The sequence below is a fragment of the Hymenobacter sp. BRD128 genome (assembly GCF_013256625.1).
In the GTDB taxonomy this organism is placed as follows: Bacteria; Bacteroidota; Bacteroidia; order Cytophagales; family Hymenobacteraceae; genus Hymenobacter.
Genome location: NZ_CP053908.1, coordinates 2,222,909 through 2,334,194, shown reverse-complemented (window position 1 = coordinate 2,334,194; position 111,286 = coordinate 2,222,909). Strand labels below are relative to the sequence as shown.

106 protein-coding genes, 3 tRNA genes and 1 pseudogene (2 of these 110 cut by a window edge) are annotated in these 111,286 nt (G+C 62.1%); 55 read left to right on the top strand and 55 right to left on the bottom strand.

From position 1 onward, the window contains the following. The 3 genes from GKZ68_RS10375 to GKZ68_RS10365 all read left to right on the top strand — a co-directional run. Positions 1-29: the final stretch of a hypothetical protein gene (locus GKZ68_RS10375; protein ID WP_173114195.1), read on the top strand. It extends 1,489 nt beyond the left edge of the window; the window shows 29 of its 1,518 coding nt (coding positions 1,490-1,518); its start codon lies beyond the left edge, outside the window; it ends in the stop codon at positions 27-29. Between the two features lie 63 nt (positions 30-92). Continuing rightward, positions 93-584, top strand: coding sequence for a phage protein Gp36 family protein (locus GKZ68_RS10370; RefSeq protein WP_173114192.1), 492 nt, complete (start codon positions 93-95; stop codon positions 582-584). Then, positions 584-2,680, top strand: coding sequence for a DUF935 family protein (locus GKZ68_RS10365; protein ID WP_173114189.1), 2,097 nt, complete (start codon positions 584-586; stop codon positions 2,678-2,680). The genes GKZ68_RS10370 and GKZ68_RS10365 overlap by 1 nt, the downstream gene beginning before the upstream one ends. A 12-nt stretch (positions 2,681-2,692) precedes the next feature. Here GKZ68_RS10365 and GKZ68_RS10360 read toward each other — a convergent pair whose 3' ends face one another. Next, a complete protein-coding gene (locus GKZ68_RS10360) occupies positions 2,693-3,055 on the bottom strand; it encodes a hypothetical protein (protein ID WP_173114186.1) in 363 nt (120 codons plus the stop codon). Between the two features lie 20 nt (positions 3,056-3,075). Here GKZ68_RS10360 and GKZ68_RS10355 point away from each other — a divergent pair, with 20 nt between their 5' ends. Further along, positions 3,076-3,537 carry a phage virion morphogenesis protein gene (locus tag GKZ68_RS10355; protein WP_173114183.1) on the top strand — a complete coding sequence of 154 codons (462 nt, stop codon included), beginning with the start codon at positions 3,076-3,078 and terminating at the stop codon, positions 3,535-3,537. Here GKZ68_RS10355 and GKZ68_RS10350 read toward each other — a convergent pair. Next, on the bottom strand, positions 3,518-3,823 hold the full coding sequence (locus tag GKZ68_RS10350) for a hypothetical protein (protein WP_173114180.1): 306 nt from the start codon (positions 3,821-3,823) through the stop codon (positions 3,518-3,520). The genes GKZ68_RS10355 and GKZ68_RS10350 overlap by 20 nt on opposite strands. A gap of 19 nt (positions 3,824-3,842) precedes the next feature. On the opposite strand from GKZ68_RS10350, the gene GKZ68_RS10345 reads away from it, so the two are divergent. Beyond that, positions 3,843-4,361 carry a hypothetical protein gene (locus GKZ68_RS10345; RefSeq protein ID WP_173114177.1) on the top strand — a complete coding sequence of 173 codons (519 nt, stop codon included), beginning with the start codon at positions 3,843-3,845 and terminating at the stop codon, positions 4,359-4,361. Between the two features lie 27 nt (positions 4,362-4,388). Further along, on the top strand, positions 4,389-4,970 hold the full coding sequence (locus GKZ68_RS10340; RefSeq protein ID WP_173114174.1) for a hypothetical protein: 582 nt from the start codon (positions 4,389-4,391) through the stop codon (positions 4,968-4,970). 61 nt (positions 4,971-5,031) lie between these two features. Here the strand turns inward: GKZ68_RS10340 and GKZ68_RS10335 are convergent. The 11 genes from GKZ68_RS10335 to GKZ68_RS10285 form a co-directional block, all read right to left on the bottom strand. Beyond that, positions 5,032-5,105, bottom strand: a tRNA-Ala gene (locus GKZ68_RS10335). Positions 5,106-5,125: 20 nt separating this feature from the next. After that, on the bottom strand, positions 5,126-5,332 hold the full coding sequence (locus GKZ68_RS10330) for a hypothetical protein (RefSeq protein WP_173114170.1): 207 nt from the start codon (positions 5,330-5,332) through the stop codon (positions 5,126-5,128). Then, complete coding sequence (locus GKZ68_RS10325; RefSeq protein WP_173114167.1) at positions 5,329-5,865, bottom strand: hypothetical protein; 537 nt, start codon at positions 5,863-5,865, stop codon at positions 5,329-5,331. The genes GKZ68_RS10330 and GKZ68_RS10325 overlap by 4 nt, the downstream gene beginning before the upstream one ends. Next, a complete protein-coding gene (locus tag GKZ68_RS10320; protein WP_173114164.1) occupies positions 5,865-6,047 on the bottom strand; it encodes a hypothetical protein in 183 nt (60 codons plus the stop codon). Before GKZ68_RS10320 ends, GKZ68_RS10325 begins: the two co-directional genes overlap by 1 nt. 46 nt (positions 6,048-6,093) lie before the next feature. After that, positions 6,094-6,258: a hypothetical protein gene (locus tag GKZ68_RS10315; protein ID WP_173114161.1), complete on the bottom strand. Its 165-nt coding sequence runs from the start codon at positions 6,256-6,258 to the stop codon at positions 6,094-6,096. Between the two features lie 246 nt (positions 6,259-6,504). Then, positions 6,505-7,485 (bottom strand): phosphoadenosine phosphosulfate reductase family protein, encoded by a 981-nt coding sequence (locus GKZ68_RS10310; protein ID WP_173114158.1) that lies wholly within the window; start codon positions 7,483-7,485, stop codon positions 6,505-6,507. A 128-nt stretch (positions 7,486-7,613) separates the two neighbouring features. Beyond that, on the bottom strand, positions 7,614-8,426 hold the full coding sequence (locus tag GKZ68_RS10305; protein ID WP_173114155.1) for a hypothetical protein: 813 nt from the start codon (positions 8,424-8,426) through the stop codon (positions 7,614-7,616). Between the two features lie 132 nt (positions 8,427-8,558). After that, entirely contained in the window at positions 8,559-8,894 is a 336-nt protein-coding gene (locus tag GKZ68_RS10300; protein ID WP_173114152.1) for a hypothetical protein, read from the bottom strand. 39 nt (positions 8,895-8,933) lie between these two features. Beyond that, positions 8,934-9,713 carry a phage antirepressor KilAC domain-containing protein gene (locus GKZ68_RS10295; protein WP_173114149.1) on the bottom strand — a complete coding sequence of 260 codons (780 nt, stop codon included), beginning with the start codon at positions 9,711-9,713 and terminating at the stop codon, positions 8,934-8,936. A 66-nt stretch (positions 9,714-9,779) separates the two neighbouring features. Further along, positions 9,780-10,076, bottom strand: coding sequence for a hypothetical protein (locus tag GKZ68_RS10290; protein WP_173114146.1), 297 nt, complete (start codon positions 10,074-10,076; stop codon positions 9,780-9,782). 102 nt (positions 10,077-10,178) lie between these two features. After that, positions 10,179-10,523 (bottom strand): hypothetical protein, encoded by a 345-nt coding sequence (locus tag GKZ68_RS10285; protein WP_173114143.1) that lies wholly within the window; start codon positions 10,521-10,523, stop codon positions 10,179-10,181. Between the two features lie 332 nt (positions 10,524-10,855). Between GKZ68_RS10285 and GKZ68_RS10280 the strand changes: the two genes are divergently transcribed. After that, positions 10,856-11,803, top strand: a complete 948-nt coding sequence (locus GKZ68_RS10280; RefSeq protein WP_173114140.1) for a helix-turn-helix domain-containing protein — start codon at positions 10,856-10,858, stop codon at positions 11,801-11,803. Between the two features lie 147 nt (positions 11,804-11,950). Continuing rightward, positions 11,951-12,250: a helix-turn-helix domain-containing protein gene (locus GKZ68_RS10275; RefSeq protein ID WP_173114137.1), complete on the top strand. Its 300-nt coding sequence runs from the start codon at positions 11,951-11,953 to the stop codon at positions 12,248-12,250. A gap of 223 nt (positions 12,251-12,473) precedes the next feature. Here GKZ68_RS10275 and GKZ68_RS10270 read toward each other — a convergent pair whose 3' ends face one another. Continuing rightward, positions 12,474-13,037 carry a DUF2939 domain-containing protein gene (locus GKZ68_RS10270; RefSeq protein WP_173114134.1) on the bottom strand — a complete coding sequence of 188 codons (564 nt, stop codon included), beginning with the start codon at positions 13,035-13,037 and terminating at the stop codon, positions 12,474-12,476. A gap of 108 nt (positions 13,038-13,145) precedes the next feature. Between GKZ68_RS10270 and GKZ68_RS10265 the strand changes: the two genes are divergently transcribed. Both GKZ68_RS10265 and GKZ68_RS10260 read left to right on the top strand, forming a co-directional pair. Further along, positions 13,146-13,610, top strand: coding sequence for a hypothetical protein (locus GKZ68_RS10265; protein WP_173114131.1), 465 nt, complete (start codon positions 13,146-13,148; stop codon positions 13,608-13,610). Positions 13,611-14,104: 494 nt separating this feature from the next. Continuing rightward, entirely contained in the window at positions 14,105-15,364 is a 1,260-nt protein-coding gene (locus GKZ68_RS10260; protein WP_173114128.1) for a phage integrase SAM-like domain-containing protein, read from the top strand. A gap of 325 nt (positions 15,365-15,689) precedes the next feature. Here GKZ68_RS10260 and GKZ68_RS10255 read toward each other — a convergent pair whose 3' ends face one another. Next, on the bottom strand, positions 15,690-16,019 hold the full coding sequence (locus GKZ68_RS10255; RefSeq protein WP_173114125.1) for a hypothetical protein: 330 nt from the start codon (positions 16,017-16,019) through the stop codon (positions 15,690-15,692). Positions 16,020-16,437: 418 nt separating this feature from the next. On the opposite strand from GKZ68_RS10255, the gene GKZ68_RS10250 reads away from it, so the two are divergent. From GKZ68_RS10250 to GKZ68_RS10230, 5 genes are all read left to right on the top strand, one after another. Continuing rightward, positions 16,438-16,511: transfer RNA gene (locus GKZ68_RS10250), tRNA-Pro, on the top strand. Between the two features lie 19 nt (positions 16,512-16,530). Continuing rightward, a tRNA-Arg gene (locus GKZ68_RS10245) sits at positions 16,531-16,604 on the top strand. A gap of 192 nt (positions 16,605-16,796) precedes the next feature. After that, complete coding sequence (gene gyrB, locus GKZ68_RS10240) at positions 16,797-18,818, top strand: DNA topoisomerase (ATP-hydrolyzing) subunit B (RefSeq protein WP_173114122.1); 2,022 nt, start codon at positions 16,797-16,799, stop codon at positions 18,816-18,818. 110 nt (positions 18,819-18,928) lie between these two features. Beyond that, positions 18,929-19,465 (top strand): GNAT family N-acetyltransferase, encoded by a 537-nt coding sequence (locus GKZ68_RS10235; protein ID WP_173114119.1) that lies wholly within the window; start codon positions 18,929-18,931, stop codon positions 19,463-19,465. 46 nt (positions 19,466-19,511) lie between these two features. Then, positions 19,512-19,889 carry a RidA family protein gene (locus GKZ68_RS10230; RefSeq protein WP_173114116.1) on the top strand — a complete coding sequence of 126 codons (378 nt, stop codon included), beginning with the start codon at positions 19,512-19,514 and terminating at the stop codon, positions 19,887-19,889. Positions 19,890-19,895: 6 nt separating this feature from the next. Here GKZ68_RS10230 and GKZ68_RS10225 read toward each other — a convergent pair whose 3' ends face one another. After that, complete coding sequence (locus GKZ68_RS10225; RefSeq protein ID WP_173118349.1) at positions 19,896-20,348, bottom strand: nucleoside deaminase; 453 nt, start codon at positions 20,346-20,348, stop codon at positions 19,896-19,898. A 436-nt stretch (positions 20,349-20,784) separates the two neighbouring features. Between GKZ68_RS10225 and GKZ68_RS10220 the strand changes: the two genes are divergently transcribed. The 6 genes and pseudogenes from GKZ68_RS10220 (at position 20,785) to GKZ68_RS10200 (ending at position 27,714) form a co-directional block, all read left to right on the top strand. Beyond that, positions 20,785-21,360: a gluconate 2-dehydrogenase subunit 3 family protein gene (locus tag GKZ68_RS10220; RefSeq protein ID WP_173114113.1), complete on the top strand. Its 576-nt coding sequence runs from the start codon at positions 20,785-20,787 to the stop codon at positions 21,358-21,360. Then, positions 21,347-23,073, top strand: a pseudogene (locus tag GKZ68_RS10215) (GMC oxidoreductase). Before GKZ68_RS10220 ends, GKZ68_RS10215 begins: the two are co-directional and overlap by 14 nt. Before the next feature lie 9 nt (positions 23,074-23,082). Then, positions 23,083-23,967 (top strand): sugar phosphate isomerase/epimerase, encoded by an 885-nt coding sequence (locus GKZ68_RS10210; RefSeq protein WP_173114110.1) that lies wholly within the window; start codon positions 23,083-23,085, stop codon positions 23,965-23,967. Positions 23,968-24,087: 120 nt separating this feature from the next. Further along, positions 24,088-25,530 carry a penicillin acylase family protein gene (locus tag GKZ68_RS10205; protein WP_367949155.1) on the top strand — a complete coding sequence of 481 codons (1,443 nt, stop codon included), beginning with the start codon at positions 24,088-24,090 and terminating at the stop codon, positions 25,528-25,530. Further along, a complete protein-coding gene (locus tag GKZ68_RS22675) occupies positions 25,518-26,297 on the top strand; it encodes a penicillin acylase family protein (protein WP_367949154.1) in 780 nt (259 codons plus the stop codon). The genes GKZ68_RS10205 and GKZ68_RS22675 overlap by 13 nt, the downstream gene beginning before the upstream one ends. 142 nt (positions 26,298-26,439) lie before the next feature. After that, positions 26,440-27,714: an amidohydrolase family protein gene (locus GKZ68_RS10200; RefSeq protein WP_173114107.1), complete on the top strand. Its 1,275-nt coding sequence runs from the start codon at positions 26,440-26,442 to the stop codon at positions 27,712-27,714. Here the strand turns inward: GKZ68_RS10200 and GKZ68_RS10195 are convergent. Genes GKZ68_RS10195 through GKZ68_RS10185 form a run of 3 tightly spaced genes read right to left on the bottom strand, consistent with a single transcriptional unit; the run spans position 27,711 to position 29,404 of the window. Then, on the bottom strand, positions 27,711-27,983 hold the full coding sequence (locus GKZ68_RS10195; RefSeq protein WP_173114103.1) for a hypothetical protein: 273 nt from the start codon (positions 27,981-27,983) through the stop codon (positions 27,711-27,713). The two genes, GKZ68_RS10200 and GKZ68_RS10195, sit on opposite strands and share 4 nt — an antisense overlap. Further along, entirely contained in the window at positions 27,983-28,588 is a 606-nt protein-coding gene (locus GKZ68_RS10190) for a sigma-70 family RNA polymerase sigma factor (protein WP_173114100.1), read from the bottom strand. Before GKZ68_RS10190 ends, GKZ68_RS10195 begins: the two co-directional genes overlap by 1 nt. Before the next feature lie 48 nt (positions 28,589-28,636). Continuing rightward, complete coding sequence (locus GKZ68_RS10185; protein WP_173114097.1) at positions 28,637-29,404, bottom strand: thioredoxin family protein; 768 nt, start codon at positions 29,402-29,404, stop codon at positions 28,637-28,639. Positions 29,405-29,614: 210 nt separating this feature from the next. Between GKZ68_RS10185 and GKZ68_RS10180 the strand changes: the two genes are divergently transcribed. Both GKZ68_RS10180 and GKZ68_RS10175 read left to right on the top strand, forming a co-directional pair. Next, a complete protein-coding gene (locus GKZ68_RS10180) occupies positions 29,615-30,322 on the top strand; it encodes a cytochrome b/b6 domain-containing protein (protein WP_173114094.1) in 708 nt (235 codons plus the stop codon). A 27-nt stretch (positions 30,323-30,349) separates the two neighbouring features. Then, on the top strand, positions 30,350-31,213 hold the full coding sequence (locus tag GKZ68_RS10175; RefSeq protein ID WP_173114091.1) for a molybdopterin-dependent oxidoreductase: 864 nt from the start codon (positions 30,350-30,352) through the stop codon (positions 31,211-31,213). A gap of 31 nt (positions 31,214-31,244) precedes the next feature. Here GKZ68_RS10175 and GKZ68_RS10170 read toward each other — a convergent pair whose 3' ends face one another. Both GKZ68_RS10170 and GKZ68_RS10165 read right to left on the bottom strand, forming a co-directional pair. Next, on the bottom strand, positions 31,245-31,640 hold the full coding sequence (locus GKZ68_RS10170; RefSeq protein WP_173114088.1) for a hypothetical protein: 396 nt from the start codon (positions 31,638-31,640) through the stop codon (positions 31,245-31,247). 25 nt (positions 31,641-31,665) lie between these two features. After that, positions 31,666-31,827, bottom strand: coding sequence for a DUF2256 domain-containing protein (locus GKZ68_RS10165; protein ID WP_173114085.1), 162 nt, complete (start codon positions 31,825-31,827; stop codon positions 31,666-31,668). Positions 31,828-31,929: 102 nt separating this feature from the next. On the opposite strand from GKZ68_RS10165, the gene GKZ68_RS10160 reads away from it, so the two are divergent. Both GKZ68_RS10160 and GKZ68_RS10155 read left to right on the top strand, forming a co-directional pair. Next, on the top strand, positions 31,930-32,682 hold the full coding sequence (locus GKZ68_RS10160; protein WP_173114082.1) for a bifunctional 2-polyprenyl-6-hydroxyphenol methylase/3-demethylubiquinol 3-O-methyltransferase UbiG: 753 nt from the start codon (positions 31,930-31,932) through the stop codon (positions 32,680-32,682). A gap of 14 nt (positions 32,683-32,696) precedes the next feature. After that, entirely contained in the window at positions 32,697-33,098 is a 402-nt protein-coding gene (locus tag GKZ68_RS10155) for a thioesterase family protein (protein ID WP_173114079.1), read from the top strand. Between the two features lie 38 nt (positions 33,099-33,136). On the opposite strand, the gene GKZ68_RS10150 is transcribed toward GKZ68_RS10155, so the two are convergent. Further along, the gene (locus tag GKZ68_RS10150) at positions 33,137-33,679 is read right to left on the bottom strand and encodes a DinB family protein (RefSeq protein ID WP_173114076.1); all 543 of its coding nucleotides are present in this window, start codon (positions 33,677-33,679) and stop codon (positions 33,137-33,139) included. A 174-nt stretch (positions 33,680-33,853) separates the two neighbouring features. On the opposite strand from GKZ68_RS10150, the gene GKZ68_RS10145 reads away from it, so the two are divergent. Beyond that, the gene (locus GKZ68_RS10145; protein WP_173114073.1) at positions 33,854-35,539 is read left to right on the top strand and encodes an AarF/ABC1/UbiB kinase family protein; all 1,686 of its coding nucleotides are present in this window, start codon (positions 33,854-33,856) and stop codon (positions 35,537-35,539) included. Between the two features lie 242 nt (positions 35,540-35,781). Further along, the gene (gene ppk1, locus GKZ68_RS10140) at positions 35,782-38,121 is read left to right on the top strand and encodes a polyphosphate kinase 1 (RefSeq protein WP_173114070.1); all 2,340 of its coding nucleotides are present in this window, start codon (positions 35,782-35,784) and stop codon (positions 38,119-38,121) included. Between the two features lie 85 nt (positions 38,122-38,206). Here ppk1 and GKZ68_RS10135 read toward each other — a convergent pair whose 3' ends face one another. From GKZ68_RS10135 to GKZ68_RS10115, 5 genes are all read right to left on the bottom strand, one after another. Further along, positions 38,207-39,184, bottom strand: a complete 978-nt coding sequence (locus GKZ68_RS10135; protein WP_173114067.1) for a Ppx/GppA phosphatase family protein — start codon at positions 39,182-39,184, stop codon at positions 38,207-38,209. A 49-nt stretch (positions 39,185-39,233) separates the two neighbouring features. Continuing rightward, positions 39,234-39,884 (bottom strand): virulence RhuM family protein, encoded by a 651-nt coding sequence (rhuM, locus tag GKZ68_RS10130; protein WP_173114064.1) that lies wholly within the window; start codon positions 39,882-39,884, stop codon positions 39,234-39,236. Positions 39,885-39,950: 66 nt separating this feature from the next. Continuing rightward, positions 39,951-41,204: a BamA/TamA family outer membrane protein gene (locus GKZ68_RS10125; protein WP_254244244.1), complete on the bottom strand. Its 1,254-nt coding sequence runs from the start codon at positions 41,202-41,204 to the stop codon at positions 39,951-39,953. 458 nt (positions 41,205-41,662) lie between these two features. Continuing rightward, positions 41,663-42,130 (bottom strand): hypothetical protein, encoded by a 468-nt coding sequence (locus tag GKZ68_RS10120; protein ID WP_173114061.1) that lies wholly within the window; start codon positions 42,128-42,130, stop codon positions 41,663-41,665. An 87-nt stretch (positions 42,131-42,217) separates the two neighbouring features. Beyond that, a complete protein-coding gene (locus GKZ68_RS10115; RefSeq protein ID WP_173114058.1) occupies positions 42,218-42,997 on the bottom strand; it encodes a glycosyltransferase family 2 protein in 780 nt (259 codons plus the stop codon). A gap of 133 nt (positions 42,998-43,130) precedes the next feature. Between GKZ68_RS10115 and GKZ68_RS10110 the strand changes: the two genes are divergently transcribed. After that, entirely contained in the window at positions 43,131-44,036 is a 906-nt protein-coding gene (locus GKZ68_RS10110; RefSeq protein WP_173114055.1) for a prohibitin family protein, read from the top strand. 27 nt (positions 44,037-44,063) lie between these two features. Here the strand turns inward: GKZ68_RS10110 and GKZ68_RS10105 are convergent, their stop codons facing one another. The 8 genes from GKZ68_RS10105 to GKZ68_RS10070 all read right to left on the bottom strand — a co-directional run bounded on the left by GKZ68_RS10105 (position 44,064) and on the right by GKZ68_RS10070 (position 56,143). Continuing rightward, positions 44,064-45,845, bottom strand: a complete 1,782-nt coding sequence (locus tag GKZ68_RS10105) for an ABC transporter ATP-binding protein (protein ID WP_173118345.1) — start codon at positions 45,843-45,845, stop codon at positions 44,064-44,066. A 135-nt stretch (positions 45,846-45,980) separates the two neighbouring features. Further along, positions 45,981-46,349 (bottom strand): DoxX family protein, encoded by a 369-nt coding sequence (locus tag GKZ68_RS10100; protein ID WP_173114053.1) that lies wholly within the window; start codon positions 46,347-46,349, stop codon positions 45,981-45,983. Positions 46,350-46,429: 80 nt separating this feature from the next. Continuing rightward, the gene (locus GKZ68_RS10095; RefSeq protein WP_173114050.1) at positions 46,430-47,971 is read right to left on the bottom strand and encodes a TolC family protein; all 1,542 of its coding nucleotides are present in this window, start codon (positions 47,969-47,971) and stop codon (positions 46,430-46,432) included. A 135-nt stretch (positions 47,972-48,106) separates the two neighbouring features. Continuing rightward, entirely contained in the window at positions 48,107-49,300 is a 1,194-nt protein-coding gene (locus GKZ68_RS10090) for an efflux RND transporter periplasmic adaptor subunit (RefSeq protein ID WP_173114047.1), read from the bottom strand. A 161-nt stretch (positions 49,301-49,461) separates the two neighbouring features. After that, positions 49,462-52,821, bottom strand: a complete 3,360-nt coding sequence (locus tag GKZ68_RS10085) for an efflux RND transporter permease subunit (protein WP_173114044.1) — start codon at positions 52,819-52,821, stop codon at positions 49,462-49,464. A gap of 368 nt (positions 52,822-53,189) precedes the next feature. Continuing rightward, positions 53,190-54,128 carry a hypothetical protein gene (locus GKZ68_RS22670; protein WP_367949223.1) on the bottom strand — a complete coding sequence of 313 codons (939 nt, stop codon included), beginning with the start codon at positions 54,126-54,128 and terminating at the stop codon, positions 53,190-53,192. 198 nt (positions 54,129-54,326) lie between these two features. Continuing rightward, the gene (locus GKZ68_RS10075; RefSeq protein WP_173114041.1) at positions 54,327-54,707 is read right to left on the bottom strand and encodes a hypothetical protein; all 381 of its coding nucleotides are present in this window, start codon (positions 54,705-54,707) and stop codon (positions 54,327-54,329) included. A gap of 224 nt (positions 54,708-54,931) precedes the next feature. After that, the gene (locus GKZ68_RS10070) at positions 54,932-56,143 is read right to left on the bottom strand and encodes a proline dehydrogenase family protein (RefSeq protein ID WP_173114038.1); all 1,212 of its coding nucleotides are present in this window, start codon (positions 56,141-56,143) and stop codon (positions 54,932-54,934) included. 166 nt (positions 56,144-56,309) lie between these two features. Between GKZ68_RS10070 and GKZ68_RS10065 the strand changes: the two genes are divergently transcribed. Continuing rightward, positions 56,310-57,497, top strand: coding sequence for a chorismate mutase (locus tag GKZ68_RS10065; protein ID WP_367949222.1), 1,188 nt, complete (start codon positions 56,310-56,312; stop codon positions 57,495-57,497). Between the two features lie 71 nt (positions 57,498-57,568). Here the strand turns inward: GKZ68_RS10065 and GKZ68_RS10060 are convergent, their stop codons facing one another. After that, positions 57,569-57,985 (bottom strand): hypothetical protein, encoded by a 417-nt coding sequence (locus GKZ68_RS10060; RefSeq protein WP_173114035.1) that lies wholly within the window; start codon positions 57,983-57,985, stop codon positions 57,569-57,571. A 19-nt stretch (positions 57,986-58,004) separates the two neighbouring features. Then, the gene (locus GKZ68_RS10055; RefSeq protein ID WP_173114032.1) at positions 58,005-58,475 is read right to left on the bottom strand and encodes a hypothetical protein; all 471 of its coding nucleotides are present in this window, start codon (positions 58,473-58,475) and stop codon (positions 58,005-58,007) included. A 132-nt stretch (positions 58,476-58,607) separates the two neighbouring features. On the opposite strand from GKZ68_RS10055, the gene aroB reads away from it, so the two are divergent. From aroB to GKZ68_RS10025, 6 genes are all read left to right on the top strand, one after another. Beyond that, positions 58,608-59,648, top strand: a complete 1,041-nt coding sequence (gene aroB / locus GKZ68_RS10050; protein ID WP_254244243.1) for a 3-dehydroquinate synthase — start codon at positions 58,608-58,610, stop codon at positions 59,646-59,648. A gap of 84 nt (positions 59,649-59,732) precedes the next feature. Next, a complete protein-coding gene (locus GKZ68_RS10045) occupies positions 59,733-60,989 on the top strand; it encodes a 3-phosphoshikimate 1-carboxyvinyltransferase (RefSeq protein WP_173114028.1) in 1,257 nt (418 codons plus the stop codon). 86 nt (positions 60,990-61,075) lie between these two features. Then, a complete protein-coding gene (locus GKZ68_RS10040; RefSeq protein WP_173114025.1) occupies positions 61,076-63,805 on the top strand; it encodes a glycogen debranching protein in 2,730 nt (909 codons plus the stop codon). Between the two features lie 108 nt (positions 63,806-63,913). After that, positions 63,914-64,171, top strand: a complete 258-nt coding sequence (locus GKZ68_RS10035; protein WP_173114022.1) for a hypothetical protein — start codon at positions 63,914-63,916, stop codon at positions 64,169-64,171. A 2-nt stretch (positions 64,172-64,173) separates the two neighbouring features. After that, complete coding sequence (locus tag GKZ68_RS10030; RefSeq protein ID WP_254244242.1) at positions 64,174-65,349, top strand: ABC transporter permease; 1,176 nt, start codon at positions 64,174-64,176, stop codon at positions 65,347-65,349. A gap of 102 nt (positions 65,350-65,451) precedes the next feature. Next, positions 65,452-66,702, top strand: coding sequence for a PP2C family protein-serine/threonine phosphatase (locus GKZ68_RS10025; RefSeq protein WP_173114019.1), 1,251 nt, complete (start codon positions 65,452-65,454; stop codon positions 66,700-66,702). A gap of 96 nt (positions 66,703-66,798) precedes the next feature. Here GKZ68_RS10025 and GKZ68_RS10020 read toward each other — a convergent pair whose 3' ends face one another. The 3 genes from GKZ68_RS10020 to GKZ68_RS10010 form a co-directional block, all read right to left on the bottom strand. Beyond that, the gene (locus tag GKZ68_RS10020; protein ID WP_173114016.1) at positions 66,799-67,527 is read right to left on the bottom strand and encodes an O-antigen ligase; all 729 of its coding nucleotides are present in this window, start codon (positions 67,525-67,527) and stop codon (positions 66,799-66,801) included. Between the two features lie 2 nt (positions 67,528-67,529). Continuing rightward, positions 67,530-68,297: a hypothetical protein gene (locus GKZ68_RS10015; protein WP_173114013.1), complete on the bottom strand. Its 768-nt coding sequence runs from the start codon at positions 68,295-68,297 to the stop codon at positions 67,530-67,532. A gap of 114 nt (positions 68,298-68,411) precedes the next feature. Beyond that, complete coding sequence (locus GKZ68_RS10010) at positions 68,412-69,485, bottom strand: hypothetical protein (RefSeq protein WP_173114010.1); 1,074 nt, start codon at positions 69,483-69,485, stop codon at positions 68,412-68,414. 124 nt (positions 69,486-69,609) lie between these two features. On the opposite strand from GKZ68_RS10010, the gene GKZ68_RS22055 reads away from it, so the two are divergent. The 5 genes from GKZ68_RS22055 (at position 69,610) to GKZ68_RS09990 (ending at position 73,081) form a co-directional block, all read left to right on the top strand. Continuing rightward, entirely contained in the window at positions 69,610-70,077 is a 468-nt protein-coding gene (locus tag GKZ68_RS22055) for a hypothetical protein (RefSeq protein ID WP_254244241.1), read from the top strand. Beyond that, positions 69,960-71,054, top strand: coding sequence for a lipopolysaccharide biosynthesis protein (locus GKZ68_RS10005; protein WP_367949228.1), 1,095 nt, complete (start codon positions 69,960-69,962; stop codon positions 71,052-71,054). Before GKZ68_RS22055 ends, GKZ68_RS10005 begins: the two co-directional genes overlap by 118 nt. A gap of 137 nt (positions 71,055-71,191) precedes the next feature. After that, on the top strand, positions 71,192-71,998 hold the full coding sequence (locus GKZ68_RS10000) for a glycosyltransferase (RefSeq protein WP_173114004.1): 807 nt from the start codon (positions 71,192-71,194) through the stop codon (positions 71,996-71,998). Beyond that, positions 71,887-72,369, top strand: a complete 483-nt coding sequence (locus tag GKZ68_RS09995) for a glycosyltransferase (RefSeq protein ID WP_217275355.1) — start codon at positions 71,887-71,889, stop codon at positions 72,367-72,369. Before GKZ68_RS10000 ends, GKZ68_RS09995 begins: the two co-directional genes overlap by 112 nt. A gap of 118 nt (positions 72,370-72,487) precedes the next feature. Continuing rightward, positions 72,488-73,081: a hypothetical protein gene (locus GKZ68_RS09990; RefSeq protein WP_173113997.1), complete on the top strand. Its 594-nt coding sequence runs from the start codon at positions 72,488-72,490 to the stop codon at positions 73,079-73,081. Position 73,082: 1 nt separating this feature from the next. Here the strand turns inward: GKZ68_RS09990 and GKZ68_RS09985 are convergent, their stop codons facing one another. After that, a complete protein-coding gene (locus GKZ68_RS09985; protein WP_173113994.1) occupies positions 73,083-73,541 on the bottom strand; it encodes a hypothetical protein in 459 nt (152 codons plus the stop codon). Positions 73,542-73,708: 167 nt separating this feature from the next. On the opposite strand from GKZ68_RS09985, the gene GKZ68_RS09980 reads away from it, so the two are divergent. Together GKZ68_RS09980 and GKZ68_RS09975 are read left to right on the top strand one after the other, a co-directional pair. Beyond that, positions 73,709-74,044 (top strand): HNH endonuclease, encoded by a 336-nt coding sequence (locus GKZ68_RS09980; RefSeq protein WP_254244240.1) that lies wholly within the window; start codon positions 73,709-73,711, stop codon positions 74,042-74,044. Positions 74,045-74,061: 17 nt separating this feature from the next. Continuing rightward, complete coding sequence (locus tag GKZ68_RS09975; RefSeq protein WP_173113991.1) at positions 74,062-75,180, top strand: DUF6687 family protein; 1,119 nt, start codon at positions 74,062-74,064, stop codon at positions 75,178-75,180. Positions 75,181-75,387: 207 nt separating this feature from the next. Here GKZ68_RS09975 and GKZ68_RS09970 read toward each other — a convergent pair whose 3' ends face one another. The 3 genes from GKZ68_RS09970 to GKZ68_RS09960 form a co-directional block, all read right to left on the bottom strand. Beyond that, a complete protein-coding gene (locus GKZ68_RS09970) occupies positions 75,388-79,113 on the bottom strand; it encodes an AAA family ATPase (protein WP_173113988.1) in 3,726 nt (1,241 codons plus the stop codon). 69 nt (positions 79,114-79,182) lie between these two features. Next, the gene (locus GKZ68_RS09965) at positions 79,183-79,704 is read right to left on the bottom strand and encodes a hypothetical protein (RefSeq protein WP_173113985.1); all 522 of its coding nucleotides are present in this window, start codon (positions 79,702-79,704) and stop codon (positions 79,183-79,185) included. 99 nt (positions 79,705-79,803) lie between these two features. Continuing rightward, complete coding sequence (locus GKZ68_RS09960) at positions 79,804-81,072, bottom strand: exonuclease SbcCD subunit D C-terminal domain-containing protein (protein ID WP_173113982.1); 1,269 nt, start codon at positions 81,070-81,072, stop codon at positions 79,804-79,806. A 426-nt stretch (positions 81,073-81,498) separates the two neighbouring features. On the opposite strand from GKZ68_RS09960, the gene GKZ68_RS09955 reads away from it, so the two are divergent. Beyond that, complete coding sequence (locus tag GKZ68_RS09955) at positions 81,499-81,882, top strand: hypothetical protein (RefSeq protein ID WP_173113979.1); 384 nt, start codon at positions 81,499-81,501, stop codon at positions 81,880-81,882. An 82-nt stretch (positions 81,883-81,964) separates the two neighbouring features. On the opposite strand, the gene hscA is transcribed toward GKZ68_RS09955, so the two are convergent. Then, positions 81,965-83,839, bottom strand: coding sequence for a Fe-S protein assembly chaperone HscA (hscA, locus tag GKZ68_RS09950; protein WP_173113976.1), 1,875 nt, complete (start codon positions 83,837-83,839; stop codon positions 81,965-81,967). A gap of 313 nt (positions 83,840-84,152) precedes the next feature. Here hscA and GKZ68_RS09945 point away from each other — a divergent pair, with 313 nt between their 5' ends. From GKZ68_RS09945 to GKZ68_RS09910, 8 genes are all read left to right on the top strand, one after another. Beyond that, the gene (locus tag GKZ68_RS09945) at positions 84,153-86,411 is read left to right on the top strand and encodes a DUF4331 family protein (RefSeq protein ID WP_173113973.1); all 2,259 of its coding nucleotides are present in this window, start codon (positions 84,153-84,155) and stop codon (positions 86,409-86,411) included. 160 nt (positions 86,412-86,571) lie between these two features. After that, positions 86,572-87,903: a lipopolysaccharide assembly protein LapB gene (locus tag GKZ68_RS09940; RefSeq protein WP_173113970.1), complete on the top strand. Its 1,332-nt coding sequence runs from the start codon at positions 86,572-86,574 to the stop codon at positions 87,901-87,903. A 93-nt stretch (positions 87,904-87,996) separates the two neighbouring features. Further along, positions 87,997-88,629 (top strand): HupE/UreJ family protein, encoded by a 633-nt coding sequence (locus tag GKZ68_RS09935; protein ID WP_254244239.1) that lies wholly within the window; start codon positions 87,997-87,999, stop codon positions 88,627-88,629. 73 nt (positions 88,630-88,702) lie between these two features. Beyond that, positions 88,703-89,098, top strand: coding sequence for a hypothetical protein (locus GKZ68_RS09930; RefSeq protein ID WP_173113964.1), 396 nt, complete (start codon positions 88,703-88,705; stop codon positions 89,096-89,098). A gap of 142 nt (positions 89,099-89,240) precedes the next feature. Beyond that, entirely contained in the window at positions 89,241-89,507 is a 267-nt protein-coding gene (locus GKZ68_RS09925) for a hypothetical protein (protein WP_173113961.1), read from the top strand. Continuing rightward, positions 89,471-91,573 carry a TonB-dependent receptor gene (locus GKZ68_RS09920; RefSeq protein ID WP_367949221.1) on the top strand — a complete coding sequence of 701 codons (2,103 nt, stop codon included), beginning with the start codon at positions 89,471-89,473 and terminating at the stop codon, positions 91,571-91,573. Before GKZ68_RS09925 ends, GKZ68_RS09920 begins: the two co-directional genes overlap by 37 nt. Before the next feature lie 219 nt (positions 91,574-91,792). Next, the gene (locus GKZ68_RS09915; RefSeq protein ID WP_173113955.1) at positions 91,793-92,467 is read left to right on the top strand and encodes a murein L,D-transpeptidase catalytic domain family protein; all 675 of its coding nucleotides are present in this window, start codon (positions 91,793-91,795) and stop codon (positions 92,465-92,467) included. Between the two features lie 130 nt (positions 92,468-92,597). Then, positions 92,598-93,452 carry a murein L,D-transpeptidase catalytic domain family protein gene (locus GKZ68_RS09910; RefSeq protein ID WP_173113952.1) on the top strand — a complete coding sequence of 285 codons (855 nt, stop codon included), beginning with the start codon at positions 92,598-92,600 and terminating at the stop codon, positions 93,450-93,452. A 68-nt stretch (positions 93,453-93,520) separates the two neighbouring features. On the opposite strand, the gene GKZ68_RS09905 is transcribed toward GKZ68_RS09910, so the two are convergent. Next, positions 93,521-96,520 (bottom strand): TIM-barrel domain-containing protein, encoded by a 3,000-nt coding sequence (locus GKZ68_RS09905; RefSeq protein ID WP_173113949.1) that lies wholly within the window; start codon positions 96,518-96,520, stop codon positions 93,521-93,523. A gap of 200 nt (positions 96,521-96,720) precedes the next feature. On the opposite strand from GKZ68_RS09905, the gene GKZ68_RS09900 reads away from it, so the two are divergent. Continuing rightward, the gene (locus tag GKZ68_RS09900; protein WP_173113946.1) at positions 96,721-97,824 is read left to right on the top strand and encodes an NYN domain-containing protein; all 1,104 of its coding nucleotides are present in this window, start codon (positions 96,721-96,723) and stop codon (positions 97,822-97,824) included. A gap of 63 nt (positions 97,825-97,887) precedes the next feature. On the opposite strand, the gene GKZ68_RS09895 is transcribed toward GKZ68_RS09900, so the two are convergent. From GKZ68_RS09895 to GKZ68_RS09885, 3 genes are all read right to left on the bottom strand, one after another. After that, a complete protein-coding gene (locus GKZ68_RS09895) occupies positions 97,888-98,055 on the bottom strand; it encodes a hypothetical protein (protein ID WP_173113943.1) in 168 nt (55 codons plus the stop codon). Between the two features lie 117 nt (positions 98,056-98,172). Then, positions 98,173-98,778 (bottom strand): hypothetical protein, encoded by a 606-nt coding sequence (locus GKZ68_RS09890; protein ID WP_173113940.1) that lies wholly within the window; start codon positions 98,776-98,778, stop codon positions 98,173-98,175. Beyond that, the gene (locus tag GKZ68_RS09885) at positions 98,756-98,947 is read right to left on the bottom strand and encodes a hypothetical protein (protein WP_173113937.1); all 192 of its coding nucleotides are present in this window, start codon (positions 98,945-98,947) and stop codon (positions 98,756-98,758) included. The genes GKZ68_RS09890 and GKZ68_RS09885 overlap by 23 nt, the downstream gene beginning before the upstream one ends. Positions 98,948-98,949: 2 nt before the next feature. On the opposite strand from GKZ68_RS09885, the gene thiL reads away from it, so the two are divergent. Next, the gene (thiL, locus tag GKZ68_RS09880; RefSeq protein WP_173113934.1) at positions 98,950-99,978 is read left to right on the top strand and encodes a thiamine-phosphate kinase; all 1,029 of its coding nucleotides are present in this window, start codon (positions 98,950-98,952) and stop codon (positions 99,976-99,978) included. A 123-nt stretch (positions 99,979-100,101) separates the two neighbouring features. Here the strand turns inward: thiL and GKZ68_RS09875 are convergent, their stop codons facing one another. The 6 genes from GKZ68_RS09875 to GKZ68_RS09850 form a co-directional block, all read right to left on the bottom strand. Next, positions 100,102-100,476, bottom strand: a complete 375-nt coding sequence (locus GKZ68_RS09875) for a hypothetical protein (protein WP_173113931.1) — start codon at positions 100,474-100,476, stop codon at positions 100,102-100,104. 14 nt (positions 100,477-100,490) lie between these two features. Further along, positions 100,491-100,853, bottom strand: a complete 363-nt coding sequence (locus tag GKZ68_RS09870; RefSeq protein ID WP_173113928.1) for a hypothetical protein — start codon at positions 100,851-100,853, stop codon at positions 100,491-100,493. A gap of 16 nt (positions 100,854-100,869) precedes the next feature. Further along, complete coding sequence (rlmD, locus tag GKZ68_RS09865; protein ID WP_173113925.1) at positions 100,870-102,297, bottom strand: 23S rRNA (uracil(1939)-C(5))-methyltransferase RlmD; 1,428 nt, start codon at positions 102,295-102,297, stop codon at positions 100,870-100,872. 203 nt (positions 102,298-102,500) lie between these two features. Beyond that, positions 102,501-105,335, bottom strand: coding sequence for a gliding motility-associated C-terminal domain-containing protein (locus tag GKZ68_RS09860; RefSeq protein WP_173113922.1), 2,835 nt, complete (start codon positions 105,333-105,335; stop codon positions 102,501-102,503). After that, positions 105,332-106,690 (bottom strand): hypothetical protein, encoded by a 1,359-nt coding sequence (locus tag GKZ68_RS09855; RefSeq protein ID WP_173113919.1) that lies wholly within the window; start codon positions 106,688-106,690, stop codon positions 105,332-105,334. Before GKZ68_RS09855 ends, GKZ68_RS09860 begins: the two co-directional genes overlap by 4 nt. Positions 106,691-106,875: 185 nt before the next feature. Beyond that, on the bottom strand, positions 106,876-109,164 hold the full coding sequence (locus GKZ68_RS09850; RefSeq protein WP_173113916.1) for a GEVED domain-containing protein: 2,289 nt from the start codon (positions 109,162-109,164) through the stop codon (positions 106,876-106,878). Between the two features lie 231 nt (positions 109,165-109,395). Between GKZ68_RS09850 and GKZ68_RS09845 the strand changes: the two genes are divergently transcribed. Together GKZ68_RS09845 and GKZ68_RS09840 are read left to right on the top strand one after the other, a co-directional pair. Then, complete coding sequence (locus GKZ68_RS09845) at positions 109,396-110,196, top strand: SDR family oxidoreductase (protein WP_173113912.1); 801 nt, start codon at positions 109,396-109,398, stop codon at positions 110,194-110,196. 116 nt (positions 110,197-110,312) lie between these two features. Beyond that, positions 110,313-111,286, top strand: partial view of a hypothetical protein gene (locus tag GKZ68_RS09840; RefSeq protein WP_173113909.1) — the 5' portion only. Its footprint extends 475 nt past the window's final position; the window shows 974 of its 1,449 coding nt (coding positions 1-974); its start codon is at positions 110,313-110,315; its stop codon lies off the right edge, out of view.

Here is a 111,286-nt window from a genome sequence, read left to right as displayed (position 1 = left end):
TCCCATCCGCCAGCAAAGCCACCTACTGACATGAGCCCCTGCGCCCTCTGCGAGCTGGCTGCCGCTATTGCCCACGTTTTACGCCCTAAAAAATGAGCTTCCTGACCCCCGACGATTACGGCCTGCAAATCCGCGACGAGATTCGCGGCCTGCTCACCGACGGCAACGACGTGCTGCTGAGCAAAGCCGCGCTAGCCGCCCAGACCGAGATGGAGAGCTACCTGCGGGGCCGCTTCGACGTGGCCAAGGTATTCGGCGCCCTGGGCGCGGTGGCGGCCGTGCCCGCCAGCGGCACCACGCCCGCGGTGCCGGCCCAACCCGACCAGCGCAACCCGCAAATCGTGATGTACCTGGTGGATATGGCGCTCTACCACATGCACAGCCGCCAGAACCCCCGCAACGTGCCCACCATTCGCCAGGACCGCTACGACCACGCCATTGACTGGCTCAAGATGGTCCGGAAGGGTGCGCTTTCGTGCGGCCTGCCGCTGGAAACGCTTACCCTGCCCGATGGCACCCAGGACACGGGCAGTATCCTGCCCCGTGGCGGCTCCAACCCGAAACTGCTTAACAGCGCATACTAATGGCCAATCTTTTCAAGTCGTTGGGCCAAGCGCTCAACCCCTTCAGCAAATCGATTCAGACCGCCGGCCCGGCCGGCTTCGGGGCTAGCCCCGGCTCGGTGCTCGAAACCGTGTACCCCGTGCAGGTGCGCCGGCTCAAGCAGGACGTGCAGAAATGGCGCGACGCGCTGGACAGGGCGGAGAACGTCTACTATCCCGAGCGCGTGCAGCTGCTCTCCATCTACGCCGACGTGGTGCTCGACCCGCACCTGACGAGCGTGCTGCAAACGCGCAAAATCAACGTGCTGGGCAAGGCATTTAAGCTGGTGGACAGCGCCGGCCAGGAGAATCCGAAGCTCACCAAGCTGCTGCAGCGGCCCTGGTTCCGCCAGCTCTGCGAGCACGCGCTGGATAGTAAGTTTTACGGCCACAGCCTGGTCGAATTCGCCACGCCCGTCGATGGCGAGTTTCACCGGGTCACGCTCATCAACCGGCAGTACGTGTTTCCGGAGGCGCACCTGGTGCGCTCGATGCCGGGCATGATTGTGGGCGTGGACTACGCCAACGACCCCGAGTATGCGCCCTGGATTTTGGAAATTGGCAGCCGCCACGACTTGGGGCTACTGCTCAAGGCTGCCCCGCCGGTTATCTGGAAAAAAACCGTTTTAGCCGCGTGGAGCGACTTCACGGAGATGTTCGGCACGCCCTACCGGGCCGTGAGCGGCACGCTCGACGGGCCGCAGATGGATGCCTGCAACACGATGATGGCCACGATGGGCCAGGCGGGCTACGGCATCTTTCCGGAAGGCGCCAAGATTGACTTTATTGCCCCCGCCCCCGGCAATGACAAGATTTTCGACACCTTCATCAACCGCATCAACTCGGAGCTGTCGAAGCTGGTGCTGGGCCAGACCATGACCACCGATTCGGGCAGCAGCCGCAGCCAGGGCGAGGTGCACGAGCGCGTGGCCGATGCCTACACCAAGGACGATGCGACCTGGCTAGCCGAGTGGGTGAACGAAACGCTGCTGCCGTTCCTGCTGGTGCACGGCTATGCGGTGGCGGGCTACGAGTTTGCGTTCGACGACACGGAGACGCTGAGCAAGACCGAGCAGTTTGCTATCGTGCAGGGCATCATGCAGAACAGCGGCTACCAGGTGAGCAAGCAGTACCTAGAGGACACCTTTGGCGTGGTGCTGGAGGATAAGCCGGAGCCAGCGATTGCCCCCCCGCTGCCGCCGGGAAAGCCCCAGGGGCCGCCGACCCCGACCCAACCGGCGAAGACCCCGCAGGCACCGACGGCGAGCCTAAGCAGCCAGATTAGCGCGCTTTACGCCCACGCCTGCCCGCGCTGCTCGGACATTACTTGGACACAGCTTAGACAGGGTGTCCAAGCAGCCGCCGGCGACTCGGGCAAGCTCAACAAGCTGGCCGAGCGGCTGATAAAAGCCATTCACAGCGGCGACCTCTTTAACGGCACCATCGACCAGCCGCTGTATCACTACCTGCGGGCGCACCTCGAAGACGCCGTGCAGCTGGGCTTCGGGGTAGCGGATGAGAAGCTGCGGGGCTATTTGCTGGCCAACGTGCAGAAGTTCTCGGGCTTCAAAACGGCGGCCGTGCAGCGGGCGATGAGCGAGAAGCTGACCGACGCTAAGGGTAATATCCGGCCCTTTGCCGAGTTCCGGGCCGATGCGCTGGAGGTAAACCAGCTCTACAACGTGGACTACCTGCGCACCGAGTACAACCAGGCGATTGCCAGCAGCCAGATGGCAGCCAAGTGGAGCGAGTTTGACGCTAGTAGCCAGATTCGCTACGACACGGTAGGCGATAACCGTGTGCGCGAAGAGCACGCCGCGCTTGATGGCATTACCCGGCCGCACGATGACCCCTTTTGGGATGACCACTACCCGCCGCTGGATTGGAACTGCCGGTGCTCGGCTACCGAGCTCGACAGCGACGCTACGGCTACGCCGGCGCATGAGCTGCCGGGCCTGCCGGAAGCGGCCGAGGGTTTTCGGGAGAATGTGGGCAAGACGGGCGTCATTTTCGGGGCCGACCACCCGTATTTTCAATTGCCTGCCCACGAGGCGCGCAAAATTGAGAGCCAGCTATGAGCCAGTCACTCGCTAGTCGTTTGGGTTGGCTCGGGAAAGCACTTCTCGCAGTAAGACAGTGGCTTCTTCGCCCCAGGAGTATGCCTGATGTATCCGAAAGTTCAGCGATTCGGCCCCCGTTATTGGAGGTATTTCTGACTCTAGCGGGTGCGCCACACACACCAGCAACTCCTGTTTCGTGTCGTAGTCGAGGAAGTAAGCACAGTAACCCAGGGGGTAGGATGCGGCCGTTATGCGCGGAAAAAGGGATTTGGCGGCTTCCACAGAGGACGCTTGGTTAAGCAGCCACAAGGCCTGGCAAACCCGTTTTTCTGCGGCTTGCAGCAACTTATTGTTGGCGTCTGCTACAAATTCAGCAATCAATTTCGATTCCATGTTGCTAAAGTAACAACCGCATGAGCCATTCCAACGACTTAGAACGCTTCGGCCAGCAGCTGCGGGGCTACCTACGCACGGTGCCCCGCGAGATGGGCAAGGCCGTGGTGCTGGAGAGTGCCGACAACTTCCGGCGCCAGGGCTACGAGAACGACGCGGGCGCCGTGGTACCCTGGGCGCCGCGCCTGGTGCACGACACGCTGCCCGGCCGTAAAGGCAAGGGCGGCCAGCGCGGGCCCCGACGCATTAACCCCAGGCAGCGCGCCATTCTGGTGAAGACAGGCCGGCTCCGCCGCTCGGTGCGCATCGTGGCCACGACGGCTACCACCGTCACGGTGGGCTCGTCGGAGCCTTACGCTGAGGTACAGCAGGAAGGCGCGGGCAAGCGCCACCCCGCGCGGCCGTTCATTACGCTGGGGCGTAGTGCGAAGGATAAATTAACCAAGAAAATCAGCGCCGGCATTACTGGGCTGCTGAAGTAGCTAGCTTTTGCAGGCACGCAGCACAAATATTCTTATCAAGCGTGGTGACAGGCTTTTTATCTACTTGCATTTGTCCACCCTCAAAAAGACATTCCATCGCATTGGTTTGCTTATCCACTAGCTGCCTTCCGCATAAGGCTGTGTACCCGCTTCTTTCTCTTTCCTCACTTGTTTGAAATTGAGGCAACGTGTCCATCCATGCTTGCATGGTTTGGTATGAAACGAGGTGTGACTGATTTTCATGCTGAGTGGCGATGGGTTCAGCTATATAAAATGTGTTTTTCATTCCCCAAACATAATGCCCCATGAGCAGCTTCGCCACCGTCTACCCCATCCTGGCCGACCGCCTGCGCGCCCAACTCCCAACGCTGGGCTGGATTGACCTCGACCAGGGCCAGCTTGACAACCCCGATGCCGAGTACCCGCTACCCTATCATGCGGGCGTGGCGCTGATTGATTTTGACGAGGCCAACTGGCACGACATCGGCCAGGGCATTCAGCGGGGCAACTGCCAGGTGCGCGTGACGCTGGCCGTGCAGGTGCTGGCTGACAGTTACCAGAGCAGCACGCAGCGGGCCCAGGCCCTGGAGAAGCTGGAGCTGCTGGCTGACCTGCACAAGGCCTTGCAGCACTTCGACGGGGCCGGTGCGTTCGGGGCGCTGGTGCGCACGTATTCGCGCAAGGAGCAGGCCCAGCAGCCGGGCATTTGGGTGTACTCGATGGGCTACAACTGCCTGCTGACAGATGTCGGTGGGTATGATGGCGCTAGCCAGGTGGTGAGCGGGTTGGATAGCGTGGAGCAGCCAAGGTTTGTAATACCTTAGCGGCTCGCCTCATAACTCATGCATGAAATGAAAAAAGATACGCGGGATTTTCTAAAGCAGATGGCTGACGATACGGATGCAAAACTTGCCCTTGAGCAACAGCGACCCGCTGTTATTGAAAAGGCAATGGAAAAGGCAATGAAAGACTACAGTTTACTGGGAAATTACCTTAAGCAACTAGTTGAAGAGTTTAATGATGACCCAGATGCAAAGCGCAGCAAGATTACACTACGCTTTGAAGGCCCTTTATTTTATCAAGAAAGAAACTATTTCACTATTCGTCAACTGATTGACGAGCGTGCGGTTCCCTACCCAAAGGGGCAGTTGCTATTGCTGCTTGCTCCTGTTTACAATAATTTCGATGACCTGCGCTTACATGTCCAAACATGGCAGAACAATCTGAATCTCGAAGCGCTCCGAGGTAACCTAAGTAACTACTCGCTGGACGAAAAGCCTAAGCAATTAACAAATGAGAGTTACAAGCTTGCGGTAGTAGATTCTACATATGGGTGGATACTGGATAGCACTAAGCCTAGCCAACCGTTGAGCACAAAAGAATTATTCTTTGATTTTGTGCATAAGCTGATTATGAGCAATGCAAGAGCTTAGCTAAATATCTACACAGTAGAACCAAAAAGCCCCACTAGCACGCGCCAGCGGGGCTTTTTCGTGGAGAATGTCGGAGTCGAACCGACGACCTATTGCTTGCGGAGCAATCGCTCTAGCCAGCTGAGCTAATCCCCCGTGGGGGCAAAGGTATTATGTCAGTTCCCTTTTGGCAGCACAATCCGCTCCACCGTGGCCATGCTCAGGTGGTACTCTTCGGCTAGCTGCGCCACCACGCCCTCGCGGGTGTAGAGCTTGGCCCCGTTCACCCGCGGCTGATTGGTGTAGCGCCGGTAAAAAGCGTCCTGTATTTGCTTGTTGCGGCGCTCTAATCGGTCAGCTCGGGCGAGTTGCTTGGGGGTCATTGCAGAAAATAGGTGGCAGCGAGTAGGGCTAGGTAAAGCAGAGCGCCGGCTTCGAGTACTTGGACGGTGAGGCGCTCCAGGCCACGACTGGCATCCCCTTGCCAAATGCGTAGCATGCTGGCTGGGTCCATGGTATCTAGCGCTGGCCACTTGACTTTCGCCTTACCGGCTAGCCACCTATCGGGAAACCAGGCCGCCCGCGGGTCGAAGCTGACGTAGTACGGGTCGAGGCCGCGGGCCCGGCTCAGGCGCGGGTTGAAGTCGTAGAAGAAGTAGGCGCCGCCCAGCTGGGCTAGGGCTAGGTAGTGTGTAGCTAGTGCCCACCACTGGCCCCAGAATGGTAGCGAGGCTAGCCCCGCCACCAGCACCAGGAAGCCAAGGCGCCAGGTGAGCCGCTGGCGGTGAAACACGCCGTGCAGCGAGTCGGCCGAGCCGTTAGCCGCGAAGGCCTTCACGTCCTGGGCTACCCAAAAGCGGGGCGCGTACCAGAACAGGGCCAGGGCGGCGACGTGGGTGAGCAGCAAGGCCAGCATTAGCGCTTGGTCGAGTCGTCGAGCGGCGAGCCGTTCGTACGCCAGTTGTAGAGCGCCACGCCAGCCCCGAGGGCAGCGAAGATGCCAGTGGGCCAGCCCATGCCTGAGCCGGGACCATCGGTGAGCAGGAAGTAGCCACAGACCAAGGTGGCGACAGCGAAGAAAATGAGGAAGAATTTCATGCCCCGAAGCTCCGCTAGCCCCGTTCGCAATGCCAGAAACTTATACCTAACTTTTGCCTTGCTTGCGCAGCTCGGGGTGGCGGCTGATGAAGCGGTAGAGGCTGCCCGGCGTGCGGCCCAGGGCCTGCGCCAGGGCGGGCGCGGGGGCATGTTGGTAGTTTTCGGCCAAAAAGGCGTAATCACTGCGGCGGTAAGGTTTGCGGGTCAGCATATTAGGCGTGGTATCGATTGCAGAAAAGTCCGGAGTTTTCCGGAGTTTAGGCGGGACTGGTGATGATGCGGATAGCCTCGTCATCGGGGGGCCAGGACCAGCTAGAGCGTGGGCTTGCTGAACATGATGAGGGGTTGATGAAAATATAATACAGGTATATTTGCTGGCTGAAGGGACTACCGGCTGGGTAGTCGGACCGTACTAGGCGCTGGCTGCTGGACCGGCCAGCGTCTCTTACCCTTTAGGTTAGGCGGCAATTTTGATAGTTGATAATATTTCATCACGCACCTCAGCCGCCCGCCCACTCACGGGTAAATCAAATAGGCTTTGGTTGTGCTTGAAAGTGGAGCCACCCAGCACCTCCAATTCGAGGTAGAGGCCGTAGGTGGCGGGGTTGTGGTTGGCTCCGTTTAGTAGGTCGTTTTTGCTGCCCAGCACGCACAGCGCGCAGCTTAGGCGCTGATTGCCCAGCACGTAGGCCGGGTGGCCTACCCAGCCCGCTAGGGCAGACGTGGTGGCGCCGATGCTGTGTAGCCGCTGGCGTGCCGCTAGGCTCGTGGCGCTAGTGCCGCAGGCCTGCCATATCTGCGCGGTGGTGAAATGCAGTAGTGGGCGCCAGTTGAAGGCCACGCGCTGGCCCGGCTGGCGCTGGGCGAGCGCTTCTTCCATCGGTAGGCCGCGCAGGGCCTTGGCCGTGATGGCGGGGCGCAGCTCGGCAGCGGCTTTGAGCGCCCGCGCTGGGCTCTCATCGGCGCGCACGCCCTCAGCGCTGATAATTACCTCAAATTGGCGTAGCTGGGTATCAACGGGGCCGCGCTTCAAATCCGAGGTGCAAAAGCGCTGGCCACTGCTGGGCCAGTAGGGCGCGGGGTTGCGGAGCGCTTGGTCGATAGGGCCGCTTTTGAGGTGGCTCGTGCAGTAGCGTTGCTTAGCGCTAGGCCAGCCGGGCGCGGTGGTACCGGCCGTGGCCTGCATTCGTTCACCGATACGCGCCACTAAATCCCCTTTGGCCCGGCGCACTACTACGAGCGGCACGCCCGCGTTATCGGCGAGCAACTGCACAAAGGCGGGCGTTTGCTCCCACTCGGCCCGCCCCAGGTCGGCATGAATAGCGAAGAGTTGCCCCGCGTAACCATACTGACGAAACCAGGGCGCCAGCAGCATCAGCAGCGCCTGGCTGTCTTTGCCACCACTCAAGCTAATGGCCAGCGCCGCGCCCTGTTGCAAAGCAGTCTCAATTGCAGGTGGTACTGCAATAAATTCAGTCTGATTGAGCGAGCTGTTCACCAGTGGACAGCTCGCTACACGCCTCGCGGGGTGAGCTGGCAATGCTAGTTCAGTTTTTTGGAATGACATTAGTAAAGCAGGTTTTGCTTGTTCACAGTCAATAGGTTAGATAGCCACTTCTCTACTTTGCCAGTGCGGGTATGGCGAAAAGAATAGTCGAAGCCAAATAGCCCCTCCTGCATCAGGCTGTACTCTTGCTTGGTGGCATCGCACACGAATACTCGGCGTGGCTCATCGGTCAGTAGTTGGACCTTGGTCAGCAGCTTGGCGTAGCGCAGGCCAGTAGCCTTGCTGTGCCGACCCAGCGCGCGGGCAATACCCTTGCGCGAGAGGGTGGCGAAGGGATTGAAATCAGCCTTGCGCGAGTCGAAAGCAAGGGTAGCCACTTCTTGGGTAAAGCGCGTTTGTAGAGCGCCAACGGCCTCCGCTACCTGCACCGTCTTTTTGAGGTGGTTTAGGCGCTGAGGCTGCTGGTGGGCTGGCATAGGGATGCCTCTACTGACAAGCGTGGCGGTGATTGCTTTTTGCTCCAGCGCGTATTGCTGGCGGTCTATATTCTCAGCTAGGGCCAGCGCCCGCAGGCGCGTTTCAAGGTCAGTGAGCTGGGTGCTGGGAAGCCGGTGGAAGCCGCGCACCTGCAAGCTGTGATGGGCTGCGATACGGCGGCTGGAAGCCAGCACGAGCGTACCTCGACGGGGCTTGGTAAGCAAGCCCATCTGGCACAAAACGGCCACGTAGGAGCGCAGCTTGGAGATGCTGTACCCATACGTGGCCGCAATGTGCTGGGCCTGCTGCCCAAAATCCTGAATAACCCCGCCCACGAACAGCGCTTTGAGCTGATACAGCACCGTCATAGCCTTCAGGTCACGGTTGTTAAGCACAACCTGTGTTGCTAAGCCTTTGGGAACAGAGATGTAAGTGGTACGGGGCAGCAAGGCAGAAAAAGGCAGCAGGTGTAGGCGGAAATGAAGTAGCTGGTTTTGCGGAATTTGCTTCAAAACCAACTAGGGAGATTACTCAGCCAAGCAAGTGACTTGCGTAGTGAGCCGTAGGGCTTGATACTCCACCTCTATCAAATCAGCCTCGGTAAGAGTGGGATAATCGGTGCGCAGGGTGCTGCCTTCTTCGACTTCCACTAGCAATACATGGGGTTGTACTTCACGCAAGGCCTGGGCCAGTATATGGGGCGTGTAGGTGCGCTCGAATACCTGACCCAATTCGTGAGTCAATTCCAGGAAGGGTTCGGAGTCCGTGTCACAGCCGGCCACATACTCGGCGTAGGGCAGCGAGCGATGGATTGTAGGAGTAGTGGCCGTGAAGGTGCTAGGAGTGATGGTGGCGGTGAGCATGGGAATTAAAAAGTAAGAAGTTAAAAACTTGAGAGGACGTTATGATTTGTACTTCTTAAGCAGCCAGTCAAGGCCCTTAGGCGTCACGCGGGTAGTGCTGGCTAAGCGCTTGCCTTTTTCACCGGCTTGGTAGGCCTGTGCCTCGACTTCGAAGTAGTGTTCATCTATGTAGCGTTGGTAAGGCGAGCGGTTCTTCTGAAGAATCTTGTCTTCCTTGAGGCGCTTTATTAACTTGTTTCGGCCTTCAAGGCCGGGTAGCTTGAGCCACTTAGCTGCATCTTCGAAGGAAATCGAATTGATGCTGACAGCTACCTTGTCGAAGAACTCAATTTTGGGCTTTGCCTCGACTAGCTGCTGCTGGACCTGCTGGGCTACTGCTAGTGCTTGTTGCTTCGCTTCAAACTCATTGGCCCAGGCGCGGGCAGCATCGGCAGGGTTGGAGAAATTAGGTAGTTGTGGCCCTTCACTTATTGTTCTCAAGCGTTTCTCACAGGCGATGAAGTAGCGGCGGGCCTGTTGACCTTTCTCATTGCGCTCGACCATCGCCAATTCCTTGGCCATGTCAAGGGTGATGAAGTAATCAGCAGCTTCGTTCTCGCCCAAATTTGACCGCTCATAATCAACACCTTGCACGAAGCCATATTCTTCCACGCGGCGACCAAACCACTTATCTGGGCGACTTCCGATTTCTAAAAACTGATGCAGTAGACTAGCGAGCACCACCGGTTTACCGCCCTTGCTCTTACTAAGTGGAATGAGTTGCTCGGCTACTATTTGTGGAGCCACTGGTGCTGCTGATACAGCAATCAAAGTTTCCATCTTACTTTTGACTTGTTACGTGTTAAAGATTGAAGGCCGACCTGTTGACGCAGGCCGGCCTTTGTTTTAATCGCGCACCTCCCCACCTATTCTGTTGGCATTGAATAGGCCGGTGTGTTGTGCTGCCACTCGCAGTTCGTCGCGTACCTCGGGGTCGATTAAAAGCACTCGCGCAAACGAAATCAGCACTTTCTCTCCTTTCGGTGCCGTGAAAAAGAGGTCGATATAATCAGGGTGAGTTTTTCTCACCTCAATTTCTGAGTGCGTACCATCGAACTCAGTTTGTTTGCCGTTGGCCTCGATTGTTATAGCTATCATTTTGCTGAATTGGTTGGGATGAAGGGTAATGTGTGACGGTTCCATTGTGAAAGCAGGTTGGCATCGTGCTGATCCAGTTGGTCAATGAGGCGAGGCACACGCTGGTAGCAGCCGCAAGACATGCGACGCAAAGTGCCAGACGAGGGCTTAATGGCTCGCATTTTTATCTCCTAGAAATTCAAGACAAGCAGCTTCTGAAACCAGGTACCGGCCCACCCAGGTGTAGCGGAGGCCGCCAAGTTTTCCACCGCTTGTGCGATAGAGGTCAAGCTGGCCCATAATGGTGCTGCGACTCAAGGACAAGCGTACCGTAAGCCTGTCGTCAAAGGACTTTCCTGGAGTTGGTTCTTTTCCAAGATGATAGACCCGGCTTTGTAATTCAGCCTCAGCCAACCTATTGGCATACACTTCTGCGGCTAAGCGAATTACTTCCATCTCGCGGGGTTCCGTCAGCTTTAGCTGGGCCACGCCGTTTGTGAATTCGACATGCATGGCTAAGAAGCATTAAGAGTCGCCAATATCTTCGCGGCATTCAGTGCGCCACTCTCTTGTGCCATATGCAAGGCTTCACGTACAGCAGGATGACCAGGATTAGCTCGGCGGATAGCAGCAGCAGCTGCACTATGAGAAAGCCCTAGTTTGGTAGCAATCTCTTCTATGTCACCAGGAGCGAGGAGACTTGTAAGTGTTTTAGTACGCTTCATCTGCTTGCTTTCGCTTATGTTTGTTCGTGTGTTACAAACTTACGAAAGAAAATCACTATTAGGCAACCTTGATTGTGATAAAATCAACAATCTATCTGTAGTTTTTGTAAAGTATTGTCAATGAACAAGAAAAAAAATACTCCTGAAATTATTAAAGAGCTTCGTCAAAGTGCTGGTTTAAGCCAAGATGCACTTGCTGAAAAGCTGGGTATGACACGTTCGGCCATTTCCCTTATAGAGAGTGGCAAGAATGGGACACGCGAGATTACATTACGTGCATTTGCACAAGTCTTCGGCGTTTCAGTGCACTATCTGCTAACTGGAGAGAAAGAAAATCACACATCACATCTTGCTCTACCAGCTGCTTCTCCCGCTCTTATCCCAATGGCGGTGGATTATCAAGCCCTCTTGAGCCAGGCAGAGGAAGAGTTTGGGAGGACACCCGGTGCTTATTGTAGTCGCAAAGCGGCTATTCGGGCAATGGAGCTGCTGACTGCGCAGTATCGGCTTGTCAAAACAGAGGAAGCAGTACCCCGCGTAATTCAAGGTGATACAAGCTATGCTAAGCCAGCAGTCAGCGTGTTACCAAGCAAACAGGTAGCTTATGTAGGCGATGAGTGGGACGCCTTTCTTTCCTGGCTAGGTACATTGGGTGTATCTACCGTCTCTCGCGAACAACAGGCTGATTATATTAAACGTGCGGTTAAGCTACAGGCACAAAAAGAGCTGAGTGACACAGAAAAGCAGCAGCTAAAGCCCAGTGACTTAGAAAAGCAGCCTAGCGAGTATATCTATTTTGAGGTTGCCGATAGCCAAGTGACTTCTGCCCTGCCAGAAGAACACTGGGTAATTAGTAGATTACTGACTAAAAGAGCAGAGTACGAGCAAGACAAGCTCTACACAGTGGTAACACACACAGGTATCTTTACCAGGTATCTGAGTGTGGATGAAGATGCTGGATACATCATGGCCTATACCTATAATCCTGGCAATCCACCTAAACGTATTATGGGGAGCGAGATATTAGAAGTAAGAATAGTTATATTGAGCTCAATAGTCCAGAATTAGCGTCGCCCAGTACTAGGCCAATGATAAAGCAACTTCTTGTAAACAAACTGCTCACAAGTTTTAAGAATATAATAGTCAGTAAATTAGCTTAGGATATTAGGCTGAAGTAGCTGTAGATTCGCAGCTGTAAATCTAATTCTATTACAAATGCCTAAAATTGATTTTGAGGACCAACAACCACTCGTTTTATACGTAGTCACAAAAGCCCAGTTAGAGGATAATGCTCAAAGAGGAGCCGCTCTTGCATTAGCAGCACAAAAAGAGCACGAACGGACTCAAAAACGCCTTAACACGGCAGATGCCGCCAAATTCCTCGGCTGCTCCACTTACCACCTGCAAGGCCTGCACAAGCAGGGTCTACCCTATGAAAAGGGCCGTCCCAATTACTACCGACTTGGTGATTTGGAGGCTTTGCAGAAGAGCCGGCGGCTTAATTTGAATAGTTAACCCACCAGCCCAGCACCTGCGCGAATTCTGAGACTGATATAATGTGAAGCAACTGCACGCACTAGGGCAAGCAGCTTACCATACCGAGCAAGGTAGCGTCACCATCTCATCCGAGAGCAAGCTCATCGCCACCGGCCGCAAGGCCTGGGATTTCCCTACGGAAGGGGAGGAGCCTGAAGCAGAGTAGCCCACAAAAAAGCCCCGTATCAACGGGGCTTTTTTATTAATCTTTCATGGCTTCATCCATCGGCAGCTGCACCGAGGTAAGCCGCCACGATAAGCCATCTCGGTGCATCGTCAGGGCCACAGTTTGCTTGTGGGTCTGCTTGTCGAGCACTTTCAGCGTGTAGCGGTCAGTCGAGTTGTACGACCCTTCCAGGTCGGCCTTATTATCCAGCGGCTGGCTAGCCTCCTCTTTCGCCGGCTCCTGGTCCTTCGTAAAAGCCGCTGACTTGTTGCCTTTAATCAGCGCAGCCAAGTGGGTGGGTGTAACAGCGGCATCCACCATGCCATCCACCATTTTGCCGGCGAAGAGCATGCCCAGCTTGCCGAAGGGATTATTCTGCAAATCTTTATCGTTCTCCAGCTTTTTCATCATCACGGCCGACAATTGCTCTTTCAGGCTCTCCTTCACGGCCGGCACGTCTACGCGCTCGCGGATACCTTCCACATCACCCGCGTCGGCAGCTACTTTAATGTCGCGCAGCGCCCGTTGCGGACCAGTGTAGAGCCAGAAGCCGGAGGCTAGCAAAGCGACAGTAAACAATGCAATGTACAATTTTTTCATAGGGGTGTGATGGAGAAATAATTGGGTCGATAAACATAGGCAGAAAACTGTAAATCATTGCTATTTTTCTTCTAGCTTCGCAGTTCCATAATCCCTACTTACACCAATATGACCAAACCCCTACGCTACCTGTCTTTCCTGTTGCTGCCGGCGCTGCTGCAAGCCTGCTCACACGGCTCTACCTACAGCGGCGACACTTCCGGCGCCGGCACCTACACCGCCTCCGTCGAGCGTCCTAAAACCCCCGAAGAGCTACGCGCCGAACTGCTGACTGCCGAGCAGGCCGCCCCGGCCGATTACTTGGGCGTGGCCGGTACCTACCACCGCAACTTCATCAGCCAGCTTGTGCTAGAGGGCGACATTGCCAGCAAGGCTACGCTAGCGACCTACAAAGACCCCGTACTGACGGTGACGTGGTATTCCAAGACCCAGACCGAAATCGGCACCCAGCAGTACCCGGTGTATGAGTTGCTGCGGCCACAGGGTGCGGCTCACTTCAAGCTCAAAACCGACGCGCCGGGCGAGGTGGCGAGCGTAGCAATGAGTATTTCCGGGGCGACACCGGTCGAGTAAAATCTTGTAGCTTCGCCCCATGCCTACCTTCATTCAATTCGGCAGCCTATTTGGCGCTATCATCAATATAAAGTACTTGACAGGGCTGCTACAAGGTGAGCGAGTTGCTACAGCATATGATGCGGAAAGAGGGAAGCAAGATGGATGGCCCAAAGAAGGGCAAATTGTTTACTATATCAGTTATAGCTTAGCGGGAAGCTCATCAACGGAAATATCTTTCGTCAGTAAGCAGTACCGCGATAATTGTTATAACGAAATTGTGGCCATGATTAGGCCAACGACTATTGGGGCAGTACCTCCACCGAATTCTACAGTCCCGACGTTTAGCACTCCTCCCAAGGTTACGGTACTAGCACAGGTTGATGAGCCACCTACCCCTGAGCCCCCACGCAAACCCACCACCCGCAAGCCCCGCGAGTAGGAGAGCAGCTCCGCTCAACACGGAGCCTTTTTGTACTAACACTACTAGCAGCCGGTGCTACCTTGCCGGCCCTATGCAGTACACGTTTCGCCAGCTCACTTCCCGCCCCGACAGCCAGGGCCGCTGCCGGGTGCTGCTCGACGTGACCTGGGAGGGCTACCGCGAGAAGCTAGCCACCGGCGTGCGCTGCCAGCCCGCCCACTTCGACGCCGACGCCAAACCCGGCCGGCTCATCGCCAAGGCCGAGCCCGGTAGCTCGGGGCTGAACACCAAGCTGGCCGGGCTCGTGGCCGACCTCTCCGACCTGTTCAATAAGGCCGAGGCGCATCGCCAGCCCGTTCGCCGCGAGCAGGTGCTGGCGTTGGTGCGCCCGGCCGCGCCCGAGGCTGGCAACGGGCCCGTCGCCCCGCCCGACCCCTTGCTCACCGACTTGCTTCAGCAGTGGGAGCACGAGCACCCGCAGAGTAGCCCCGACGCCAAGCGCCGCTGGCGCCAGGTGGCCGGCCACCTCGAGGCCTACCACCAAGGTCTGCGCGTCTCGCAGCTCACCAAGCCGTTTTATGTGGGCTACCTGGCCTACCTGCATGCGCTGGAATTGTCCGACTCGACCATCGGTAAGAACATCAGCTTTCTCAGGGCTTGCCTGCGCCTGGCGGAAAAGCACATCCCGACCTGGCTCACGGTCAAGGTGCGCCAGGGCCGGCCGGTGTCGCTGCGCCGGGAAGAATTGCAACAGCTGGCCAGCTACCGTCCCACCTTGCCTTCGCTCGTGCAGGAGCAGCAGCGCGTGCTCTTCCAGGCCCAGCTGCTGCTGCGCGACTCCGACCTGCGCCGGCTCCAGCCTCACCATGTCAGCGAGCAGGACCTGGCCGGCGTGGGCCGGGTGCTGGTGCTGGAGTTTCACCAGAAGAAAACGGGTGACGAGGTGCGCCTGCCCTTGCCGCCGCTGGCCGCCGCCATCTGGCGGCAGTGGCAGGGCCGCGTGCCGGTCATCAGCCTGCAGAAGCGCAACGAGCACATCAAGGAGCTGGCCGAGGCGGCCGGCCTGAGCCGGACTTTCGTGCGGGTGCGCTTCCGGGCCGGCAAGCCCGTTGAGGAGCCGCTGCCCTTGCACCAGGTCGTCTCGACCCACACCCCGCGCCACGTCGGCGCCGATATGGTGCTCTGGGGCAGCGGCGGCGACCACAACCTGAAGGAGGCAGCCCTGGGTCATTTGGGCGGAGCCAGCGTCTACGGCTACGATACGCTCGAACGCTACGGGCCGCTTTTCCTCAATGCCTGGGGGCAAGTGGGTGCACTCGACTTTTTGCACCCAGAAAAGGACGACAACTAGCGACAAGGACAAGTAGCAGGTAGGTAAAAGATGCTGCTAAGTGCTTGTTTGCTAGTGGTAACTGCTGGTAAGTGTGTAGAAACGCGAGACCCCCCTTCTCCGCGAAAAGCCTCAAATACAGTGCATAAGCACCGTGTTTGAGGCTTTTTCGTTTGGCAAATGTGCGATGCCACCCACGCCGGTGGCGGTATAAGCAACGTTGCTTGCCGGGAATAGGGATACGCCCCCGCACTGGAAGGCCAGACCAGGTATAGCCAGCCATAGAGTGCTGCCTAGCCCGTATTTCGCTCACAATAACCGTGAGAATTAGTGCCTGCCGGCTAGCTTAGCTACTGGTGAAAAGTCTCGTCGGACGCGGATTACTTCTCCCTGCGCGGCGTAGGCTCTCAAAAAAACGAGTTCTTTTATCAATGAGCATGATATAAACAAAGGCCAGAAACGGTACCAAGGAAATGGCAACCAGCAGCCGCAATTGCCAATACTGAGCGGCGCTCAGATGCCAGTGATGGGCGAGATATTTGATGATGGTTTCCATGATGCTTCTTTTTTTATGCAATGTAATATATTTTGTGAGTAAGTACTCACTTATGAACACAGGATGACGATTGATGTTGCAATTGCCCGTTTGAGTGGAAAATTTCTGTTTGCTAAGCATGGTATAAAGTAGTTGATTAGAAGCATTTTACAGTAGAAATACATAAAACACTGTCTTCACCGCTGCCAGTTAGGGCACAATGAAAAATTTTTGTAGCTACTATAACTTCGGAAAGGATGCTGGCGATTTGTGCCATGATAATTTGGCTCTTAGTTATCGCCTTAGACGGATAAGTGGCAAGGCTTCCGAGCGAGCTGGGCCCGCTGATTACTAGTTGTTGCAGGCAAGAGTAGGCAGTACTCGCGGGGGTAGGTCATGCCGGTAGCTTGCCCGCTTAGCAGCCGTGGCGTACCTTTGCCCCACTCAAGCGGAGTATTCAGCCAAGGAAAGGCATTGCCTTTTTCTGCGCATGTTTCTTTAAAGGGGGAGTTTGGAACCAGAAATTGGGTTGAAATACTTAGTTTTTGATTCAGTTTTTCGGGGTGTAGCGTAGCCCGGTATCGCGCCTGCTTTGGGAGCAGGAGGTCGTAGGTTCGAATCCTGCCACCCCGACACTTTTTGCACTGGATTTGACCCCATAGCTCAGCTGGATAGAGCAGCTACCTTCTAAGTAGCCGGTCATTGGTTCGAATCCAATTGGGGCCACGCTTTTTTAGCTTGCCCAATGGACTTGTGAAGTCATAAAAAAGGCCTCTGCCGACCTCGGCAGGGGCTTTTTTTAGGGGTGAAAATACCCTGAAAAAGGTGGGCGAAAGCTAGGCTGAATGGAGCTAAAAGAGTACCTTTGGATGTTCTCTTCCTGACCGTATTTCCGGTCGGTTTAACCCCCTCTCTCGCATGAGTGAAGTAGTAGAAAAGAAAGCCCCCGCCGACTACTCGGCCGATAGCATTCAGGTGCTGGAAGGGCTGGAGGCGGTGCGCAAGCGCCCCAGCATGTACATCGGCGACACGGGTATCAAGGGCCTGCACCACTTGGTGTGGGAAGTAGTCGATAACTCCATTGATGAGGCCCTAGCCGGGCACTGCGACCTGATTCAGGTCACGATTAACGAAAATAACTCAGTTACCGTCCGCGATAACGGCCGGGGTATTCCCGTAGATTGGCACGCCAAGGAAGGCCGCTCGGCCCTCGAAGTAGTGCTGACCGTGCTGCACGCCGGCGGCAAGTTTGACAAAGACTCGTACAAAGTATCGGGCGGCTTGCACGGCGTGGGCGTGAGCTGCGTAAACGCGCTCAGCACCGAGCTTAAAGTGACCGTGCGCCGCAAGGGCCACGTGTATAAGCAGGAATACACCATCGGGCACCCGCTGTACCCGGTGAAGGAAATCGGCGATACCGACGAGCACGGCACGGAAGTGCAGTTCTTGCCCGACCCGAGCATCTTCTCGGAAACGGAGTACCGCTACGCCACTATCGCCAGCCGCCTGCGCGACTTGTCGTTTCTAAACAAGGGCATCCGCATTACCCTCACCGACCGCCGCGAGAAGCCCGTGGGCGATGCGGCCGTGGGGCACGTCGATGCCGAGGGCTTCCGCTACGAGGAATTTTACTCGCAGGGCGGCCTGCGCGACTTCGTGCAGTACCTTGATGGCACCGAGCGGCCTTCGCTGCTGGCCGAGCCCATTTACGTGGAGAGCGAGAAGGGCGGCACGCCGGTCGAGGTGGCCTTGCAGTACAATACCTCGTACCAGGAAAACGTCTATTCCTACGTCAATAACATCAACACCATTGAGGGAGGCACCCACGTGGGCGGCTTCCGCTCGGCCGTTACGCGGGTGCTGAAAGCGTATGGCGACAAGAAGCAGCTGTTCGAGAAGGCCAAGGTGGAAATTACCGGTGATGACTTCCGCGAGGGCCTCACCGCCGTTATTTCGGTGAAGGTGCAGGAGCCGCAGTTTGAGGGCCAGACCAAGACTAAGCTCGGCAACTCGGAGGTGAGCGGCGCGGTGAACACCGTGGTGGGCGAAATTCTGACGCAGTACCTGGAAGAAAACCCTAGCCAGGCCAACCGCATCATGGACAAGGTGATACTGGCCGCCAAGGCCCGCATCGCCGCCCGCAAGGCCAAGGACATGGTGCAGCGCAAGAACGTGCTGGGCTCCAACTCCTTGCCCGGCAAGCTCGCCGACTGCTCCGACTCGGACCCCGAGGTGTGCGAGCTGTACCTAGTGGAAGGTGACTCGGCCGGCGGCACCGCCAAGCAGGGCCGCAACCGGGCGTTTCAGGCTATTTTGCCCCTGCGCGGCAAGATTCTGAACGTGGAGAAAGCCCAGGAGCACAAGATTCTGGAAAACGAGGAAATCAAGAACATGATTACCGCGCTCGGCGTCACGTTCAACGAGCGCAAGTCGCTGGCTTTCGGCACCGACGACGAGGGCAACGAAACCGGCCCGCTGAACTTCGACAAGCTGCGCTACCACAAAATCATCATCATGACCGATGCGGATATTGACGGCTCGCACATTCGCACGCTCATTCTCACGTTCTTCTTCCGCTACATGCGCCAGCTGGTGGACCAGGGGCACATTTACATCGCCCTGCCGCCGCTCTACCTCGTGAAGCGCGGCAAGGAAGAGCGCTACTGCTGGACCGAAGACGACCGCGCCGCTGCCACCGAGGAGCTAGGCCGTGGCCGCCCCGAAACCGTGAACGTGCAGCGCTACAAAGGCCTTGGTGAAATGAACGCCGAGCAGCTCTGGACCACCACCATGCAGCCCGAAACCCGCACCCTGAAGCAGGTAACGGTCGAGTCGGCCGCCGAGTCGGACCACCTCTTCTCGATGCTGATGGGCGACGAAGTAGCCCCGCGCCGCGACTTTATCGAGCAGAATGCCAAATACGCCAAGCTGGATGTGTAGCCAGCGCCCGGCCGGCGAGTAGTAGAGTAGCTTGCACCCGTTATCCCGCCAGGGGTAGCGGGTGCTTTGTTTTTACCCATCTTTTAGTCCGATTTTTTGCCGTTACGCACATGGCTGATTCTACTTCCAGCACGCAACTACTACCCAGCACGCCGGCTGATATCGACGAGATTTTCCGGCTCTACCGGCTAGCCACTGCTTACCAGGTTGCCGTGAAGGGCACCGTGGTGTGGCCTGATTTTGACCGCGAGATGGTGGCGCAGGAGCTAGCCGAAGGCCGCCAGTGGAAACTGCTGGTGGGCGATGCCATTGCCTGCGTGTGGGCCATCACGTTTGACGACCCGCAGATTTGGGGCGCGAAAAATGCTGACCCCGCCGTGTATATCCACCGCATTGCCACCAACCCCGACTTTCGGGGTCAAAGCCTAGTCGCGGCTATTGTGGCCTGGGCCCGAGACTACGCCCGGCAGCACCACAAAAAGTTTGTGCGCCTGGATACCGTGGGGGAAAACCACGGCCTCATTGCGCACTACACCGCGTGCGGGTTCACGTACCTGGGGCTAGCCACCCTCACCGACACGGCCGGCCTGCCGGCGCATTATCACAACGCCACCGTTAGCCTGTTTGAGCTGCCGGTATCGGAGTAAGAGCCCGGCTTGGCGCTGGCTAGCTTTACTTTTAACAAACTTCTAAATGCGACAGCTTATTGCATCCGGCGCACCCTGGGAAGCCACGGTGGGCTACTCGCGCGCTGTGCGCGTGGGGCAGGTAGTGGAGGTAGCGGGAACCACCGCGCAGGATGGAGCATCCATTACTGGCCATGATGAATACACGCAGGCCAAGCGGATTTTTGAAAAAATAGCGGCCGCCCTCCAGGAGGCCGGCGCTACCCTGCGGCACGTAGTGCGCACCCGCATTTTCGTCACGGATATTACTCGGTGGGAAGCCGTAGGGCGGGCCCACGGCGAAGTATTTGGGGAAATTTGTCCCGTTACGACAATGGTTCAGGTGGCAGCGCTCATCGACCCGCGCCTACTGGTAGAAATCGAGGCAACGGCCATAATTGCCTAGAAGCGCCTAGTAAGCGGGGCGGCCTTCCTGAGCGGCCCAGGCCTGAAACGACACCAGCGCTTCGGCGCGCAAAAACTGCTGCATGGGCAATTGGCGCTCGGCCAGCGGCTTCTCGATTTCATCGTAGATAAACTGGTCGTCGAAGCCAATAGCGGCCGCATCGGCCTTGGTATTGGCGTAGAACACCCTAGCCGGCCGCGCCCAGTAGATGGCGCCCAGGCACATGGGGCAGGGCTCGCATGAGGTGTAGAGGTCGCAGCCCTCGAGCTGGAAGGTGCCCAGCGCCTGGCAAGCCTTGCGAATGGCATCGACCTCGGCGTGGCAGGTGGGGTCGTGGGTGGTCGTGACCTGGTTGAAGCCGCGCGCGATTATCTGGCCGTCTTTTACCACCACCGCGCCAAAGGGGCCGCCGAAACCAGCCTGCATTTTCTCCAGCGAAAGCCGGATGGCTTCGCGCATGAAGGCGGGGTTAGGAGCCGAAGTGGAGCTATTTATATTTTTCACGTGTTGAGAATCAGTTTTTTATTCCGACCGGATAAGAAAATTCGCGCGTCGCCGGAATCTTTTGCCGGGTTGTTTGTTGTACCTAACGTGAAAGAATAGTTTTTTAAGGTGTTTTGGTTGGAAAGCTCAGGGATAATGTCTCTGAGCTTTTTTTATGCCTCTACAGCCCGGTGCTGCTGCCAAAGGCGGCCTCTGCAACGAGGCCTGCCACCGCAAAATTAGCCCTGGGCAACGGGAGTAGCCGGAAGGCTGGCTTTGCTGGCCGCAAGCCAGCCTTAGGGGGAGCATTTTAGTGAAAAAATAGGTGGGGAGGGCTAATGACAGCGGGTAACGGAGCGTGCGGCAGCGACTATTGGGTGTATTTTGCGGCCTCCATCCTTTTCCCACCCGCATGATGAATCGGCGATTAGCGGTCCGGCACCTCACCCTAGTGGCGGGGGCGGCTGCGCTGCTGCCCGGCTGCCTCTCGCAGAGCCACGATGAGCAAACCGCTTCGTATCCGTTAAAGCACTTGGTGCTAAGCGCCCGCCAGGAAAAGCTGCTGGCCGAAGTTTGCGAAACGCTCATTCCGCGCACTGCTACGCCGGGCGCCAAAGACCTGGGCCTGCACCTCTACGTGCTGAAAATGCTGGATGACTGCACCCCACCCAAGGACCAGCAAACCTTCGTGGCCGGCCTGGGGCAGCTCGATGCAGCCGCCACCCGGCAGCTAGGGCAGTCGTTTGAGGCGAGCACGGCGGCCCAGCGCACGGCGCTGCTGCAGCGCCTCGACCAGCAGCCCGCGCAGTTCAGCGAGGCGCTAGGGGCCTTTTACCGGGCGGCGCGGCAGCTAGCTATAGATGGCTACACGGGCAGCAAGTATTTCATGACCAAGCAGGTCGTGTACGAACTGGTGCCGGGGCGCTACGACGGGTATTTTCCAGTGAGCAAAGTCAATTTAGCCGTTCCGCACCATGGCCAATCTTAATATCGACAGCATCAAGGCCCGCACGTTCGACGCCATTGTCATTGGCTCGGGCATGAGCGGCGGCTGGGCCGCTAAAGAGCTAACTGACAAAGGCCTAAAAACGCTGGTGGTGGAGCGCGGCCGCAACGTGGTGCACAACAAGGACTACCCGACTACCAACATGAGCCCCTGGGAATTTGCCCACGGCGGCAAGGTGCCCTACGACGTGCAGCAGGCCAACCCCATTGCCAGCCGCTGCTACGTATTTAAGGAAGACGCCATGCACTTCGTCGTGAAGGACGCCGAGCACCCCTACGTGCAGGAAAAGCCGTTTGACTGGATTCGGGGCTACCAGGTGGGCGGCAAGTCGCTGCTGTGGGCCCGCCAAACTCAGCGCTGGAGCAAGTACGATTTTGAGGGGCCTAGCCGCGATGGCTTTGCCGTGCCCTGGCCGATTGGCTACGACGACCTGGCGCCGTGGTACAGCCACGTGGAGAAGTTTGCGGGCATCAGCGGCAACCGCGATGGGCTAGCCACCCTGCCCGATGGCGAGTTTATGCCCGGCTTCCCGCTCAACGCGGTAGAAGACTACTTCCGGGTCAAGCTCCAGAAAAGCCATCCCGACCGCCACGTTATCAGTGCGCGCTGCGCGCATTTGTCAAAGCCGCAACCCATTCACTACGAGCAGGGGCGGGTGCAGTGCCAGAACCGCACGCTGTGCCAGCGCGGCTGCCCGTTTGGCGGCTATTTCAGCAGCAACTCCTCGACCCTGCCGTGGGCCCAGAAGTCGGGCCACCTCACGCTAGCCCCGATTTGGTGGTGCAAAGCATTTTGTACGACGAGCAGCAGGGCCGCGCCACCGGCATCCGCGTCATCGACGCGCATACCAAGGCGACCACGGAGTACTACTATGCGCCGGTGCTGTTTGTGAATGCGGGCGCGCTGAATACCAATTTGCTGCTGCTGAACTCGACTTCAAGCCGCTTCCCCAATGGGCTGGGCAACGACAGCGGCGTGCTGGGCAAGTATGTGGCCTTTCACAACTACAGCGCCAGGGTCTTTGCTGAGTACGAGGGCCTAAAAGAGTTTACCACCGACGGGCGCAACCCGGCGGGCGGCGGCTACATTCCGCGCTTCCGCAACGTGTTTCGGCAGGAAACCGATTTTTTGCGCGGCTACGCTACCAGCTTTGGCGCCTCGCGCGGCCGGGTGCAGCCTCAGCAAGGCTTCGGCGCCGACCTCAAGCACCAGCTCGAAAAGCCGGCCCTAAGCCCCTGGTACATCGGGGCGGGCATGATGGGTGAAACTATTCCGAAGGAAACCAACTACGTGCGCCTCGACCCTAGCCGCAAGGATGAGTGGGGCATGCCGCTGCTCTCGATTTCAGTGGCCTACGACGACAACGACGCCAAGATGAAGCAGGATTTCTTCGACCAGTTTACGGAGATGTTTACCCAGGCGGGCTTCAGTAACATCAAAACCAACGACTCGCACCAGGCGCCCGGCCTCGACATTCACGAGATGGGCGGTGTGCGCATGGGCACCGACCCCAAAACGTCGATGCTCAATAAGTGGAACCAGCTGCACGCCTGCCCCAACGTGTACGTGACTGACGGCGCGGCCATGACCTCAACCTCGACCCAGAACCCCTCGCTCACCTACATGGCCCTCACGGCCCGCGCCGTAGACCACGCGGTGCGTGAGCAGAAGAAGCAAAACCTGAAAACCACCTAGCCTGACCCCATGACCCACCGTCGCAATTTTTTGAAGCAAGCCGGGGCCCTAGCGGCCGTGGCCTGCGCCCGGCCCAGCCTGCTGCTGGCGGCCCCGACCCCGCCAAAAATCGGTATCCAGCTGTATTCGCTGCGCGAAACCATCGGCGCCGACGTGAAAGGCACCCTAGCCAAGGTGGCCAAAGCCGGCTACCAGGAAGTCGAAACCTACGGCTACAGCCCGGAGAAGCACTTTTGGGGCCTCACGCCGGCCGAGTTTAAGGCCGCCCTGGCGGCTCATGGCCTGAGCACATCCAGCGGGCACTACGAGGTGGGCGAGTTTATGCGCGACGGCCAGGCCGCGTCGCTGCAGCCCTGCATCGAGGCGGCCAGGGGCTGCGGGCAGCGCTACCTCATTGTGCCCCACCTCGATGAGAAGCTGCGCACGTCGGTGGCCGATTTTAAGACCCTGGCGGCCCGGCTCAACCAGGCGGGCAAGCTGTGCCAGGCGGCGGGCCTGCGGCTAGGCTACCACAACCACGACTTCGAGTTTAAGCCCCTAAGTGGCACCACGCTTTTCGACGTGCTGCTGCGGGAAACCGACCCCAAGCTGGTCGATTTTGAGCTGGACCTCTACTGGGTGGTGCGCGCCGGCCAAGACCCCGTGAAGCTCATGCAGGCGCACCCCAGGCGCTTTCCGCTGTGGCACGTTAAGGACATGGACAAGGCCAAGCCCGAGCTGAATACTGAAGTAGGCGCGGGCTCGATTGACTTCCGCAAAATCTTTGCCCTAGCCAGCACGGCCGGCCTCCAGCATATTTTTATGGAGCAGGAAAACTTCGGGATGGATGCTTACCAGAGCATCGCCCAGAGCGCTGCGTACCTGAAAAAAACGCTGCTGCCCGCCCTGCGCTAGGGCCAACGCTGGGCGCCTGGTAGCCGATGGGTAGCGACTGCCAGGCGCCGGCGCCGTGGGCAACCTAACTTGCGGCTAGGGCGTCCCTTGCGCAAACTCAGGGAAATAGCCCGATTGCTGATGCGAAAACTCTACCCGCTCCTAGTGCTGCTGGCCGCCGGCGAGGCTGGCGCCCAAACCTTTACCCCCGCCGAAACCGCCCGCTGGCAGCGGCAGGCTCAGCGCGTGCACATTGTGCGCGATACCTGGGGCGTGCCCCACATCACGGGCAAAACCGACGCCGACGCCGTATTTGGCCTGCTTTATACGCAGTGCGAAGACGATTTTGCGCGGGTCGAAGACAATTACATCACGGCGCTGGGCCGCCAGGCCGAGGTGCAGGGCGAGGCCGCCTTGTACGAAGATTTGCGCCAGCGCCTGTTTCTCGATTCGGCGCGGGCCGTGGGTATCTACCAGCGCAGTCCGCGCTGGATGAAGGACTTGCTGCACGCCTTTGCCGACGGCACCAACTACTACCTAGCCACGCACCCCACCGTGAAGCCCCGGCTGCTGCACCGCTTTCAGCCCTGGATGCCGCTGCTTTTTAGCGAAGGCAGCATTGGGGGCAACGTGAGCGTGGTGCCGCTCGACCGGCTCAAGGCGTTTTATAGTCAGCCGAAAAAGACTTCCTGGCAGGCGCCCTTTCCCAAGGCCGACCCGCTGCGGGCCGACGACGAGCCCGTGGGCTCCAACGGCTTCGCTATTGGGGCTAGCAAGAGTGCCAGCGGCCACCCGCTGCTGCTCATCAACCCCCACACCTCGTTCTACTTCCGCTCGGAGGTGCAGATGACCAGTGCCGCCGGCCTCAATGCCTACGGCGCCGTGACGTGGGGCCAGTTCTTTATCTACCAAGGCTTTAATGAGAAATGTGGCTGGATGCACACCTCCAGCCAGGCCGACTCGATGGATGAGTATCTCGAAACGGTGACCAGCCAGGATGGCAAGTACGTGTACCTGTACGACGGCAAGCAGCTGCCGCTGCCCACCGATACGCTGAGCCTGCGCTACGTGAAAGATGGCCAGCGCCTGCGGCGCACCTTCACCACCTACCGCACGCCGCACGGCCCGGTGGTGGGCCAGCAGGGTGATAAGTGGGTGACCGTGAAAATGATGGACACGCCGCTCGAAGCCCTAGAGCAGAGCTACCTGCGCACCAAGGCGCACGACTACGCCAGTTTCCGGGAGGTGATGCGCCTGAACGGCAACGCCTCGAACAACACCGTTTTTGCCGATAACACCGGCACCATTGCCTACTGGCACGGCAACTTCATGCCCCGCCGCCCCGCCGGCTACGACTGGAACCAGCCCGTGGACGGCAGCACCAAGGCCACCGAATGGCAGGGCCTGCACAAGGTGGAAGAGCTGGTGCAGGTGAAAAACCCGGCCAGCGGCTTCATCCAGAACTGCAACTCGACGCCCTACACCGTGGCGGGCCCCGGCAGCAGCCCCGAGCGCCTGAGCTACCCGCCGTACATGGCCCCGACGCCGAGAACTACCGCGGCATCAACGCCGTGCGGGTGCTGAGCCGCAAGAAAGCGTTCACGCTGGATACCCTTATTGTCGCGGCCGATGACCCGCACCTAGCGGGCTTCGAGGAGCTGCTGCCTGCGCTGTTTAATGATTATCAACTGACCATCGATGCGCCCGGCGGCACGGCACCCGAGGGCACGGCGGCGGCCATCGAGGTGCTGCGCGGCTGGAACCTGAACTACAGCGCCACCTCCACGGCCCAGACCCTAGCCATCTACTGGGCCGAGCGCTTGCAGCGGCTGGCTCGCACCCGGCTGCCCACCGGCCAAACCCTGAGCTATTTGCCCTTTACGCAGTTCGTCATTGCCCACACCTCACCCGAAGAAAAGCTGACCGCCCTGGCCGAAACCCAGGCCGAGCTGAAGCGCGACTTCGGCTCCTGGCAGGTGCCGTGGGGCGAGGTGAATCGTTACCAGCGCCTAACCGGCCAGATTAACGAAACCTTTGACGATACCCAGCACAGCCGGCCGGTGGCCTTCACCTCGTCGGCCTGGGGCAGCCTCGCGGCCTTCGGCGCCCACACCTGGCCCGGCACCAAGAAGCGCTACGGCTACGTGGGCAACAGCTTCGTGGCGGTGGTCGAGTTTGGGCCCCGCGTGGTGGCCCGCTCGGTGGTGACGGGCGGCGCCAGCAGCCAGCCCGCTAGCCCTCACTTCACCGACCAGGCGCCGCTCTACTGCGAAGGCCGGTTTAAAGACGTGTGGTTTTACCCCGAAGATGTGCAGCAGCACGTGGAGAAAAGCTACCACCCGGGCGAGTAGGAGGGGTGGCAGAGCCAAAAAACGTCTGTCATGCTGAGTTTGCGAAGCATCTTATCAGGGAAGAACAAGTCATTCAGCGGTGATAGAATGCTTCATTCGGGACGCCAGATAAGCAGGACAGCTAGGTAAAAAACGATTTCTGATGAAAAAATACTTATACCTGCTGCTGTGGCTAGCCCTGCTGCCGCTGGCTAGCCCTGCGCAGCCTGGCCAACCCACTGCTACTCTGCTGCGCCCCGCCGCCGTGTTTGACGGCCAGACGCTGCATCCCGGCTGGGCGGTGCTGGTAGAGGGCCAGAAAATATCGGCCGTCGGCCCGGCCGCTAGCCTCGCGGCGCCGGCCGGCGCGCGCACCCTGGAGCTGCCCGGCCTCACGCTGCTGCCCGGCCTCATCGAGGGGCACTCGCATCTGCTGCTGCACCCCTACAACGAAACCAGCTGGAACGACCAGGTGCTCACCGAGCCGCTGGCCCTGCGCGTGGCCCGTGCCACCGTGCACGCCCAAAAAACGCTGCTGGCCGGCTTCACGACCACCCGCGACCTCGGCACCGAGGGGGCCGGCTACGCCGATGTGGGCCTGAAGCAGGCCATCGACGAAGGGGTAATTCCGGGGCCGCGCCTGCTGGTGGCTACTAGGGCGCTGGTGGCCACCGGCAGCTACGGCCCGCACCTGGCGGCCGTGGAGGACCTGCCGCAGGGTGCCCAGGAGGCCGATGGCGTCGATAACCTGGTGCGGGCCGTGCGCGAGCAAATCGGCCACGGGGCCGACGTGGTGAAGGTGTACGCCGACTACCGCTGGGGCCCCGGCGGCTCGGCCCAGCCTACGTATTCGGTTGAAGAGCTTACCCTAATTGTGCAAACGGCCCGCGCCACCGGGCGCGGCGTGGTGGCCCACGCCAGTACTGCCGAGGGTATGCGCCGCGCCACCCTGGCCGGCGTCGAAACCATCGAGCATGGCGACGGCGGCACGCCCGCAGTATTCAAGCTGATGAAAGAGCGCGGCGTGGCGCTGTGCCCCACGGTGGCCGCCTCCGATGCCATCTCGCAGTACCGCGGCTGGAAAAAAGGCCAGGACCCCGACCCGCAGCGCATCCTCGACAAGCACCGCGCCGTGCAGGCGGCCCGCCAGGCGGGCGTCACGTTTGCGATGGGCGGCGACGTGGGCGTGTTTCCGCACGGCGACAATGCCCGCGAAATGGAATTGCTGGTGCAGGACTACGGCTTTACGCCGCTCGAAGTGCTGCGCCAGGCTACCAGCGGCAACGCCCGCATCTTCCACCTCGCCGACCGCGGCCAGGTGGCCGCCGGCCTGCTCGCCGACCTCGTGGCCGTGGCCGGCGACCCCACCCAGCAGGTGCAGGCTCTGCGCCAAGTGCAATTCGTGATGAAGGGCGGCGTGCTCTACAAGCAACCCTAGCCGCGCGCCGTGCCCTCATCGGCCGCCGCAAGCTGGGCGCGCCAGCGGGCTAGCCACGCCTCCGGCACGGGGGCGGGCGGCCCGGCCAGCCCCCGTGCCAGGCGGGCCAGCAGCTGGCTTTGCGCCTGGTAGCGGCGGCAATACACGCACAGGTGCAGGTGCGCCCACAGGCGCAAACGTTCGCCGGGGGCTAGCGCGGCATCGGCCCGGCGCTCGATGAGGCGCGTGGCGGTGCGGCAGTCGCGCACGAAAGCAGGCAGGAAGAGCATCAGGGAGCAGCGGTAGGGGGTGGGGAGGCTAGCCAATGGCGTTCGAGGCAGCGGCGCAGGCTGAGCTTGGCCCGGTGCACCAGCACCCAGAAGTTGGCCGCCGACAGGGCCAACTCCTGGCAGACTTCTTCGGCCGGGATTTCCTCCACGAAGCGCCGGGCAAATACCAGCTGCTGGCGCGGCGGCAGGCGGCGCTGGCAGGCGGCTAGTATCAGGTGCAGCTCTTGCTGCTCCAGGGCCTCGTCGGCGGTGGGCCAGGGCTGGGGCGCGTGGGCCGGTAGCCAGTGGCCATCGGGGCCAAAGAGCGGGCCGTTGTCAGCATCTTCCAGGTCGGTTTCGGGCAGCGATACCACCGGCTGGCGGGCCTGCTGCCGGTAGAAATCGACGAGCTTACGCCGCAAAATCACGAATAGCCAGCTGCGCTCCGAGGCCTCACCCCGGAAGCTGGCGCGGGCGGCCAGGGCACTCAGGAAAGTTTCCTGCACCAGCTCGGCCGCCGCGTCGGGGTCGGCCACGCGGCGGTAGGCAAAGCGGTAAAGCTCGGGGCCGTAGCGGTCGGGCCACCGGGGTGGGTCGAGCGAGGCAGCGGGGGAGAAGGCCGTCACAAGGAAAGAAAAGCGAAAGAAAATGCGCCGCGCACACCAACTACGGGGCTACTGCCGGGCCAACTCGCCGCCCAGCGGCTGCGCCGCCGCGCCCACCACCTGCCGGGTGCGCGCCGCCTGCACCACCACCACGGCCCGCAGGTGCGCCGGGTTCCAGCCGGAAGCCAGCGCCAGGGGCTCGCTAGCCTCAAAAGCGGCGCCGGGCGCCGCCGTGCCCAGCGGGCGCAGGCTGCGCACTACCGAGGCGTGGTGCAGCAGCTCGCCCTTATTTTCGCCCCCGCCCACCTGCGTGGCCAGCCCGCTTTCGGTGATGAATAAGAACACTTGCGCCGGGCCGGTGCCGGCTGGCAGGCTGGCCACCCGCACCCGCAGCGGCTGGCCGCCGAGGCCGCCCGCCAGGCTCACGGTGGCTAGCGGGGCGTGCGCTGCCTGCCCAATGGGCGCCACCAGGGCCGCGCGGCGGCTGCCCACCAGCTCGGTGCGGCCCTGCACCACGGCCTGCGGGGTATAAGAGCCGCTGCCGAAGCGCGCCGCGTACTGGCCCTGGCGGGCGGTGTAGGCCGGGTCCGAAAAGGGGTCTTTCCACCCCAGGCGGTTCCAGTAATCGACGTGCTGGCCCAGCACGATAATTTCGGCACCGGCCACGGGCTGGCTGCTTTCCAGCTCGCGCAGGGTAGCATCGGCGGCCGGGCAGCTGGAGCAGCCTTCCGACGTGAACAGCTCGACTACCACGGGCGCGCCGGTGGGCGGCGCGGTGGGTGAAGTAAGGCTGGTGAGGCCCCAAACGCCCCCAAGGGCGGCTAGCAGCAGTTTCATAAAAGCAAGAACTGAAAAGTGAGCACTCCCGGCTACCCGCCGGCCAGGGAGGCAGACGCGGCTAGCCTCCAAACCTTACGCGCCGCCGAAAACTTTCGGTAACTTAAGAAAAAATGCGCTCGGCGTGTAAGGCCCGGCGCCGGGCGGCGTCTACCGGCCTTGCGTACCGGGCGGCTTACCTTCGTGCGCGCACTTGCCTTCCACATTTTTATGAAAAAACTCGTCGAGAAGCACCCGCTAGCCATCCGCTGGTTTCACTGGGTTAATTTTCCGGTGCTGGCGCTCATGATTTGGAGCGGGCTGTGGATATACTGGGCCAATGACATCTACCGCATCGGCTGGGGCAGCACCACGCTCTACAAGTTCTTCCCGCAGTCATTCTACGCTGCCACCCACCTCGACCACAAGCTGGCCCAAGGCATGGCTTGGCACTTCCTGCTGATGTGGGTATTTTTCCTAAATGGCTTACTGTACGTGCTTTATACGCTTATATCGGGCGAGTGGCGCTACCTGCTGCCCAACCGCCACTCCTTCCGCGAGGCCATTGAAGTGACGCTCCATGACCTGGGCCTGCGCAAAACCGCGCCGCTAGTGCAGAAATACAACGGCGCCCAGCGCATTGCCTACACCGCCGTCATTGTCATGGGTTTGGGTTCGCTGCTGACGGGTTTATCCATCTACAAGCCCACGCAGTTTGGGTGGCTCACGCAGGGGCTGGGCGGCTACGAGGCGGCCCGCGTCGAGCACTTCGTGCTCACCATTGGCTACGTGCTTTTCTTTATTGTGCACGTGGCGCAGGTGGGCCGCGCCGGCTGGAATAATTTCCGCTCGATGGTGGCCGGCTTTGAGGTGGAAGACGTGCCCGCCGGTGCGGCTAGCCCCCAGCTGGCCCAGCGCGCACCCGATACGCAGGCCTGATTGTTTACCCGCTAGCTTACCCGTATTATGGCCCTGGAACCCACGCCCGCATCCGAAAAATCCATCCCGCCACACGTGTCGCCCGATGGTGAAAACCTGACGCTGCCGCCCGGCTCGGCCGTCGAGCGCGAGGCCACCCGCCGCACCCGGCGCTCGTTTATCGGCCTGGGGCTGGCCGGCCTGGGCGGCGTGCTGGGCTGGCGCTACCTGCTCAGCCGCCCCGATGCCGACGGTACGCCCGCGCCCTTCCGGCGCGTGCTCGACGCCAACGGCCGCCTCTCGGCCGCCTACTTCCGCGAAACGCGGCTGGCCCCCGAATTTGCCAAAAGCCAGGGTGTGCGCGAGGTGCGCACCAACGGCGATGCCGGCTTGAACTCCGACATCGACTTGGCCGCCTGGCGCCTGGTGGTGCAGCCCTACGGCGGCGGCAAAGCCCAGGAATTTACCCTGGCCGACATCAAAGCCCTGCCGCGCATCGAGCTGACGACCCAGCTCAAGTGCATCGAGGGCTGGAGCATTATCGTGAACTGGGCCGGCGCGCGCTTCGCCGATTTTCTGGCCAAGTACCCCTTAGCCAGCCGCAGCGGCCAGCCCGTCAAGGACAGTGCCAACCCGCCGGCCGACCTGGCGCCCTACGTCAGCCTCGTCACGCCCGACGAGGAATACTACGTGGGCCTCGACATGCACAGCGCCATTCACCCCCAAACCTTGCTCTGCTACGAGATAAACGGCCAGCCCCTGAGCCTGGAGCACGGCGCGCCGCTGCGCCTCGTCACGCCCCTCAAGTACGGCATCAAGCACCTCAAGCGCATCGGCACCATCGCCTTCGCCGACCAGCGCCCCGCCGACTACTGGGCCGAGCAGGGCTACGACTGGGACGCGGGCCATTAAAGCTGTAGCGCGGACTTTTAGTCCGCGCTACTTACATCACCACGCGCACTTCGTAGTGCTCGGTGCCCGAACCATCGGGGTTGGGCACGCGCCAGGCACCCACGCGGCTGGGGCCGTAGCCGAGGTTCACTTTTACCCATTCGTCGCGGGTAGGCAGCAGGCCGATAATAGCCTGGCTGAGCTGGTCGATAGCCTGCTGGGCATCCTGGTGCTGAAGGGCCAGCTCGTCGGCGTGCTGGTCGAACGAGCCGGTGGGCGGGCGCTGCTCAAATTCCTGGGCCGAGGTGGCCACGTTGGCATCGTGGGTAGCCTCGTTGCGCTCGGCAATGGTGAGCTTGCGCAGGTCTTCTTTGGCAGCTAGGTAGGCTTCTACTTTCTCCACCAGGGGCTGGAGGTCGGGGTTCAGGTAGTCGAGGTTGGAGGCCATCGGGGGCGGGTGTTTGGTAAGGAAATCAAGCAGAAGGCGGCGCGGCGGGCTTGTTGCGCTGGCATTTCTCGCTGCAATATTTCACTTCCGGCCAGTTGTTGCGCCACTTCTTGCGGTACTCGAAGGGCAGGCCGCAGGTCGCGCAGATTTTGGTGGGCAACTGGCCTTTTTTGAGTTGGGCAGCCATGGGCGGGAAGTGAAAAGCGAAAAGTGCCGGACCTTTGCCGGCCGGCCCCGGGCCGTTTACGTTTAAAAGCGCTGCGCTGGCTATGCCCACTGCGCCTTTCCTATGCCCCACCACGCCCCCGACCTTATCGGCCAAGCCCTGCTCGACTACCAGCAGGGCCATTCCAACGCTGCCCTCACCGTGCAGTGCAGCGCCGCCGACGACGAGCAGCTGCCCGCCGCCTACTTCTTTCGCACCCTGCTGGCCATGCCCGAGCTGGAGCGCCAGGCCCTCGACGAATGCCGGGGCCGCGTACTCGACCTGGGCGCCGGCGCCGGCTGCCACACGCTGGAGCTGCAAAGCCGGGGCTTTGCCGACGTGCGCGCCCTCGACCACTCGGCCGGCGCCGTGCAGGTGATGCAGGCGCGCGGCGTGCAGCAGGCAGCGCAGCACGACATTATGGCCCCGCGCGCCAAAAATGAGCGTCCCTACGATACCATCCTGATGCTCATGAACGGCCTGGGGCTAGCCGGCACGCTCGAAGGGCTCGATAAGTTTCTGGCCCACGCCCGCACTCTGCTCGCACCCGATGGCCAGATTCTGGGCACTTCGTCCGACATCAGCTACCTATATGAGGATGAAGACGGGGCGCTGGTATTCAACCTCAACGGCCCCTACTACGGCGAGGTCACCTACACCTTTCAGTACAAAGGCCAGACCGGCGAGCCGTTTCCCTGGCTCTTTATCGATGCGAGCCTGCTGGAAGATGCGGCCCGCCAGGCCGGCTACGAGGTCGAGTTTTTGGGCGAAGACGAGGGCGGCCAATACCTGGTGCGCCTTACCCTGGCCGGCGGCTTCGGGCCGGCTATTGATTAATGCAAAATAAGCTAATGACTCATAGCCAAACGTATACCGTGCGCTGGGCCGAGCTCGACCCCAACGGCCACATGCGCCACTCGGCCTACGCCGACTTTGCCGCCGACCAGCGCGTGCACTGGCTGGCTAGCCTGGGCTTCGACGTAAAGAAATTTGCCGAGCTGCGGCTGGGCCCCATTCTCTTCCGCGAAGAAACCAAGTACCTCAAAGAGCTGCACGGCGGCGAGCAGATAACCGTAGCTGGCCGCGTAACCGCCGGCACGCCCGACGGTGCCCGCTGGACCATCGAGCACACCATCAGCAAGGCCGATGGCCGGGTGGCCGCCGTCGTGACCGTCGATGGCGCCTGGCTCGACCTCGACCGCCGCAAGCTCACCGTACCGCCCGCCGAACTGGCGCAGGCGCTGGCCGTGTAGCTTAGAATGCAGAAGTGAGCCTGAGAAATTGTTCATGCTCACTTCAGTACCTTGCTGATGCGGTTGAGCTGCTGTTGGTGGTGCAGCGTGTGGTCGAGGATGGAGGCTAGCGTTTGGCTTACCGTGAGCCAGCCGGCGCGCGGGTGTCGGAACACCGTGTGGTTGAGCTTGGTACCCGGAAACTCGTGCAGCACCTGTTCGAGCTGCCGGCGCACGGCCGCCCACTCGGCGCGCAGCTGGGGCAGCGGCGCGAGGGTAGTAGGGTCGGGCGGCGGCGGCAGCGTGGGCGGCACCTTAAACCGCAGGCCCGGCCCGCGCAGCGCCAGCCGCAGCAGCAGGGCGCGCACCTTGTGCTTGAGCGAGGCTAGCTGCCACTTGCTGTGGTCGGTGGTGAGCGCGTGGCGCAGGGCGCCGGCAATGTTTTTTTCGGCCGTGAGCAGGTGATGGATAACCTGCGCCGCCGCCCACTGCCCCGGCACGGGGTGCACGTAGGCACGCGGTCCCAGCGCCTCGGCCGAGGCCAGGGCCTGCTCGGTGGCCCGGTCGAGCTGCTCAATAAGTAAGTGTAAGCGATTGTTCATAGAGCGAGTGGGTGGGATGGGGGCAGCGCATAGTGTAGCCTAAAAAACCAGCACGGAGCTGACAATCAGCGGCGGGCGTGTTCCTTTGCGGCGGGCGGCACGTGGGGCTAGCCCAGCAAAATTCGTGCAATGCCGCGCCAGCTGGTCGGCCATTTGATTTAAGCTCCTTAATACGTGCTATTTAAAAATACGATATCCAACCTCACCCGGATTAGGCAGGTAGCCGAGGTGCTGTTGCGCTACGGCTTCGAAGACGTAGTGACGACTACGCCCCTGCGCCGCCTCGTGAGCCAGAGCCGCCGCCTGCGCTGGCTGGAAGAAGACCAGCGCCCGGTGTTTGAAACCACGCGCTGGGAGCGCATCCGCCTGATAATCGAAGAGCTAGGCCCCACTTTCATCAAGCTGGCCCAGGCTCTGAGCAACCGCGCCGACCTGCTGCCCCAGGCGCTCATCGACGAGTTTGAGAAGCTGCAAAGCAACGTGCCGCCCTTTCCGACGGAGGAGGCGCGCCTCCTTATCGAGGCCGAGCTGGGCCGCCCGCTCGGGGAGGTCTTCAGCGAGTTTGATGATGTGCCGCTCGGCTCGGCCAGCATCGGGCAGGTACACCGGGCGCGGCTGCACGGCGGCGAAGAGGTAGTAGTAAAGATTCAGCGGCCCGGCGTGCGCGAAAAAGTGGAGGGCGACCTGCGGCTGCTGCACGAGCTGGTGCGCCTCACCAGCACGTTTTTGCGCAACCAGGGCCTGGCCAACCCGCAGGACGTGGTGGACGCCTTCGAGCGCAGCATGACCAAGGAGCTGGATTACACCTCCGAGGCCCGCGCGATGGAGCAGCTGCGCAAGCTCTACGAGAATTACACCAGCTTTTATATTCCAAAGCCCTACCGCGAGCTGAACACGGCTAAAATCCTAGTTATTGAATTTGTAAATGGCTGTAAGATAACCGACAAAGCCCAGCTGCTGGCCTGGGGCCTGAGCCCCGAAGCCGTGGCCGAAACGGGCATGGATATTTACCTGACCCAGATATTCGAGTTCGGGTTTTTCCACGCCGACCCGCACCCCGGCAACGTGCTGGTGCGCCCCGATGGCACCATTGTGCTCATCGACTTCGGCATGGTGGGCAAGCTCACCAAGCAGCAGAAATACGCTTTCGCGGGCGTGTTTATCGGCATGGCCCGGCAGGATGCGCGCAGCATGGCGCTCAACTTCCGGCGCCTGTCGCTGACTAGCGACATCCCCGATATGCGCGCCTTCGAGGCCGACCTCAACCTGCTCATCGAAGACTTTTCGGTGCTCGACGTGCAGGATATGAGCATGAGCGACCTGGCCGACTCGCTGCAAGGTATTATTTATCAATACAAGCTGCAAGTGCCGGGCGCGGTGTTTCTCATTCTGCGGGCGCTGGTTATTCTCGAAGGCATCGGCAAGGTGCTGCACCCGCGCTTTAACACCTTCGAGTTTGTGCGGCCCTACGGCGCCCGCATTCTCAGGGAGCAATACTCACCCGAGAATATCCTTACCGAGGCCGAGTATACGGGCACGCAACTGCTGGCCCTGCTCCAGACGCTGCCCATCGACCTGCGCCAGATAATGCGCAAAATCAGCAAGGGCGACCTGCGCGTGAAGGTGGAGCTGAGCGGCTACACCAGCCTGCTGCGCAAGGCCGACCAGCTCGTGGGCCGCACCATCCTGGCGCTGCTGCTGCTGGCCAGCATCCTGTTTGCGGGTCTGAGTTTGCTAGGGCACTACCCGGCCGAAATGCCGTACTACCGGGGGCTGCCCGTCATTACGTGGTACAGCCTGGGGGCGGGCCTGTTTTTATTGCTGCTGCTGACCATGCCGCAGCGCGTGCGGCGCGAGTAATCCGGCTAGCCCGGCTGCCGGGTTGGGTAGGTGCAGGCCCCCGAAGCAAGGCCATAGGCGCTTGCGCTCGTCGTTTTTGGCGGGCCGCACGTTATTCTTTTACCAAGCCTAGCAGACCTCTCCGGTGTGCGCCGTTATTTTGTTTATTCGGCAGCGGCTTCGGCGGTTTTGCAGCGGCTTCGCTAGGCGAAGCCTAGCCGCAAAATCCGCAAAATCCGTTTAAATCCGAAAATCCGAGATTCATGAAGCTCTTTAAGTCTGCCGACCTTATCCGCAAAAGCAAGTATATCAGCCGTGACCTGAGCTGGCTGCGCTTCAACTACCGGGTGCTCGACCAGGCCAAGGACCCTGGCCGCTCGCTGTTTGATAAACTACGATTCTTGAGCATTACCAGCTCGAATCTAGACGAGTTTTTCATGATTCGCGTGGGCTCGCTGTATAATTACCTCGACTATGGCAAGGAGCGCGTCGATTACTCGGGCCTGCGCGAGCTGCCCTTTCGGCGTAAGCTGCTCGACTTTGCGCACCGCTTCGTCAATGACCAGTCGCTCACGTACCTGAACGAGCTGAAGCCGCAGTTTGAAAAGAACGGCTTCAGCATCAAGCGGGTAGAGGAGCTGACCGAGATTGAGCTGAAAAAGGTAGAAGGCTACTTCAAAAACACCGTTTTTCCGCTGCTCACGCCGATGGTCTACGACTCGTACCACGGCTTTCCGCTCATCATCAACCAGGTGCTGACGTTTGGGGTGGTAACGCGCGAGGCGGGGCTAGCCAGCGCCGCGCCGCTGCCCGCTGCGCCCGACGTGGAGAAGGGCCAGGAGCGCCTCACCTTCGTGCAGATTCCGCAAAACCTGACGCGCTTCTTTGAAATCACGCGCAAAGACCGGGTGGTATTTGTGCCCATCGAGGAAATCGTGCGGGCCAACCTGCCCAAGCTCTTCCGCAACGTCGATATTCTGTCGGCCGACCTGTTTCGCATTACCCGCAACGGCGACTTCACGCTGGAAGAATCGGAGGACATCGACAGCAACTTTATCAAGGAAATCCAGACCGGCCTCAAAACCCGCAAGCGCGGCCGGGTGGTGCGCGTGGAGGTCGAGCCCGACGCCTCGCCCTACCTGATGAACATCCTGCGCGAGCGCTGGAACATCGACAACGGCAACATTTTTGTCATTCCCATTCTGCTTGATTTAAAAGGGCTTAACCAGATTTTGCGTTACCCCAGCTTCCGGGGTAAGGGTGCCAAGCTGCCCGCGCCGGTGCAGCCCCAGAGCCTGCCCGAGGGCGCCGAGGAGAATATGTTTGAGTATCTCAAGCACCACGATGTGCTGCTGCACCACCCCTACAACAGCATCGAAACCGTGGTGCGCCTGCTGGAGCGCGCCGCCGAAGACCCGCAGGTGCTGGGTATTAAGCAGACGATTTATCGGCTAGCCGAAGACTCGCGCGTGACGGCCGCCCTGCTCAAGGCCGCCGAGAACGGCAAGCACGTGTCGGTGCTGTTTGAGGTCAAGGCGCGCTTCGATGAGGAGCGCAACATTCGGGAGGGTGCGCGGCTCGAAAAGGCCGGCTGCTTCGTCATCTACGGCGTGGGTAAGTACAAGACGCACACCAAGATGCTGATGATTATCCGTAAGGAAGGCGAGAAGGTGACGCGCTACGTGCACATCGGCTCGGGTAACTACAACGAGCAAACCTCGCGCCTCTACACCGACCTGAGTATGCTGACGACCAACGACACGTATGGCCACGACGTGTCGGAGTTTTTCAACGTTATCACCGGCCACTCGCAGCCCGACGACTACGAGTACCTCATCACGGCCCCGCGCGACATGCGCCAGCAGCTCATTCACTTGGTGCGCGAGGAAGCCAAAAATGCCAAGAAAGGGCTAGCCAGCGGCATCGTGATGAAGATGAATTCGCTGGAGGACCGGGAGCTGATTGACGAGTTTTACAAGGCCAGCAAGGCCGGCGTGCCCATCCGGTTTATTGTGCGCGGCATTTGCTGCCTGCGGCCGGGCCGGCCGGGCCTGAGCGAAAACATTGAGGTGAAAAGCATCGTGGGCGAGTACCTGGAGCACGCCCGCCTGTTCTACTTCCACCACGGCGGCGAAGCGCGGCTCTACGCTGGCTCGGCCGACGCGATGGTGCGCTCCTTCGACCGCCGCATCGAGGCGCTGTTTCTGATTACCAACCCACAGCTGCGCCGTGAGGCCATTAACATCTTGCAGCTCAACCTGCTGGATACGCAGAACAGCTACCTCATGCGCGAGGATGGTGCCTACATCTGCCAGCGCCCCGCGCCCGGCGAGCCGGCCCTGAACATCCACCGCGAATTTTACCGCCGCCCCGACGAGGCGCAGCTGGCCCAGGCCACGCCCGAGGGCCTGCTAGCCCTGCTGCATGACCAAACTGCCCAGCGCCGCCAGCTAGCCGCCGCCGAAGCTGACGCGGCCGAAGCCGCCTCCATTATTCCGGAAGTGGAGGAGGGCGCCGACGATTTTGGCCAGGGTGAGGCGCTGATGGAAATTGAAGTAGAACACGAAACCGACATCGCCGCCACGGTGGTGGATGAAGGCTAGCCATTGATTGTGCCGGGAATAAAACAGCCAGACCTGCTACGCGAGGCGCAGCAGGTCTGGCTGTTTTACATGGTTTGAGTTGCTATCACATTATCGGCCCATTCTCTACATCGGCTACCGGCAAAATACTTGGGTGCACGGTGGGGCTGATTTCATCGAAATACTGCTCAAACAGCGCCTGCAACATGCCGTCTTTCAGGCCGATGTCGGGCACTATCATATTCTTGACGTTGGCCCAGTCCATAGCCGCGAGGTAGATGTGGCCGGCGGGCACAATCACGTCGGCACGGTCGGGGTTGAGCATGGCCACGTTCACGCGCTCGTTCATGCTCAGGCCACCGAGGCGGTCGAGCAGCGCCTGCACGCTGCGCCGCGTGATGGGCCGGTTAGGGGCGGCCGTCGACATGCTGTAGAGCTTGTTGATGTTGCCGCCGGTGCCGATGGCGCGCGTGACGTGGTAGCGGCGGGCGTTTTCGCGCACCCACACTTCCATACGCTGCCACAGGCCGTTCATTTCCTCTACCGTGCGGCCGCTTTCTTCCTGCTGCATGCGCCGGATGGAGCCGATTTCGAACGACTGCGCGGCCACCTTGCGGCGGTCGTGGTAGATGTTGAACTCGGTGCTGCCGCCGCCCACGTCGATATGCAGGTAGTGGCGGTTGTCTTCGAGCACGTGCTCGATTACGCGGTTGATGTACGAGGCTTCGGCCTGGCCGTCAATAACGTGGATATCAAGGCCTAGCTCGTCTTTCACGCGCTGAGCCACGGCCGCGCCGTTGGCGGCGGTGCGCATGGCCGAGGTGGCGCAGATGAGGTGGTGCGACACTTCGTGCACTTCCATCAGCAGCTTGAGCGAGTGCAGAAACTTGACGAACTTATCGGCCTTGCGGGCCGGAATCTCGCCGGTGGCAAATACGTCTTCGCCCAGCCGCAGCGGGTAGCGCACGTACTCGACGCGCTTGAGGCGGTAGCGGCCCTGAAAGAACAAAACTGCCGAAATCTGGCAGCGCACGGCATTGGAGCCAATATCGATGGCGGCGAGCTTGGTCAGCTGATACTCCATCGGGCAAAGGTAGGAATGCGGGTTTGCGCAGCGGCGCTAGTTTTCGCCGTTAATGAGATTGACTACCAGCGTCGCCTGCCTGCAGGGCGCTTTCGTAAGTTAGCTCGAAGCCGGCAGCGGCAGCCGGCGCCACGGTATCGCGGGCCACGCGCAGGCGCTGGTGGTCATACTGGTCGAGCACATCGAGGGCGCGGGCGTAGTCGCCCAGGATACGTAGCAGCGCGTCCGACTGGTCGGCGGTGAGTTCTTGGCTGCTAGCCACCTCGGCTTGCAGCTGTACGAGGCGCTTGAGGTCGGCTAGCTGGCGCTGGCTTTCACGTAAGCGCTTCTCGTTCAAAGCGTAGCCTTGCACGAGATATTGGCGCAGCACCTGCGTGGCCCACTGTCGAAAGCTGGTGCCGCGCTTCGACTTTACGCGGTAGCCGACGGAGATAATGACATCGAGGTTGTAGTAGTTAGTGCGGTAGGACTTGCCATCGGCGGCAGTTGTCAAGGATTCCTTGATAACTGCCTTTGCAGCTAGTTCGTTCTCCTTAAATAAATTACGAACGTGCAGGCTAACGTTCTGTTTGGTAGTCTCAAATAGCTTACTCATCTGCGCCTGCGTGAGCCACACGGTATCGTGGTCGAGCTGCACGTCGAGCTGCATCTGCCCGTCGGGCGACTGATAAAGGAGAACGTCGGTAGTGGCGGGCGACATGCGGCGGCTGGCTAGGGTAGTAAATCAGCAAGATATAGCCTGTCTTAATACTAATCGAGGGCTAGCCTAAAATACCTCGCCCAGATTCAGCGAGATGCCGTGCGAGCCGTCGAAGCCAAAGCCATAGTCGATGGCCAGGTTGGTGCGCGAGGCTTTGTTGAGGTTGATGCGCAGGCCGCCGCCCACGGCGGGCACTACCTTTTCGAAGGTGCCATCCTGCACCCGGCCGTGGGTCACGCTGAGCTCGGTTACGCTCTGGGCATTGGCAAATACCACGCCGCCGAGCAGGTGGTTGCGGGTGATGCCGAAGCGGTACTCGGCCTCGCCGTACATGAAATTCTTGCCCCGAAAGCGGCCCTGGATAAAGCCCCGGCCGGTGTTGCCATACATATCCCAGCCGGTGGCGGGCAGGTCGAGGAAAGGCGGGTTGCCGTTGAGGGTGAAGTTGTTGTAGGACCACAGCGCCAGGATATTGCTGGAGTAGGGCGAGGGGTGCAGGTACAGCCGGCCTTCGAGCAGCAGCGTCTGGTAGTTGGTATCGCTGCCCAGCGCTTTGAAATTGGGCCGGTACAGGGCATTGAAAAAATAGCCCCCCTGCGGGTTAATGGCGTTGCCCCGGTTGTCGTGCAGCACGCTGACAACCGGGCCCGATGAAAGGGAGCGGTTCGACACGCCGTAGCTGTAGCGCGAGATGCTGGCCACCTCGCGGCGACTATTGCGGCTCACGATATCCCAGTGGTCATCGAGCTGGTAGCCCAGGCCCACGTACCAGGCCGGGGCCACCCGCCGGAAAGCCGTTTGGTAAAGGCGCAGGTATTTATAGTCCATCGACACCACGCCGCCGGTGGTGCTGGTATACATCCCCAGGCCGTAGGTGCTCTGCGGATAGCGCATGACGCGCCAGTCGGCCACAAAATTCCAGGTGTTTTCGGGCAGCCACAGCGAGGGCGTCACCATAAAAATCAGCTGGTCTTTGAGTGTATACTGGGCCGTGCCGACCACGGTCGATACGTTAGCTCCCGGCCGCTGAAACGCTATATCGAGCGCCAGCTCGGCCACGCCGCTGGTTTGCTGCGAGTAGCCCACCACCGGTACCAGCAGCAGCATGTGGTGGCCGCGCTGCAAACCCAGCGAGTCGTGGGCCGGAATGCGGTGGTTGACGCGATGCAGCACGTCGGCCACGTCGAGCGGGAGGGAAGCGTCGGCCGGGGGCAGGCCGGGCGGGGGCACTACCTGGGCAAAGCCGAGGTGAGCCAGCAGGCACATAGCCACCAAGCTGCCCGTATAACGCAGCACCTGCTGCCAGAAAGTAAAGTACACGTGAGCCAAGTAGTTGCAAAAGCCAGCTGCCGCCCAGTCGACACTGCCAAAGTACCAGCGCCCGAGCGTTTGAACTCCAAAGACTCTGGAACCAGGCAAAGGTTCAACGGGGGCCGCGTTGGCGAGGCAAACTATCGGCCAGCCGGCCGACTACGTCGGCCAGCCGGGCTAGCGGGCGCTACTTGTCGATGCGGTAGCCTAGCCCGAATGGCACCAGGCCGTTTTTTTGGCGGTACCCGGTAGGAGCTGGAGCATAGCATTTCGACCATCGGCGCACGGAGACGCCGCCGTAGCAAAGGCTAGCCAGCGGAAAGAACCCAGCGCGTAAAAAGAAATAAGAACAAACGTGCAGAAGTAGCGTGGCGGTTATGCCCAATGGCCCCCAGGTATACCCAAGGACCTTTGGGGCTTATCAGCAACAAGCGGGGCTAGCCAGGCGGGCGGCGCGGTGGCCGGGGCTAGTCTTGCTCCAGCACGAGCTTAAGGGTCTGGAGGCCGCTGAAGGTGTGGTGCGCGCTCGTGGTGAAGGCGGGCAGCGGCAGGTGCTGGCGGCGTTGCAGCGTAAGCGTTAGCTGGCAGCCGCGGTGCGTGGCTCCCAGGTGCACCAGCGCCTGGCAGCTGCCCAGGCCCGGCAGCACCAGCTCGTAGTAAAGCTCATCGGGGGTGGGGGCAGGATAGCGGCGCAGCTTGAGCAAGTGGCGCGGCGTTTTGAGCAGCCACTGGCCAAACGGGAGCGGCTGCACCGATTGCAGCGCGGGCATAGTCCAGGGCAGCCACTGCTGGGCATCACCCATAAAATCGCGCAGCTTGCCTATCTGGCAGGCTATGTCCAGCACATGAACCACAGTAGTAGCACTGGGCTCGCCCGGCAGGGCCGTGGCGCAGCTGGCATTTGCCAGGCAACGGGGGAAGGAATTCTGGCGCATAAGTCCACAAATCTCCTTCGCCCAAATTTGCCCTGGGCGCCGCATCGTTAAACAGTGGCTGCAGCCAGTTGAACCCGGCTGACTGCGCTATAAACCAGCGCATTGTTGGCTGGCCGGTGCGGCGATGCCCAGCGCCCGCAGCCGGCCGGCATACTTGTCGTAGATGACGCGCAGGTCGGCGTTGTGCTTGGCGGCATCCACGCCCTGGCTGGTATTGGCCGCGTGGAAGCGGTGCAGGTGGCTGATGTGCGGGCACACCACGGGCAGGTGCCCGGCCAGCAAAAAGCGCACGTAGAGGTCGAGGTCCTCAGCCATCGCCAGCTCGGCGTCGTAGCCGCCCACCTCGTCGAGCAACTGCTTGGTATAGCACACGTTGCCCTGAATGAAGTGCTCGGCCCGGAAGATGGCCGTGAGCATAGCCGTGGGCGAGTCGAACTGCCAGGCGTAGTAATCCTCGTTGGGCAGGTAGCGGGCGTGCTCATCCACGCGCAGAAAGTCGGCCACGAGCCAGGGGCGGCCGGGGTGGGCCTCGATTTGGGCGGCGTAGTGGTAGAGGGTGCGTTGCAGCAGCAGGTCGTCGTCGTCGAGGGGTAGCAGCCAGGCACCGGCGGGGGCGTGCTGGCTCAGCGCATTGCGGGCAAAGCCGGGGCGCTGCCGGCTAGGGTGCTGCCAGTGGCGCAGGGGCGGGTAGGGCTGGGCGGCGGCTTCGGCAAGCAGGGCGGCGGTGCCGTCGTCGGGGCCATTCTGGTAAATGAAGTGCTCGAAGGAGAAGTCGAGCGGGTCCGCAATGCTAGCTCGCACGCTGGCAATGGTTGCGGGCAGCAGGTCGCGCCGCCGGTGGCTAGGGGTAATTACGGTAAAGTGCATCAGGCCTTCATTCGGGTGCTGGGGCCGAAAAGTTGTGTTAAAGCAGTTGCCGGCGTAATGCCGCGCTGACCCTCAGCGATTAAAAGCTGGCCGGCCTGACGTTCTTTACTGCGCATTTCTTTTTTTTCCTCCCATGCTGCTGCTTTTTCTAGGGTTTATCGTGCTCATTCTGGGCCTTAATGCTAACCGCTATTCCGAGGGCTTTGCGCGGTGGCGCGGCGGGCTGCTGGCGCTGGGCGCTGGGCTGCTGCTGCTGGGCGCTATATCCAGCATGGTGGTGCAGGTGGGGGTGGGGCAGGTGGGCGTGCAAACGCTATTTGGCAAGGTAGAGGGCCGGGTGCTGCAGCCCGGCCTGAGCGTGGTAAACCCGCTGGTGAGTGTCACGCGCTTCGACACGCGCACCCAGAACTACACCATGTCGGCGGTGCGCACCGAGGGCCAGCAGGTCGGCGACGATGCCATCCGGGTGCTCTCGGCCGATGGGCTGGAAGTGGTGATTGACCTCACCGTGCTCTACCACGTGGTGCCCAGCGAGGCGCCCAAAATTCTGTCCACCATCGGCGAGGATTATCAGGAAAAAATCGTGCGCGCCATTGCCCGCACCCGCATCCGCGACAATGCCGTGTACTACGACGCGGTGGCGCTGTACTCGACCCGGCGCGAGGAGTTTCAGACCCGCATCCTGGCCGCCATCGAGAAGGATTTTAACGCCAACGGCCTCAAGCTCGACCAGCTCCTGATTCGCAACATCCAGCTGCCGCAGTCGGTGAAGGCCAGCATCGAGAGCAAGATTTCGGCCGAGCAGGACGCCCAGAAAATGCAGTTTGTGCTGCAAAAGGAAAAGCAGGAAGCCGAGCGCAAGCGCGTCGAGGCCCAGGGCATTGCCGACTACCAGCGCATCGTGAACACCGAGTTGAGCGACAAGCTCTTGCAGTACGAAAGCATCAAAGCCCAGCAGGCCATCGCCACCTCGCCCAATGCCAAGGTCATTATTATGGGCAAGGCCAGCGGCGCGCAGCTGCTGATTGGGGATAAGTAGGCTTTTTGTTCGGGCGGGCGCCTCACCCTAGCCTGCCACGGCTGCCACCTCCTTGCGCTCGCCAATCTGCTGGCGCCACATGGCGTAGTACAGGCCTTTCTGGGCTAGCAGCTCGGCGTGGCGGCCGGCCTCGGCCACCTGCCCGCGCTCCAGCACGAAGATGCGGTCGGCGTGCAAAATCGTGCTTAGCCGGTGCGCAATGAGCACCGTGATGTGCTGGCGCGAGCCCGAGAGCTCGCGCACCGTGCGGCCGATTTCTTCCTCCGTGAGCGAGTCGAGCGCCGACGTGGCCTCATCAAACACCAGCAGGGTAGGGTGGCGCAGCAGCGCCCGCGCAATGCTGAGACGCTGCTTTTCGCCGCCGCTCACTTTCACGCCGCCCTCGCCGAGCACCGTGTCGAGGCCCTGCGGGGCGCGGGCCAGCAAGGTATCGGCCGCCGCCTGGTGCAGGGCGCGCAGACACTCTTCGTCAGTAGCCTGCGGGGCTACAAAGCGCAGATTTTCGCGGATGGTGCCGGCGAACAGCTGCGTGTCCTGGGTTACGAAGCCGATTTGCTCGCGCAGCACGTCGAGGTCCACGTCCTGGCTCGGAATGCCGTTGTAGAGAATGCCGCCCGCCAACGGCGGGTAGAGGCCCACCAGCAGCTTCACGAGCGTGGTTTTGCCCGAGCCGCTAGGCCCTACGAAGGCAATGGTTTCGCCAACCTTCACCTCGAAGGAAATATCGGACAGGGCCGGGGCCGGGGCCGTGAGGTGCTTGAACGTGACATGCTCGAAGGCTAGCGTTTGAATGCGGCCCACCTCCTGTGGGTGCGCGGGCTTCACGTCGCGCGGGGTGTCGAGAATCTGCTGGAAATTGCCCAGCGAAGCCTCCGTCTCGCGGTAAGTGCCGATGATGGCGCCCAACTCCTGCAAGGGCCCGAAGATGGAAAACGAGTAGATAAAGAACGAGAAAAATTCGCCCAGACTGATGTGGTTTTGCACCCGCAAGTACAAGAGCAGCAAGATGATAATATTGCGCAGCAGATTTACAAACGTACCCTGCACGAAGCTCAGCGAGCGCAGGTAGCGCACCTTGCGCAGCTCCAGCTTCAGGATTTTGGTGGTGATGCCGTTTAGGCGCTCGGTTTCCTGCTGGGCCAGCCCCAGGCTTTTGATGAGTTCGATATTACGCAGGCTTTCGGTGGTTGAGCCGGCTAGGGCCGTGGTTTCGGCGACGATGGTGCGCTGAATGACCTTGATTTTTTTGCTCAGCGCAAAGCTCAGAATGCCCAGCAGCGGGATGGTGAGAAAGTAGCCCAGCGCAATGGGCCAGTACACCGTAATGGCGTACCACATCACGAAAATGATGCCCACCACGGCCGTAAACAGCACGTTGACAAAGCTTTGGATAAGCTTTTCGACGTCGATACGCACCTTCTGGAGGCGGCCCAGCGTTTCGCCCGAGCGCTGGTCCTCAAATACCTGGTAGGGCAAATCGAGCGAGTGGCGCAGGCCATCGGAGTACATGCGCGCCCCCAGCCGCTGGGTGATAACGTTGACGTAGTAATCCTGGAAGTTTTTGGCGATGCGCGACACCATCGCCACGCCCAGCATGGCCCCGATGTAGGGGATGGCCTGCCAAAAAAACGGCCAGAACGGCACGTCCAGCAGCCCGCTTGCCGCACCGGTGCGCGGCACAAAGTGGTCAACTAACCGCCGAAACAGGTACGGGTCGAGCAGCGAGAAAATCTGGTTGACGGCCGCCAGCACGAGGGCTAGCACGAGCAGGCTCCAGTAGCGGCGCAGGTAAGAATACAGCAGTTGCATAATAAAAAAGCGGAACGTCATGCTGCGCCTGTCGAAGCAGCGCTACCGCAGGGTTAGGCAGTGACCCTAGCGGCGTGAGCGAGCTGCTTCGACAGGCGCAGCGTGACGTTCTTTATAGTAAAGTAGCAAAAAGGGCTAGGCCGCCAGCGGCGCTGGCCGGCGCAAGGCAATGATTATAAACAGAATGACGAGCAGCGAAATAGCCGGCACGCCCGTGGCAATGCCGCCGGGCACCTTGGTAGCATGCACCCATATCGCCCCGAGCATGATGATGATAAGCCCCGCCGCCGCCAGCCGCGTGAAGCGCGGCACCAGCAGCCCGATGCCGCCCAGCACCTCGGCCGTGGCGATAAGGTAGGCAAACCAAGCCGGGAAGCCCATGCCCGTGAAGCCGCTCACGGTCTTGGGCAGGTCCATAAATTTCATGACTCCTGAGGCGATAAAGGCCAGGCCAGCCAGCCCTTGCAGAATCCAGGCAATTGCGTTGCGGGTAGAGGCAGTCATGGGCGAAGCATGGAAAGGTGTAGGCAAACAACCCACTACTTCGCAAATGGTTGCTGCCGGCCCGGTTGAGGCTGGCTAGCCTACTGCCAGCCGCCGCCCAGCGCCCGCACCAGCGCCACGGCGGCGCGCAGCTGGGTAGTCTGGGTTTGCACCACCAGGCGAGCCGCGTCGAGGGTCTGGCGGTCGGCATCGACCACGGCGAAGTAGTCGGTGAGGCCGCGGCGGTAGCGCTCCAGGGTGAGGCGCCCGGCCAGGCGGGCGGCCGTGAGGGCGCGCTGCTGGGCGGCTAGCTGGGCCTCGCTGGCGCGCACGTTGGCCAGGGCAGTTTCTACTTCCTGGTAGGCGGTGAGGGCGGTGCTGCTGTACACGGCTTCCTGCTCGCGGCCCTGGGCGCGGGCCAGCTGCTCGGCGCCGCGCAGGCGCCCGCCGTCAAAAATCGGAATATTGAAGCCCCCGCCTACGTAGTACGTGAGCGCGTTGCCCACCTTGGGCAGCTCGCCGATGCGGCTGGCCTGCGGGCCGATAAAGCCATTGAACAGCAGCGTGGGCAGGCGGTTGAGGCGGGCCTGGTCGGCGCGCAGGTCGGCGGCCGAAAGCAGGCGCTCTTGGCGGCGCAGGTCGGGGCGGCGCGCGAGCAGGCCGGCCGGCAGCGTGGCCGGAATGCGGGGCAGCGGCACCAGCAGCGGCGATACGGCCGGGCCAGCCGGCGCGTTGGCGTTGTCATCGAGCGGCAGCGCACCCTGGTAGCTCACCGAGTCGGGGACCAAGGAGGGCAGCACGAAGCTGCTGGCCGGCTTGCCGGTGAGCGTGGCCAGCGAGGCCACCAGCCCGGCGCGCTGGCGGCGCAGCTCGATGGCGCTGGCTTCCACGTTGGCCAGCTCGGTCTGGGCGCGGCGCACGCCGATTTCATTATCCACGCCGGCCTGGAAGCGAGCGTTGGTCAGCTGCACGTTGTAGCGCCGGGCCTGGCGGGCGCTATCCAGCACCAGCAATTCGGCATCGAGGCCGCGCAGGCTGAAGTAGGCATTGCCCACGTCGCCCGACACCGAGAGGCGCACCGCCTGCTCATCGGCCTCGCTGGCCTGCTCGGTGGCGCGGGCGGCCTGCGCCCCGCGCCGCAGCCGGCCAAAAAGGTCTACTTCGTAGCTGACGTTGAGCGGCACGTAAAACTGATTTTGCTGCACGGCCACCGCCGGAATAACGGCCGACTGCACCGGCCGCAATGCCGAAAGCTGGGTGTTGTACACCGACGGGGCCAGCGCCACCACCGGCGAGCGCTGGGCCTCGGCAATGCGCAGCTGCGCCCGTGCCTGGTCGATGCGGGCCACCGCCGCCCGCGTCGTAAAGTTGAGGCTCGCCGCCTGGGTTTCGAGCCGCGTGAGGGTGGTATCGTTAAATATGCTCCACCAGGCCGGCAATACCGGAAGCTGGCGCAGCTGGCGGGCCTGCAAGGTGTCGGTGACTACGGGCGCCGGCACCTCAGCCCGGCCCCGACCCAGCGAATCGACGGGCGCGGTATTCTTGAACGCCGTGGGCACCGGCACGGCGGGCGGCTCGTATTTATAGTGGCTCACGGCACAGCCGCCCAGTGCCAGGCCAAGTAATGCAACGGGGATACGCATTCTAACTTTTTCTATTGGATAAAATCCGGCTGTCCTTGCGAGCCTGCGAAGCAAGCGCAGCAGAACCTAATCGTGCGGATGTCGTGCGGGTGCGCTTGCTTCGCAGGCTCGCAAAGACAACCGACTTCTGGCGAATTACTTCGCCACCGGCGACGACACGCGCGGGGCGTCGGGGTCGTTGGGGCGGGGCTTGGCGGGCGGCGGGCCGGGCGGCGTTTTGGGCTTGGGCGCCACTTTGGTAGCCACGGCTAGCCCTTCGGTCAGGGTTTCGGCGGGGTTGATAACCAGCGGCTCGCCGCCCTTCAGGCCATTGGTTACTTCGATGGTCGAGCCAAAGTCGCGGCCCAGGGTGAGGGGCTGGAAATGTATTTTTCCATCCTGCACCATCGCTACCTTGGGGTCGATGCCCGGCACCAGGGCATTAGCCGAAATGAGCACGCTCGGCGAAGTTTGCGGCAGGCGGAAGCGCACCTGCGCATACACGCCGGGGCGCAGCGTGCGCTGGCCTTTGTTGGGTAGCACTACCTCGGTGCGCAGCGTGCGGGTCTGGTCGTCGAGGGCCGCAGCGTCGCGGGCTACCCGGCCTTCAAAAGGCTGGTTGGGATACTCGGGCACCAGCACATCGGCCCGCAGGCCGCGCCGAATACCGGGCACGAAGTTTTGCGGCACGTCCACGAAGGCGCGAAGCGTGTCAGTCTGCTCGATTTTAAAAAGTTGCGTACCCGTGGCGTTGCCGCCCGTCACGAGGGTGCCGACTTCCACATTACGCTGCGTCACCACGCCGTTAAACGGCGCCACCACCTGCCGGAAGTTGCGCTGGGCCTGCAGCTGCCGCACCACGGCCTGCTGGGCCGCGTACTGCGCCTTGCCCGCATCCAGCTCTTGTTTAGAAACAGCGCCCGGCAAGCTCACACTAGTGAGGCGATTATACGAGCTTTGGGCCAGGCTCAGGTTGGCCTGCGCCTGGGCAATCTGCTGGTCGATTTCGGGGGTGGCAATGGTGGCCAGCACCTGGCCCCGGTGCACCCGCTGGCCAATATCGGCCGTCCAGCTTTGCACGAAGCCGTTGACGCGGGCGAAGGCGAAGGTTTCGTGGTTCGAGCGCAGGTCGGCGGGTAGCGTCACGGTGGTGGTGTCGGGGGCAGACTTGGCCGGCACCACCGTTACCACGGGCTTGGCGGTGTTTTGCTGCTGGGTTTCCTCGTCGCGGGCTTTCTGTTTGCGGAGGCGGGGCAGGAAGCCCACCAAAAATAGGCCACCAAAAACGAGCAGCAGAATAAAGATGATGAGCCAGAAACGGCCGGTATTGCTCGGTTGTGAGTCAGACATAAGGTATTTAATCGAGGGCAGGTCGTAAACCAACTCTTGTCCTTACGAGCCTGCGAAGCACTCCTTCCTTTTCACATTATGGGGCTAGTACCCCTAGCGGAAGGAGAAATTGCTTCGCAGGCTCGCAAGGACAAACATTCTTCTTTTAATAAAGTGGAAGGTTACGCCACTTGTGTCTCCTGCGGCTGCGCTTCAGCCTCGGCGGGCTCTTCTTCCTTGGTCTTCAAATAAGAAAACATAATCGGCACAAAAAACAGGGTCGTAACCGTGGCTAGCATCAGCCCGCCAATCACGGCGCGGCCGAGTGGGGCGTTCTGCTCGCCGCCCTCGCCCATGCCCAGCGACATCGGCAGCAGGCCAATTATCATGGCCAGGGCCGTCATCAGCACCGGGCGCAGGCGGGTAAAGCCGGCATCGAGGGCCGCATCGCGCGGGCTCAGGTCGGGCTCTTCTTCGCGCCGCTCATTGGCGAAGGTGACGAGCAGAATCGAGTTGGCCGTGGCCACCCCGATGCACATAATGGCGCCCATCAGGGCCGGCACGCTCAGCGTGGTCTGGGTCACAAACAGCATCCATAAAATACCCGCCAGCGCCCCCGGCAGGGCCGTAATGATGATGAGCGGGTCGAGCCAGCTCTGGAAGTTTACCGCCATCAGCAAGTACACCAGCAGGATGGCGCCGGCCACCCCTAGCCCCAGCCCGATAAACGAGGTACGCATCGACTCGGCCTGCCCGCGCAGCACGATAGTCGTGCCCTTGGGCAGGTGCTTCTCAGCATCCGCGATAATGCGCCGCACGTCTTTGCTCACGCCGCCCAGGTCGCGGCCGCTCACGCTGGCGTAGAGGTCCACGGTGCGCTGAATGTTGTAGTCGGAGGCCACGGCTGTGGTTTCGGTGCGGCGCAGCTGGGCGAAGTTGGTGAGTAGCTGCGGCACCGGCTGGCCGGGGCCCGTCACGGTGATGTTGCCCAGCTCGTTGAGGCTAGCCAGCTGGCTGGGCGGCGTTTGCACGGCCACCGTGTAGTTGACGCCGGTCTGGGTATTCAGCCACTGGTTGGGGTTGGTTTGGGTACTGCTGCTCAGGTTCACGAGCACGTTGTTGGCGATGTCGCGCTGGGCTAGCCCGGCCTGCTGCGCCCGCACCCGGTCGATGTCGAGGCGCAGCTGCGGCTGGTCAAACGCCTGGTAGATAAAGGCATCCACCACACCCTGCACTTTGTCAACTTTCCGTTTCAGCTCACCGGCAATGCGCTGGTTAGCCTTCACGTCGCGGCCCGTCACCTGAATATCGATGGGCGCGGGCAAGCCAAAGTTCAGCGTCTGATTAACAATATCGGCCGGCTGAAAGAAAATAATGAGGTCAGGAAACTGCCGGTGAATCTCGCGGCGAATGCGCTCAATGTACTCGCCCGTCGGCCCGTGCTCCTCCTTCATACTCACCAGTATCTCGCCGTCGCCGGCCCCAATGGTTGGGTTATCGCTCAGCAGCAGGTTAATCGGGATAACGGGCAGGCCGATATTATCGAGCACCAAATCCAGCTCCTGGGCCGGAATCACCTGCTTAATTACGCCCTCCACTTGCCGGAAGCGACGCTCGGTTTCTTCCACCCGCGTGCCGGTGGGCACCCGGATGTGCAGGCGCAGCTGGCCGGCATCTACGGTCGGGAAGAAGTTCTGCCCGATGAGCGGATATAGCCCCAGCGAGCCCACAAACAGCACCGCAAAGGCCGTGACTACCAGCGGCCGGTGGGCCAGCGCCCAGTCGAGCGCCGAGGTGTAGCTGCCCCGAAACCGCTCAAACTGATGCTCAAATCCTTCGTGCAGGCGCCACACCCAGCTTTTCTTGATGCCCTCGCTAGCCTGCCGCTCGGCGTCGGTGATGGGTTTTTCGGCTTCTTCCTCGGGCGTGCCGCTAGGGTGCTCTTTCTCAAACTGCTGGCGGTGCAGCCGGGCCAGGTCGCGCTCAACCTGCGTCACTTCACGGCCGTTGCGGAAGTGGGCACTCGGCACCTCGTCTTCTTCCTGCGCGTGGTAAATGGGCAATTCCTTGCGCAGCAAGTACATCACCAGCGTCGGCACCAGCGTCCGGCTGAGAATATACGAGGCCAGCATGGCAAAAATTACGGCCGTGGCCAGGGGGGCGAAAATGGCTGATGCCACCCCACCCAGGAAAAACACCGGCACAAACACGATGCAGATAGCCAGCGTGGCCACCAGTGCCGGCGTCGCAATCTGCTGCGCGCCATCCAGAATACTGCGTTTCAGGCCTTTTTTCTGGCCCATGTTGCGGTGAATATTCTCGATTTCTACTGTCGCGTCATCCACCAGAATACCCACGGCCAGCGAAAGGCCGCCGAGCGTCATAATATTCAGGGTCTGGCCCAGAATATTCATGACGATAATGCTGACCAGAATCGAAAGTGGAATGCTGACGGCAATAATGAGCGTCGAGCGCCACGACCCCAGAAACAGCAAAATCATGAGCGCCGTGAGGGCCGCCGCAATGCTGGCCTCAATAATAACGCCCTTAATGCTGGCCCGCACAAAAAACGACTGGTCAAACAACAGCTTGATATTCAGGCCGGGCGGCGCATTTGCCTGAATGTTGGGGAGCGTCGCTTTAATCTTATCGATGATGGCCAGGGTTGAGGCCGCCCCGCTTTTCAGAATCGGAATAATGGCCGTGCGGCGGCCGTTCTGGCGCACAATGTTGGTTTGCACGGCCGCACCCTCGTGCACGAAAGCCACGTCGCGGATGTAGGTCGTGACGCCGTTTTTTGTTTGAATGGGCAGGTCATTGAGCGTGGCAATGGCCTCGGGGCTGGAGTTCAGCTTGACGTCGTATTCGCGGCTGCCAATTTTGGCCGAGCCGGCGGGCACGGTCAGGTTTTGGGTGGTTAGGGCATTCACCACGTCGTCGGCGCTGAGGCCCTTGCCGGCTAGCTTCTGCGGGTCGAGGTCCACCATTACCTGCTTGGGCTTGCCGCCGTTGGGCAGCAGCACCGAGGCGCCGGGCACCACCGCCAGCCCCGGCCGGATGAAGGCATTGGCCGCGTCGAAGAGGTCCGACTCGCCGAGCGTTTCGGAGCTGAGTGAGGTCTGGGCAATCGGCACGTTGGAAGCCGAGTAGCGGATAATGAGTGGCGGTGTTATGCCAGGCGGCAGCACCCGCAGCAGCGTCTGGCTGATGGCCGTGAGCTGGGCCACGCCCGCATCGGGGCTAGCCCCCGGCTGGAAAAATACTTTAATAAGGCCAATGCCTTTCAGGCTCTGGCTTTCCTGGTGCTCCACATCGCTTACCGTGGTGGTAATGGCCCGCTCCACGGGTATTACCACGCGCTGGTTCATCTCCTCGGGCGAGATGCCCGAATACGTCCAGACGATACCCACTACTGGGATTGGAATATTGGGGAAAATATCCACCGCCATGCGCTGAATCGTCAGGATGCCCCCGATTAAAATAAGCAGCGCCATCACCACGAAGGTATAGGGCCGCGCCAGCGCCAACCGTACTATCCACATAAGCTCTTCTCAGGCAAAGCCTAAGCTACTTGTTCAACCAATAAATTTGCAGCCCGCGCCCGAATTCTGCACTAAAAACTGTGTTCTCCAGGAATAGTTGCACCGCTGGGGAGTATTAACTCCGTGCCCAATTGCTTCACTAATAATTCATTAGTAAGCAACTGCTACTAGCTAGTTCTTCTGAGGCCGGGTGGGAAAGGAAAGGTGAGGGCCCGCACAAAGGCTAGGCGCTTACCAAGCTAGAGACAAATATCCCGGCCGGATGTTGCAGTATGGCGTGCCGCAAAGTAGGCTAGTACTTAGGTAACAGGTACAAAAAAGCCTCTCCCGTTCAGGAGAGGCTTTTGGAATAGCAAAGGCAAGGCTACCTAGTAGCGGTAAACTTTGTCAGCGTTGTTATTCTTAAACTGCTCTTCGAAGTACTTGGCATCTTCGGCGTTGCGGGGTTTCACACCCATCACAATGCCGCCGTTTTTGATACCCTCTTCGTATTCAGCAGCGTGCTCCTCGGGGATGCCCGAGCCTACCAAGGCGCCAACCAGGCCCCCCGTGAGGCCACCGGCACCGGCACCGGCCAGCGCAGCGGCCAGCGGGCCGGCAATGATAAGGCCGAGGCCCGGCAGGGCTACCGAAGTACCGATAGCCGCAATGGCACCGATAATAGCACCGGCCGTGCCACCGATGGCCGAGCCTACGCCAGCACCTTCCATAGCTTTGTCACCGAGCTCAGTGTGGGCTGAATTATCACCAAAATGCGTTTTGCGGGTGTCGTCCGACATCAGCAGGTTCACGTCATCTTTGCCGTAGCCGCGCTCGTGCAACGACTGGTAGGCTTTCTCAGCGCTGTTGCGGTCCCGGAAAATACCGCTCGTGTGCGTATAGTCGCCATCATAGCTATCGTTGGTGCCAGTAGCAGCATCCTCTACGGCGTGGCCGGCCCGCGAAGCGGTGTTCTGTACCGCATCAACGGCGCGGCCCACGGCAGCACCGGCCGTGCCAGCTACGGCAGCACCTTTAGCGGTAGCGCTGTAGTCGTCGCCGGGGCGGGCGTTGGGGTCGGTCGAGTTGGTCGGGGTGGTGGGCGAAGTCGTTGACAGGGGCTTGCTGGCAGTAGAATCGAGAGTATTGGCATCCGACGAAGTGCTGCCGCCGGTGGCGCTGCTGTAGTCGGTGCCAGCATTGTAGCTCGTGCTTTCGTTGCTGGTAGTGCCGCTGTTGCCGAGGCCGGTGCCGGTATTGCTGGTGCCATAATTGGCGCCGGCGCCGGTACCAGAATTCATCGGGTTATTTGCATCGTTGGTGTTCATCGGAAAAGGGGGTGGGTTTAGTAAACAGGCGCCAGGACTATTGCCCGGCTTCGGATAGCTAAACGGGACGAGCGGAATGCGGGTTGCGAGCCGCGCATTTTCTTCAACTGGTTTGAAGCTGGCGTGGCCATAAAAAAGCCTCAACCAAGGTTGAGGCTTTTCAGGCAACTACTGAAGGAGTTAGGCCCGGAAGCGGGCCTAGGCTTCCTTTAGGGCATACTCGTTATAATTTGCCTCCTGCTGCCAGAATTCCCGGCATTCCTTGATAAGATTTTTCAGGAAGTTCTCATCCTGTTTCAGGCTGCGCCACTCGCCCATACCCAGGCGCTCGCAGAGCTTATAGAAATTATCACCTTGGCCTTTAGAGCCTTGCACCCTAACCAGACTGCTGAGGATGGGCCGGCCAGCCGCATATTCCTCAGTCGAGATTTCGGCCAGCATTTCATTAAGGCGCGACTTTTCGTGCGAGATATCCAAGTTCAGACCCAGTTCGGATTCCTGCACCAGCGTGAGGTAGCTGACCGTGCCGGCTTGTTGCCGAGCATAGCGGATGAGGTAGTGACGAAGACGGTTAATCATGGAGAAAACGAATGGCCCCAAAGCTAGCGCGAACCAGCCAGGCCGAAGCTTTACGAATGAGGTGAGAAAAAAACGCGACTGCTCCCGCTGGTAGGTTGGGCAGCATTTTTGCCGAGCCAGCAAACGGGCTTGGGAAAGATACCAAAAATCAGGCCCGCGTTGCGAAAATCGTCTGCTGACTCGTAAAAATCCAGTATTTGCCTGGCTGACTGCTACTTGCCTGGCTAGCGGCGGCCCTGGCGGCGGCGCAGCTCTTTCTGAATCAGCCGAAACTCGCGGCTGCTTTGGCCCGCGATGGCGGTGTTCTCGTTGGCCCGGCGCAGCAGGTAGGGCATTACGGCCTCCACGGGGCCGTAGGGCACGTACTTGGCCGTGTGGTAGCCGGCGTGGGCCAGGTTATAGCTCAGGTTGTCGCTCATGCCGTAAAGTTGGGCAAACCATACGCGCTCATCGCCGGGGGCTAGCCCGGCCTGCTGCATCAGCTGCGTGAGTAGCAGCGAGCTGGCCTCGTTGTGAGTGCCCGCGCACAGGCTAATGCGGGCCACATGCTGCACGCAGTAGCGCAGGCTCTCGTTATAAAGGTCGTCGGTTGCCTGCTTATTGGCGTTGATGGGATTCTGGTAGCCGCGCTGCTGAGCCACGCGGGCTTCTTTTTCCATGTAGGCGCCGCGCACCAGCTTTACGCCTAAGTAATAATTGCCCTGGGCCGCGCGGTCGTGGGCCGCCTTGAGCGCATCGAGGCGGTCGTGGCGGTAAAGCTGATACGTGTTCCACACAATGGCGCGCTCATCGTTGTAGCGGCGCATCATCTCCTCGGCCAGGTCGTCGATGGTTTGCTGAAACCAGCTTTCCTCAGCATCCACGAACAGCCGCACGCCGTGCTGGTGGGCGCTGACGCACAGCGCGTTGAGCCGCTCACGGCCGCGGTCGAAAGTGGCTTGCTCGGTGGGGGTGAGGGCCGCGCCGGCCTGTACTTTTTCGAGCAAAGCCGTGGGCATGAGGCCCGTTACTTTAAAAACCGAGAACGGAATATTGGGGGTGGTAGCAGCCAGGGCAATGGTCGCCAGAATCTCGTCGCGGGTGCGGTCGAAGCTGCGGTCGTTGCCGGTGCCCTCCACCGAGTAGTCGAGAATGGTGCCGATGTGGTAGCGGCCCAGCTCAGCAATCACCGGCTTGCATTCCTCGATGGTTTCGCCGCCGCAAAACTGCCGGAAGATGCTGTGCTTGATGAGAAACTTAGTGCCCGGAAAATTAAATTTCAGCGCCGATTGCATCAGCCCGCCACCGGCTTTTACCAAGCTGCCGTTGTTCATGGCCGCAAACAAGGCGTACATCTTACGCAAGTCAGCATCAGACTTCGACTCGAAGGCAATCTGCGTGTCTTCGAAGGAGATAGGGGCCACGGGCGGCGCGGGCACGGCGGGGTTGGCAGGCATACAAAAACGGCAGAACGGGTGAGAGGGGATGGGGTGGGAGAGCAGCGGTATACGAAGGTACGGCCCCTGGCGAAAACCCTATTTGCCGCGGCCGGGTTACTTTTAGGTTGTCAAAACGAAGTGGCGCTTTGTTTTGGGTCGCCCGCCTGGGCGAGTTGACTTCTTTTTGGCTGCCACCCGGCAGTACGGGCGCGAAATGCCACTCCGCGCCGCCTTTGTAGTAATGGAAACTATCTCTCCCGCCGACACCTACTTTACGCGTCGGCTAGCCCAGAAGGGCCAACCCCTCATCATCGCCGGCCCGTGCTCGGCCGAATCGGAAGAACAGGTGCTCACCGTGGCCCGCGCCCTAAAGGCGGCCGGCCAGGCCGATATGTACCGCGCTGGCATCTGGAAGCCGCGCACCAAGCCCGGCGGCTTTGAGGGCATGGGCACCGCCGCGCTGCCCTGGCTGCAAGCCGCCCGCCAGGAAACCGGCCTGCCGATGGCCATCGAGGTAGCCACGCCCAAGCACGTCGAAGATGCCCTGAAGCACGACATCGACGTGCTCTGGATTGGGGCGCGCACCACCGTCAACCCCTTTGCCGTGCAGGAGCTGGCCGATGCGCTGGCCGGCACCGGCAAGCCGGTGATGGTGAAAAATCCTGTCAACCCTGACCTGGCTTTGTGGATAGGGGCCTTGGAGCGTTTGGAGCGGGCGGGTAGTACTGACCTGGCGGCTATTCACCGGGGTTTCAGCACCTTTGCGCCCTCGCGCTACCGCAACGCGCCCACCTGGGCCATCCCGATTGAACTGAAAACGCGCTTTCCCGAGCTGCCGCTCATCAACGACCCTAGCCACATCGGGGGCTCGCGCGATTTGCTGCTGCCCATCGCCCAGAAGGCGCTCGACCTCGACTACGATGGCCTCATTATCGAGACGCACCCCGACCCCGACCACGCCCTAAGCGATGCCGCCCAGCAAGTAACGCCCGCCCGCCTGCAGGAAATCCTGAGCGAGCTGAAATACCGCTACCGCTCGAGCGACAACGCCGACTACCGCAACAAGGCCGAGGAACTGCGCCAGAAGATGGACACTGCCGACCACGAAATCCTAGAAATGCTGGCCCGCCGCATGGCTCTAATCCAGGAGCTGGCCGAGTATAAAAAGGAAAACAACGTGAAGATTTTGCAGCTTGAGCGCTGGCAGGAAATCTTCAAAACCCGCCCCGAGTGGGGCAAAAAGCTGAATATCGACGAAAAATTTGTGGGCGAGCTCTACAAGCTCATTCACATCGAAAGCATTCGGCAGCAAACCCAGGTACTCAACGGCCGGCCCGTGGATGGGCCTACCAACCTCGGGCCGGGGCTATAGTAGTAGAGCCACCAGGCAAAAAGGAGGGGCTAGCGCTAGCCCCTCCTTTTTGCCTGGTGGCTTCAAAACTGCTACGGCTGGCGAGTGTAGGTGTATTTGGGGCCATCGGCCACGGAGCACTGGTCGATGACCAGGGTGTTATTTTGCTGGGTGTAGGCGCCGTGGGGCACGTATACGTTAGGCGTAGCGGCCGTTAGGGTAATCTGGGTTGCGTTGGTGGAGCTCCCTCCGCAGGGCATGCCCTGGCTAAACGCGTAGCTACCCACGGTAGCGAGCGCTCCACCGCGGAAAAGCTGAAAATGCCCGGAAGCATCGAACGTAATTTGCTCGTCGGGCAGGGGCTGGCCGGCGGGGCAATAGCATTGCCGGTCGGTGAGGCGCCAGCTGCCCGCTAGGGTGCCTGGGTCGGGGCCGGGCGAGTCGGCGTCGTGCTTGCAGCCGCCGAGGCTAGCGGCGAGCAGGAGGAAGGAAGCGGCGGTTTTTTTCATAGAAAAGAAATAGGAGGGCCTAGTCGGCCACCCAATGATAGGTTTCGTAAGCTCCGCCATCGAAGCAGGCATCTTCGCCAGTGATGTGCAGCACTTGCAGGCCATTTTGCTGGCTTATAGTGTAAGTCTTGCGCTCGTTATTGGGCAGTTTCTCCTCGCCGGTCGAATACGTAACGATGGGAAAATTAGCTTGGTTAGTCCCGCAGCGCGGCAGTTGCCCCATCGAGAGCTGGTAACTGGTGCGGACGTCGCCCTGGCCGCTGCGGCGCAGCAGCAGCTGCCCACCCGCCCCAAACACCAACTGGCGCGTGTAGCCCTCGGTGGCGGGCGTGCGGTTGCCGGCCCAGCCGAGCGTCGACACATCCCACTCCCAATGCCCGGTATCCAGTGCTAGCTCGTCGTAGCTCGATGGTCGGATATCGGCCTCGCGCTGGCAGCCGGTGGCTAGCGCTGCACTTAGCAGCAGGGCATAGCGTAAAAATTTTCGCATCGCAATGTGGAAAGGAAGAGCGGTTAATAAGAGGGAGATGCCCGGCTGGCAAAGCGTTGCATGGCCCGCGCAGAAATTGCATGGGCTTGCCCGCCGTTTATTTGCAGTCGCGTTACTTCCGCCGTTTTTACTTTGAGTACCCCGCCCATTATCGGCCCCGAGGCCTTACCCGCCCTGGCCGAGCGCCTGCAGCTAGCCCCACCGAGCCGCCTCTTCGTGCTAGCCGATGCCAACACGGCGCGCGATTGCTACCCCCACCTGGTGCCGCATCTGCCGGCCCACGAACTGCTAACCATCGCGGCCGGCGAGGCACATAAAACGCTGGCTACCTGCACCGACGTGTGGGCCTGGCTGACCCAGCACGAGGCTGACCGCCACGCGCTCCTCGTGTGTCTGGGTGGCGGCGTAGTCACCGACCTGGGCGGTTTTTGCGCGGCAACTTACAAGCGCGGCCTGCGGTGCGTGGGCGTGCCCACCACGCTGCTAGCCCAAGTAGATGCGGCGGTAGGGGGGAAGACCGGCGTTGATTTTCAGGGTTTCAAAAATCACATCGGCGTCTTTCAGGAGCCGGAAGCGGTGTTTATGGAGCCGGCTTTCCTAGGCACGCTGCCGGCCGGCGAGCTGCGCTCGGGCTACGCCGAAGTCATCAAGCACGCGCTCATTGCCGATGCGGCGGCTTTTGCCGAGCTACGGGGCCTAGCGGTGGCCGCCGTGCCCGACTGGACGCCCATTATCCGCCATTCGGTGGCTATTAAGGAGAAGATTGTGGCCCAGGACCCGCACGAGAGCGGCCCGCGCAAGCTGCTCAACTTTGGCCACACCGTGGGCCACGCCCTCGAAAGCTACCTGTTGGCCCGGCCCGGCCGCGCCGTGCGCCACGGCGAAGCCGTGGCGGCGGGCCTGCTGTGCGAAAGCTGGCTAGCCACTCAGCGCGGCCTGCTCAGCGCCGATGAGCTGGCCCAGGTGCGCGAGGTGGTAGGCGCCTCCTTTGCGCCGCTAGCCTTTGCCGAAAGCGAAATCGACGAGATAGCTGCTTATGCCCGCCACGATAAGAAAAACCGGGGTGATATTATCAAGTGCACCTTATTAACCGGTATCGGCCACGGAATCTTTGACCAGGCCGTGACGGTGGCTGAAATTGCTGCCTCACTGCGCGCTTACCTGAGTAGGTAGACCGGAGTGGCACGCCGTTTTCGACCGCCCCGGAATTGACTTTTTGCCCCTAAAACCGGAGTGCCACTCCGGTTGACCTGCCTTATGACCATTCAACCCCTGCGCTGGCCGGGCGGCCCGCTGGCCGGCACTGCCCACCTGCCCGCCTCCAAAAGCGAAGCCAACCGCGCCCTGCTGCTGCAAAAGCTGGCCGGCGGCGGCACGCTCGCCAACCTCTCTGAGGCCAACGATACCGTGCTGATGCAGCGCCTGCTAGCCCAGGCTGCCATCACCGACCACCTCGACGCCGAAGACGCCGGCACCGTGATGCGCTTCCTGACGGCCTACCTGGCCGTGACCGGCTGGCGCGGCACTCTCACCGGCGCGGCCCGCATGAAGCAGCGGCCCATTGCCATTCTGGTCGAGGCGCTGCGCTCGCTAGGGGCTAGCATTGCCTACGTGGAGCGCGAAGGCTACCCGCCGCTGCGCTTTGGCGGGCAGCCGGTGGCGGCCCCGGCCGGCCAACTGGCCGAGCTGGCGGTGCGCGGCGATATCAGTAGCCAATACATTTCGGCCCTACTGATGGTGGGGCCCACGCTGCCCGGCGGCCTGCGCCTGCATCTCACCGGTGAGGTTGGCTCGCGGCCATATATCGAAATGACGATTAAGCTTATGCGCCACTTTGGGGCCACGGTTGGCGAAGTGGGGCCCGCCGTAATCGAGGTGCAGCCCGGCGGCTACCGCCCGGCCGACTACACGGTGGAGAGCGACTGGTCGGCGGCTAGCTACTGGTATGCCCTGGTGGCATTGGGTCCGGCTGGCTCGGCCACTGTGCTGCCGGGGCTGCGGCGCGCTTCGTGGCAGGGCGACCACGTTATTCAGCACCTGATGCGGCCGCTAGGGGTGGCCACCGAGTTTTTGGCCGATGGGAGCGGGGTGCGCCTCACGCAGGTGCTGATGGCGCAGGCCACGCCCGCGCCGCCGGTTCTTGATTTCACCGACTGCCCCGACCTAGCCCAGACCGTGGCCGTGGTGGCCGCCGCCCTCGGCCGCCCCCTGCGCCTGAGCGGCCTGCACAGCCTGCGCATCAAGGAAACTGACCGCATCGCCGCTTTGCAAACCGAGCTGCGTAAGTTTAGTGCCGACATGCCGGAGGTCGAGCCCGGCGTATTTGAAGTGCAGGCGCCTGTTTTTCAAGTCGATGGCCAAGCGATTGCTACCTACGACGACCACCGCATGGCAATGGCCTTTGCGCCGCTAGCCATGCGCGGGCCGCTGCTGGTGCACGAGCCGCAGGTGGTGCGCAAGTCGTACCCCAGCTTCTGGCGGGCACTGGCGGCCGTGGGCATGCAGGTGGGCTAGCCCAGATAAAGCATTAAAACTTCGTTTGCCATTGCGAGCGCAGCGCGGCAATCGCAGATAATTATGGCACTTTTATCGCTTCAAATATGAATTATTACGAGTTGAGCGCCGCCGTGCTGGCTAGCGGCCTGCTGCTGGCGAGCTGCCAGTCGAAGCCCGGCACCGGCGAAGCGGCGGCCGGCGACCCGGCCGAAGTCGTTTGGCATTCAGATGCTTACACGGTGTATCGCGACAGTGTGGTGCAGGGCCCCAGCCACGCCCGCGCCGTGTCGGCCACCGAGCTGCACTCCAACTACCGCAGTCCGGCCAACGAAACGCAGAGCCCGCAAATCACTTTCAAGTTCAGCCTCAACGGCAAGGACAACGAGCTGCCGCCCGGCCAAGACAACGTGTTTCTGGCCCTGCCCGCTACGGCCGGCGCGGCCATCGAAACGCCGGTTATTGCCTTTGGCCAGCGCTACGTCGATGCCCGGCCCGTGCCCAGCGGCCAGTACTTAGCGCCCAATACCAAGGTGAAAATCCGTCTCGACCTGCGGCCGGTGCTCGACGCTTTTGCCAAGCAGGGCTTCTACACTACTTTCAAGGGCGAAAAGATTTATAAGCAGGACTTTAAGAAAGTCTTTGTGGCGGGCACGCCGGCCCCGCTGAGCTGGGACTTTGACAACCTCGTGAACAAGCCGGAGCTGGAGATGCACGACCCCGACGGCAAGGGCATCTACGAGGTAACGCTGACGCTCAACCAGCCGGCCGCCGCCAAAACCACGGCTCAGCAGTGGAAAAAGACCATTGCCACCGACGATTTTCCGCAGTATAAATCCGATTACCCCCTAGCCGACGCGCTTTACAACCTGGCCCTGGAAGAAGCCCGCCGGGCCGTGGAGCCCGACAGCACCTTCCGTACCGGCAAGGAGTGGGCGGGCGTGTGGACGCGCGACATCAGCTACTCTATTATCTTGGCCCAGGCCACGTTGCAGCCCCAGTCGGCCATGAAAAGCCTGCTGCGCAAGGTGAGCCCCGAGGGCCGCATTATTCAGGACACGGGCACCGGCGGCGCCTACCCGTGCTCGACCGACCGCGTGGTGTGGGCCGTGGCGGCCTGGGAAATCTACAAAGTGACCGGCGATGAGGCCTGGCTGCGTAAAGTATACCCGGTCATTAAAAAGTCGCTCGAAGAGGACGCCCAGAATGCCTACGACCCGGCTACCGGCCTCGTGCGCGGCGAGTCGTCGTTTCTCGACTGGCGCGAGGAAACCTACCCGCGCTGGATGCAGCCGGTCGATATTTACCAGAGTGAGAACCTGGGCACCAACGCCGTGCACGCCCAGGCCAACACGGTGCTGGCCCTCATGGCGCGGCAGCTCGGTGACGCGGCCGTGGCTAGCCGCCACGAGCAGGCCGCAGCGACCATTAAGCAGGCTATTAATCAGCACCTGTGGCTCGATAAGGCCGGCTACTACGGCCAGTACCGCTACGGCCGGGTGTTTCCGGTGGTATCGCCCAAGGCCGAGGCGCTGGGGGAGGCCCTGAGCGTGCTGTTTGACGTGACTGACCCTGGCCGGGCTAAAATGGTGGTGGAGAAAACGCCCACCGTGCCATTTGGCATCTCGTGCATCTACCCGCAGATTCCGGGCATTCCGCCCTACCACAACGACGCCGTGTGGCCCTTCGTGCAGAGCTTCTGGGCGCTGGCCGCCGCCAAGGCCGGCAACGAAGCCTCGCTCATGGAAAGCATTGCCGCCGTGTACCGGCCGGCCGCGCTGTTTCTGACCAATAAAGAGAATTTTGTGGCCGGCAACGGCGACTTTGCCGGCACCCAGATTAACTCCTCCAACATGCTTTGGAGCCTCTCGGGCAGCCTGGGGCTGGTGTACAAGGTACTGTTTGGCATGCACTACGAAACCGACCGGCTGGTTTTCCGGCCCTTCGTGCCGCAGGCCTTGCAGGGCGAGCGCAAGCTCCTGAACTTCAAGTACCGCAAGGCCGTGCTCACTATCGAGATGCTGGGCTACGGTAATGAGATACAAGAGATTAAGCTCGACGGCCAGCCGCTGGCCGGTGCCGCCGTGCCGGCTAGCCTCACCGGCGCCCACGCGCTGCGCATCATCCTCAAGAGCCAGGCCCCGGCGGCAGCGAAAACCAACCGCGTGGCTAACCTTTTCAGCCCCGAAACGCCCCAGGTGACCCTAGTGGGCAGCCAGCTCAGCTGGCCCGCTATCAAGGACGCCCAAACGTACCGCGTGCTCAAAAACGGCCAGCCCGTGAACGCCAGCGGCGCGCTCACCTACGCGGTGCCGGCCGGCGGCTACGCCGAATACCAGGTTATAGCCATCGACAACAAGGGCCTGGAGTCCTTCGCCAGCGAGCCGCTGCCGGTGGGCGCGCCCGCCACCGAGGTGCAGCTCGAAACCGTGGCGCCGGCCGCTAGCTATGCCTACAAAGGCTTCAGCGGCAAGGGATTCATAGAAGTGAGCACGGCCAAGAACCCGCGCCTCATCATCCCGGTCGAGGCGCCCGAGGCCGGCCTCTACGCCCTCGATTTCCGCTACGCCAACGGCAACGGGCCCATCAACACCAATAACAAGTGCGCCATTCGCACCCTGCGCGATGCGAACGGCGCGCTGCTCGGCACCGTGGTGCTGCCCCAGCGCGGCGTCGACGAGTGGAGCAACTGGGGTTTCTCGAACCCCATTCTGGTGCGCCTGGCCAAAGGCAAAAATGCGCTGGCCCTCACCTTCGAGCCGGCCAACGCCAATATGAATGGCGCCGTGAACCAGGCCATGCTCGACTACCTGCGCGTGCGAAAAGTGAGCAAGTAGCGCGGACTTGTAGTCCCATAGCCAGCGCCCCCTCGCGCGGACTAAAAGTCTGCGCTACCATGCGCTACCAGCTGCTCGCAAAGACAAACAGAAGTACTTTTGCTGGCCATGACCGACGCCGAATTTGACCTCTTAGACGAATTATATTTTGTGACGCCTTTTCGGGCGCTGCGCGAAAAAACCGGCCTGCCCACGCCCGAGCTGCTAGCCCTGCTGGGTAGCCTGCTTGAGCGCGGCCTGGTGCGCTACTACTGGCCCGACCCCGACACCGAGCTGGCTTACGAGCCCACGTCCTTCGGCGCGCTGGGCCAGGATGCCAGCTACCTGGCTTCTAAGGAGGGGCTGCTTCAGCACAACACCCGCTAGCCGTGGCCGCCGCGCCCGCCCTGCCCGATGCCCTGCCGGCCGCGCCCGATACGGCCGTGGTGGTGCCCCCCCCGGTGCGCACGCCCGGCTACTACGTGCGCCAGCGCCTGTGGGCCAATCGCCCCGCCGTGGCCGGGCTGGTCTTCATCGGGCTATGCGCGCTGGTGGCGCTGCTAGGGTATTGGATACTGCCCGACCCGTCGCCCAACGCCAACAATGGGTTCGTACAGCTACAAAAGCAGCCGCCCGGCTTTACTGCCCGCTTCATCCGGCGCACTAGTACCGATTCGCTACGGGCCATAAATTCTCCGATAGCTGTGTGGTGGCGAGGAAAGATAGGAGTACTGGAAGTGCCTGTTGCGGAGGCTCAGAGTAACTCCCTAGTAATAGTGCCTTTGGTAGTCACGGGTGACCCGGCTCTTGGTCCAGTACACCTGGAACAGAAAAGTAATACTACTAAGCAACACCTTATTGTATCTAGTGTGCAAAAGCGCACTTACTGGCTAGGCACCGACAAAGCCGGGCGCGACGAACTGAGCCGCCTGCTGCTGGGCACGCGCATCTCGCTGGGCATCGGGCTGGTAGCGGTACTTATCTCGCTCATTATTGGCGTGGCGGTGGGCGCGGTGGCCGGCTACTTCGGCGGCTGGGTCGATAGCCTGCTGCTGGGCCTGATGACGGTGGTGTGGAGCATTCCCGGCATTATGCTGGTAATTGGCATTTCGCTGGCATTAGATAGTAAAGGCGTGTGGGTCAGCTTTGTAGCCGTGGGCCTCACCATGTGGGTCGACGTGGCGCGGGTGGTGCGCGGGCAGGTGCTGGGGCTGCGCTCGGCCACGTTTATCGAGGCCGGGCGGGTGCTGGGGCTGCCCACCAGCCGGCTCATCTTCGTGCACCTGCTGCCCAATCTGCGCGGGCCGCTCATCGTGCTGGCCACCAGCAATTTTGCCGCCGCCATCCTGCTCGAAGCCGGCCTGAGCTTCCTGGGCCTGGGCGTGCAGCCGCCTGCCCCCAGCTGGGGCCTGATGGTGAAAGAAGGCTACGACCTGCTCGGCACCGAGGCCGGCCTGTGGCTAACCCTGTTACCAGGCCTGGCTATCAGCTTATTGGTGCTGAGCTTTAATGTGCTGGGCAATGGCCTGCGCGACGCCTTCGACCCCAAAACGCAGCTTACCTAAGCTCGTCATTGGCTGCTTAGGCGGCTGGGCGTATTATTGTAGCGCCTTCCTGTTTATTCACCGCTGCCCGGCCTGTAAAGCCACCGGCCCTTTTCCTGCCCAATGCCCCAAACTGCCGCAGTAGCTGGCCTCGAAAAACGCCTCTTCCTGAAGGAGCGGGAGCTGGGCGCGCTGCTGGAAATCACCCAGGCCATCACCCACGATTCGGCCGAGGCAGATTTGTACAAAATATATCAGTTCACGCTCATCGGGCAGCTGGGCGTGCGCCGGCTAGCCCTCTACGTGCTCGATGAAGGCGCTTTTCGGCTGAAGGTGAACTTTGGTACCTCGCTGGCGGATGACTCGCACTTTTTGCCCGCCGAGGTGGCGGACTGGTGCCCCGGCCCCACGTGCCTGGTCAAAGACCTGAGTTTGGGCGCTGCCTGGCAAAATTTTGAGCTGCTGGTGCCCGTGCGCCAGCAGGAAGATGTGCAGGCGCTGGTGTTTGTGGGCACCATGCAGGGCGACTATGCCAGCCGCGAGGCTTTGTCGTTTCTCGAAACGCTGAGTAATATTCTGCTCGGGGCCGTGGCCAACCTGCGCCTGGCCCGCCAGCGCGAGGCTCTGCTGGTGGCCGAGGCCTCCGTGCGCCGCGAAATTGAGATTGCCCAGCAGGTGCAGCAATTGCTGTTTCCGCAGCACCTGCCCAATAATGCCCGCTACGCGCTGCACGCCACCTACCAGCCGCACACCGAGATTGGCGGCGACTACTACGACGTGGTCGAAATCGACCCGCACCGCCTGCTGGTGTGCGTGGCCGACGTGAGCGGCAAGGGCGTGCCGGCCTCGCTGCTGATGTCCAACTTTCAGGCGGGCCTGCGCACGCTGCTGCGCCAGGGCGCCGACCTGGTAACGATAGTGCGCGAGCTTAACCACCTGATTTTCCGTAATTCGGGCGGCGAGAAGTTCATCACGGCCTTCCTGGCCCTCTACGACCGCCGCACCCAGGTATTGGAGTACGTAAACGCCGGCCACAACGACCCGCTGCTGCTGCCCGATGCCGGCCCGCCCCAGCCCCTGCACGATGGTACTGTGATGCTGGGCATTATGCCCGAGCTGCCCCGCTTCAAGGTGGGGCTAGCCGCCATGCCGCCGCACTCGCTGCTCTTCATCTACACCGATGGTCTGACGGAGGTATTTGACGCCCAGCAACAGGAGTTTGGCGAGGGCAGCGTGCTGCGCGCCCTGAGCCGCAACCGCTATCTGCCGCTGCCGCGCCTCCACCAAGAGCTGCTGGCCTGCATCCGTGATTTCAACATCCACGGCGAGCGCTTTGCCGACGACGTGACGATGCTGAGCCTGCGGGTGAAATAAATACTGCAACCCCCGCTGCTCAGTGGCCGGCTGCCACCGCCCGCCTGCGGGCTCGACCGGCCGGGCGCGCGAGTGGCGGCACTGGCGGCCCGCCCGCTAGGCTTGCCCCGTCAATTGCCGAGCTGCTGAGACTTCGGTGGCCTGAGCTTCCTCCAGCCAGGTGCCGCAGCGGATGAGCATGGCCAGGGTCACGAAAAAGATGGAGCCTACTTTGTCGTTCTCCACCAGCTCGTTGAGAAACAAGTGCGAGAGGATAATAACGAACGATAAGCTCACCACCAGCACCACCCGGTGCAGCTCGGGGTAGGGGCGGGTGGCGTGGTAAAGGCGCTCGGCCGTGAGCAAAGTGGTGCCCACCAGCAGGCAAAACAGTGCAAAAGCCGGGATACCCTGCTCGGCCAGCTGAAGCAGAAAATAATTGTGCGCCGTCGAGCCCTCGTGGTTGGCGCTCACGTAGGTGCGGAAGCTCGACACCGTGTAGCGCTTGTAGGTGGGGTTGAAGGTCGAAGGTCCGCTGCCGGTCAGGGGTTTATCGGCAATCATGCGGGCGGCGGCCACCCAGCGGTATACCCGCTCCATGCCCGACACATCCTGAAACTTGTAGGTCGACTGGAGGTGCGCGGCGAGGTTGCCGCCGTGCCAAATGGTTTTCTCGAAATTGGGTCGGAAGCGCATAAAGTTCTCATTGCTCACGAAGTAGACGGTGGCTCCGGCCACCCCGAGCGCCACCCCCAGCAGCAGCACCCGCGTGAGGCGCAGCCGCATGACCCAGTACACCAAAGCTGCCTCCGGGAGCGACAGCCACGAGGCCCGCGTGTAGGACATAATCAGCCCAAACAGCAGCAGCAGCCCGGCCCCCAGCCACCGCCGCCGCCGGCCCGGCGTGGTGGCCTGCGCCGCCAGCCCCCCGCAAATGGCAGCAGCAGCGCCAGCGTAGTGGCATAAATAACGTGGTTGGTGTAAAAAGGCTGAATCGGCCAGTTAATCTTGGCGAAGCTAAAGCCCACGCTGGCCTGGCGCGGCAGCACCCACAGCAGGCTCACTACCGCGCCGCCCACGTAGCAGGCGGCTAGCCGCCAAAAATCGGCCGGGCGCCGCAGCACCAGCAGCGACCCCAGCAGAAACGGCGCCAGATACCAGCACTTGGCCAGCAGGTATTTGACAGACTTGAGCTTATCGACCGAGAAAAAAGTGTCGAGTGTGGCCCAGGCGAGCAGCATTAGGGGCAGCACCAGCAGCGGGTGGCGCCACTCGCGCGGGGCTAGCTGGCGCAGGCCGCCGGGGCCCAGCAGCAGCGCCAGCGGCACGCAGCCCAGCAGCGCCAGCATCAGCGGCTCGGAGGGCACGTCCATTTTCAGCCCGCCCGGCAGGCTGATTTCGTGCGAAAAGGCCAGGGTCAGAAACAGCCCGTAGTACAGCCACTGCCAGCGGGTGAGGGCCAGCACCAGCGCCGGCACGGCCAGGGCGGGCACCAGCAGCGCCGGCTGCCGCAGCCCGGCCGCCAGCACGCCGCCCAGCAGCAGCAGCGCCACGAAGCCCAGAAACAGCTGCTGGCTGGCATCGGCGGGCCGCAGGCGAAGCAGGAGTTGGCGCATTAAATTCAGGTAGCAAGTAGCAGTGAGCAGGTGGCACCCAGCGGATATCAGCCAGCAATAAACCCGCCGCAGTTATCAGCCAACAGTTAATAAGGAGTGATAAGTGACCACTAGCTAATCGGTGATTGCAGATGGCCGGCGGCGGTATAGTTCGAGCAGCAGGATGAGGAATACCGAGAGCGCGAACGTAATCACCACCGAGCCTAGCACGATAAGCGTGCGGAAGGGCTTGCTTTTGCGCGTGGCCGGGTAGGCCTTTTGCACCAGGTAAAGCGACGACACCCGGCTGCGCAGGGCCGTTTCAGCCTGCTCAAACGCGCCCTGTGACCCTACGTAGCGCGATTGCAGGTCGGCCAGGCGCGAGGTGAGTAGATTTACCGAGTCGGCGCCTTTGGTCCAGTTTTCGAGGTTTATCACGTTGCCACCGTCGGCCTGGGTGAGGCCACGCAGGGCCCGGCGCAGGCTAGCCGCGTTGCCGGGGCCGCCGGCCTCGGCCATGCGCAGCTCTTTTTCGGTGTCAATCACGGCTTTGCCCAGGTAGCGGCCCTGCTGCTCCAGGCCAAAGATGCCGTAGCGGCGGCGCGCCGCAATGAGGCGCTGGCGGGTGCGCTCGTAGCTGGCCCCGAGCTGGCCCGAGCGCTGGCGGTAGATTTCGAGCACGTTGCGGCGGTTCACCAGCGTCAGCTGCTGGTTAATGGAGTCGATGGCCGTTACCATGGCATTGGCCACGGCGGCGGCCAGCTTCTTGTCGCGGTCCTCAAACGTGAGCTCGATGGCGTCGCGCTCGTTGTGCACAATGCTCAGGTTGCTGTTGAACTCGGCCAGCGTATTGTTTTCCACCGCATCGGTGCCGGGCTGGCCGATGTGGTAATGCTCGTAGAGATTGAAGCGGCGAATCATTTGCTCGGCCAGGGGCAGCGACTGCCCGATGGTGAGCACGCGGTCGAGGTCTTCGGAGCGAGCGCCCACCTCCAGTTTCGAGCCCTCCACCAGGCGGTCGGGGTCGGTACTCTGGGGCGAAGTAGGCAGAAAAACGGCCGTCGAGCTGTAAATATTGGGCAGCGACCACGCCACCACGGTGCTTATTACGGCGGCCAGGCCCAGCGCCAGCCCCAGCAAGTATTTCCAGCGCTGAAAGATGCCCCGCAGGCCAGCCGCGGAAAAAGGGAGAAGCGAGTCAGAAGGCATAAATAAAGTAAACGAAGCTAGCGGCGAGCGCCGGCTCGTGGCAGCAACGGGCAAAGATAAACTGCCCGCCGCCCTGGCAGCGGCTTTATCTTTGTGTTTTCACCGCACTGTAGGCTAGTTTCTTTTGCGCACCAAACGCTTTCTCGGTACCATCAGCCTGGCCGTGGCTCTCAACCTGCTGGTGAAGCCTGGCTGGGTGCTGCTCGAGAATATCGTGCAAGACCGGCTGGGCCACGGCACGTTTGGGCTCATTGCCGCCTGCTCGGCCCTGGCCGTGGTAGTGGCCACTTTTGCCGACCTGGGCCTCACGCAGTTCACCGTGCAGCGCCTGGCCGCCGAGCCCACCTTTGCCGATAGTCAGTTTCCGACGCTGTTTCCGCTGCGCGGGCTGCTCACGGGGGCTCGCTGCTGGCGCTGCTGGCGCTGGGCTGGGTGCTGGGCTACCGGGGGCCGCAGCTCGGCCTGCTGGCGGCGGTGGGGGCGGGGCTGCTGCTCACGCAGTACGGGCAGTTTCTGCGGGCGCCGGTGCAGGCCCGGCAGCACTTTAATACCGATGCGCTGCTCTCGGTGCTCGAAAAGCTGCTGGCGCTAGCCTTGGTGGCGGGCCTGCTGGCGGGCGGGCAGCTGAGCCTGCGCGCCTACGTGGGGGCGCGGCTAGTGGCGGCGGGCTTCACGGCGGCGCTGTTTTTGGGGCTGCTGCGGCGGCTGTTTGGGCGGCTGCCGCACCGCTGGCCCCGGCGGCGGCTGGCGGGGCGGCTGCTGCGCGGCAGCCTGCCGTTTGCCTTCATTGCCTTGCTCTACGGCATCAACGAGCGGGTGGATATGGTGCTGCTCGAACGGCTTTCGTCGGCCCGCGAGGCGGGCTACTACGCCGGCGCCTACCGCTGGCTCGACGCCGCCATGATGTATGCCTGGACAGTGCTGCCGCTGTTTTTTGCCCGCTTTGCCCACGCCGCCGCCCGGCCCCGTGAGCTGCGCCGGCTGCTGTGGGTGGGCCAGCGCGTGGTGGCCGTGCCGCTGCTGCTGGTGGTGGCCTTCGTGCTATTTCGGGGCGAGGTGCTGTTCTGGCAGTTTGGCCACAGCACGGCTCCCGAAGTAGCGCACATGGCTTTGTGCCTTAAGATTTTATTTCTGAATGTGCTGGTCAATGCCTTTTTTGCCATTTACAGCACCTTGCTCACGGGCACGCGCCACCAGCAGCCGGTGAGCTGGCTCGTGGCTTTCAGCATTGGCCTCAACCTCACGCTCAATCTACTCTTATTGCCCAGCTTTGGGGCCGTAGCTGCCGCCCTCAATACCCTCGTGAGCGGCGTGCTGGTGTCGGGCGGCTACGTGTGGCTGGTGGCGCGGCGCATGGATATTGCGGTGCCCTGGCACCTGCTGGCGCGGCTGGCGCTGGCCTTTGGGCTGCTGTGCGGCGCCTGGTACCTGGCCCGCACCCGGCTAGCCCTGCCGTGGTGGCTGGAGGCGGGGCTGATGAGTGCTTGCTTTGCCGGGCTGCTGCCGCTCACCGGACTGGTGCAGCTGCGTGAATTGCGCCAATTGCGTCCTGGCCCACAGAAAGGCTAGGCCGGGGCCTGCATAATATTTGCGGGGTAGGCAGCGGCGGCAGTTTGCCCGGCGGCCCTAGTTTTGGGCTTTAGAAAAAAGTTGGTGTTCCTGATTCGGCGTCCGCTTCTTCCGCCGCCAGTACCCTAGCCCCGCCCATGCACATCGCCGTCACGACCCGCTTTCTGCTGCCCGGCGGCCACCTCGAAGGCTTGGGGCGGTACACCTTCGAGGCCTTGCGCTGCCTGGTGCAACAGCAGCCCCAGTGCACGTTTCATTTCCTTTTCGACCGTGCCTACGACCCGCGCTATCTGCTGGGCCCCAACGTAGTTCCGCACGTGCTGCTGCCCCCGGCCCGCCACCCGCTGCTGATGCTGGCCTGGTACGAAGGCGCGGTAGCCCACTGGCTGCGCCGCCATCGCCCGGCCGCTTTGCTTTCGCCCGAAGGCTTTACGGTGCTGGGCACCAGCGTGCCGCGCGTGGTGGTGGTGCACGACCTGGCTTACCTGCACCGGCCCCAGGACATCGGCTGGGCTATGGCGCGCTATTACGCTTATTTCCTGCCGCGCTTTGCCCGCGCCGCCACCCAGCTGGTGGCCGTGTCCGATGCCACGCGCCAGGACATTGCCCAGCAATACGGGCTGGCGGCCCAAAATATTTTGGTGGCCCATAATGCGCCGGCCCGGCACTTTGCGCCGCAGCCGGCCGCCATGCAGGCAGCCACGCGCCAGCGCTTCAGCCACGGCCAGCCGTATTTTTTGTTTGTCGGCGCCTTGCAGCCGCGCAAAAACCTGCGCAATCTGCTGCGGGCCTTTGCGCTGTTTAAGGCCGAGGGGGCGCGGCGGCCGGCCCGGTGCGCCTGCTGCTGGTGGGCCGCACGGCCTGGAAGGCAGGACCAGTATTTGAGGTATTCCGCCGCCTGCCGCCCGCCGTGCAGGCCGCCGTCGCTTTTACCGGCCGCGTGAGCGAGGCCGACCTGGCCGACCTCTACGCGGCGGCGCTGGCCACGGTATATGTGCCTTTCTTTGAAGGCTTTGGCCTGCCGGTGGTGGAGGCGCAAGCTAGTGGCTGCCCGGTGCTTACCGCCAATGTATCGTCGCTGCCCGAGGCGGCGGGCGGGCCGGCGGCGGCAGTGCTCTGCGACCCTCACCAGCCGGCGGCCATTGCCGAAGGCCTGCGCCGGCTAGCCCACGATGAGCTTTTGCGCGCCCGCCTGCGGACCGCCGGCCTAGCCAATGCCGCCGGCTTCACCTGGGAGCGCACCGCGCAGGTGCTGTGGCAAGCCGTGCAGCTGGCTATGCAAAGTGGGCAGCCGGTACTAAGTGACGCGCAGTGAGCCAGGGCCAGGGCTGAGCGGCGGGCTAGCCGGCTCCAGATTTTATATTTGTCGCTCTGCGTAATATAGCCCGTAGCTATTATCTGCTCACTGCTCATTAATTAATTGTTCACTGCGAATGGCTCGTCCGCACCCGCACCACTTTGCTTACCTCATGCTGCCGCAGCTGGTGTGGCGCCGGCCCGGCGCCGTGCGCCGCGAGCTCGGCGACCCGCTGCTGGCCCGCGAGCTGCTGCTGTATATGTGGGACAAAGCCGCCGAAAGCCTGCCCCCGCGCGAGCGGGTGCCGCCCCGGGGCCTGCACCTGAGCTGGCACCAGGTGGCGGGCCGGGCCACGGCACTGCTGCAGCTGCCGCCCCCCCTGGCCACCGGCGAGGCGCACCTGGCCGCCATTGTGTACGAGCAGGCCGAGGCCGACCCCGACGACCACTCGCGCATCCCCGACGACGACGATGAGGACGAGGCCGACGACCTGCCGCCCGACGAAGCCCTGCCGCGCTATTTCCTGCTCGAAGCCACCCTGGGCCGCAGCCCCGAGGAAGCCGGCACGCCCACTATGCTGGGCGAGCTGCGCGGCGAGCACCACCGCCACCACGCGCCCGGCCCGCCGGCCGGCCGGCCCGATACGGCCGGCCGCTTTCTCCAGGCGCTGGCCGATTTGCTCGGCCCGCTCCCCGATAGCGTGCCCTTTATGCGCGTGGTGCGGGGCTAGGCTAGCGCTGCGCCGACCCCCCGATTACGGTGATGTCGTTGCCCGTTTCTGGAAAGTTGAAGAAGCCGCCCACGGCCTTTTTGCCATTTACGCGGCATTCCCAGTGGTAGCGGCCCGGCGTAGGCTGCGCGGCTAGGCCCTGCGTATTCTTGAAATACTCGGGGTCGCTGGGTTCGGTCGGGAAGAAAACGTCTACACCATTTTCGCCTTTCGCTATCTGCTTAGTAAGCAGATACTCCTGGCCGTTCTTCTCGTTAGTGACGATAAAGACGGCGGTGTAGCCACCCAGCGCGTTGTACTTATCCAGTACGCCCAGCTTGATGTAGGGCGTGGTTGAAACCATCCAGGTTTGGGCGTGGGCGCTCGACGCAAAAAGACTGCCGACCAGCAAAATCAATAGGACTGCCCCGCGCCGCAGCAGACCGGCGGGCAGCGGTAAAGTAGTAGAATAGTGTACCATTTAGAGAAAAAAAGTGAGAAAAAAGAGATGAAAGCTTCGCGGAAAAATAATACTGGCACAACTCGCCAAACGGCGGTCAATATAAGTGCATAGCTTCCAATTTCGCAACTCTCCGTTCTTTATTTAAGTTAAACCGGTAACTAGTATTTTACTTATTTCACTACCTCGTGACTCGTCGCCAGCAACTTGCGCAGGCCGCTGCTGAGGCCATGGCCCGCGCCCAGCGTTCGCTCGAAACCCGCTGCGGCCTCTGCGAGCGGGCCGTGCAGCAAACCACCCGCCACCACCTCGTGCCGCGCGAAGAAGGTGGCCGCCACGGCGCTACCGTAGACCTGTGCCAGCCCTGCCACAGCAGCGTGCACTGCTTCCTCAGCAACCGCGCCCTGGCTCGCCACTACCCTACAGTGGCGGCCCTGCGCGCCGCCGAAGAGCTGCAAGGCTACTTAAGCTGGGTTCGTAAAACCAGGGTAGAGAAGATTCGTAATCGCCGCGCCAACGGTTAGCCTTAAGTCCTTATCCAATGCCACTCGTTAATAGCCAAACTGCCGAAGGGCAGGCTGATAGCTCCCGCTATTTCGTGCCATTTGGGCAGCTGCGGCGGCAGCCCACTATTGTGGTCGATAGCACCGGGCTGGGCGCGGCGCTCACGCTGGCGCACTGGCGCGGGGCCGCTACGCCCGCCGCCCTGCGCGACGATACCAGCGCCGGCTCGTGCCTGCGCGCCCTGCACGCGCCCGCCACGCCGGGCCTGGAAGCCAGGGCCGTTACGGCCAATCACTTTGATATCGATGGCTTCATTGGGGTGTGGGCGATGCTGCACCCCGAGCTGGCCCCAGCCCACGAAACCTTACTGCGCCTAACGGCCGCGCTGGGCGATTTTCGCGAAATCGACTGGCAGCACCCCCTGGCCGACCACGCCCTGCGGCTAGCCTGCTGGCTCAATGCCGAGGAAAAAGCGCGCTTCTACGAGCCCTTCGGCGCGCCCGCCCGCCGTCGCCGCGAAGACGAGGCTTCGGCCGACAAGTTTGCCTGGTTTTTGCCGCGCTTCGCCGCGCTAGTGCAAAATGCCGAGGCCGGCCGCGCCGCCTGGGAGCCGGCATATACCCGCGTGCGGCAGGCCGCGGCCGCGCTGGAAGGTGTTGGCCCAGGCGCACTCACGCAGCGCCAGGAGTACCCTGAAATCGGGTTAGTAGTCCTCCGCACGCCCCGGCCGGTGCCATACTACGCGCTTTTTGGCCCTACGGCGGGCTTCGACTGGGTGCTGAGTGTGTACGACGGCCAGCGCTACGAACTGGAATGCAAATACACCACCTGGGTAGACCTCGCAAGCCGGGCCACGCTGCCCCGCCTGCCGCTGGCACCCCTGGCCGTCAGGCTCAACGAACTGGAAAAGAGTAACTACCGCTGGGCGGCCGACCCGCTCACCGACACTGGCCCGCTGCTGCGCCTGGCTGGCCGGCCGCTTACCAAAGCCGAGCGCTACGCCGACCCCGATGGCCGGCCCATCTACGCCTCTAGCCTGGTACCCAGCGTGATGGAGCAGGAGGTAGTGGCTTTTCTGCAAAAAGGCTACGCTGGTGTTCAGCCCAAAAAATACTGGACCTGGGCCGAGGTGCGGGCCGTCAGAAACGGGCAATAGATAGTAGCCTTGTTCTCAATTATAAGGAAAGCCCGGAAAAATCGTCGGTCCTGCGGAGCATATCGAAGCCTCGCTGCCGCATCGTTGAAGTACGAACCCTGGCGGCGCAGTAGCGAGGCTTCGATATGCTCCGCAGAACATTTTTTACAAGGAATTTACTGCAAAACAAGCCTAGCAGCGTGAACAGCGGGCTGTTTGCCAGTTGTCTTAATACCTATCCTCGCAGCTGATTTCGGTGCCCACCACATCGACCACGCGCACGGTGCTGTTGCCGCCGGCGCCAGGCTGCACGCGTATCTGAGTGCCGATGCGCTCCTTGAGGTCGGCCACGTGCGAGATGATGCCAATCATCTTGCCCGAATGCTGGAGGCGCTCGAGTGCATCGAGGGCCGTGTTGAGCGAGTCGGGGTCGAGCGTGCCAAAGCCCTCGTCGATAAACAGTGACTCGATACGCGCCTTGTAGCCGGCTAGCTCACTCAACCCCAGAGCCAGGGCCAGGCTCACCAAAAAACTCTCGCCGCCCGAAAGCGAAGCCATCGGGCGCACGGTATCGGCCTGGTCGTGGTCGATGATGAGCAATTCCAGGTTGCGGGTGGGCGTTTTGAGAATAGTATAGCGCGGCGTAAGCTGGCGCAGGCGCAGGTTGGCCAGCCGCGCCAGATGGCTGAGGGTGAGGCCCTGGGCAAACTGGCTGAACTTATCGCCCTTGGCCGAGCCGATTTGCTCGGCCAGGTCTTGCCAGCGCTGCTGCTCTAGCTGGCGCAGCTGCAGCTCGCGCAGGCCCTCGGCTAGTAGCTGGCGGGCGCTATCGTCTTGCACAAGCTGGTTGCTGACGGCCCCGAGCTTTTGCTGCAAAATATCATCGGCGGCCGACAGCGCGCTGAGCTGGGCCGTGAGCGCACCGGCGCTGAGTGGCGTGAGGCCTGCCTCGGCATGGTGCTGCTGCTCGGCCGTGAGGTCGGCCAGGCGGCGGGCAGCGGCGGCCGTGGCGGTGAGGTGGTCTTGGCGGCGCTCTTGCAAGCGCGTGGCCTCGGCGGGGGGCAGCAGCAGTGCCTGGGCAGCGGCCGCATCGGCAAAGCCAGCGGCGGCCAGCGCGGCGGCTAGCTCTGCCTGGTGTTCGGTGTGTGCCAGGCGGTGGGTGGCTAGCTGGGTCTGCATGGCGGCGTAAGCATTCTGTTGAATGGCCAGCTCCTGCTGCTGCTGGGTGTGCCGCTGCTCGGCCTGCCGGGCAGCATCGGCTAGCTGCTGGGTGTGGCGGCGCAGCTGCTCGGCCTCGGTGGCCGGGTCGGCACCGGCGTAGTGCGCCAGGCGGGCGGCTAGCTGCTGCTCCAGGGCCAGCTGCTGCGCATCCAGGTCTTCGCTAGTGGCGGCTAGCTGCCGGCGCTGCCGCGTCAGTTCCTCGCCGTGGGCTTTGTGCTGGGCGGTGCGCTCCAGCAGCTGGCCGCGCCCGGCTTCGAGCCTGGCGCGTTGGCCTTCGTAGTGCGTGGCCCGGTCTTCGAGCGTGGCCAGCAGGCCGTCGTAGGGTGGCCGGGCGGGCACCGCCAGCTGGTGCGGGCGCAGGATATCCTGCATGGTGTTTTGGTAAATAGCTGCCTGCTCGCGCCAGTCGGCCAGCTCCAGCGCCAGCTTGCTCAGTTCCGAGGCGGTAGCTTCCTGGCGCTGCACCAGCAGGCGCATCTCACTTTGCGCGTCGGTGGCCGACTTGCCGGCCGCCAAATATTTCTCGCGCAGAATGGCCAGCTTTTCATCCAGCGCAGCGAGCCGGCGTCGGCTGGCTACGGCGGCGGCCTGGGCGGTCGCTGTAGTGGCTAGCAGCGCGCGCACGGCGGCTGGGTCGGCGGGCTGGGGTGGAGTGGGAGCAAGCGGGGCGGCTAATTCCTGCGCCTGTCGGCGAGCAGCTTCGGCGGCCTCGGCGGCTTCGTGGCGCTGGTGCTGGCGCTGGCGCTGCTCGGTTTGGCGGCGGGTTACGTCTTGGGTTAGCGTGCGCAGCTCGGCGGCAAGGTCGGCCAGCGCTTGCTGCTGGGCTGCTACGCGCAGTTCCTGCTCGTTGGCATCGGCGGCAAAACCGGCGGCAAAAGCGTGGTCCAGCGCGCCGCACAGCGGGCATGGTTCGCCGGCCTGTAGCTGCTGGCGGTGGGTGTTCAGGTCGGCCAGGGCCTGCTGCGCGCGCAGCTCGCGCCGCAGGCTTTCCAGCAGGCGCTGCCCATCGGTTTGCCGCGCTTCGAGGTGGCGCACGGTGGTTTCGGCCGTTGCCAAAGCCGGCGCTTCCTGCGCAAGCTGGCTGGCTAGCTCGTTGGCCCGCGCCTGGTGCTCGTGGGCGGCCACGGCCTCTGGCAGCAGCAAGTGAAGGCCTTGCAAGTAAGTAGTGAGGTCGTCGGCACGCTGGGCCAGCTCGGCGGGCGTGGTGCCGTGCAGCAAGGCATCGCGCTCGGTGCGGCAGGGCTGGCCCTCATCCTTAATAGCTTGCTGCAGGGCTACCGCTTCGGCTTCGAACTGCCGCTGCCGGTTCAGGTCGGCAGCCACGGCCTGCTGAGTCTTGAGCAGTTCGCCGCGACGGGCCTCGCGCGTAGCCGCTTCCTTTTGAGCGCCTTGCAAGTCAATAATCTCGCGGCCCAGCACGTTGAGCTGGTTTTTCAGGTCGGTTTCGTGGCTGTGAGCAATCAGCCAGCTCTCCAGCGCGGTGTGCTGCTCGGCTAGCCCACGCAGCTCTTGCACCTGCTGGTGCCAGGCCGCCTCGGCCAGCTGGTGGGTAGCTTGGTTTTCGGCATGCGCGGTCCGGCTTTTGTGCAGCTGCTGGCGCGTGGTGGCAATGGCGGCGTCCTGCAGCCGAGCGGTTTCCAGCACGGGGCGCAAGCCATCTTCCCGGCTTTGGGCGGCGAGGTGGGCCGTAGTAGCTTCTTGCAGCACCGCAGCGGCGGTAGTAGTGGCCGTGGCCAGGCTGGGCAGGGCGAGCTGCAAGTGGCTCAGCTGCTCGGTGCAGCGCTGCAGCGTTTGGCTGGCTAGCTCGGCTAAGGCCAAGGGCGTGGCCAGCTCCCTGGCATTGGCGCGCTCGTGGCCCGCTAGCCGGGCAAAGTCGGCCCGCAGGGCTTCATCGGTCTGCCGCAGGCTTTCTACTTCGCGGGTAGTATCGCGCAGCTGCTTGTCGAGCTGGTCGAGGATGGTGCGCCAGGTCAGGCACACGGTTAATTCCTGCTCTTCTTCGTGGTGCTGCTCCGCTTGCTCGCTCAGGGCATCGAGCTGGGCTTCCAAGGCGGCGCGCTCTGCGTCAGTGAGCAGGCGGGTGGCATCGAGGCGGGCAGCCAGTAGCTGGGTTTTCTGCTCTTCTTCCTTGGCTTTCTCAAACGCCGCTACCGACAGCCGCGAGTAGATGCCCACGTTGGTCATCTTTTCGAGCAAGGCGCTGCGCTCCCTCTCGGGGGCGTGCAGGAAGCGCGCAAATTTGCCCTGGCTCAGCAGCACGGCCTGCTCAAATTGCCCGAAGTCGAGGCCCGACAGCTCGCCCACCTTGGCCGGCACGGCCTCCTTGCCACTGATAACGGCTTCGCCCGAGGGGCTGAAAACCAGCGTCATGGCATCCTGGCCCAGCCCGCCTTTGTCGTCGCCGCGCGTTTTGCGCTTCACTTCCCAGCGCGAGCGGTAGCGCACGCGCCGCGTGTGGCCGGTGTCGGCGTTGGTTTCGTGCACCTCAAACTCGACCTCCGAAAACGCGGCCGGCGCGTGGCGGCTCACCATCTCGCCCACCTGGCGGTCGTGGCGCGGCACCCGGCCGTAGAGGCCCACCGCAATGGCGTCGAGCAGCGTGCTTTTGCCCGCCCCCGTGGGGCCGGTGATGGCAAATAAGCCCGTGTCGGCCAGCGGCGCCGCGTCGAACCGGATGAGGTAGGGCCCCGGCAGCGAGTTGAGGTTGGCAAAGCGCAGGCTGATAATCTTCATACCCAAAAATACGCCCTAGCCCGCGCTGGTAGCTGGGACGGGCGTATTTTTTTAGGAAGGACGGCTAGCCTACTTAGCCGGCGCGGCGGGGGCGGCTGCTTGTTGGCGGCGCGCATCTTCGGCCATATAATAGGCCATTTCCTGCTGGTAGGGTTGCAAGTCGAAGCCTGGCTTGGCACGAGCCACGTTCACGGCGGCCTGCTGAATGGCAGCGCGCTGCTCGGGTGTGCGCACCGCGCCGGTGGGGCTGGCCAGCATGGTGGCGTGGCAGGCGTCGAGTTGGGCTTCGAGGGTGGTAATCTGCTCGGCGGCCTGCTTGGGCAGCTTATCGGCCGGGGTGCGGTGCATCACCAGTTGGGCCGGTGCCGCCGACAATACGGCTGCCTGGGTAGCCGCAGCCTGCTCGGCAGTAGCTTGCGGAGTAGCAGCGCTTATCACCTGCTGGGGAGTAGCGGCCTTTTTGCCCGAAATTGCCTGGGCGCCCAGGCGCACGCCTAGTCCAACTAGGTTGACCAGGGCAGCCTGCGCCTGCGCCGGGCGGGCCGTGCTCATGCCAGCCAAAACGAGCAAGGGGAGTATTAGTTTTTTCATGGGATGCGGGAAAGAATAGGATGCAAATTACCCCTATTCCTCTCCAACAAACAAGCAAGGCTTGGGGGAATAACAAAGAATTATTTATTGGTTAAAATATTAGGCTTCTGCCTCACCGCCCCAGGCCAGCGGGTCGGCCTCGGCCAGCAGCTGGCGCAGCTCCTGAAAGGTGGCCGTGAGGGCCGCCGCGCGCTCGGGCGGCAGGCCCGCCACCCGCCGGCTGAATACTTCCTCTACCGTGAGCTCGTGGAGGTGCTCCAGGGGCGCATCAGCGCTGGGGCTGGTCAGGCCGGGCAGCTCGGTGAGGCGGTGGTGGCGGGCGCCGCGCGGAGCCAGCACGTGGGCGCGGCGCTCCTTCAGCACGGCTTGCACCCGGCGCTGCACCTCCGCTGTGGGCTCGTCGGCGTAAACGACTACATCGGCCCAGGCTACCAGGCTAAAGGCTTCGTTATCAAACGCCAGAATGGCCGCCTCTACTTCTGCCAGCTCGCCGTGAAAGCGTTGCAGGCGGCGCACTACCGGCACCGCCAGCGGCGTGATGGCCGGCGCCCCGGCCCCCGCAAAATCGAGTAGCAGCACTTGCTGCCGGTCGTCGGCCTCGGTGAAGGACAGCGGCACCGGCGAGCCCGAGTAGCGGATGTGCGGGCGCCCGCCCACCACCTGCGGGCGGTGCAGGTGCCCCAGCGCCACGTAGTCGAAAGTGCCAGGGAAGTGCTCGGCGCCCACCACGCCCAGCCCGCCAATGTGCACGTCGCGCTCGGCGCCCTCGCGGGCCTCGCCGCCGGCCGCGTAGAGGTGGCCTGTCGCCAGCACCGGCACGTCGTGCTCGCGCAGGCGGCGCACCAGGTCGTGCTCACTCAGGGTTTTATAATGCCCGGCAATGCTGTCGCGGATGCGCAGCTGGCGCTCGTCGGGCGTTTCGCCGGCCACGGCCAAGCGCAGGTCGCGGTCGCGCAAAAACGGTACGGCGCACACCACCAGGCCCGGCCGGCCGCTAGCCCCGGCCAGCTCGATAATCTGCTCGGCGGGGTCGGGCGGCACGCCCCCTACCACGTGAATGCGCAGCGCCCGCAGCAGCCGGCGGCTGGCGTTGAGTAGGGTGGGCGAGTCGTGGTTGCCGCCCACTATCACCACATCGCGGCAGCCGGTGCCTTGCAGGTGCACCAGAAAATCGTAGTACAGCTCCTGCGCGGCGTGCGAGGGCGTGGTCGTGTCGAATACGTCGCCGGCTAGCACCAGCGCCTCCACTCCTTCGGCCTGCACAATGGCCAGCAGCCAGTCCAGAAAGGCCTTTTGCTCGGTAAGGCGCTCGTGGCCGGTAAGAAAGTGCTGGCCCAAGTGCCAATCGGCGGTGTGCAGTACGCGCATTAACAGCAAAAACAGAATCTACCCAAAGATAAGCGGTCGCCAGGGTGGGCAACCACCAGTTGGTACTGCATATGCCGGCTGCAAAGCAGCGTGAGCTTTATAATTCGCGCTGCTTACCAGCTGCTACTGCGCCCGGTCTTTACGCCCGGTTACTGGCCTGCATATCCCGGAAGCGAGCGCCTGGCGGATGCAGTTATGGCCAGGAGGCGGCCAGTTATCCGGAAAACTATTGTGGCAGGCACGAGTATAAATAAGTACTTTATTTTAAGTGATATGACTGAAAAATTACTGCGCTTAAGTCGCCTTAGCAGGGAAGTTCTTACTAGAAATCAAGCTTCTGCCGCCGCCTTATGCGTAAAAGACTTGGCGTATTCCGGCTAGCCCAGCAGCAGCGCCGACTTTTAGTTTACGTAGACATACTTGATTATGAAAACAAGCAGCATTTTTGCCGTCGCCCTGCTAGGGCTCGGCCTTAGCTTTTCGGCCCACGCCCAAACGCCCGCCGTAGGTACCCCGAGCGCCATGCCTACCCCCGGCTCGCCCGCTACGCCGGCCGTGGGTACCATCGCGCCCGGTCCGCCCAGCACTATAATGCCGGGCACTGCATCGCCCGGCGCCACTGTGCCCGTCGGCGCGTCGCGCACCACCATGTATCCCAACGGGGTGCCGGCCCGCAACGCCGATGCCGGCACCCTGCGCTCCGACCAGCCCCTGGGCAGCCCGGCCACCTCGGGCTCGCAGCCCACGCGCCGCCTCAATACCCGCACCCGCCCCGGCACGAGCACCAACACCACAACCACACGCCCCTAAGCGCCAGCGGCAGCAAACCAACCAGAAAGCCCCGGCTACTGCTGCCAGTAGCCGGGGCTTTTTGTGCGTTAACAAGAGGCCGCTAGCCTATCTGCTTGCCGCTCATGGCCTGCTTGATGGAAATATTCATCACGCGCTCGGCAAATGGGCGGGTTAGCTCATCGAGCTCATCCATGCGCTTGAGGATGAGGTCACGGTCATTGCCTTTAAGGGCTTCGCGCAGCTCATCGGTTTTGGCGGTGGTGCTGCTTACTTCGGCGGCTGCGAGGTGCGCGGCATTCTTTTTCAGGAAGCGCTCGACCTGGTAGAGCAATTGCTCGGCGGCGGTACGGCCCTCGATGAGCAGGCGGGCAGCCACGTCTTGCTTGGCGTTGGTGAGCGAGTCCATGAGCATCTGCTCTACCTGCTCATCGGTGAGGCCGTATTGCGGCTTTATGTCCACCTGCTGGCGGGTGTTCGAGCGCAGCTCCACGGCTTCTACGCGCAGGATGCCGTCGGCATTGAGGAAAAAATTGACGTCAATCTTGGGTAATCCCGCTGGCATGGCCGGGATGCCGCTGAGCACAAACTCGCCGAGCTTGCGATTTTCGCTAACCAGGTCGCGCTCACCCTGGTACACGCCAATCTTGAGGTTCACCTGGCCATCCACGCTCGTGGTATACTGGCGCCCAGCCTTGGTCGGAATCTTGGAATTGCGCGGGATAATAGCGTCCATGAGGCCCCCCAGCGTTTCGATGCCCAGCGTGAGCGGCGTCACGTCGAGCAGCAGCACGTCGCGGCGGTTGCCGGCCAGAATATCCGCCTGAATGGCGGCGCCCAGCGCCACCACCTCATCCGGGTTGAGCGAATTATTAGCCTCTTGGCCGAAGAACTTCGACACCTCGCTGTGTACCAGCGGCACGCGCGTCGAGCCGCCCACCAGCAGCACCGCCTGGATGGCGGCGGGGGCTAGCCCGGCATCCCCCAGCGCCTGGCGGCAGGCCGCGATGGTGCGGTCTACGAGCGGGCGAATGAGGCCGTCGAACTCGGCGCGGGTGAGCGTGACGACGGTCACGCGCTCGTCGCCGTCGATAAGCTGGGTCGTGAAATCATCGTGCTGGCTGAGATAGCGCTTGGCCATTTCGGCGGCCAGGCGCAGCTGCTGCTGCAAGGCCGGGATTTTCGCAAAAGCGGGGGCGAGCTGGAACTTCTCCTGCCAAAACTCGACTACGGCGCGGTCCATATCGTCGCCGCCCAGCCAGGTATCGCCGTGGGTACTCAGCACCTCAAAAATGCCCTGGTGCAGGCGCAGGATGCTGATATCGAAGGTGCCGCCACCGAGGTCGTACACAGCCACGGTTTTCTCCTCGCTCGGGTCAAGGCCGATGCCGTAGGCCAGGGCGGCGGCGGTGGGCTCGTTCACGATGCGCAGCACCTCCAGGCCGGCTAGCCGGCCGGCGTCGCGGGTGGCCTGGCGCTGCGAGTCGTTGAAGTAGGCAGGCACCGTAATGACGGCGCGGCGCACCGGCGTTTTGAGGGCGTGCTCGGCGCGGTGGCGCAGCTCGCGCAGAATGTCGGCCGACAGCTCGATGGGCGAATAAAAGCGCTCGCCCACCCGCACTTTCACCAGGCCCTCGGTATCGTCGTCGATGACCTTGTAGCCGAGCTGGCCGGCGTGCTGGCCCAGGTCGCGGTAGCTTTTACCCAGCAGACGCTTCACCGAATAAATAGTGTGGGCGGGGTCCGAAAGCAGGAAGTCCCGGGCTTCATTGCCCACCAGCGGCGAGCTGCCATCGGCCGGAAAGTGCACGACCGACGGCACGATGGTGCCCCGGCCCAGGTCGTTGATAGCCGCCGGCTGGCGGGTTTCGGGGTGCACATAGGCCACCAGCGAGTTGGTGGTGCCCAGGTCGATGCCCACAATCAGCTCTTCCTGCTGAATGGCGCCGGTGGCGAGGTTGATGGCAACTTTAGCCATAAGAAAACAAGGCGGCTGCGCCTGCGCAGCCCACAAAAACAAATGGAAATAAACCGCCGCCCGGCCCGTAAAAGTACGCCTGCCGGGGCGGCCGGGCTCCCAGGCAGGCGAGCCGGGTACTTAAGCGGGGGACGCCCGAAAAGTTGGGAGGGTGTAAAATTCGGGTATTTGCGGCCTGCGATAAACCGCCAATCCAGGTTAGCCGTAGGTGCTGCTAATCATTAAGATGAATAGCCTGATTTTCAGGAAATAATTCTTAGTCCTTCTCCACATTTTTCACCAATCATTTCCCACCTTTCCTTTTTCATCATTCATGAAAAAACAGTTTACTCGTTCCGCTCTTCAGGTTACGTTGGCCGCCGCCGCTGTGGGTGGGCTGCTTGCGTGGAGTGGCCAGCATAATACGCTGGAAGCCTCTTCGCACCGCGAGGCTCCGCTTATTGCGGAAGACCCCCTGGCCGATAATACTGACCTCTACGCCTTCCGCTCGCCCGATTCGCCGGCCAACGACGGCAACGCCACGGTTACGATTGTAGCCAACTACATCCCGTTTGAGCTGCCACAGGGTGGTCCCAACTTCAACACGTTTGGGGAGAATATTCGCTACGAGATTCACGTGAAGAACAACGCCGCTACCACCGGCGACGACATCACGTACCGCTTCACTTTCACGCGGAGCTTCGAAGACCCCAGCACGTTTTTCCGGGTGCGCCTGGGAAAAATCAACTCCAGAACTACGTATAAGCTCGAGCAAAGCTTGGCTGGCGGGGCGTTTACGACGCTCATCGCGGCGGGCGATGTGCCGGTGCCCAACATTGGGCCGCGCTCTATTTCGGGCGCGGCGGGCCTCAACCAGCCCGATTACGCCGCCTACGCCGCCAGCAAGATTCAAACCGTCAACGGGATGAAAGTATTCTGCGGCCCGTCGGATGATGCCTTCTTTACCGACCTGGGCGGCATCTTCGACCTGGGTGGCATCCGTTCCAAAACGGCCGCCCGCGATGGCCTGGCCCGTAAGAACGTGCACTCCATCGTAATGCAGATTCCAGTGACGGCCCTGGCCAAGGCTGGTACTGCCGCCTTGACGGCTACTACCGACATGTTTGCCGGTACGCCGGCTTCGGGTACTACCGCCGCCTCGCCGGTTTCGCCCTACACTATTGGCGTGTGGGCGTCGGCCAGCCGCCCAGCTATCCGCACGTTTAACCCCGCCAATGGCACCCAGGCCTACACGACGGGCACCGTGGTGGCGCCTACGACCGGCGTCACCGGCTCGCCCGATGGCTGGGTGCAGATTTCGCGCATCGGTATGCCGCTCACCAACGAAGTGGTGCAGGCCGTGGGCCTGAAGGACGAGTGGAACGCCGGCTCGCCCTACGGCCAGGTAGCCAAGTTTGACGCGGGTGCCAAAAACCCCGAGCTAGGCCTCTACATGGCTGACAACACGCCCGTAAACGGCGCTGCCGCCAAGCCTGCTGGTCAGACTTACTACGGCGAGGCCGTACCGGGCTTCGCACCGCTGCGTATTCAGACCAAATCATTGGCTGGCCTGTTGCCCGCTCCTCTCAACGGCGGCTTTGACTTCCGCGATGGCGCGGCGGGCCTCAGCCCTCTTTACAGCAATGCGGCCGGCGCCAACGCGGGTACGGCCTTTGCCCCGGCTCCGGCTGGCTTTGGCGAATACCTGCTTAACAGCGGCCAGGCCGGCAACCCCCGCTCGGTTGACTTGCTGCCCATCTTCCACACTGGTGTGCCCAACCTGATTCCGTATCAGCTGGCCACCGGCAAGACTGGCAATAACCCGCTCACGGCCGGTAAGCCTTTTATTAACAACTTCCTGCCGACGTTTGGCGACATGCTGCGCCTGAACATGGCCGTGCCGCCTACCGACCGCGCGTCGGCCGACTTTAGCTCGGAAGGCTTGCTGGCAGCCGCCGTGCTCGGCCTCACCGATACCCGTTATACCGCCTCGGGTGCTACGGCCATGCTCATTCCTAACATGGACGGCTTCCCCAATGGCCGCCGCCTCGAAGACGACGTAACCCGCATCGAGCTGCAAGCGGTGGGCGGCGTGGTGCTGGCGGCCGTGGGCCTCTGGTACGACGACTTTAATGCCGCTGCCACGCCGGCCGCTTCGCCGGTAACGCAGCAGCTGAAAAACGTGCTTGGCTTCACCACCAACGTAGAGAAAAACGACACGACCTTCCGGGCAGCCTTCCCCTACGTGCAAACGCCCTGGAGCGGTACTACCGCCCAGCGCATCGCCCTGGCGCAGCTAGCCCCCAGCCAGAACCTTGGCCTGGCTCCCAACCTGACCGTAGCCAGCGCCTACCCCAACCCGTCGAGCGGCAGCACCACCTTCCGCTTTGAACTGGCTACTGCCTCTAACCTGAACGTGCAGATTCGCGACGTAACCGGCCGCCTCGTGGCTACCGTGGCCGCCAAAAACTACCCGGCCGGTATCAATGAGATAAAGTGGCAGCCCAATGCCTCGATAGTGCCGGGCCAGTACATTGCCTCGGTTTACGCTGGTAAAACGCTGATTCAGTCGCTGCGCGTAGAGCGCCGCTAGGAAAGCAGCCCCCGCTGGGCCACTGCTAGTTTTAAAAAGAGCCGCCTGCTAGCCTATCAAGCTGGTGGCGGCTCTTTTATCTTCGCGGCTGCCCAGGAAATCAAAACCGGCAAGCTTAGTTGCTGCGTAGTTTCACTTAGCTATTTTCCCACCTTGTTCTGTGCGCAAAAATCTCTACCCCGTGTTGCTGCTGACCTTCGGGCTAGCCGTGGCGGCCATACTTTTCTTTAAAAAGCCGGGTGCCTCGGCCCTGCCCGAGCCCAAAGACCGCACCGGCCGCCTGGCGCTGGGCGGCGAATGGGTCAATACTAAAGCTTCGATGCAGGGCCTGCTGGCCAAGCTCCGCGCCGACCCCAACGACCAGAAAAGCCGCCTGCTGCTGGCCGAGGCCTACATGCAGGAAGGCCGCGTAACCGGTAACCACCCGTATTACGACGCGGCGGCGATGGAGCTTTTGCAGCAAGTGCTCAAAGCCGACCCCGAGAGCTTTGAGGCGCTGTGCTGCGAAGCTTCTTTGAGCCTCACCCAGCACCACTTTTCGCAGGGGCTAGCCCTGGCTCAGCAAGCCCAGGCCCTTAACCCCAACAGCGGCTACGTCTACGGCCTGCTCACCGATGCCAACGTGGAGCTGGGCCGCTACAACGAGGCCGTGAAAACGGCCGACAAGATGAACCAAGTGCGCCCCGACCTCACCGCCTATGCCCGCGTTAGCTACCTGCGCGAGATTTTTGGCGATATGCCGGGGGCCATTCAGGCAATGGATATGGCCGTGAAGGCCGGCTATAACGGCCTCGAACAAACCGAGTGGAGCCGCGTGGCCCTGGGCCATCTCTACGAAGTGAGTGGTAAGCTACCCGAGGCGGAAAGCTATTATCAGCAGGCCCTGGCGCTGCGCCCCAACTATGCCTACGCCCTGGCCGGGCTAGCCCGCGTGGCCGCCGCCCGCCACGACTACGCCACCGCCATCAAGGACCTGAGCCTGGCCCGCGCCACCGTGAAAGACTATGCGTTTACCGACGAGCTGGTGGATGTGTATCGCCTCAACCACCAGCCCGAGGAGGCCGATAAGATGGCCCGCGAATCGGTAGCCATGCTAGCCGATGCCGCTAAGCAAGCCAATGATAATGAGCAGCTAGGCCACTACACCGACCGCGAGCTGGCCTACGCCTATCTCAAAACCGGCGAGCTGGATAAAGCGCTGGCGCACGCTAAAATTGAGTACGCCCGCCGCCCCGACAACATCGACGTAAACGAAACCCTGGCCTGGGTTTACTACAAGCGCGGCGATTTTAAGGAAGCGCAGAAATACATGACCGTGGCCCGCCGCACCAACTCGCAAAACCCCGTGCTGCTGTGCCGCGCCGGTCTCATTCTCACCAAAACCGGCCAGGTGGCCGAGGGCCAGGCCCTCATCACCAAGGCCCTGAACACGGCTCCTTACCTTAATCCCGAGGTGGAGGCCGAGGGTAAGAAAATGCTCGCCGCCCGCTAGGGGAGAGGCACTAAAATTCTTTGATTAGTAATGCAGTAATGGTAAGATTTGACCATGACGTTCTGCTACAAACCAAAATGCGCAGGGCTGTGGGTGTTACTGCTCCTACTGCTAGCCCTGCCGGCCGCTGCCCACGTCATCGATGCCGACCTGAGCAAGCTCTCGCGCACTCAGATTTTCTGGACCTACATTCAGTTGGGCTTCACGCACATTCTGCCGCTGGGCTTCGACCATATCCTGTTCATTATCAGCCTCTACATTCTGGAGCCCAAGCTCCGGCCGGTGCTGTTTCAGGCCACGGCCTTTACGGTGGCGCACTCCATCACGCTGGGGCTGGCCATGTACGGGCTTATTCAGCCACCGAGCAGTGTTGTGGAGCCGATTATTGCGCTCTCTATTCTGTTTGTGGCCATTGAGAATATTATCACGACCAAGCTCAGCCCGTGGCGGCTAGCCATCGTGTTCGGCTTCGGGCTGATTCACGGCATGGGCTTCGCCAGTGCGCTCACTGGGCTGGGGCTGCCCCGCAAGGACTACTTTGGCTCACTCATTTCCTTCAACGTGGGCGTCGAGCTGGGCCAGGTCACGATTATTTTGCTGTGCTGGGCACTCATCGGGCGCTGGGCCGCCGACCGGCCCTGGTACCGGGCGCGGGTAGTGGTACCAGTGTCGATAGTTATCGGCCTGGTAGCCGCCTACTGGACCGTGGACCGGCTGCTGGCCTAGCGCCACCTCACCTGCACACTACGCTGCCGTTGCGGGTGGCTGGCTAGCTTCGCAACGATTTTAGTTCTGAATTATGCTCCGCGCCCTCCTCACCTGGCTTTTGCTGCTCAACTACCTGCTGGTAGTGGGGGCGGGGCTGGTCGTGAGCCGGCCGCCCGAGCCGCTTTTTTCGGCTGCGCACCCCTACGTGCACAGCAAAGACTGCCAGCAGCACAACTACCTGCGCCTCGACTGCTTCGAGCGCTGCAATGGCGACCAGACCGAGGTGCACCGCCGGCTGCCCACCGGCACCGGCCTGCACTACCTGGCCCAGCTTAAAGGGCTCGATGTGCACTGCCCGGCGGCTGCGCAGGCCGTCGTAACCATTCCGGTGCGCTGGCTGGTAGCCAGCCAGCATCCGGCACCAACCCGGTCGCTGCTACCCGCCGGCTTTGGCGGACGCGATTATCCCCCGCCCCAATGCGGCTAAAACTGCCCAGCCTCTTGCCTCCGCCCGGTGGCCGGAGCCGCTACGCGTACCGGTAGGTGGGCGCGGCGGGCCGTTTTATGTTCCATACTGCTGCCGGAAGTGCGCCCTGCTGAGGGCGCCCTGGCATCCTTACTGCATTGGTATGTACTTTAATTACATTTCGGGGTTACTAATCATGCGGCTGCGCTGGCGGCCGCTGGGGCTGCTGGTGGCGGCCCTGCTCCTTTCTTTTGGCGCGCTGGCTCAGCGCCCAGCCGCGTTGCGGGGCACGGTGGCCGACTCACTCTCGGGGCGGCCACTGCCGGGCGTAAGTATCGGGCTGGTTGGCCAGCCGGGGGTACCGCCACCGATGCCCTGGGGCAGTTTCGCCTGGTGGGCCTGGCGCCGGGTACCTGCCAAGTGCGGCTAGGGGCACTTGGCTATCGCTTGACTACCAAAACTATAACGCTAGTGGCTGGCGAAACACGAGGCTTCGAGATAACTTTGGCCCCGGCTTCCCTCAGCCTGACGGAAGTAACGGTGAGCCAGCCGCGTGACCTCAACCAGAACCTGGCGGCTATTACGCACATCGACCAGACGCTGCGTCCTATCAATTCGGGGCAGGACCTGCTGCGCCTCGTGCCGGGGCTCTTTATTGCCCAGCACGCGGGCGGGGGCAAAGCCGAGCAGATTTTCCTGCGGGGCTTCGACGCTGACCACGGCACTGATTTCGCCGTGAGCGTGGATGGCCTGCCGGTAAACATGGTCAGCCAGGCTCATGGGCAGGGCTACGCCGATTTTCACTTTGTCATTCCCGAAACGGTCGAGCAGCTCAAGGTCTACAAAGGACCCTACACGGCGCGCTTTGGCGACCTGGCCACCGCCGGTGCCGGCGAATTTCTTACCAAAACCAGCCTCGACCACAGCCAGGTGAAGGTAGAAGCCGGCCAGTACAGCACGTACCGGGCGCTGGTCATGCTCGATTTGCTGGGTACGCACCACTTGTTGACTAAAAAATCGGAAAGCGCCTACGTAGCCAGTGAATACTATTTTAGCGCCTCGCCGTTTGTCAATAACCAGTGCTTTAAGCGCTTTAATGGCATGGGTAAGTACACGGGGCAGCTCACGGACAATACCTCGCTCACGCTGTCCGGCTCCTATTTTACTTCTAACTGGAACGCCAGCGGTGAAATTCCCACCCGGGCCGTGGAAGAAGGGCAAATCAGCCGCTTTGGCAGCATTGACCCTAGCGAAGGCGGACGCACGAACCGCGCCAACGCCTACGCTATTCTCACCACTGCGCTGCCGCACGATGCCGTGCTGCGCCAGCAGGTCTACTACACCCGCTACAATTTTAGCTTGTTTTCCGACTTTACCTTCTTCAAGAAAAACCCGATAGATGGTGATGAGATAAACCAGACCGATACCGGCCGAAACCTCTATGGCTATACGGGTACCTATGAGCGTGATAACCAGCTGGGTGCGCACAACCTGCACACTACTGTTGGTGTAGGTACCCGCCTCGATGAGTCCAACCTGGCTCTGCGCAACGCTACCAAGCGGGTTATTACGGATACTATCGACGTGGGCCGCTTGCACGAGCAAAACCTCAACGCCTACCTGGACGCGACGCTGGAGCTAACCGACCGCCTGCGCGTAAATGCTGCCGTGCGGGCCGACTTGTTCGTGTTCGACTTCCGGGGGCAGATTGCCGACTCTACCGGGGCGTTTGGGCCACTAGGCGGGCGCGTAAACGCCGCCCGGGTTTCCCCCAAGCTTAATTTTTACTACCAGGCGTCGCCAAACGTGCAGCTGTTTTTGCGCTCGGGCCTGGGTTTTCACTCCAACGATGCGCGGGCCGTGGTGCGAGGCACCAACCCCGCGCAGGCGCTGCCCCGCGCCACGGGGGCGGAGGCTGGCAGCACGTTCAAGCCTTTGCCGGACTTAGTCGTGAATGCGGCGTTCTGGTACCTGCACCTGCAGGATGAGCTGGTTTACTCCGGTGATGAAGGCACGACCACCAGTGTCGGTCCTACCCAGCGCTTTGGCTTCGACCTGTCGATGCGCTACCAGCTCACGCCCCGCGTATTTCTGGATTTTGACGGCAATTACAGCCACGCCCGCTTGCTGGATGCGCCGGAGGGGGAGAATTTTGTGCCGCTGGGGCCTATTTTTACCAGTATTGCCGGCTTGACGTATAAGCAGCCCAGCGGCCTGAGCGCGAGCCTGCGCTATCGGTACCTCGGCGGCCGCCCGGCGATTGAGGATAATTCCGTGCGGGCCCTGCCTTACTTCGTGGTCGATGCTGTGCTGGCGTACACCCGGCCACGCTACCAATTCGGCCTCACGGTGCAGAACCTGCTGAACGTGGACTGGAACGAGGCGCAATACGCCACCGAAACCCAGCTCCGCGGCGAGCCCGCTCCGATTACCGAAAGGACCTTCACGCCGGGCACCCCCTTTAATCTGCGGGCCAATGCCAGCATCTTTTTTTAAGGCCCGGTAGCAGCTCCACTGCCCGGCAGCCGTATTTTTGAGCGAATGAGGACTCGCACGCACTTACCCTAGGCCGCTGCATGGCTCGGGCTGGCGGCCCTGGGGCTGCCGCTGCTGAGCAGTTGCTCCCGCGCCAGTCATGCTGAGGGCAGCGCCGCCCCGCTAGCCAGCCGGCCAGTAGCGGCCCTGGCCCCAGCTTCGGCTGCCCGGCCCGATTCGTTGCGCCCCACGCCGGTGCCCCACGTGGCCGGCGTGCCCGATACGCTGCACCAGGTCATTGCGCAGCTGCACCAGGCGCTAGGCCCCGAGGCCGCCGAGCTGCGCCCCGAGGTACTGGAGCAGGCCTGCGTGGGCTACCTCACGCTGCACCCCACCGGCCGCATCGAGCGGGCCGGCGTGCTGGCCGTGGCCGACATGGACCTGCCCAACACCACCGAGCGCCTCTGGGTAATCGACTTGAGCGAAGCCAAAGTGTTGCACCGTAGCTTAGTAGCTCACGGCCAGGGCTCGGGCCACCTGCGGGCCCGGCGCTTCTCCAACGTCGAAAGCTCCGAGTGCACGTCGCTGGGGTTCTACCGCACCTCGGGCACCTACGACGGCATTCATGGCTACTCGCGCCGCCTGCAAGGGTACGATAAGGGCGAGAATACCAACGTGTTTGACCGCTACATCGTGCTGCACGCCGCCGACTACGCCAGCCCCGACTACGTGCGCCAGCACGGCCACCTGGGCTACAGCCGCGGCTGCCCGGCCCTGCCGCCCACGCAGTATAAGGAGATAATCAGCACGCTGCGCACGGGTAGTATGCTGCTGGTGAGCGGGCCGGGGCTGGCCTCGCGCTGGCTCGACGGGCCGGCCGCCGGGCGGCGCTTTGCGCGACGCGGCTGGCGCTAGGCCGGGAATTTTTTTGCCCGGCCCGGCCGTTTACGGTTATCTTAGCGGAAGGCGCTGCGTATAACAACGTCAGAAGGCTAGCCGGCCTACCCCAGGCGTCTTCATACGATTCTTTCACGTCGAGTTTGTCATGAAAAAGCATCATCATTCCAGCGTTGTTCAACGCCAGCGCGACGGCCGCCGCCGCTCGCAGCGCCTGGTGCGGCGCGTGCTGCCGTTTGTAGCCTCGCTGTTTCTGGCTACGCCGCTGGCCGGCCCGCTCCTGAAGTCGTCGGCCCACGCGCCGGCTACTACTGCCATGCACCGCACGGCGGCTGTAGCCGCCACGCCGCTGGCCCGCTTTGATGCTACGCTGCGCGAAACCTACGACCGCCTCGGCGCCGAGCAGCAGGGCCTGCGTTTCGAGGTGTTTCAAAAGGCCATGACCGGCTACCTCAACCTGCGCGAAACCGGCCACCTCGCCGCCGACCAGCAGCACCTCACGGTAGTGGACTTCGACCTGCCTTCGACCGAAAAGCGCCTCTGGGTACTCGACCTGGCTAACGATAAAATCGTGTTTCACACCCTCGTAGCCCACGGCCACAACTCGGGCGAAAACGGGGCTAGCCAGTTCTCGAACACCAACGAGAGCAACATGAGCAGTCTCGGCTTCTACGTGACCGGCAACGAGTACGAAGGCAAGCATGGCCACTCGCTGCGCCTGCAAGGCCTCGATGAAGGTTTCAACACCAACGCCTTCGCCCGCTCCATCGTGATGCACGGTGCTGACTACGTAAGTGAAGATTTTATCAAGCAGAATGGCCGCCTGGGCCGCAGCCTCGGCTGCCCCGCCCTGCCACTCGACCAGTATGCTCAGATTATCGACGCGGTGCAGGGTGGTAGCTGCTTGTTTTTGAGCAAGTCGAACGCCGGCTACACCTCGAAGTACTTGAATCAGGATATTGCCCTGGCGGCGCTTTCCCTTAAGCCAGCTACTAATTCTTAAGAGTTGTTCAAGCAACAAAAAAGCCTCTCCCTGTTTGGGAGAGGCTTTTTTTGTTGGTAAAAGATAGTCTAGGGCAAGCGTACCAACCGCTGGTGCTGGCCGGCCAGCTCAACATCGTAGAGGCCGGGCGCGGCGGGGCGGCCCTGCGCATCCAGCCCATCCCAGGTGGCCAATTGCGGGCCGACTTCGCCCACGGTGGGCAATTCGCGCACGACTAGCCCGCGCTCATTGCGAATGCGTAGCGACGCGGGCACGCTGGCCGGCGCATAGCGCTCGTAGTGCAAGCCGACCGCATCGCTGAATGTGCGACTATCGGGAACGGTAAGCGTCAGCGTTTCGGGGTCGGTGTGGGCGGCGGGTTGGGTGAGCAGGTGCAGGCCAGGAATGGATATACTGGCTCGGTGCACTAGTGGAAACTGTATCCGTAACTCATGGTGAACTACATCATAGTACCATTCAGTGGCGGCTAGCGGTTCGCCTTCCAGCCGCACGGCGGTAGGTGCAGCGGCCACTCGCGCTAGCCGCAGCTGAATTAGTCGTTGGGTCGGCGCTCCGGGATAGTGACCTGAGACAACCGCCGTGAAGGAAACAAAATTGGTAGTAGTCGTTCCAGTTAGCTCTACTAAACTGAACTTCAGCTGCTTTAAGGCTTGAGCTGAGCGCCCATCATCTTCATACATCGTAAAAGTTGACTCTGGAACCTTGAAGTCAGGAAAATAGCGTACCGCCAGCGTGTCGGGCCGGTAGGCGGCCGTACTAGGGTGGTAAGCCGTCATTGGTATAATGGCCCCGGCGCGAACCAGCAGCGGAATATGGCCTAGCGGCGCGCTCATCCCCACGGTTTGGCCGCCGGGCAGTGTCTGGCCTGTTTCAAAATCGACCCAGCCGCCAACTGTGGCGGGCAGCGCCACGTTGCGCCGCCGCTGGCTAGGCTGATTGATAGGTGCCACCAACAAGCTGGAACCTAATAGGTACTGAGAATTAAGCACAACCGCAGACAAGGAGAAATTATTTGCTGCAAGAGGCGTTGCGCTGCCTAGCGTAACCGGAATGGTTGGTACGTGCTGGTCTGTGGCTTCTGCTGGCAGAGGTGGTTTAGTTGCGGGGTTGGCATCGGTAAAGTCCATCGCCCTGGCCAGCGGTGCGCCGGTCAGCGTGTTCTCGGCCGCTAGGGTGTAGAGGTAGGGCAGCAGCTCGTAGCGCAGGTGAGCATACTTGCGCACGATGCTTTGGTAGGGCTCGGGGTAGGTGTAAGGCTCGGGCGCCACCACCTGGTCGGAGTGCGGGCGCATGATGGGGCAGAGCGCCGCCAGCTGGAGCCAGCGCGTGTACAGCTCGGGGTCCTGGATGGCATTGGCCCCGAAGCCGCCCGCGTCGGAGTGCATGTAGCCCACGCCCGCCTGGCCCATGCCCAGCATGATGGGCACCTGCGCCTGCAAGCCGCTCCACGAGCGGTTGATGTCGCCGCTCCACGGAAACACCGCGTTGCGCTGCATGCCCGCCCAGCCCGAGCGGGCCAGGTTGAAGAGGCGCTCATTGGGGTACTCTTTGGCGTAGTTATCCTGGAAAATCTGCGCCCAGGTCATGCCGTAGGCATTGTGCACCTGCGCGGTGGGGCCTAGCCGGTGGTGCATGGCCAGCGGGTGGTTTTCGGGCTCGCCAAGGTCGCTCCACCAGCCAGCGGCACCCTGCTCGTGCAGGCGCTTGTATTGGGCCCACAGCCAGGTGCGCGCCGCGGGCTTGAATACATCGAGAATACTCGCCGGCCCCGCCCAGAACGAGCCCACCGTGAACGGCCGCCCGGCGGCCGTGGTGCCCACCAACCCCTGGGTGCGCACGAGGCTGTCGTTCAAGGAGGTGCGCATGACGTAGGGCTCCGAAATCAGTATCGTGTTCACGCCCTGCGCCTTGAGGTCGCGCATCATGCCGGCCGGGTCGGGGAAGTTGGCGGCATCCCACTGAAAATCGCCCTGCCGGGTGGTGCCACCAAACCAGAACAGGTCGAGCACCAGCGCATCGAGCGGGAAGCCCGAGCGGCGCATCTGGCTAGCCACGCGCAGCATCTCGGCCTGGCTGCGGTAGCCAAAGCGGCTCTGAATGAGACCTAGCGCCCAGCGAGGTGGCAGCGGCTGCCGGCCTGTCAGGGCCGTGTAGTGGTTTAGGATTTCGGCCTGGCTGTCGCCCGTTATTACAAAGTAGCTCAGGCTATTGAGGCCCTGCGCGCCGTATTCAAGCACATCCGAGTTTTTCTTGCCCAGGTCTAAGTACCCGGCCGCGTAGTGGTCAAACAGCAGCAGGTAGCCCCGGTTGCTGAGCACCACGGGCAGCGTCACGTTCAGGTTTTGCTCGCCGTTCTGGTAGCCGTAGTGCGCCTGGTTATACAGCTCCAGCCGGTAGCCGCGCCGGTCGAGGGGCAGGGCGCGGGCGCCGGTGCCGTAGAGCCGCTCGCCGGGGGCTAGCCGGAAGCGCACGCCCGTGCCGGCCAACTCATCGGCGCGGCTAGGGGGCGTGTCGGCGGTGGTAGGGGAGGTAAGGGGCTGGCGGCGAAAGGCGGGGCTGGCTTCGGAGAATAGCGTTTCCCGAAGCTGCCAACTAACACGGAGGGTTTTTTTATCGATAATAACCGTGCCGCGATTAGTGCGCAGTTTTACGCTGGTAGCTGTTGCGGAAGAAGGATTAGCCAGAAGCATCAGATGCTTGCCATCGGGTGCACGAACAGCTACCCCGTCGGCGCCAGGTAAGCCGTTAATAGCGAGTACACTAATTGATGAGTCGGCTACTGGAGCACGGCCAGGAGCGAAGTAGTCAACTTTAATAACTCCAATACCCCACTCTCTCACTTGCCGAATACTACCATCGGTTGCTTGGACGACCAAGGTTTGATGTTCAGTATCAAACGAATGCGACTTGTACCGCCCGCCCGGCACCTCGGGGGCTAGCTGCGGGCTACGGCCAAATGGGTCATGGGTGGGCGGCCGGTCGCCCTCGCGCTGGGCGTGGGCGGGGCTGGTAAAGAAAAGCACGGCGGGCAGCAGCCAGCCGGCACGGCGTAGAAACGAGGCAAGCATACACGTAAGTCAGGCTGCAAAGGTCAGTAGGCGGGCGCGCTACTGCCAGCCAAACCTGGGCGGGCCAGCGGCCGCGCGGCAATTTGCCCGAATTTTTTACCAGTGCTAGCTGATTGCGGCCGACCTTTGGCGATGTACACCCTACTCTCTGTCGGTCATTAGGTTATCTACTGATACGGCGGCCTTCTTATCTACCAATAATGTCTGCCTTCACTACTTTCCCGGCGGCACCAGCTTCGCCCTACGCGGCTGTTTTTATTGATTTTGAGAATGTGTATTACTTTCTCAAAAACCACTACCTCGACCCGCACGACCCGCACGACTATGCCCTCGACCTAGTGCGCGCGCTGCGCGATGCGCTGAAGCGCGAGCTGGGCCTCGACTCGCTGGTGCTCAATGCCTACGCCGACTTCGACAAGATTCCGACCGGCCCGCAGGGTCCGCTCTACCTCATGGGCGTGAGCACGCGCAACGTGCTGGGCACCGACCATAAAAACGCGGCCGATATGCAGCTCTGCATCGATGCGCTGGAGGTGCTATACACCCGGCCCGCCATCGGCACTTTCGTGCTGGTGGCCGGCGACCGCGACTACATTCCGGTGTTGCAGCACCTGCGGCGGCAGGCCCGGCAGGTAAAGGTGGTGGGCTTCCGCGAAAGCGTATCGGGCGACCTGCTGCAGATGCTGGGGCAAGAGCATTTTATTGATGCCCGCGCCCTGCTGCCCGCCGAGCGCTTGCAGGCGCTCGAAGACCACCGCGCGGCCCGCCTGCGCCAGGGGGAGGAGGTGCGCCGCCTGCGCGAGCAAGGGCTAGCGGGTGTGCAGCCGCCCGCCGCCCGGCAGGCGACCCAGGAGGTGGCTAGCCTACCCGCCGCCCAGGCTGAAGGTGGGGCTAGCCCCGCTGCGCCGGTCCCTTATCGCGCCAGTGCCCCAGCCCGGCCCGGCATGCTCGAGCAGCTGTTGCAGGAGCCGCCGGCCACGTTTGCGCCCATTCGGCGCATCACGCGCACGGACGAGCGCCGCGTACTAGAATTTCTTTTGCAGCAAGTGCAAAAATTTGGTAGCCAGCAGGCTACGCCTGAAATATGGGCCAGCCCTTTTCTGCGCCGCCTCACCGACGTGCTGCCCGAGCTGCCCGATTGGGAGCGCCGCCAGCTGCTCAACCAGCTGCGCGATGCCGGGGCGGTGCGCCTCGAAAAGCGCGAGGGTGAGCCGCACCCGTTCTCGGTTATCCTCGTCAACTACCAGCACCCCGACGTGCGCGAGCTCAACCCCGGCCCCGTCGAAGATAAGCCGATGGGCTAGCCGGCCACAAAAAAAGGGAGCGCCGTGGCGTTCCCTTTTTTGTGTTATGCAGCTACCTAGCGTCTAATTATTGCCGCCCGTGGGCGCTGGCGTGGTGGTTTTAGGACTCAGGCAGATGGTAGGTTTGGGCTTGGGGTCACACTTCTTGTCGTGGTCGAAGCACGAGGTGAGCGCGAAGCTGGTGAGCAAGGCTAGCAGTGGCAGGCGCAGGTAAGTAAAAAACTGGGGCATGAGGGGGAGGGTTTAAGGTAAAAAATGCGCGAAGGGCTAGTATGCGGCGGCCGGGCAGGCCGGGTTGCAACGGGCCCAAAAGTTACGCACCTTTTCTTGACTCCCAACGCGCTCAGCTTATTGGCTCAGCTCGAAGAGCGGGAGCGGCTGCACGCTGGCGTACTTGCCGCCCAGCTTTTGCAGCTCGGCGCCGTGCACTTGCAGGTAGGCGTTGTAGGCCTTGGCGGCGCGGTCGTAGTGGGCGCGGTAGCCCAGCACCTCGGCATCGGCCTGCTGAATATGCTCTACGTAGTCGCGCACGCGCTCGGAGGGCGCGTTGCCATCGGGGGCCGCGATGGGCAGCACGGTCTTCAATACCGAGTCCTGGGCCGCGTCGTAGCGGTCGATGAGGGCCGACGAAGCCATCGTGCGCCGGTCGTAGCGCTGCTTGGGCAGGCGGGCGCGGGCGGCGCGCAGGCTAGCCAGCTGGGCCTGGTTGGCACCGGGGTATTTGCTGAGGTCTTGCAGCAGCTCGCGCAGGTCGGCGAGTTTCTTATCATCGCTAGCCATCATGCGCGTCCAGTTCACGTCGGCCGAGTCGCGCAGGATGTCAAACTGAGCGCGCACGGCGGCCGGCGAGGCGGGGCTTTCGGCCGTAGCGGTGGCGGTGCTTTTGCTGGCGTCGGGCTTGCACATGGGCAGCACCGCGAGTACGAGGAGGCTAGCGAAGAGAAGTGATTTCATGAAAACCAAACGCATAACCCGGCGGTAATAATATGCCGCCGGAGCGGTCAAATTTAAACACCAGCGACGGCGTTAAGCCGTTGCAGCGCGAACTTTGTGATTCGCTTTTTTCGGCCAAGTCATTGGCGCGGCCCCGCGAGCTGCCACGTTCGCGCCACAGTTTTCTCATTCATGTCTGATTTAACGCCCCTTTCCCAGCTCGGTGAGTTTGGCCTCATCCGCCGCTTGCAGCGCGATATTACCCTTACCCAGCCCAGCACCGTGCTGGGCATCGGCGACGACGCGGCCATTCTGGCCCCGCCGGCCGGGCAGGAAGTCGTGGTTTCGACCGATATGCTGGTCGAGGGCGTGCACTTCGACTTGTCGTTTTCGCCCCTGCGCCACCTCGGCTACAAGGCCGTGGCCGTGAACGTGTCGGACGTGGCTGCCATGTTTGCTACGCCCACCCAGGTAGTAGTGGGCCTGAGCCTACCCAGTCGCTTCACCGTGGAGGCCGTCGAAGAATTATACGCTGGCATGCGGCTAGCCTGCGAAGCCTACGGCGTAGACCTAGTGGGCGGCGACACTACTGGTAGCCGGGGCGGCCTGGTTATCAGCGTCACGGCACTGGGGCTGGCCGAGGCCGGCCAGGCCGTGCGCCGCTCGGGCGGTAAGCCCACCGATATTCTGTGCGTGAGCGGCGACCTCGGCGGCGCCTACCTGGGCCTGCAAGTGCTGGAGCGCGAAAAGCAAGCCTTCCTGGCCGACCCCGACACCCAGCCCGAGCTCGAAAACTACAACTACGTGGTGCAGCGCCAGCTCAAGCCCGAGGCGCGCCTCGACGTGGTGCACGAGCTGCGCGAGCTGGGCGTGCACCCCACCGCCATGATTGACATCTCCGACGGGCTAGCCTCCGAGGTGCTGCACCTGTGCGCCGCCAGCGGCACCGGCGCCCGCGTCTTCAGCGAATACCTGCCCCTGGCCAACCCCACGCTCGAAGCCGCGGCCGAGTTTAACCTCGACCCCATCACGGCGGCCCTCAACGGCGGCGAGGACTACGAGCTGCTTTTCACCATCCCGGTCGCCGACCACGCCAAGATTAAAAACCACCCCGACATCACCGTCATCGGCCACCTCACCGAGCACAATGATGCGGTGAATTTGATAACGAAAGGTGGCCAGGCCGTGCCATTGCGGGCGCAGGGCTTCAATCACTTCTAGGGATAGTAGCTATAAAAAGAACGTCAGGCTGAGTGTATCGAAGCATCTCTACCGCGCCGCTAGGGTCGTTCGGTAGAGATGCTTCGATACACTCAGCCTGACGTTCTTTTTTGTCCGCGGCGGTTAGTCCTCGGGGTAGGGGATATACACGAAATTCGTGAACTCCTCATCGACCACGAAGAGGCAGCAAAACTCATCCGGGTTTTTCCAGGTGCCGATGAAATCTTCGATTTTCTCGGGGTCCACGATGCCTTGCTGGGCTAGTATTTCAAGGTAGCTAGCGAAGACGTGCCACTGCAAGTCCTGCTCGTCGGCGTTGATGAGCAGGCTGCCGAGCTGCACCGCCTGCCGGGCAAACACGAATACCGGATACTGCGAAATCTCGCGCTTGCGGATTTGGTAGGAGGCTTCCTTAATGGTGTCGGAGGCGGTGGCAAAATCCTTGGTAATCGTACCTAGGTACTTGCCGTTTAGCTCGGGGTCGTTGAAGTAGTCCATTTGTGTAGAGAAGTTTACCACCCAATAATGATAACTGTTTGACCTTCTTTGAATTGTTTCACAAAACAGGTGTCAAAATCAGTTTTGTGTTTCGCATCGATATAAGTCAACATGTGTGCAACTTGGCTTTGCTTAGTCAAGCATACATCATTAGTGAAGTCCGTGTAGAAAGTAGGTATCACTCCCTTTCGTTGATATGCAAGCTCAGCGTAGAAGTATACTTCCGCATCAAACTCCTCATCAGAAAAAACGAAATGTTTTTTGCGGATGTAGCTCTGAAAAAGAGAAAATAGCTCAGGCGATTCTTCTGCAAGAAGGAAATTGTTATCGTCTACTTCATGAGCAGTAATCCTGACTAGGCTAATATCGAGTCCCATTTTCCAAGTAAAAAGCTTACTTCAACTCCAGCAGCACCACATTCTCCACGTGGTGGGTGTGCGGGAACATATCCACCGGCTGCACACGGGTCACTTTATATACCTCGTCGAGCAATTCTAAATCCCGCGCCTGGGTGGCGGGGTTGCAGCTGATGTAGACGACGCGGGGGGCGCGCAGCTCCACGAGGCGCTTCACCACATCTTCGTGCATGCCGGCGCGGGGCGGGTCGGTGATGATGACGTCGGGGTGGCCGTGGTGGCTGGTGAAGGCCTCGGTAAGCATATCCTTCATATCGCCGGCGAAAAACTCGGTGTTGGTCAAGCCGTTGATTTCCGAGTTCACGCGGGCGTCGAGCACGGCCTGCTCCACGTACTCCACGCCGACGACCCTAGCGGCCTGGCGCGCCACGAAGTTGGCGATGGTGCCGGCGCCGGTGTAGAGGTCGTACACGAGGTCGGTAGGCTTGATTTCGGCAAACTCGCGGGCCACCTTGTAGAGGTTGTAGGCGCCGGCCGAGTTGGTTTGGTAAAACGACTTGGAGCCGATGCGGAAGCGCAGGCCTTCCATCTCCTCCTCGATGTAGGGCTTGCCCTTGTAGCACACCACTTCGAGGTCGTGGAAGGTCTCGTTGCCCTTGTCGTTGAGCACGTAGTTGAGCGAGGTAATCTGCGGAAACTTCGCGTACACCGCATCGAGCAGCGGCTCGATGGCCTGGTGCTGGCGGTAGCATTGCAGAATCACCATCGTTTCGCCGGTGCTCTCGGCGGTGCGGATGATGAGGTTGCGCAGCAGCCCGGTTTGCTTGATGATGTTGCCGAAACGCAGCATGTTCTCGCGGGCATAGTCGCGGATGAAGAGGCGGATTTCGTTGCTCGGCTCGGGCTGCAAGTGGCAGTGCTCCACGTCGATAATCTTGTCGAAGCGGCCCGGCGTGTGGAAGCCCAGCACCCGGCGGTCGTACTGCGCGGTTTCGTCCTTAATCTGCTCTTCGGTGAGCCAGCCCATGAAGCTGAACGTGTATTCGAGCTTGTTGCGGTAGTACTTGCGCTCGGGCGAGGCCAGGATGCGGCGTACTTCGGGAATCTCAACCTTGCCGATGCGCAGCATGGTGTCTTCTACCTGCTGGTGCTTGTAGTTGAGCTGGGCGTCGTAGCTGATGTGCTGCCACTTGCAGCCGCCGCAGGTACCAAAGTGCTGGCAAAACGGCTCGGTGCGCAGCTCGGAGTACTTGTGGTACTTGGTGGGCGTGGCCTCCATAAACCGCTTGTGGGCCTTGCTGATGCGCAAATCCACCACGTCGCCGGGGGCCACTTGGTTCACGAAAACGACGAGGTTATTTATTCGAACCAGGCATTTGCCTTCGGCCACCATATCCTGGATTTCGACGTTGAGGAGGGCTTCGGGCGGGATAGAGTTGGCGAGTTTGGTGGCTTTGCTGGGCATAATTTCTGACTAGGGAAAGACAAAGGTCGGGCCCCGGCCGGCTTGTCTGAACCACGGATTCGACGGATTTTTCGGATTACCCAGATTTTGTAGACGCAAAAAGGCCGCCCGACTGGGCGGCCTTTTCTGTGATTCGGACTGCTGACTGGCAGGGGCAGGCAAGGAATAATCGGCCTTAAAATCCGCCGAATCCGTGGTTCAGACTACTTCACCACTTCTACCCAGCCCTTGGTGGCGGTGCCATCGGGCAGCTTGAAGAGGTAGTAGTACACGCCGGCCGCGATGCCGGGGTCGGCGCCCCACACGGTGCTGGTGTTGTTGTAGTTGGTGGCGTTGTAGACCTCGCGTCCCCAGCGGTTGAACACGGCCAGCGAGTTGCCGGGGTAGAGCTGCACGTTGTCGATGATAAGCACGTCGTTCTGGCCGTCGCCGTTGGGCGTGATGATATTGTAGAACGCCGTTTTGTTGGCGAAGTCTACGCAGCTGGTGTTCGAGTTCGACTCGCGCGGCACGGCATCGGCCGAGAAGGCCACGATGCGGAAGCATTGGTTGAAACCCAGGCCGCTGCTGGCCTGCATGGTGTTGCTCACATCGGCCAGCAAGGTGCTAGCGCCGAAGTTGTTAATTAACTGGTAGCCACCGTTGTCGAGCTGCTGGTAGAGGCGGTAGCCGGCCACCGTGAAGCCCCGGTAGGCCGTCCAGGTGAGGTGCGTCGAGCCCTGGTTGCGGCCGCCGGGGCCGGGCGTGGCCAGGGCCTTCAGCAGCACGGTGGTGTGCGAGACGGGCGCCGTGAGCACGTCGCCGCAGCCGTTGGTGAGGGCTAGCGAATACTCGTAGGCCGTTTGGGCGGCGTTGGCGGTGGCATCGACGAAGGCGGTGGCGGTGGCCGCCACCGTGCCCACCTGCGCGAAGGTGCCGGTGCTGCCCGCGTCGCGGCGCAGCACGCGCACGGGGTTGGGCGTGTTGGCGGGGCTAGCCACGGCGAAGGTGAGCGTTACCTTGGTATTGTCGGTAGCTACCACCGAGGCTAGCGTGAGCTGCGGGGCCTGGGCATTGTCGGGCACTACCGTAATAGCCACCGGCGCGCCGGCGCAGCCATACTGCGAGGTTTCGGTCACGCTCACGGTAGCGTTGGCAGTGGCGCCGGCCGGGAAGCTCACCGTGATAGTAGCCGAGCCCTGGCCGCTGGCGATGGTGCCGCCCGTCACGGTCCACTGGAAAGTGGAGGTGGCCACCGCGTTCACCACGGTGTAGGTGAGGCTGAGCGCGGCCGGGCACACGAAGCGCGGCCCGCTAATGGTGAGCGCGCCGGGCCGCGGGTCTACCGTAAACTGCTTGGTATACAGCGGGCCGGCGCAGCCGCCGGCGTTGGTTTCGCGGGCGGTGAGGGTGTAAGTGCCCACGGCCGTGCTGGCCGGGATGGTTACGGTGCCATTAACGTTGGCGATGACTGCGCCATTGAGCTGAAACACGTAGGTCGAGCCGCTGGCGCCGGGCAGGGTGTAGGTCTGCGGGCCGCTGTTTACGCAAAAGCGGGCCGGCCCCTGGATGGTGAGCGTGGTCAGCGGCGAGGGCTTCACGGTGATGTAGAGTGTATCGCTCACGCCCCGGCAGATGCCGCCGGCCGGGTTGCTAGTTTCCGTCACCACAAGCTTGGCTAGCCCCGCCGTAGTAAAGCGAATACTGGTAGTATTCAAGTTATTAACCAGCGTGCCCTGGGCCGTGCCGGAGAGCTGCCACGAGTACGACGAGCCGTTGGCCAGCAGCGTTTGGTAGAAGTAGGGGCCATCGGCCTGGCACACGCTGGTGGGGCCGGTGGGCTTGGCCGTTTGCAGCTGCTGGTTGATGATGACGGGCAGCGTGAAGGCATCGGACTGGCAGCCCACGGCGTTGGTTGCCACGGCGCGCACGGCGCCCGCGCCGGCCGTGCCCCAGTTCACGGTAATGTTGGCCGAGCCCTGGCCGCTGGCGATGGTGCCGCCCGTTACGGTCCACTGGTAGGCGGTAGCACGCGGATTTTTAATCGAATACGCAATGCCCGTGACGGTGGGGCACACCGAGCGCGGCCCGCTGATAGTATCGGCCGCCGGGCGCGGGTTAATGGTAATCAGCACCGAGTCTTTGCTGGAGCACCCTAGCGCGGTGGTGGCCAGCACCACGTACTGCTGCACGAGGGGCGCGCTGGTCGCGTTCACGCCCGTGAGCACGGGCTGGGCCGCGGTGGCGCTGCTGAGGTTGGTGGCGGGCGTCCACTGGTAGGTGTAGCCGGGTAGGGCGGCCGACCCTAGCGTGATGGTGCTGCGGTCGCACACGGCCTGGGCCGGGCCGGCGGCGGCCGTGGCGCCGGGGTTCACGGTTACGGCCACGGTGCCGGTGCCCACGCAGCCGGTGGCCGTGTTGGTTACGGTCAGCGTGTAGGTCGTCGTAATGGGCGCGCCGGTGGTATTGGTCAGCGTCAGCGTGGGGTTGGGGGCGGTGCTGCTGCCGAGGCCGGTGCTGGGGCTCCAGCTGTAAGTATAGCCCGCCACCGGCGCCGCACCGAGCGTGATGGGTACGCCCGTGCAGGTGGTGCGGGTGGGCAGGCCTACGTTGGCCACGGGTAGCGGCAGCACCGTTACTGTTGCTTGCTGGCTGGCCGTGCAGCCGAGGACCATTGCGCCGCTTGTAATGGTATAGGTAGTGGTGGCGGTGGGCGTCACGGTGAACGGTCCGGCGCCGGTCTGGGTAGTGCCGCTGCCATCGGTGAGGGTGTAGGGGGCCGTGCCGCCGGCCACGGCCAGGGATACGCTGCCGCCCTGGCAGGTGCTCAGGGTACCGGTCACGGTGAGCGCGCCGGCCGGGGCCACGGTTACCGACTGCGCTACCGAGTCGGTAAGGCAGCCGTAGCTTGAAACGCCTTTCGCCACGAGGGTGCCGGTGCCGGCCTTGGTCCAGTTTACCTGCACCGTGCTGCCGGTGTTGCTTCCCACAAAAGTGCCGCCCACCACGCGCCAGCGCACGACGGGCGCCGTACCGCCGGTAGCCCGGTACGTGCTCACGGTGTTGAGGTTACACACCACTGCGTCGCCGCTGATGGCGGTGGGCCCGAGGGTCGCGTCACGGTAATGCGCAGTACGTCGGCCACGAGCTTGCCGCCGCAGGCCAGGTCTTTGGCCGTGAAGGCCACGTCGTAGGGCGTGGCGCGGGCCTCGCCGCAGGCCGAGTTATACACAAACGTGCCCGTGACCCGCCCGCCCGTGCCGGTGGCCGTAGCCGTGCCAGTAGGGTTGCCGGCCGTTACGGTGCCGGGGTTGCCATTGAAAGCGGCATTAAAGCCGCCTGCCCCATCGAGCAGCACGCTGTTGAGCGTGAGCGTGAGCACGTGGCCGTTGGCCTGGGTTACGGTCAGCGGAATACTGAGCGAGCTGCCTTCCTCGATGGTGTAGCTGCGCGGCGTGGCAGTAGCCAGCGGCAGCACCGGCGCGGCAGTGGCCGGGCAGTCGCCCACCAGTAGCTGCAAGTCGCGCCGGGTAGTGCCAATAAGTACCTCGCGGCCGTTGATGGTGCGGTACTCGCTCACATCCACGGCCACCACGTATTTGTAGCCGGCTGTGCCCGTGGCGGCCCGGTACTTGGCGGTGCCGGTGCTGGCATTGAGGCTAGCGTAGTTGCCGGGCGTGGTGCCGAAGGGCGTGGTGGGCGAGTAGCCCGCGCCGCCATAATAGGGTACCGTGGGCACATTGGGCGCGCCGCCCGACAGCGGGAAAGTGCCTGGCGGCACGCCATTGCCGCCCGCATTGGTGCCGTAGGGGCTGCCGAAGGCGTACACCAGGCGGTCGCCATCGGGGTCCACGGCGTTGTTGAGCAGGATGGTGGTATCGCCCTGGCACACCACGGCCACGGCCGTATCCGAAAAGATGGGCGAGCGATTGGGCAGTAGCGGCGGCGAGAGCTGGCTGTAGAGAATCAGCGACTCGTTGTTGCCGGCCGTGTTCAGGTTCTTCACGTCCACGTTGCGGGCGCTGCGCGTGAAGAGCGCGTAGTAGCCCTGGGCATTTACCGGCAGGTTGACAATGGCCGTAAACTTCTGGAGTTTAAACGTCTGCGTGACGCCCGTGGCCGGACAGCCCGAGGCGGTGCTCGGGTTCAGATTGGGCGAGATTGTGTAGGAAGTAATATCCATAAACCCCGCCAGGTTGCCGCCGGCCGGGGCCGTGGCGCCCGAGCCACTCAGGATATTCACGCCCTGCACCAGGTTAATTTTGGCGCCCGTCGCCAGGTCATAGATGCCCACCGGCGCATCGGTATTGGGGGCCGCCGCGCCGGTGTTGGTGTTATCGTAAATCGTGATGGTGAGCTGGTAGCGCAGCGGCGCGGCGCTCGGGCCGTTGGCGTCGAGGTAGCGGTAGGTCATTTCGCCGCCCAGCAGGTGGGTAGCCAGCGCCGGGCGCGCCCCCCCAGCGCCAGAAGCAGAAGGACCAGCCGGGGCAGCACCCCCAGCCGACGAAGTAGAGTTGGCAGCATAGATAAAAGCAGGAAGTGAAAGCAGAAAAAGTAGGCTAGCCCCGCCCCGCCGGGCCAGTCTGGTTGAGGCGCCGGCTACTGGCGTACCACGCGGCGCAGGGCCGTCTGGCCCTGCGCGTCGGTGAGGCGCAGCAGGTAGAGGCCGGCCGGCAGGGCGCTCAGGTCGAGGCTAGCCGGGGCGGCTGTGCCCAGGCGTAGCGGCTGGCTAAGTAGCGTCGCGCCTAGCACGTTAGTTACTTGCACGGTGTAGAAGCCAGTGGCGCCGGCTGCGCTCACCTGCACCTGTACCAGGCCGTTGGCAGTAGGGTTGGGGCTCACCGTGAGGGCAGGCAGGGCCTGGCTTTCGCGGGTGGCTAGGGGGGTGGCTACGTTCACAGGGTAGTCTTCTACCTCAGCCTCGCCCTGGTTGGTGAGGCAGGGGTTGGGGGTGTTGTTGTTCTGGGTCACAACTACGCGCAGGCGGGTGGTACCCACGCCGCTCGGAATGGCGGCAGCCACCGCCGCGGTAGCCGCCGCGGTAATGCCATTGTACACCAGCTCGCCGCCCGTGCCGGTGGTATTCGCAAACACGCCATCGCGGTTATAATCGACCCAGATGGTGGTGCGGTGCGCCTTATTGAGGTTGGTCGTCACGCTGATAGTTTGGGTGGTGCCCCCAGTCAGTGCCACGCTTTGCCCGCTAAAGAAAGTGTAGCCGCCCGCCGAATTGCCCGAAGTGTTGCTGAACGCTGCCCCGCCGCTGGCCCCCGCGCTCACGCTCACGTTGGTAACCCAGAGCGAGCTGGCCGCGCCCGTGGCATAGCCACCGCTCGCTGCGCAATAGGCCAGGCAAGGCACCTGAATGAGCAGGTAATTGGGCTGCGTGAGCGTGTTGCTGCCGTAGGCATTGGTGGCGCGCAGCGTTACCGAGTAGTAGCCGGCCGTGCTGAAGGCTACCTGCGGATTTGGCGAGCTAGCCGAGGTGCCGTTCACAAACGTAACGCCCGCGCTCGGGCTAAAGCTCCACTGCCAGGCGGTGGGGCCATTAGTACTCTGGTCGGTAAAGGTATAGGTATTGGCCGGCGAAGTGCAGGCCCCGGCCACGTAGGTCGAGGTAAAGGCGGCCGTTGGCGGGTTGGTATTGGGCACCACCGTCACGGTATAGTCCTCTACCTGGCCCGAAGTAGGCGCCGCGCAGGGCTGCGGAAACGTGCCGCTGGCATCGGCCACCAGGCGCAGGCGCAGCGGCTGGTTGAGCATAGCCGTAGCGGGCACCGTAAAGCCGAGGGTGGGGCTGGTGGTAATCAGGGCCTCGGCCAGCTTCTCAGTGGCGCTGAAGGTGCCGTCGTTGTTGAGGTCGAGCCAGGCGCGCACATCGTGGGTGCGGGTGCCGCCGGTGTTGATAATCAGCGAATAAGGCGCCCCTGCGCTGAGCGTAGTGCGCTGCCCGCAGGTAAAATCCTGGTAGCCCGCGCTGCCGTCGGCCGAGGTATTGTCGATGGTGCCCAGCCGTACCCGCACGATGCCGTAGTTGCAGCAGTAGCCGGTGGCCGGCAGGCCGGGGCAGGCGGTGGCCGCCAGGGGCACCACCGGGTTGTAGGTAATGGCCGTGGGGGCGCTGGTGCTGCTGCCGGCCGCGTTGGCAGCGGTCAGGGTCACCTGGTAGGTGCCGGCGGCGGCGTAGGTATGCCGCGGGTTTTGCTGGGTGCTGGTGCTGCCATCGCCAAAATTCCAGCTCCAGCTGGTGGGCACGTTGGTGCTCTGGTCGGTAAACTGCACCTGGCCCGAGCAGGTAGTGGTAGCATCCTGGGTGAAGGCTGCTGCGGGCTTGTTTACGTTGGCCGCCAGTATCACGCTATAGTCTTCATCCTGCGAGTATTGCGGCGTCGAGCAGGCCGTGGGCACGGCCGCGTTGGCGTAGTCGGAGGCCACGCGCAGGCGCAGCGGCACGCCCAGCGTAGCCGTGGCGGGCGGCGTGACGGTGCCCGTGTGCAGCAGCTTATTATCCGAGCTAAAGGCTAGTTCATCGGTGCCAAAGGTGCCGTCGTTGTTGTAGTCTATCCACACCCGCACGTTTTCGGCGGCCACGGTGCCGTTTTTAATGCTGATGGCGGTGGGCGTGCTCACCGTCAGGCTGGTGCTCACGGCCCCGGTAGTGGCGCAGCTATAGTCTTTATAACCATCGATATAGCCGGGCGTGGTGTTGTTAATACTGCCCAGCGTCACGTTATAAATGCCCATATTATAGGCCGAAGCCAGCGCATTGCTGGCCTTGCCGGGCGTGCAGACGGCGGCCCCGGGGCACTGCGCCCGGCCCAGCGCCGGCAGCAGCAATAAGCTCAGCCCGGCCAGCTGGCTAACCCACGAACGTAGAGGTGGAAACATGCACTAAAGTGAAGGGCGATGAATGAAGAACTGAGGAAGGCCGCCAGGGCAGAAACAACCCCCGTAGCTAAGGCCTAAAAGTAAGGCCAAGCGAGCCGGAGTTCCACTGAAAATCGACTAATCAACGCCTGGGCTGGAAATTTGCCTGTCTCGCACCGGCCGGGCTGGCCCCGGCCGTAGGTTTGCATTTCGGGGGCTAGCCGCCGAATAAGGTTTCTTTATCTTTAGCGCATGACAACAAGCGTAGTTCTGATTACGGGTGGCACCTCGGGCATTGGCCGGGCCTGCGCCCTGGAGTTTGGCCGGGCCGGCGCCCGCGTGGTAATTACCGGCCGCGACGCGGCCAGGCTGGCCGCCACCGCCGCCGAGCTCACGGCCGCCGGCATTCAGCACCGCACGGTGCAGGGCGACGTGGGCGTGCTGGCCGATGCCAACCGCGCCGTGGCCGACACCATCGCCGCCTTTGGCCGCCTCGACGTACTCATGAACAATGCCGGCCTGAGCATGCGGGCCAGGTTTGCCGACGTAGACGTGCAAGTGCTGGAGCAGCTCATGCAAACCAATTTTTTCGGCACCGTGTACACCACCAAGGCCGCGCTGCCTTACCTGCTCGAAAGCAAGGGTACCATCGTGGGCATCAGCAGCATTGCCGGCTACCGCGGGCTGCCAGGCCGCACCGGCTACTCGGCCTCCAAGTTTGCCATGAACGGCTTTCTCGAAGCCCTGCGCACTGAGCTGCTGCCCCAGGGCGTGAACGTGCTCACGGCCGCGCCCGGCTTCACGGCCTCCAACATCCGCCACACTGCCCTGCTCGCCAACGGCCAGCCCCAGCACGACACCCCGCGCGACGAGGGCAAGATGATGACCTCTGAGGAAGTAGCCCAGCACCTGCGCCGGGCCGTGGCGCAGCGCCAGCGCACCCTCGTGCTCACGGGTCAGGGCAAACTGACCGTTTTTTTGAATAAATGGCTACCGGGCCTGACCGACAAGCTGGTACTAAATAATTTTCGCAAGGAGGAAGGCGATTTCTAAGCCTAGGGTTTCCGCTGCTCATCCGGCGTTCATAGGTTTGCTGAGTGCTTTACCGGTTCTTTTCGCCCGCTTTGGGCGCGAGGAGCCGGTTTTTTAAGTCATATAGTACCCGTTTGATGAAACAGCTAGTCACTTTTGCGGCGCTCGGCGCCGCCCTCATTCTCCCCCTGCTAGCCACCGCCCAGGTCAATCCGTCGCCCGGCCAGCAGCCCACCCAAACCCAGGCCGAGCAGGCTACCCAAAAGCCCCAAGACCCGCCGGCGCCCAACTTCTTTCTCAAAGACGGCAAGCTGCCGCTGAGCGCCGATGCCAGCCGCTACATCAAATTCACGCTGCTCAACCAAGTGTGGATGCGCTACAACGAAAGCAACCCCGGCACCACCGTGGGCGGCTACAACGTGCCCAATACCTACGACATCGGCATCCGGCGCTTCCGCATCCAGTTCTACGGCCAGCTCACCGACCGCGTGTTTATCTACTCGCAAATTGGCATCAACAACCTCAGCTACAATGCCGACCGCAAGAGTGGCGGCACGCCGGGGGCTAGCCAGGGCGGCACGGGCGGCTTTTTCCTGCACGACGCCGTGGCCGAATACGCCATTGTGAAGAACAGGCTGTCCTTCGGTGCCGGCCTGGGCGCCTGGAATGGGCTGGCCCGCTACGCCTCGTCGTCGGCCGGCGCCATTATGGGCCTCGACCTGCCCACCCTCGAAGAAACCACCAACGACGTGAACGACCAGTTTGGCCGCAAGCTCAGCGTGTATGCCAAGGGCAAGCTCGGCAAGCTCGACTACCGCGTGGCCGTTTCTAACCCGCTGCTCTACCAGAAAGCCGCCGGCTACGTGGCCACGCCGGGCGCCAATGCCCAGTTTTCGAGCACGCCGCCCAAGCCGCAGTACCAGGGTTATTTCTCCTATCAGTTTAAGGACCAGGAAAGCAACCTCACCCCCTACACCGCCGGCACGTACTTCGGTAAGAAGGCCGTATTCAACATTGGCGCGGGCTTTATTGTGCAGCCCGAGGCCATGTGGTACACCCAGGGCAGCCCCACCAACGTGCAAACCAAGGCCATGCAGCAGTACGCCGTCGA

What these genes read in the sequence shown, in the direction of transcription:
- GKZ68_RS10120 (WP_173114061.1), bottom strand. Translation starts at nt 42,130, where the DNA reads ATGCGCCAGAATTCCTTCCCCCGTTGCCTGGCAAATGCCAGCTGCGCC.
- GKZ68_RS09930 (WP_173113964.1), top strand. Translation starts at nt 88,703, where the DNA reads ATGCTCCGCGCCCTCCTCACCTGGCTTTTGCTGCTCAACTACCTGCTG.
- GKZ68_RS10035 (WP_173114022.1), top strand. Translation starts at nt 63,914, where the DNA reads ATGACCGACGCCGAATTTGACCTCTTAGACGAATTATATTTTGTGACG.
- GKZ68_RS22670 (WP_367949223.1), bottom strand. Translation starts at nt 54,128, where the DNA reads ATGAACACCAACGATGCAAATAACCCGATGAATTCTGGTACCGGCGCC.
- GKZ68_RS10045 (WP_173114028.1), top strand. Translation starts at nt 59,733, where the DNA reads ATGACCATTCAACCCCTGCGCTGGCCGGGCGGCCCGCTGGCCGGCACT.
- GKZ68_RS10220 (WP_173114113.1), top strand. Translation starts at nt 20,785, where the DNA reads ATGATGAATCGGCGATTAGCGGTCCGGCACCTCACCCTAGTGGCGGGG.
- GKZ68_RS09985 (WP_173113994.1), bottom strand. Translation starts at nt 73,541, where the DNA reads ATGGTACACTATTCTACTACTTTACCGCTGCCCGCCGGTCTGCTGCGG.
- GKZ68_RS10010 (WP_173114010.1), bottom strand. Translation starts at nt 69,485, where the DNA reads ATGCCTTCTGACTCGCTTCTCCCTTTTTCCGCGGCTGGCCTGCGGGGC.
- GKZ68_RS10100 (WP_173114053.1), bottom strand. Translation starts at nt 46,349, where the DNA reads ATGACTGCCTCTACCCGCAACGCAATTGCCTGGATTCTGCAAGGGCTG.
- GKZ68_RS10155 (WP_173114079.1), top strand. Translation starts at nt 32,697, where the DNA reads ATGACTCATAGCCAAACGTATACCGTGCGCTGGGCCGAGCTCGACCCC.
- GKZ68_RS10330 (WP_173114170.1), bottom strand. Translation starts at nt 5,332, where the DNA reads ATGACCCCCAAGCAACTCGCCCGAGCTGACCGATTAGAGCGCCGCAAC.
- GKZ68_RS09855 (WP_173113919.1), bottom strand. Translation starts at nt 106,690, where the DNA reads ATGACCTACCGCTACCTCGACGCCAACGGCCCGAGCGCCGCGCCGCTG.
- GKZ68_RS10270 (WP_173114134.1), bottom strand. Translation starts at nt 13,037, where the DNA reads ATGAAAAAATTGTACATTGCATTGTTTACTGTCGCTTTGCTAGCCTCC.
- GKZ68_RS10200 (WP_173114107.1), top strand. Translation starts at nt 26,440, where the DNA reads ATGAAAAAATACTTATACCTGCTGCTGTGGCTAGCCCTGCTGCCGCTG.
- GKZ68_RS10115 (WP_173114058.1), bottom strand. Translation starts at nt 42,997, where the DNA reads ATGCACTTTACCGTAATTACCCCTAGCCACCGGCGGCGCGACCTGCTG.
- GKZ68_RS09850 (WP_173113916.1), bottom strand. Translation starts at nt 109,164, where the DNA reads ATGTTTCCACCTCTACGTTCGTGGGTTAGCCAGCTGGCCGGGCTGAGC.
- GKZ68_RS09895 (WP_173113943.1), bottom strand. Translation starts at nt 98,055, where the DNA reads ATGCCCCAGTTTTTTACTTACCTGCGCCTGCCACTGCTAGCCTTGCTC.
- GKZ68_RS09905 (WP_173113949.1), bottom strand. Translation starts at nt 96,520, where the DNA reads ATGCTTGCCTCGTTTCTACGCCGTGCCGGCTGGCTGCTGCCCGCCGTG.
- GKZ68_RS10295 (WP_173114149.1), bottom strand. Translation starts at nt 9,713, where the DNA reads ATGGAAACTTTGATTGCTGTATCAGCAGCACCAGTGGCTCCACAAATA.
- GKZ68_RS10150 (WP_173114076.1), bottom strand. Translation starts at nt 33,679, where the DNA reads ATGAACAATCGCTTACACTTACTTATTGAGCAGCTCGACCGGGCCACC.
- GKZ68_RS10175 (WP_173114091.1), top strand. Translation starts at nt 30,350, where the DNA reads ATGGCCCTGGAACCCACGCCCGCATCCGAAAAATCCATCCCGCCACAC.
- GKZ68_RS10350 (WP_173114180.1), bottom strand. Translation starts at nt 3,823, where the DNA reads ATGAAAAACACATTTTATATAGCTGAACCCATCGCCACTCAGCATGAA.
- gyrB (WP_173114122.1), top strand. Translation starts at nt 16,797, where the DNA reads ATGAGTGAAGTAGTAGAAAAGAAAGCCCCCGCCGACTACTCGGCCGAT.
- GKZ68_RS09970 (WP_173113988.1), bottom strand. Translation starts at nt 79,113, where the DNA reads ATGAAGATTATCAGCCTGCGCTTTGCCAACCTCAACTCGCTGCCGGGG.
- GKZ68_RS10320 (WP_173114164.1), bottom strand. Translation starts at nt 6,047, where the DNA reads ATGAAATTCTTCCTCATTTTCTTCGCTGTCGCCACCTTGGTCTGTGGC.
- GKZ68_RS10210 (WP_173114110.1), top strand. Translation starts at nt 23,083, where the DNA reads ATGACCCACCGTCGCAATTTTTTGAAGCAAGCCGGGGCCCTAGCGGCC.
- GKZ68_RS10280 (WP_173114140.1), top strand. Translation starts at nt 10,856, where the DNA reads ATGAACAAGAAAAAAAATACTCCTGAAATTATTAAAGAGCTTCGTCAA.
- GKZ68_RS10325 (WP_173114167.1), bottom strand. Translation starts at nt 5,865, where the DNA reads ATGCTGGCCTTGCTGCTCACCCACGTCGCCGCCCTGGCCCTGTTCTGG.
- GKZ68_RS10315 (WP_173114161.1), bottom strand. Translation starts at nt 6,258, where the DNA reads ATGCTGACCCGCAAACCTTACCGCCGCAGTGATTACGCCTTTTTGGCC.
- GKZ68_RS10020 (WP_173114016.1), bottom strand. Translation starts at nt 67,527, where the DNA reads ATGTCCTACACGCGGGCCTCGTGGCTGTCGCTCCCGGAGGCAGCTTTG.
- GKZ68_RS10370 (WP_173114192.1), top strand. Translation starts at nt 93, where the DNA reads ATGAGCTTCCTGACCCCCGACGATTACGGCCTGCAAATCCGCGACGAG.
- GKZ68_RS10090 (WP_173114047.1), bottom strand. Translation starts at nt 49,300, where the DNA reads ATGTCTGACTCACAACCGAGCAATACCGGCCGTTTCTGGCTCATCATC.
- GKZ68_RS10160 (WP_173114082.1), top strand. Translation starts at nt 31,930, where the DNA reads ATGCCCCACCACGCCCCCGACCTTATCGGCCAAGCCCTGCTCGACTAC.
- GKZ68_RS09910 (WP_173113952.1), top strand. Translation starts at nt 92,598, where the DNA reads ATGAAAAAGCATCATCATTCCAGCGTTGTTCAACGCCAGCGCGACGGC.
- GKZ68_RS10070 (WP_173114038.1), bottom strand. Translation starts at nt 56,143, where the DNA reads ATGCCTGCCAACCCCGCCGTGCCCGCGCCGCCCGTGGCCCCTATCTCC.
- GKZ68_RS09845 (WP_173113912.1), top strand. Translation starts at nt 109,396, where the DNA reads ATGACAACAAGCGTAGTTCTGATTACGGGTGGCACCTCGGGCATTGGC.
- GKZ68_RS10285 (WP_173114143.1), bottom strand. Translation starts at nt 10,523, where the DNA reads ATGCATGTCGAATTCACAAACGGCGTGGCCCAGCTAAAGCTGACGGAA.
- GKZ68_RS09870 (WP_173113928.1), bottom strand. Translation starts at nt 100,853, where the DNA reads ATGGGACTCGATATTAGCCTAGTCAGGATTACTGCTCATGAAGTAGAC.
- GKZ68_RS09960 (WP_173113982.1), bottom strand. Translation starts at nt 81,072, where the DNA reads ATGCGCGTACTGCACACCGCCGATTGGCACTTGGGCCAGCACTTTCTT.
- GKZ68_RS10300 (WP_173114152.1), bottom strand. Translation starts at nt 8,894, where the DNA reads ATGCTCACCGCCACCATCACTCCTAGCACCTTCACGGCCACTACTCCT.
- GKZ68_RS10025 (WP_173114019.1), top strand. Translation starts at nt 65,452, where the DNA reads ATGCCCCAAACTGCCGCAGTAGCTGGCCTCGAAAAACGCCTCTTCCTG.
- GKZ68_RS09965 (WP_173113985.1), bottom strand. Translation starts at nt 79,704, where the DNA reads ATGAAAAAACTAATACTCCCCTTGCTCGTTTTGGCTGGCATGAGCACG.
- GKZ68_RS09955 (WP_173113979.1), top strand. Translation starts at nt 81,499, where the DNA reads ATGAAAACAAGCAGCATTTTTGCCGTCGCCCTGCTAGGGCTCGGCCTT.
- GKZ68_RS09990 (WP_173113997.1), top strand. Translation starts at nt 72,488, where the DNA reads ATGGCTCGTCCGCACCCGCACCACTTTGCTTACCTCATGCTGCCGCAG.
- GKZ68_RS10290 (WP_173114146.1), bottom strand. Translation starts at nt 10,076, where the DNA reads ATGGAACCGTCACACATTACCCTTCATCCCAACCAATTCAGCAAAATG.
- GKZ68_RS10165 (WP_173114085.1), bottom strand. Translation starts at nt 31,827, where the DNA reads ATGGCTGCCCAACTCAAAAAAGGCCAGTTGCCCACCAAAATCTGCGCG.
- GKZ68_RS10205 (WP_367949155.1), top strand. Translation starts at nt 24,088, where the DNA reads ATGCGAAAACTCTACCCGCTCCTAGTGCTGCTGGCCGCCGGCGAGGCT.
- GKZ68_RS10060 (WP_173114035.1), bottom strand. Translation starts at nt 57,985, where the DNA reads ATGAAAAAAACCGCCGCTTCCTTCCTCCTGCTCGCCGCTAGCCTCGGC.
- GKZ68_RS10275 (WP_173114137.1), top strand. Translation starts at nt 11,951, where the DNA reads ATGCCTAAAATTGATTTTGAGGACCAACAACCACTCGTTTTATACGTA.
- GKZ68_RS10075 (WP_173114041.1), bottom strand. Translation starts at nt 54,707, where the DNA reads ATGATTAACCGTCTTCGTCACTACCTCATCCGCTATGCTCGGCAACAA.
- GKZ68_RS10055 (WP_173114032.1), bottom strand. Translation starts at nt 58,475, where the DNA reads ATGCGAAAATTTTTACGCTATGCCCTGCTGCTAAGTGCAGCGCTAGCC.
- GKZ68_RS10195 (WP_173114103.1), bottom strand. Translation starts at nt 27,983, where the DNA reads ATGCTCTTCCTGCCTGCTTTCGTGCGCGACTGCCGCACCGCCACGCGC.
- GKZ68_RS09885 (WP_173113937.1), bottom strand. Translation starts at nt 98,947, where the DNA reads ATGAGAAAACTGTGGCGCGAACGTGGCAGCTCGCGGGGCCGCGCCAAT.
- GKZ68_RS10095 (WP_173114050.1), bottom strand. Translation starts at nt 47,971, where the DNA reads ATGCGTATCCCCGTTGCATTACTTGGCCTGGCACTGGGCGGCTGTGCC.
- GKZ68_RS10355 (WP_173114183.1), top strand. Translation starts at nt 3,076, where the DNA reads ATGAGCCATTCCAACGACTTAGAACGCTTCGGCCAGCAGCTGCGGGGC.
- GKZ68_RS10015 (WP_173114013.1), bottom strand. Translation starts at nt 68,297, where the DNA reads ATGCGCCAACTCCTGCTTCGCCTGCGGCCCGCCGATGCCAGCCAGCAG.
- GKZ68_RS10360 (WP_173114186.1), bottom strand. Translation starts at nt 3,055, where the DNA reads ATGGAATCGAAATTGATTGCTGAATTTGTAGCAGACGCCAACAATAAG.
- GKZ68_RS09975 (WP_173113991.1), top strand. Translation starts at nt 74,062, where the DNA reads ATGCCACTCGTTAATAGCCAAACTGCCGAAGGGCAGGCTGATAGCTCC.
- GKZ68_RS10040 (WP_173114025.1), top strand. Translation starts at nt 61,076, where the DNA reads ATGAATTATTACGAGTTGAGCGCCGCCGTGCTGGCTAGCGGCCTGCTG.
- GKZ68_RS10105 (WP_173118345.1), bottom strand. Translation starts at nt 45,845, where the DNA reads ATGCAACTGCTGTATTCTTACCTGCGCCGCTACTGGAGCCTGCTCGTG.
- GKZ68_RS10255 (WP_173114125.1), bottom strand. Translation starts at nt 16,019, where the DNA reads ATGCTTAGCAAACAGAAATTTTCCACTCAAACGGGCAATTGCAACATC.
- ppk1 (WP_173114070.1), top strand. Translation starts at nt 35,782, where the DNA reads ATGAAGCTCTTTAAGTCTGCCGACCTTATCCGCAAAAGCAAGTATATC.
- GKZ68_RS09900 (WP_173113946.1), top strand. Translation starts at nt 96,721, where the DNA reads ATGTCTGCCTTCACTACTTTCCCGGCGGCACCAGCTTCGCCCTACGCG.
- GKZ68_RS10265 (WP_173114131.1), top strand. Translation starts at nt 13,146, where the DNA reads ATGACCAAACCCCTACGCTACCTGTCTTTCCTGTTGCTGCCGGCGCTG.
- GKZ68_RS10230 (WP_173114116.1), top strand. Translation starts at nt 19,512, where the DNA reads ATGCGACAGCTTATTGCATCCGGCGCACCCTGGGAAGCCACGGTGGGC.
- GKZ68_RS10180 (WP_173114094.1), top strand. Translation starts at nt 29,615, where the DNA reads ATGAAAAAACTCGTCGAGAAGCACCCGCTAGCCATCCGCTGGTTTCAC.
- thiL (WP_173113934.1), top strand. Translation starts at nt 98,950, where the DNA reads ATGTCTGATTTAACGCCCCTTTCCCAGCTCGGTGAGTTTGGCCTCATC.
- GKZ68_RS10170 (WP_173114088.1), bottom strand. Translation starts at nt 31,640, where the DNA reads ATGGCCTCCAACCTCGACTACCTGAACCCCGACCTCCAGCCCCTGGTG.
- rlmD (WP_173113925.1), bottom strand. Translation starts at nt 102,297, where the DNA reads ATGCCCAGCAAAGCCACCAAACTCGCCAACTCTATCCCGCCCGAAGCC.
- rhuM (WP_173114064.1), bottom strand. Translation starts at nt 39,884, where the DNA reads ATGTCGCCCGCCACTACCGACGTTCTCCTTTATCAGTCGCCCGACGGG.
- GKZ68_RS09925 (WP_173113961.1), top strand. Translation starts at nt 89,241, where the DNA reads ATGTACTTTAATTACATTTCGGGGTTACTAATCATGCGGCTGCGCTGG.
- GKZ68_RS10110 (WP_173114055.1), top strand. Translation starts at nt 43,131, where the DNA reads ATGCTGCTGCTTTTTCTAGGGTTTATCGTGCTCATTCTGGGCCTTAAT.
- GKZ68_RS10260 (WP_173114128.1), top strand. Translation starts at nt 14,105, where the DNA reads ATGCAGTACACGTTTCGCCAGCTCACTTCCCGCCCCGACAGCCAGGGC.
- GKZ68_RS10235 (WP_173114119.1), top strand. Translation starts at nt 18,929, where the DNA reads ATGGCTGATTCTACTTCCAGCACGCAACTACTACCCAGCACGCCGGCT.
- GKZ68_RS09875 (WP_173113931.1), bottom strand. Translation starts at nt 100,476, where the DNA reads ATGGACTACTTCAACGACCCCGAGCTAAACGGCAAGTACCTAGGTACG.
- GKZ68_RS10185 (WP_173114097.1), bottom strand. Translation starts at nt 29,404, where the DNA reads ATGAAACTGCTGCTAGCCGCCCTTGGGGGCGTTTGGGGCCTCACCAGC.
- GKZ68_RS10225 (WP_173118349.1), bottom strand. Translation starts at nt 20,348, where the DNA reads ATGCGCGAAGCCATCCGGCTTTCGCTGGAGAAAATGCAGGCTGGTTTC.
- GKZ68_RS09890 (WP_173113940.1), bottom strand. Translation starts at nt 98,778, where the DNA reads ATGAAATCACTTCTCTTCGCTAGCCTCCTCGTACTCGCGGTGCTGCCC.
- GKZ68_RS10345 (WP_173114177.1), top strand. Translation starts at nt 3,843, where the DNA reads ATGAGCAGCTTCGCCACCGTCTACCCCATCCTGGCCGACCGCCTGCGC.
- GKZ68_RS10135 (WP_173114067.1), bottom strand. Translation starts at nt 39,184, where the DNA reads ATGGAGTATCAGCTGACCAAGCTCGCCGCCATCGATATTGGCTCCAAT.
- GKZ68_RS10085 (WP_173114044.1), bottom strand. Translation starts at nt 52,821, where the DNA reads ATGTGGATAGTACGGTTGGCGCTGGCGCGGCCCTATACCTTCGTGGTG.
- GKZ68_RS10000 (WP_173114004.1), top strand. Translation starts at nt 71,192, where the DNA reads ATGCACATCGCCGTCACGACCCGCTTTCTGCTGCCCGGCGGCCACCTC.
- GKZ68_RS10365 (WP_173114189.1), top strand. Translation starts at nt 584, where the DNA reads ATGGCCAATCTTTTCAAGTCGTTGGGCCAAGCGCTCAACCCCTTCAGC.
- GKZ68_RS09945 (WP_173113973.1), top strand. Translation starts at nt 84,153, where the DNA reads ATGAAAAAACAGTTTACTCGTTCCGCTCTTCAGGTTACGTTGGCCGCC.
- hscA (WP_173113976.1), bottom strand. Translation starts at nt 83,839, where the DNA reads ATGGCTAAAGTTGCCATCAACCTCGCCACCGGCGCCATTCAGCAGGAA.
- GKZ68_RS10340 (WP_173114174.1), top strand. Translation starts at nt 4,389, where the DNA reads ATGAAAAAAGATACGCGGGATTTTCTAAAGCAGATGGCTGACGATACG.